Consider the following 115,343-nt stretch of genomic DNA (forward strand, 5'->3'; position numbering starts at 1 on the left):
TTGCCACGCATAAAGAAGGTTGCGGCGGCCTGTGGGAGCAATTCCCGCATCAAGGTATTGACCCGGCTGGCATCATGGCCAGCTTTTTAAAGGGTTAAGCCTCCCTCTCGACCTGGGGCGCAGGGAAGCGCCCATATTTTTCGGCTGGGGTTTGGGAGCAACAGCCATTTGTAATCAGCAATTGCCATCAGGCAATTTCGCAGTAAAACACTCAGCTCTCACCGGGACCGAGCCATGCCTACATTCCTTGTTTCCAAACAGCCGGACGCTAGGCATGCGGTGCCTGCCTATCCAATTACGGAGCAATCGCACTCAAGTTAATCAATCCCGACAAACTAAAACCGGATTCAAACCATTTCGACCAATTAATACAGTCCTACGCCAGGTAAACCATGCAAAAACGAATTATCGGTGACAGTCGGCCCAACAAAGCCAGCTCAATGACAGAGCCGTTAAATCTGGAAGCGCTTGCTGACGTTGAAGTGTCATCCGAGGCTAAGGAGCACACTATCGAAGCCGCGCTACTGCCTGGCTTTAGCGGCGGGTGGCGAGCGGGCATGCCCGGCCCGCAAGTTATCCGCTTACTTTTTAAGCAGGCCCAGCCTGTGCAATCTATTCAACTGGATTTTTTGGAATCGGCTATAGCCAGAACACAAGAATACGTCCTTCGTATTTCTGCGGATAACGGACAGCCGTTTCGCGAAATCGTCCGCCAACAATGGCATTTTAATCCGCAAGGGTGCACAGCGGAGTCGGAACAACACGTCCTCGACTTGCCCGCGGTAAGTATTATCGAACTACATATCACTCCGGATATTAGCAACTCAAGTGCGTTTGCTTCGCTTGAAACAATGCGTGTATTTTGAGTTTTCGCCGTTAATTTTTAGGTTTGAAAAAGCCTTGGGAAAACTTGATATGCCCTATAAAACCTATTCGGCCAACAGTTTATTTTTCTAAAGATTTAACCATGTCAGCGCCCACACACAATATCCATCAATTAACCAAAAATACTATTGCTTTAATTCTTGCCGGCGGACGCGGTTCGCGCTTAATGAATATGACGGATTGGCGCGCCAAGCCCGCCGTGCCTTTTGGCGGCAAGTTTCGGATTATCGATTTTCCGTTATCCAATTGCGTGAATTCCGGTATCCGTAAAATCGGCGTGATGACGCAATACAAAGCCGATTCGTTGATCCGGCATATTCAGAAAGGCTGGGGATTCATGCGCGGCGAATTTGGCGAATACGTCGACATCATGCCGGCACAACAACGGATAGACGAGACTTCCTGGTACAAAGGTACCGCCGACGCCGTCTTGCAAAATATCGATATTCTGCGGGCTCGTAAACCGGATCATATTTTAATCCTGGCCGGCGACCATATTTATAAAATGGATTACGCGGCCATGTTAATCGACCACGTAGAAAAAAACGCCGACCTAACCATAGGTTGTTTGGAAGTATCCTTAAAAGACGCCTCCGCTTTTGGCGTAATGGACGTGGATAGCAATCGCCGCGTTCGGGCGTTTGTCGAAAAACCGGCCAACCCACCCGTGATGCCGGGTAGAACCAACACCGCGTTGGCCTCAATGGGTATTTATATCTTTAACGCCGATTTTTTATGGGAGCAATTAATTAAAGATTCTCTCACTGAAAATTCCACTAACGACTTTGGCAAAGATATTATTCCCGCCGTCATTGACGATCATATTGTTAATGCATATCCGTTTTTGGATTTACAAAGCGGCCAGCAAAGTTATTGGCGCGATGTCGGGACCATAGACGCCTATTGGGCTTCCAATTTGGAGTTAATCGGCGTCAAGCCGGATTTGAATTTATACGATGCGTCCTGGCCGATATGGACCTATCAGGAACAAACACCGCCGGCCAAATTTGTGTTCGACGACAACGGCCGGCGTGGTCTGGCCGTGGATTCGATGATTGCGGGCGGTTCCATTATTTCCGGCGCAACCATTCAACATTCCATGGTGTTTTCCAATGTCACCGTAAACGAATCAGCGCTTATCAAAGACAGCATTCTGTTGCCGCAAGTCTGCATAGGCCAAAATTGCCGAATTACCAAAGCCATCGTTGAAAAAGGTTGCGAGGTGCCGGCAGGCACGGTGATTGGCGAGAATCTTGACGACGACAAAAACAGGTTTTATGTCAGCGAGGGCGGGGTAGTGCTGGTAACTGCCGAAATGTTGGGGCAAAAACTACATTACGTCAGGTAATCAAGTATGCAAACGCCCGTTTATCCGATTGAGTGATAACGGGCGCCTGGGCCTTAGCCGCCAAATAATTGATGATCGATTAAATCGCATAGGCAATGCGAGATCAACAAATGCACTTCCTGAATGCGGGCGGTGGAATAAGACGGTACGCGGATTTCAATATCGGCTTCGTTCAACGCGCCGGCCAGCACACCGCCGTCTTTGCCACTTAGTGCGATGACCGTCATGTCGCGGTCATGCGCCACTTTCACGGCTTTAATGATATTGCCGGAGTTACCGCTGCTGGTGTAGACCAGCAAGATGTCGCCAGCCTGCCCCAGCGCGCGCAACTGCTTCGCAAAGATTTCGTCGTAATGGTAGTCGTTGGCGATAGAGGTGATGGTTGAGGTATCGGTGCTCAACGCAATCGCCGGCAACGCGGGACGTTCGCGTTCAAAACGGTTGAGCATTTCCGAAGAAAAATGCTGGGCATCGCCCGCCGAACCGCCGTTGCCGCAAGTCAGCACTTTTTTGTCATTCACCAAAGCCTCGACGATTTTTTGCGAGGCGAATTCGATCAGCTCGCACAAGCTGGCCATCGCATCCTGTTTGGTTTGAATGCTGTCGGAAAAGTGGGCGATGATGCGGTCTTGTAAACTCATAATACTCAGGTTTGAAAAGCGTTTTTAATCCAGTCCAGGCGGTTGTTGCCGGATACAGCAACTACGTCGAAACGAATCGAGAGCTGGCTCAGGTTGTTGATTATGACATAGTGTTGGGTAGCGGCGACGATGCGCGCCTGTTTTTGCCGGGTGATACTGGTCAGGGCGCCGCCAAATTGCTCCGATTTGCGAAAGCGTACTTCCACAATCACCAGCGCCGAACCGTCCTTCATCACCAGATCCAGCTCACCCATTTTGCAGCGAAAGTTGCTGCACACCCATTCCAAACCTTGCTTTTGCAAATAAGCCAAGGCTAATTGTTCGGCGCTATCGCCCTTTTGCAAATGAACCGGCTTGGCTTTACCGAATAGCATACTATTCGATAAAGCCGGAGGCGACCGGCACGCCTCCCTTAAACTGGGCGCAAACCAGTTTGCGGGTAATGCGGTTTTCACCGTTCACGGACAAGCGGCCGGTAGCGCCGGCGTAAGACGCCCCGGTCAGCTGCGGTAATTGGCCGATGATGTTGTAAGCATCTATGCCCAACGCGACCAGTTTAACCTGGCTGTCACTCAGGCCTTGCCAGGTATTCTGCACGGCTTGCTGGCTGAGTGCGCCGGTGTAGGCATCGCCGAACACCCAGGGCAGATCGCAGAAATTAATCTTGCCCAACTCGCTATCCCGCACCGGATTTTGCCGGCCGCTGTAGATATTCGGCATCGCATAAATCGACAACTCGCTGCTTTGCGAGTACTTGAGTTGCGGCGCCAACTCTCTGGCCAATTCCGGGCTGGCGCTAACGAATAAGGCCAAGGGTTGCTTCTGGCCATTCGAGCTGACGCTGGTGCTGAGCAAGGTTTTTACAATAGCTGCGAAATCGTGTTGTTTCGGGTCGTAGCTTTCCACACCCACCACGGCGCCGCCGACCGCTTGCCAAGCCGACATTAGATAATGGCGCACCCGCTCACCTTGCGTGGTATTCGGCGTCAGCAATACGGCATTCTGTTGGCCATCGCGCTTGGCTTTTTGTACCAATTGTTCCGCGTCGTCTATCGGGCTGAGGCCGAATTGATAGAGATTGGTTTTGCTGAGATTTTCCACATGATTCAGCGCCAACACCGGCACGCTTAATTCGGTGGATTGCGCCAAACTTTGGATTTGTTCTTTCACCAAGGGGCCTATCACCTGTTTGGCGCCGTCGCTGACGGCTTGCCGATAGACATTGGCTATATCGTCTTTTTCGCTGTCGTAATACTTTAGCGGCATTTGCGGCGCGGCGCTGGCGGCCAGACGATGGGCTACCGTCAGCCCTTCCCTGATGGCTTTAGCCGCGCTGGCGTAAGAGCCCGAGCCAGGCAGCAACACGGCAATGGTTGCACCCGGAGCAGGCGGTTGCGCCGCTTGTTCCGGTTCTTGGACTGCCGGCTGACTGACAGGCGGCGGATTCAAATAGGCTTGCAGATAATCGGCGTTGGCCGGATGACCGGGATAAATTTGCCGCCATTGCAGGATTTGACCGGCTGTGTCGAAACCCGCCACGTTACGTTGCTTCAGAATTTTAGCCAAGGCCATCCAACCGCTCAGTTCGTCAACGATGGGAGACGGACCGCTAAGGGTTTCCAACGGCAGCACGCTAAGCGCATCCAGAATGGCGATAATGTTTTGCTTTTGCTGCTCGGGTTTTTGCAACAGTCGGCCCAGTTTCAGGCGAGCCCTGACGCTGGGTACAACATCGCCCAACAAAGCATGCACAAAAGCCACGGATTGGTAATAAGCAATTTGATCGGCGTCGGTCAGTATGGCGGGCCGCACGCCCTCCAGCTTTTTCAAGGCTTGTTCGGCATCACCCATGCTCAACGCTACTTGAGCTTGAAGCAATTTGTATTTGCTGAACAATTCCGGCGGCAACTGTTCGGCGTTGATTTTATCCAGGGCTTTTTGCGCGGCCTGACTATCGCCGGCTTGCAGGCGGGTGTCGGCATCCAGCAGATGCAGGCTGTTTTGATTGTCGGCCATCCGGTAACTGCGCGGTGGCTCGGCCGGCTTGGCTTTGCGGGCACTGGTTTGCGGGCGCACTTCCAGCTGGGTCTTGTTTTTGACCGGTTGCTCACTGCACGCAGCCAGTAGCAACAGGCCGAAAAACCAGCGGTTTAAAACACGACGCGGCATAATGGCAGCAAATTTGCGATCAGACATAGCACGGGGACCGAAGAATAAATGTACGGAAAATTATACGTGGTTGCCACGCCAATCGGTAATCTGGCCGATTTCAGCTTTCGGGCGGTGGACATATTGAAGCAAGTGGACTTGATCGCCGCCGAAGATACCCGCCACGTCAAGATGTTGCTGCAACATTACGGCATCAATAAGCCGCTGCAATCGCTGCATCAACATAACGAAGAACATGCTTCGCAAGGCCTAGTCGATAAAATCCGCGAAGGATTATCGGTGGCACTGGTATCCGATGCCGGCACGCCGATGATCAGCGATCCCGGCTTTCCTCTGGTCAAATTGGCCAGACAGCAAGGCGTGGATGTGTGTCCGATACCTGGTGCCTGCGCGCTGATCGCCGCCTTGTCGGTGGCGGGTTTACCGACCAGCCGTTTCAGTTTCGAAGGCTTTTTGCCACGCACCGGCTCGGCGCGGCGCAGCTTCTTCGAACACAAGTTAGCTGACTGCTCGACTTGGGCCTTTTACGAATCCAGCCATCGCATCCAGGCCGCTTTGGAAGATATGCTGACGGCATTTCCGGCTGATCATCAAATCGTCGTCGCCCGCGAGATCACGAAATTGCATGAAACGATTGTCGGCGACGAACTGGCCAAGGTGTTGGAGAAAGTGCAGACCGACGAAAACATGCGCAAGGGCGAATTCGTGGTGTTGGTAGCTGGCCGCGAAGCTGGTGAGCAAGACGATGAATTAACCGACGAGCAGCGGCGGATTTTGGGCATCTTACTAACAGAATGCTCCACCAAGACCGCTGCAGCAATGGCTGCGGAAATTACCGGCCAGCGTAAAAAGACCTTGTATCAGGCGGCGCTGGCGATGCAGGACAAGCAAGGCCGCTAAGTTCCAGCAATCTTCCGCCGCTCAAACCCGGACATCGATACCGTTTGCCGATACGCTGGCCGACTCCAATAACTTTAAGGCGTTTTGGCCTTGTTGTTCCTGCATCTCCTTGGCTTTTACCAGCATCGCAACTTCGACTTGTTGCGCGGTTTTTTGGGTGGACATTTGTGTCGCCAGCGCGGCGACGGAAGAGACGGAATCAAGCATGGCGTGGCCTCGTCGGGTTGGTTTTGGAAAGCGGTTGCCGTAACGGCTAAAAAGGTTATCGAACCGCAAGCCGATAACTTTAGGCTATCGATAAAAATAACTGCTTACCTGCGTTCTGCCTACGCCTTGGGGCATACACTATAATGACCTACGGCATCAGCTATGCGGCCCCCTTCAAAATCGAACGGTGTCCGAATGGTTTCTAACGACCTAGCGCTCCGGCGCATCGCGACCGATATGAGCCAGCCCCGGAAAACCTTGGCATATTTTGCTGAAAACTGCGTTTGGCAGGGTATCCTGGCAGCATTCAGGCAAACCGATTAAAGAGTTTTATGACATATAAAGGCAACATTCTCGCCGTTGACGACACCCCTGCCTCCTTAAAGTTGTTAACGGATATTCTGAAGGACGAAGGCTACGAAGTCCGTTCTGCTATTAGCGGCGAATTAGCCTTAAATTCCGCTTTCAATCACCCACCGGAATTGGTGCTGTTGGATATTCGCATGCCGGAGATGGATGGCTTCGAAGTTTGCCGGCAACTCAAAGCTAACCCGAATACATGCGATGTGCCGGTGATATTCGTTAGCGCGATCATGGATACCGACGAAAAAGTGCGCGGCTTTGACTTGGGTGCAGTGGATTTCGTCACCAAGCCCTATCAGCGCGATGAATTGCTGGTTAGGGTGCGTACTCATTTGGAGTTTGACCGCCTGCGCAACCATCTGGAAGAACAGGTGGAAGAACGGACCCGTAAACTGATGGAAAGCGAGAGAAATTTGCGCGCCGGCATGCTGGATTTCGTGACTGCGATTGCGGCCACTATCGAAGCGCGCGATCCCTACACCGCCGGCCATCAACGCCGCGTCGCCCACCTCGCCACGGCTATCGCCCGCGGCTTGCAATTGCCGGAAGAGCGGATAGAGGGGCTGACGTTGGCGAGCGTGGTACACGATATAGGCAAAATTCGAATCCCCGCCGAAATACTGTGCAAGCCCGGTCGGCTGGACGATTTGGAGTTCAGCCTGATCAAGCGGCACGCCGAAACCGGCTACGACATCCTCAAATCCATCAACTTCCCTTGGCCTATCGCGCAAATCGTCTTGCAACATCACGAACGCCCCAACGGCAGTGGCTACCCGTGCGGCCTAAAGAAGGGTGAGATATTGCTGGAAGCGGAGATTCTGGCGGTTGCCGATGTGGTGGAAGCGATGAAGTCTCATCGTCCTTACCGCGCCGGTTTAGGGCTGGATGCAGCACTGCAGGAGATTTCCGACAATCGTGGTGTGCTGTATAACGCCGAAGTAGTCGAGATTTGTTTAAAGCTTTTTCGGGAACGGGATTATTGCTTGCCCGCTTGAGCGGCTCCTTAGAATTCCGCTAAAAATAACCTCCCGAAATGACTTTTCCCGGCAAAGCGTTCGTGCTCGACTGGCCTGGATGCCTGAGCAATTGCCGAGAGCGCAGTCGAAGCATGAACGGTTAAGGGCTATGAAGGCCCGGATTTCCCCTGCGATCCTTCGACAAGCACGGGAAAGTTCCACTAATCCGCGCTAGAAAAGTTACTTAACCCTATCCTTAGGTGTTTTGCAGCGCGTTTAAGGAATACGATGGGACCGTTTGCCCGCGCACACTTACGGGCCGCCAATACACCACAACAGTCTTGTGAGTTCAGCTATGCCAGGTCAGCTTGATTTTCCAAACAATGTCTCGAGGCGGCTGATTGCCGGGGCGGCAATCCTTAACCTGTTGGTTATCGCCACCGTGGGGTTTGCGCTGTATCGCAGCTTCGACAAATATCAACAGCGTGCCGAAATCACGACGCAGAACCTGACCAAGGTTATCGCGCAAAACTTAGATAGCCTTATCGAAAAGGTCGACTTAGGCGTGTTGGTGGCCGTGGAGGAAATCCAGCGGCAACAGGCTTTGGGGAGCGTTGACGCCGAGGCGCTGTCGGTTTTTATGCAGCGCTTACAAGCGCGTTTGCCATGGGTTATCGGACTTAGAGCTACCGACGCGCAAGGTTGGCTAGCCTATGGCGTGGATGTACCAAAAGATAAGCCGCTCAGCATGGCGGATCGGCTCTATTTTTCTAGTTTGCGGGATAATCCGGCGCTTGGGCTATTTATCAACAAACCGGTGATGTCTCATATCAATAAGGTTTGGGTGCTAAATTTTGCACGCCGCCTTAACCGCGCCGACGGCAGTTTTGCCGGCGTGGTTTTTGCCAATGTTTCACTGGATAATTTGAGTAAAGCGATTTCCAACGTTGATATTGGCAGTCGCGGGGCGATTAACCTGAGAGATGCCGACATGGGCTTGATCGTTCGCTATCCCGCCCATGCCGAGCCCGGCAACATGATTGGCGATAAAACCATTTCGCCGGAATTTCGCCGGATGCTCGCATCCGGACACACCTCGGGTGTGTTCCACACGCCTCTCAGCTTCGACAATACCGCCAGGGTGGTATCTTTTCGCAAACTGGACGCCTACCCGCTATGGGTGAGCGTCGGTCTGGCTAGGGACGATTTTCTGGCGGAGTGGTGGAATGAAGTCCTGGAAATGGCCGGACTGGTTCTTCTGTTTGCCTTGATTTCGGTTAGTAGCGCCCGGTTCATCGTCGGTGCGTGGCGAAAGCAATTGCAGGTTGCCACCAAGTTGGCGGCCGAAGAGGAAAAGTTCCATACCGTCGCGGACTACACCTACGACTGGGAATATTGGGAAGGCGACGATCAGCAGATTTTGTATATGACGCCTTCCAGCTTGCGGGTTACCGGCTATGCGGCCGAGGAGTTTATGGCCGATGCCGGGTTATTGCCGAGCATCATACATCCCGACGACCGGCACTTAATGACCGATCATCGCCACGATGTCGAGCATTTACGCCTCGCTGAAGTAGACTTTCGCATTGTCCGCCGCGACGGCGAAATTCGCTGGATCTCGCATTGTTGCCAGGCCGTGTTCGGGGCGGACAATAACTACCGAGGCCGGCGCATCACTAACCGCGACATTACAGAACGCCACCTATTCGCCACCGAAATCAATCGGCTGGCGCAAGCGGCGGATCAGAATCCGACCGGCATCCAGATTACCGACCTGCAGGGCGTATTGACCTATACCAACCACGCTTATACGCGGATTACCGGGTATACGTTCGGCGAGGCTTACAAAATGACGCCTCGCGCATTATTGTCCAGTGAAATAACTGCCGATACCTACCAAGCCTGCCAGGCACAATTGGCAGCAGGCAAACTATGGAAATCCTCGCTGACCAATCGCCACAAAAACGGCGAGTTGCGCTGGGAACAGATCACCGCCTCACCGATTTACGACGAAGCTTATCAGGTTTGCAATTATCTATATTTACGCACGGACATCACCGAAGCCAAGCAAACGGAAGCGGCCTTATATAAGCTCAATCGCGAATTGCGCGCGATCAGCAATTGCAATCAGGCCTTGCTGCGACATGACAACGAACCAAGCCTGCTTAAAGAAATTTGCCGTATCGTCTGCGATGAAGCCGAATATCGCATGGCTTGGGTCGGCTACTTGGAAAACGGCCCTCCCAAAACAATACGCCCGGTGGCCTGGGCCGGTTTTGAAGACGGCTATCTGGCCGTCACCGATCACAGTGGCGGGGATGCGGCGGGCGCGCAAAGTCCCGCTGCCGCCGCCATTTGCAGCGGCGAAAAAGTCTATGTTCAGGATGTCTGCACAGATGCGCTGATGGCTTTGGCACGAGACGCAGCGTTAGCGCGCGGCTATCGCTCGGTTATTGCCTTGCCTTTGGCCGATCAGAACGCGGATATTTTCGGTGCGCTGACGATTTATTCCGCAGAACCCAATGCGATCACGGCAGCGGAGATTCGCTTGTTAGAGGAACTGGCCGGAGATTTGGCCTTTGGCATTTCCGTGCTCCGCGATAAGGCGGAGCGCTTACGCACGGAAGAGCATTTACGCGACTCGGAGGAGCGCTTGCGGTTGACGTTGGAAGCCGCCCAGGTCGGCGTTTGGGACTGGGATGTAAAAAACGACCAATGGTACGCTTCGCCCACCTATTACACGATGCTCGGCTATCCTGTTCGGACCGGCATGGCTGATCGGCGCGAATGGTTCGAAAGCGTTCATCCGGACGATCAAGCGGAAGTCAGCGACAAAATGAGCGGCGTGTTAGCCCGTGATTTCACGGAATATCAATATCAAGCGCGCATGCGCCACGCCGACGGCAGTTATCGTTGGCAATATGTGCGCGGTTTCGGTATTCAGCGCGATTCGGACGGTAAGGTCATACGCATGTTGGGTATTCGTATGGACATCCATGATCGCAAGCAAAACGAGGAAGAATTACGGCGCTATAAAGAACACCTCGAAGATGAAATCCAGCAACGTACCGCCGACTTGATAATTGCGCGCGATGCGGCGGAAGCGGCCAATAGGGCCAAGAGCGTATTCCTGGCCAATATGAGCCACGAATTGCGTACCCCGCTGAACGCTATTCTTGGATTCTCGAAATTGATGCGGAAAAATCCCCAACTGTCGGACGAGCAAAGGCAAAACCTGGATATTATCAATCGCAGCGGCGAGCATCTGTTGATGTTGATTAACGATGTATTGGAAATGGCTAAAATCGAAGTAGGCCGGCTACACCTGGAAAACGCGCCTTTCGATTTGGGCAATATGGTGCGCGATATTACCGATATGATGAGTGTCCGCGCCGCCGAAAAAGGCCTGAGGTTGTTGGTCGATCAGGCATCGCAGTTTCCGCGTTTCATTGTCGGCGACGAAGCCCGCTTGCGGCAAGTGCTGATTAATCTGGTGGGCAATGCTATTAAATTTACGCAGCAAGGCGGTGTTACCTTGCGCCTAGGCACTCGCAAAAATCGCATTTCGCATCTACAGATTGAGGTCGAAGATTCCGGTGTGGGGATCCCGCTGGCCGATCAGCAACGTATATTCGAACCATTCGTACAGCTAGGCGAGCAAAGGGATAGCCAAGGCACCGGCTTGGGATTGACCATTACCCGCCAGTTTGTGGAATTGATGGGCGGTACGCTTACCTTGGAAAGCCACCCGAATCAAGGCGCTTTATTTAGAATAGATCTGCCGCTCGCGGAGGTGAATCAGGCGGATATTACCGGCCCCAGTGCTGATAAAGCGGAAGCCGGCGCCGTCATCGGCTTAGTGGAAGGGCAAAGCGACTACCGCATATTAATCGTTGAAGATCAGCTCGAAAATCAGTTATTGCTGGCAAAATTGATGGAATCGGTCGGATTCTCCTGCAAAGTGGCCGGCAACGGCGCGGAGGGCATAGCGCTATTTCAAACATGGCAACCGCAATTTATCTGGATGGATAGGCAAATGCCGGTAATGGATGGTTTGGAAGCCACGAAAAGAATCCGGGAGTTGCCTGGCGGGCGGGAGGTCGTCATTGTTGCCGTCACCGCCTCGGCATTCCTGGAGCAGCGTAGCGAGCTTCTGGAAGCCGGTATGAACGATTTTGTGCGCAAGCCTTATCGCTTCAACGAAATCTACGAATGTCTGGCCAAGCACTTGGGGGTGCGTTATGTTTACGAGGGTGTTCCAGAACAAACCCCGCCAATCGCGCCATTAACGCCGAACATGTTAGCCGGCTTGCCGGCATCGGCACGCGAGGAATTGAAAAATGCACTAGAAAGCCTGGAGCCGGAACGTATAGCAAATGCCATAGTTCTGGCAACGGCGCAGGATCCTCAATTGCGCAAAACCCTGGCCTATCTGGCTGATAACTTTGACTATCCTGCCATTCTGAGGGCTTTGCCTAGCTGATTTTATCGTTCGCCGTTTTGAGTTGCACTGTTCCGGCACGTACGATTTGGCGACCGCCAAACCGATACTACGTCCGGCGTGCTGACTGGTATTCGCTTGGATCGATGGCGATGCTGAATGCTTTTAATTGCAGGCTGTCGAACGGCCAATTAAGTTGCTTTTGGCTTGGGGCATGCCACAACACCGGAATCAACAAACCATACGCCCCCTGCCATTGCTCATTGTCCATAATGTCCCGGCTGGTAAAATCCAGCCCGGCGGCTACCAGTAACGCTTCCGCCTCTTCGCACAAATGGCAGCCTTCGGTGCCGAACAGGATAAAATCGGCCACGGTTGAATCGATCAATGATTCAAATGCGCCGCCAACCAACGTTCGGCCACTTCAATCTTCAAGCCTTTACGCCGCGCGTAGTCTTCTAACTGGTCCTGATCGATCTTACCGACATTGAAATACTGCGAATCCGGATGCGAGAAATACCAGCCGCTAACCGCCGCAGTCGGATACATAGCAAAGTTTTCGGTTAGTTCGATGGTGGTGTTTTCGGTGACGTTCAGCAACTCGAACAACTTGGCTTTTTCGGTGTGGTCTGGGCAAGCCGGATAGCCAGGCGCCGGACGGATACCTTGATACGCTTCCTCGATCAGCGCGTGGTTATCGTGTTGTTCATCTTCGGCATAGCCCCAGTATTCGCGGCGTACGGCTTGATGCATGTATTCCGCAAAGGCTTCGGCTAGACGGTCGGCCAGAGCTTTCAGCATGATGGCGCTGTAGTCGTCGTGATCTTTCTCGAATTCGGCTAACTTGGTTTCGATGCCGATACCGGACGTGACCGCAAAGCCGCCCAGATAATCGGCAATACCGCTACCTACCGGGGCGATGAAATCGGACAAACAGTAGTTGGGCCGGCCCGGCGCCTTGACATTTTGCTGACGCAAATGATGCAGCTTTTCGCGTGGCTGGCTGCGACTGTCGTCGGTGTACAACACGATGTCATCGCCATCGCTGTTGGCTGGGAAGAAACCTATGACGGCCTTGGCTGTCAGCCATTGTTCGCGAATCAAGTGTTTCAACATCTCTTGCGCATCTTCGAACAATTTAGTCGCTTCGATGCCAACCACATGGTCGCTAAGAATAGCCGGATAGCTGCCGGACAATTCCCACGTTTGGAAGAACGGCGTCCAGTCGATATACCAAACCAGCGTATCCAGCGGGAAATTATCGATGACTTTGGTGCCGAGAAATTTAGGCTTAACCGGCAGATGGCTGGCGTAATCGAATTTGTTAAGCCGGGCTTTTTCCAGGTTATGCTGCGGATTTTTAGCGTGCCGGCCTTTGTGGCGTTCGCGCACAATTTCATACTCGGCGCGAGTTTTTTCCACGAAATCGGCTTTCAAATCGTCGCTAAGCAGGGCGCTAACCACGCCGACACTGCGCGATGCATCCGTAACATAAACGGTCGGCGATTGATAGTGCGGTTCGATTTTCACTGCGGTATGGGCGCGCGAAGTCGTCGCACCGCCTATCATCAACGGGATCGTAAACCCTTGGCGTTGCATTTCCTTGGCGACATGCACCATTTCATCCAGCGACGGCGTGATCAAACCGCTGAGACCTATCACATCGACGTTTTGCTCGCGGGCGGTTTTCAAAATCGTCTCGGCCGGAACCATCACACCCAGATCGATGACCTCGTAGTTGTTGCATTGCAATACCACGCCGACGATATTTTTGCCGATGTCGTGCACGTCGCCCTTCACAGTGGCCATCAGCACTTTGCCGTTGGTTTGCCGCTCGCTGCCGTCTATTTCGGCATCCATGAACGGCATCAGATAGGCCACGGCTTTTTTCATGACCCGCGCCGATTTCACGACTTGCGGCAGGAACATTTTGCCTTCGCCGAACAAGTCGCCGACCACGTTCATGCCATCCATCAACGGCCCTTCGATGACGTGCAAAGGCTTTTCGGCTTCCAGCCTTGCCGTTTCGGTATCTTCTTCAATGTAATCGGCAATGCCTTTGACCAGCGCATGTTCCAGGCGCTTGCTGACCGGCCATTCACGCCATTCCAAGGTTTCCTGTTTCGCTGTCTGACCGCTACCACGATATTTCTCGGCGATTTCCAGCAGCTTTTCGGTGCCTTCCGGGGTGCGATTCAAAATCACGTCTTCGACGGAATTGCGCAGTTCTTCCGGAATATCGGCGTAAATCGCCAACTGCCCGGCGTTGACGATACCCATGTCCATGCCGGCATGTACGGCGTGGTACAGAAATACGGCGTGGATCGCTTCGCGCACCGGATTGTTGCCGCGGAACGAGAACGATACATTCGATACGCCGCCGGAAATCAAGGCATGCGGCAAGGTCTGCTTGATGATACGGGTGGCTTCGATGAAATCGACACCGTAGTTGTTGTGTTCCTCGATGCCAGTGGCGACCGCGAAAATGTTGGGGTCGAAGATGATGTCTTCTGGCGGGAAGCCGATTTGTTCGGTCAATATTTTGTAGGCGCGGGTGCAGATTTCCACCTTGCGCGCCATCGTGTCGGCCTGGCCTTGTTCGTCGAAGGCCATCACGATCACGGCAGCGCCATAACGGCGCACCAGCTTGGCGTGTTCGATGAACAGTTCTTCGCCTTCCTTGATCGAAATCGAGTTGACGACGCCCTTGCCTTGGATGCATTTCAGGCCGGCTTCCAGAATCTCCCATTTTGAGGAGTCCAGCATGATCGGTACTTTGGCAATATCCGGCTCGGCGGCCAGCAGATTCAAAAAGCGCACCATCGCCGCTTTCGAATCCAGCATGCCTTCGTCCATGTTGATGTCGATAATCTGCGCGCCGTTTTCGACCTGTTGCTTGGCCACTTCCAGGGCTTCTTCGTAACGTTCTTCGACGATCATTTTCTTGAAGATCGCCGAACCGGTAACGTTGGTACGTTCGCCGACGTTCACGAACAAAGTTTCCGGACCGATGCTCATCGCTTCCAGGCCGGCCAGGTGACAGCGTTTTTCCAACTCGGGTATCTTACGCGGCGGATATTTTTCCAGCGCGGCAACGATGGCGCGGATGGTGTCCGGTGAAGTGCCGCAGCAACCGCCGATGATATTCAAATAGCCGCTGGCGGCCCAGTCAGCCAATTCGGCGGCCATCATTTCCGGGGTTTCGTCGTATTCGCCGAATTCGTTGGGCAGGCCAGCGTTCGGGTGGGCGGAAACGTAGGTGTCGGCGATGTTGGATAATTCTTCAATGTATTGGCGCAGTTCCTGCGCACCGAGCGCGCAGTTGAAGCCGATCGAGACGGGTTGCACGTGTTTCAACGAATACCAGAACGCGGCGGCGGTTTGACCTGAAAGCGTGCGGCCGGAGGCGTCGGTAATGGTGCCGGAAATCATTACCGGCAGTTTGTAACCTAGTTTGTCGAAAGTCTGTTCGACCGCGAAAATCGCCGCTTTGGCGTTCAGCGTATCGAACACCGTTTCGATCAGGATGATGTCGGCGCCGCCGTCGATCAAGCCTTGAGTGGCTTCGCTGTAGGCGCTTACCAAATCGTCGAACGTGATGTTACGGAAGCCGGGATCGTTGACATCCGGCGACATTGATGACGTGCGATTGGTGGGGCCCAAGACGCCGGCGACGAAACGCGGCTTGTCCGGCGTTAACGCGCTGACTTCGTTGGCCGCCTGTTTAGCGACGCGAGCCGAAGCGACGTTGATCTCGTAAGCCAGGTCTTCCATCCGATAATCGGCCATCGCGATACGGGTGGAATTGAAGGTATTGGTTTCCAGAATATCCGAGCCGGCATCCAGATAGGCGCGATGAATCGCCTTGATTACCTCGGGCTGGGTAATCGATAATAAATCGTTGTTGCCCTTAAGATCGACAGGCCAGTCGGCAAAGCGTACGCCGCGATAATCCTTCTCCTCCAGTTTGTAGCTCTGAATCATGGTGCCCATCGCACCGTCCAGAAACAAAATCCGTTGAGATAATAACTGGTGTAATCTTTGTGTGCTGTTCATACTGCCTGAGGGTCGTAAGGGTGAATATCGGTGGGCTAGTCCGCTTTATTATCAAACCAAATTTTGAGGGAAATCATGTCTAAACCCAGTCTATTGCATGTCATAAAAAGCGTGTTTGCCGCCGTGATCGGCGTGCAAAGCAATAAGAATAGAGAGCTTGATTTTCAGCACGGCTCTTTGCCTGCCTATATTGTCGTCGGGCTGATTGCGACTGTGCTGTTTATTTTAACGATAGTCAGCATCGTATCCGCAGTTACCGGCGGCTGAGGAATTTCGACGGTAACGAAGCCCAAGCGGCCTTGGGCTTCGGAGCCAGCCAAGTTAGTTGCTGGAGGTTTTGAAGCTGTTTTTGATGCTGACAAACAACTCTTTGATGCCGCTGAACAGGTTGGCTGGTGTCAGCGCTTGTTTCAAAATAAACTGACAGCGAATCAGAGCGACAGCCAACACACCGGCAAACGGCGGTAGTAATTCGAAGAAAACCGGCATGAACCAGCCGCCGGCGCCTTCCTGGGTTTTTCTATCGCCGACGCTGGTCAGGTCGCGATCATATTCGCCGCCGACATCTTTACCGTCTAAGCCGTCGATGATCATAATGTTGATGTTGTAGAACAACACCTGAATGACCAAGAACACTATGGCACAGCCGGCAACCCACATCAGCACATTACCCGTTTTGGCTTTTATCAGGGTTTGATATACCCAGATTGCCGTCAAAATCATTATTACGCCACCAATCATCTCTATTCCCCTTGTTGAAACTGTTTTTATAATTCTCAAAATTCAGGTTGAGAAAGCATACTACCATAATCCACCTGGATGGCAATTGCGGTCGGATGTTTCCGCGATAGCCATGAATCGCTTGACTTTGAAGGTAGCTAAAGTAACATATGAAGCTCGACCGCCAAAGACATGGCAAATTTTATAACAACTAACTAAAGGTAGGAGGCACCCATGGGAGCGATCTTAGATTTAACAGAAATGCTGAAAGAACCGTCGGGCATGATTGGAGCGGTAGTTATCATCGCTGCAGGATACTTCTTTGTAAAATGGGTTTTTGCTGAGCCTAAAGACGAAGAGTAAGCTACACCCCCTCGCTTACAAAGCTTTTCTGGAAAAAGCGGCTACGGATAGATCCCGTAGCCGCTTTTTTTTTGCCTGACGCATACCATTTTCAAATCCCTTATAATCTGTGGACTTTTAGCCTGCCGACCCGCCATGTACAAACTGTTAGTTCAGAAAGTCAATGCTCTTTATTCTAAAAAAGTACCCGCTACCGGCGTAGGCCTTTTCAGGCTTTTGTTTGGGGTGGTGACACTGCAGGAAGTTTTTTTTCTGCTGTATTTCAACCACTTGATATTCGACCCCATCCCGTTCATGGATGTCGAATTTCCGATGATTCCGTTCTTCCTTTGGCTATGGGCCGCGGTGGCGTTTTGTCTGGCCATCGGTTACCGCTGCCAGGCGGCCAGTGTTGCTAACTACATTTTTTGGCTGCTATTCGTTAATTTCACACCTATGCAGCGCGATTTCGACGGCGGCTTCGATTTGTTCATGATCGGCGCCAATTTCTTTCTGATCTTCATGCCTATGGACCAAGCCTTTTCTATTGATGGCCTTAGGAAAAAATTGCTGCGCCCCTTCACGCATTATTCTCAATACCAAGCTCCGGAAGTGTCTGCACTGACTTATTATCTACCTGTCGCGATTTGTCTGGGCTTTTTGTATTTCGATTCCGCGATACACAAGATGTTTGCCGAGCATTGGCGCAACGGCTTGGGTGCTTGGTTGCCGTCTTCGATTCCGTATTACATGTCCGCGCTGGATTTGTCCTGGCTGCTGAATATCGAGATTTTGCAAAAAATCATCGGCTACACCATCATCGCATTCCAGTTTACTTTCCTGTTGTTTTTTCATCGCCGCCAGTTCAGATGGCTGTACTTTCTGATCGGGATTTCCTTGCATTTGGGCATTACCCTGTCCTTCAATATTTACCCGTTCGGAATGGGAATGCTGATTTTCTATGCCCTGGTAATGCCATTTGCCTGGTATAGAAAAATCGGGGGACTTCTACGGATCACACAACCACTATTGACGGTGTTTTACGACCAACAATGCCCATTGTGCAATCGCACAGTTTTAACACTGAATCATTTCGACGTTTTGCACGGCGTCGATTTCAAGCCCGCACAAGTGTTTGCAATCGATTATCCAGCTCTAGCCGAATTGGGCGAAAAGCAACTGCTGACCGATTTGTACGCGGTGGATGGTGATGGGCGGGTTTATGCCGGCGTTGATACTTACGCGCAAATTTTAATCTCGATGCGCTACACCGCGATGATAGGTTGGGCCATGAAACTGCCGCTGCTTTATCAATGGATATGCGGGCGCTATCGGGCGATTGCCGATTCGCGCACGCGATTGGCGTGCGATGTGAGCTGTCTGCCGGCATCAGCTGAAAACCTGCCGCCGAGTTTGTACGAGCGAATTTTCGAAGCGGAGCATGCCTTACCGGCCAGAAGTCGCGTACACAAAATCAGCAAAGTGTTGCTGGTGTTGATCTTGTTTCAGTTCAACAGCAGCTTTCACTATGGTTTGCTGTACCGCCTGCATGTCGATACCCGCCAGTCGCCGATAACCAGCATGCTGGCGGATATGAGCAATGCGGTCTTAATGATGTCTCACACATTTTTGGGCATCACCCCTCACGCGCTGTATCTTCACGACCATTTCGAAGGCTATGACCGCTTATTGGCTATTACCTATTTGGATGCCAACGGCAAAGAGCAATGGTTACCGTTTGTTAATCGGCAAGGCCGCCTGTTGGCGCCGAATTGGGGACGGGTGCATTCCATGTGGGCCAACATTGCGGTAACCCCAAATATCGACGAGCTCCGCTTGAAAAAATTCATCATGAAAGTCACGGCGTTCTGGGGAAAAAAGAGTGGTTTAGAGCTCGATAGCACGCAATTTATCGTCAAAATGAAGAGAATTCGAGCACCGTTTGTATGGGAAAAAGATCTCAGGAACAGCAACTTGGCAGGAGAATGGCAAGCAATAGGCTCCGCACAATGGACTGGAAAGGACATAAAGATCAACCTGCCGAAAGACATCGATATTTTGTAAACATCTAGGGTATTGCATACTCGGTTTTGTCATGCTATAAATTTTGCGTGCTTGAATTTGAGTACACACAAAAATAAAAACCTTTAAATCGGAGGATGTTATGAAAAAAGTATTTTCTGTCTTGGCTATGGTAATGATGATTGTAAGCTTGAGCGGTTGCATGGACGACCCAGACCAAGGCAACCCAAAACCAAAAGGCTATGGCTCACCTAACCAACAAGGTTCAGGGGTTAAATAATCCTAGCCCTGGCAGGATATTCCTTCCTGAGTAAGGCCCACCCTGTGGGCCTTATATCCCGATTTCTTTTCCTCCAAACAGATTTAGTTTGCGCCAAACTGGTTCGGCATGTTTAAATCTAGCTGTGCTTAATTTTTTGTTTAGATTCAGCACACGCAAAAATATAAAAAACTTTTATTTGGAGGATGTTATGAAAAAAGTATTATCTCTTTTAGCTATGACCCTGATGATTGCTGGCCTGAGCGGTTGCATGGACGATCCGGATGCATCAAAACAAAAAGTTTCTAGCTCTACTTCTGTAGCGCTTTAATCTTTAAGCTTGAAGAAAAAGGCCCGCTAATGCGGGCCTTTTTTTTGCAGCTTAAATTTTAGCCCTCTAATTCGAATTACCCTGCTATTCGTTCTGCATCGATTTGCAACATCGCTTTATTAATCCAGGCTTCGGCCTCTGCATTAATATCCTTCGATTTTTTATCAATGCTACTGATAACCGGCCCAATCTTGACCTTAATCACGCCCGGATATTTCAAAAAACTGTTGCGCGGCCAATACTCTCCTGCATTGTGCGCCAGCGGAATCACCGGAAAACCGGATTTTTGCGCCAGCATTGCGCCACCCGCATTAAATTTTTTATGCGCTCCCGGTGCCACTCGGGTTCCCTCCGGAAACACCACCACGAACAAGCCTTCCTGCAAACGCTGGATGCCCTGATCGATCAACATCTTTAGTGCTTCTTTCTGATTTTGCCGATCTATCGCGATGGGTTTTAATGTCGCCAGCGCCCAGCCGCCAAACGGGATTTGCAGCAACGATTTTTTCAAAACCGCGGTTTGCGGGAAAATAAATTGCCGCAAAGCCACCGTTTCCCAGGCCGACTGATGTTTGCTGAGAATAATCGCCGCGCTATCGCGAGGAATGTTTTCCAGCCCTTCCACTTCATAACTTAGCCCGCAACATAACTTCAGCATAAACAGCAGGCAATTGATCCAAACATCGGCGATTTTATAGCGCATCGGAAACGGCAGAAAATAACCGCCCAAGATGGCTACACCAACAATCAGCGTCGAGAATACTATGTAAATGAACAACAGTGTCGAGCCCAAATAGACTCTGAAATCAGCTTGTCGAGACGATGTGCGTGGCTGCGTCATAAAGATTATCGAAAATAGGAACGTTAAGTTGTGGATTATTAATAGCGGTTTTTTTGCCTTTGCCGGTTTTGACCAGAATAGGTTTGGCACCGGCCGATTCGGCGGCCTGAATATCGCGCAAGGAGTCGCCAATCGCATAAGTTCGGCTCAAATCAGCTTGCGTATCGGCGGCAAAGCGTCGAAACAGTCCGTCCAGAGGTTTGCGGCAGTCACAAGTGTCGTTTGGGCCGTGAGGGCAAAAATAAATGGCTTCTATGTGTCCGTCGGCCTGGGACGCCAATTGCCGCATTTTGGCATGTATCGCCGCCAGCGTTGCCAAATCGAATAAGCCCCTGGCAATCCCCGACTGATTCGTAATCACCACGACTTTGTAGCCATGTCGATTCAACAGCGCTATGGCTTCCAGGCTGCCGGCTAACGGCAGCCATTCCTCGGGAGATTTGATGAATGCGTCGGAATCAACATTGATAGTGCCGTCCCGATCCAGAATAACGTAACGCTCGGTCACGATTGCAATTTGGATATATCGGCAATTTTCAGGAATTGATTGGACAACTTGGCCAGCAATGCCAAACGGCTGTTGCGCAAAGCCTCGTCGTCAGTATTGACCATCACGTTATCGAAAAACGCATCGACGCTATCGCGCAACTGCGCCAAACGGCTCAAGGCCAGCGGATAATTCTGTTCTGCCAGCAAGGGCAAAATGTCGGTTTCCGATTGCTCGGCTGCCGCCAATAAGTTTTTCTCGGCCGCTTCGACCAGGGCCCCAATGCTCTCGGTAGGCGCTTGATCAGATTTTTTCAAAATATTGATGATGCGCTTGTTGGCCGCTGCCAGGCTTTCCGCTTCCGGCAAGGCTCTAAAGCTTTGCACGGCGCGAATACGCAGCATGAAATCCAAGGGGCTGGTCGGATTGACAGCCAATACCGCTTCGAATTCGTGGCTGGTGTAGCCCTGATCCAGACAATACCCTTTTAAGCGGTCGAACAGAAAGCCGATCACTTTCTGCCGGGTTTCGACTTTATTAAAGTCGTGACTGAATTGATCCAGCGCCGCATCCAGCAGCTCCACAACATCCAAGGCGATACCGTTTTCGATCAGCACCCGCAAGATGCCCAGCGTGGCTCGACGCAAGGCATAAGGATCTTTATCGCCGGTTGGGATCAAGCCGGCGCTGAAAATGCCGGCCAGGGTGTCTATTTTTTCCGCCAGCGCCAACACCTGGCCGATTTGGCCGCTCGGGGTCGCGCCGCCGGATTGCTTGGGATAATAATGTTCTTCCAAGGCCAACGCCACGTCGGCATGCTCACCGTCGGCCGCCGCGTAATAACGGCCCATCGTACCTTGCAGGTTAGCAAATTCGCCGACCATATTGGTCATCAAATCGGTTTTAGCCAACAGTGCAGCGCGCTTCGCTAATTCGACATCGGCGCCCAACTTCTCGGCGATCAAGGCCGCCAAGCTGGCGACGCGTTCGGTTTTATCGAACAAGGTGCCCAAATCCTTCTGAAAGACGATGCTTTTTAGGCTCTCAACCCGCTCGGCCAGCGATTGCTTTCTATCCTGTTTCCAGAAAAATTCAGCGTCGACCAGGCGTGGCAACACCACGCGCTCATTGCCTTGACGGATGGAATCGGGGTTGGAGCTTTCGATATTAGCGAAAGTAATGAAATGCGGCAACAATCGGCCTGCAGCATTTTTGACCGGAAAATATTTCTGGTTGGCCTGCATCGTGGTGATCAGGACTTCCTGCGGCAGCTCCAGAAAACGCGCATCGAAATTACCCACGACCGGCACCGGCCATTCGTTCAATGCCGCCACCTCTTCCAGCAAATCGTCTTCGATATGGGCAATACCGCCAACATTGCTGGCCGCTTGATTGGCAGCATCGCGAATAATGGTCATGCGTTCTTCAAAGTCGGCCAGTACCTTGCCATGCTGTTTGAGGATGTCCAGATATTCGTGTGGACTACCGATGCTCAAATCCAGTGGTGAATGAAAGCGGTGACCACGGGTGACGCGGCCGGTCGTGCGGCCGAGAATATCGGTAATCAGAATTTCAGAACCCAACAGCAAAACCGCCCAATGTACCGGCCGGGCAAATTCGGCATCGAAACTTCCCCAGCGCATACGTTTAGCAATCGGTAAATTGGCCAGACTTTTGCGGATAATGTCAGGGATCAACTCGGCAGTGGCTTGGCCTTTCACCGCTTGTTTGAAGATCAACCATGAACCCTTGTCGGTTTCCAGCTTCTCCAAATCCTCAAAAGACGCACCGCAACTGGCGGCAAAACCCAATGCCGCTTTGCTGGGTGTACCATCCGGGCCGTATGCTGCCTGGATGGCAGGGCCGCGCTTTTCCACGACTTTATCAGATTGAAAGGTTTGCAGATCGTCGATCAATACCGCCAAGCGGCGCGGCGTGGCATAAGCGCGGCCTTGGTCGTAGCTCAAACCGGCTTCCTGCAAGCCTGCCAGAATGTTGTCCAGCAAGGCCTGACTGAGTTTTTTTAAGAACTTCGGCGGTAACTCCTCGCAGCCCAGTTCGAACAATAAATGATTGGTCTCGGTCATGTCACGCTCCCTGTCTGGCGAGAATCGGAAAGCCCAGCGCTTCCCGACGGTTGTAATAGGCTTCGGCGACCGATTTGGCCATGTTGCGTACCCGTAAGATGTAGCGTTGGCGCTCGGTGACCGAAATGGCGTGGCGGGCATCGAGTAGATTAAAAGAGTGGGAGGCTTTTAAGACCATTTCGTAAGCCGGCAGCGGCAGGTTTTTCTCCAGCAGCATCAGGCATTCACGCTCATAGGTGTCGAAGCACTGGAATAGGAAGTCGACATTGGCGTGATCGAAATTGAACTCGGACATTTCCACTTCGTTTTGGTGGAACACATCGCCATAGGTGACCACGCCTTGCGGGCCGCGGGTCCAGACCAAATCGTAGACGCTTTCCACGCCTTGCAGATACATCGCAATCCGCTCCAGGCCGTAAGTAATTTCGCCGCTTACCGGCCGGCATTCCAGGCCGCCGACTTGTTGGAAATAGGTAAACTGGGTGACTTCCATGCCGTTCAACCACACTTCCCAGCCCAATCCCCAGGCACCCAGCGTTGGCGACTCCCAGTTGTCTTCCACAAAACGGATGTCGTGTTCCAGCAAATCCAGGCCCAGATGCCGCAATGATCCCAGGTACAACTCCTGAATATTGTCCGGCGACGGCTTCATGATTACCTGAAATTGGTAATAATGCTGCAAGCGGTTGGGATTTTCCCCGAAACGGCCGTCGGTCGGGCGCCGCGAAGGTTGTACGTAAGCGCTGTTCCAAGGCTCTGGACCAATGGCGCGCAAGAACGTGGCGGGGTGGAAAGTGCCGGCACCGACTTCCTGATCCAAAGGCTGCAACAACACACAACCTTGATTCGACCAGTATTCCTGCAAGGTCAGAATCAAGCCCTGAAAAGTAGAGACATCGTTTTTGCTAATCGACACGTCGGGAGCCACTTGATAGATAAAAAATGAGTTTATTGTACCTGAAAAGTACTCGCTAGACAGGCGCCAAGGGGGCTTTAAAGAATCCCGCTCAAGCCTGCTAACATCGCTCCAGGCAAGCGGAATCTGTGCGCTCTGGCTCCCCACTAGCGTCCTCACAAGCCGGAATGCCATACCGACTTACTCAACCGCCAATAATAGTAGTTTTCCGTTGCAAGACATTCAGCCAATATTCCTTCTCCGCCAATAACCGGTTAAGATCAGCCCCAGAAAATAATAACTATAAAAAATAAGAGGGTGGATTATGCAAAACCCCAGCCGGAATCTTCCGGGTTACAGGCCGCTAAAACGCCTACGCACCGCGCTGGCTATTGCCCAAGGCGCCGGACTGTTGTCGACCTTGTTGCAAGAGCTGGAAATCACCGTCTCGCACGACCAGACCAAGCGCGTCACTTATATGACCGGCTTGTACTCGCGCATTCATCGCGAAATGTTTAGCGATTGGAAGGAGCAGCCCACGGTCACCCACCGGCCCGGCACGATGCCGGATGCCGATAAGCGCAAACAATTTCGCGTCGCCATCGAGCGCTTGGTGCTGGATGGCGACAGCAATAGCGATACGGCGATTTTCGATAACAACGGCTTTGTGATCCACAGCGAGGACATCGCCGAGCGACTGGCCAACTTTTATCATTCCTTGCGGATCATTCGGCCTTATGGCTACGGCAATCGGATGACGCTGGATTTTTTCATTACCGCGCTGGGTAACCTGCCGGCCTTCAAGGCCGTCTACGAACAAGGCATCGATTTTCGCCGCCTAACTGCCGAAGACGCTTTGGTGCTGCACGATCATAATAGTCAACACCGGGCGCTGAGCCGCGCCTTTACGCACGCCCTCGATCCCAGTCGGATTAAAAGCCTTCACAACCAAGCCAACCGCTACGGCAAATGGCCGGAGAACAAGCGCTTTTTGCTGGGGATACCGTTTCTGTCGCATACCACCAGCGACGGCATCGAATGCCTGATCACCGTGACGGGCGGTCTGGTGCCGCTGAGTAGCATTACCGCCGAACAACTCATTGCCGGCCAGCATTTTGCCGATAATCCCTTGAGCGTGTCCGAGCACATCATCGGCTATTTGCCGGCTACCGAAGATTTGCGCGCCCCCGGCAAATTCGAGATTGACGCGATCCCGATTCGTGAAGACGGCGTTGCGCCGCTGTTTTGCCTGGACGTGAACATGCTCACCGGCTTGCGCTCCCCCAGCCAAGCTGAATTGATGGATTTGTTGAAGCAGTGCGCCGGCGAGCAAGCCAATCTATTTTTATTGGCGGACAACGAAGCCTTAAAACAAAAAATGCTGGTCGCCGCTCGTCACGAAGTGCGCTTGCGCCGTACCGTGGAAATTGCCTACGAGCGCTTAGCCAAGATTACCCGCATTTTAATCGCCGCCCGAGACGCGATTTTCGCCGGCAAAACCCCGGTCGATCAACCGCAGTTTTTGATGAGCATGGGCGGTGCCGGCGTCGGCAAAACCGCAGTTGAGGAAATCGCCACCGCGCTGTGCGGCGACAATTTCGTCATTGCCTCCTTGGACGAATTTAGAAAACTCAGCGATTTGTATCGCCTGCTGACTGCCGCTAATCACCACAGCGACGACTATGTTTACGTCGAGCCTTTTGCCAATCGACTGCGCGACTTGGTGGCGCAGCATGCCCGCGAGCTGCGCATCAATATTTTGTACGACGGCACAGGCATTCCCTACTCTCCGCGTTATTCCACAGCCATCAAACAGTTCCAGGCCGCCGGCTTTCGCACCCAGATTGCCGCCGTCGATGCGTTTCTGGTCAAGCCGGTGGGCCGTGAACAAGAGCTATCGCGCTCCGGCGTCATCGGCAGTGTCAAATCGCGCTTTGAAGCGACCGGTCGCGCCTTGCCATGGGTAGTGACCATCGATAAACATATCCGCTCCCCTCAAGAATTTCTCAATGCCTTGGAGGATGTCGCGCTGGCGAAAATCTCGCTGTTCGCCAATGACGGCGAACGCGACCGGCATTATTTAGTCGCGGAAAGTTTTTTGTGCAGCGACGCAGAGTTAGAGCAATTGCAACAGCAGCAACTGGCCGGCGATTTGGTCGAGCACCTAGTGAAATTGATACGCCAGCATCCGGATTCGGTATTGAAAAGCCTGGCCGGCGCTTGCGACACCCGCTTGACCGCGTTGATCGCTCGCAACCCGGACTTGAGCGAAGACAATGTCGGCTATTTAATCTACAAAGGCAGCGAGGGCAATCGGGTATTGCTGATTTATCATCTGCGGCGTTTGATTGATTTTGTGGAAAAACGCCAGCTCAACCCTAACGCCTCCGGCGAAGACGGCTTGTTGCATAAACCGGCGGCGCTGGCGTTTCATATCGACCCGCAAGCCAAAGACGCCTCGATCACCCGCTTGCAGGGTAGCGTGGAGACGTAAGACCTTGGTTCTTTATAAATGGGCATTTCATAAACCGTGCAGCAGATTTGCTGTTAGCCGATTTGCTTGCTACATTTCCAGCACTGATAAAATCCCCGCCCCATGGAGGCTTTGATGCGGATACCCCATTTCTTCGATGCCCGCTGGCTGAGCGGTATCGCCGCTTTGTTGCTGGTTTTATCGACTCAAAGCCTCGCAGCGCCTAGCGACGACCCCGACATTCTAGCCAGGCGCGGCCAACAACGGCCTTTGCCAACCGAAGCTGCCACCGCGCCCACACTGATACTGAGCAAACCAGCCGGCGGTTGGACCAGCGGTTTGCAAATCGCCGTGTCCGGTACCTGTTCCGACCCGACTGCCGATCCGATTGTGGTGAATATCAACGGCGTGCGCTATTACGTGCGCAATGTCAACGGCAGCTTTGCGCGCGCGTTTCCCGCCGCCAAAGGCAAAAACACCGTGATTGCCGAATGTGCCAACAGCGCCGGTGTTGCTAAAGCGTCGACTACGGTCGATGCGGTGATTGCATCGATAGGTTTAAAAGTAGTACTCACCAGCGATAGCGACGGCGTTTATACCGATTTGCACATTTACGAGCCGGATAACAGCCACGTCTATTGGGCCGACACCAATTCCAACAGCGGCGGCATCTTCTTTTTAAATCAAAACGGCGACAACTTCGATCAACCCGGTTACGGACCTTATCTATACGTACATCCGGCCCCACCGCTCGGCGTATTCCGCATAGATACCAATTATTGGCCAGGCGGCGCGGTGCAGCATACCTTGGCCAATCTGGATATTATTTTGGATGAAGGTTTACCCACGGAAAGTCGGCGTCGGGTGCAAAAACCCTTGGCCCGGCCCGGCGAAACCAAAACCCTGGCTTATGTCGTCATCCAAAGCAATCGCCAGCCGGCAAAAATCTATGTACCTGGTCAGGATGCCGAACGGGATATGCCGGCGGAAGTGAAGGAATTCATCAAACACGAGCCCAAGCGGGAAGGTGAGGCTGAGGACAGTGCGGCAGAATTAGGTTACCTGGAGCCGTCCGCATCGGGAAATAACGCAACTCCCTCTGCTGCTGCAGAAGGGCTTGCCGCACAAACTAAAATAGAACCCTCTCCCTCCGGGAGAGGGCAGGGTGAGGGTTTGCAAATAAAAGCCTTACCTCGTTTGATCTCCCTCACCCCAACCCTCTCCCAAGGGGAGAGGGGGCTGTCACAGCAGCCTATAGAGGGCGGTGGTGTGGCGCATGTAAACAGACAAACCTACTTGCTACCGCAAGACGCGGAAGCTTTGCGTCAAGTCGTCACCGACGTCGCCCTGTTGCAAGCCCGCAAACTCAGCCCGCTCTGGGAGCCCAAACAACGCGACTGCGCGGGCTTGGTACGTTTTGCCTATCGCACCGCTTTAGAGCCACGCGATGCCGCGCGCACCGCCAAACTCGGCGTGCCAGCCAAACTGATGTTGCCGCCCTTGTCCGAACAGGCCCGCAAAGTCGTCCCCGCCTACCCGCAACTCTGGCAAACCGGCTTGAACAACGGCCAGCCGCGCTACGGCCATTTTGCCGACGCGGAAACCCTGATCGGCTACAACTTCCGCTTGAAATCCCGCGACCTGGCGTCTGCGCAAAGCGGCGATCTGCTGGTGTACCAAAAACCCTTGATCAATGACGAACCCTATCACCTGATGCTGTTCGCTGCCGGCCATCCGGAAAATCTAGCGGTGTACCACAACGGCGCACAGGGTGCAGACGCTCAAGTGCGAGTGGTCAGCGTCGCCGAATTATTGCAATCGCCCGATCCGGTGTGGGTCCCCCGCGCTGAAAACCCCTATTTCCTTGGAGTGTACGAATGGAACCGCTTAGCCCCGCAAAACGCCTGACCGTGATTGCCTCGGCGGCGGTGCTGACCGCTACCGCCGGCATCGTTGCTTATCAGGATTATTCCCGGCAACCCTTGAGCCGCTTGATGCGCACCGGCCTGCCCTTGCTGGATTTGACCGTGAAATTGCGCGATTCGGCTAATAACGACGTGGATGCCAGCACCTCGCTGGTCGGCAGCAACGATGCAGTGCCAGCGGGCGACGACCATTGCCCAGCCCTGACCGGCGGCGATGTTGGCTCGGGCACCACCATGGATGTCACGGTACAGCGTCCCGCCGATTGTCCGAAACAGGCGACCTGGTATGTAAAAAAACATCCGGTGGCCTTTACCTTGAACTTCAATGAGGGCGAAGCGTTTTTAAACTGGTGGGATGCGCAGCCGCAAGTGCAAAGCTTGCTGGGCAATCGCTTCGTACAAGGTTTGTTTTTCGGTTTGTTACAAAGCCTGAAAGTCAAAGCCGAGCAACTCAATCTGCAAGGCCTACAAGGCGAGTTTCTGACGCAGTTGCTGCGCGATGCCATCGCCGCCAATGCCGAGCTGCATTACGACATGGCCCATGCCAGCCAGGGTTGGGTCATCAGCTACTCGCGTAGCGACAGCCAGTTTGCCGATCAAGCCATGCCGGCCTTGGCCGGGGTGTTGGCAACTAGTGGTTACCGCCTCAATAAACTGCCGGAACCCATCCTGGAAGCTCGCATCGGTTTGCAAAAGCTGTTTTTCACCCAATTCCGCGAGCGGATTTATCTGGCGCAAAGCCTGGAAGCGTTATTGAACGTGATCGACAGCATCGCCCCGCAAAGCCGTCGCAGCGCTGCGCCCTTGAGTTTGACGCTACGCAGCGAAGCCTTTATCGATAATTTGCTGCCGGCGCTGACCGGCGCACCAACCTATCCGCTGCAATGGGATTTTGCCTTAACAGACGGCCAACTGGGTACCTTGAATCTGCCGGCGGCGGCTTGGCAAAGCCAATTGCACGGACAATTGTTCGAAGGCGTTTTAGCCAGCATCCCGCATGATGCCTTTGCCGGCGTCGCTGCCAGCTTGGCCTTATCGCCCGATTTAACGACAGAAGACTGGCAAACACTGGCGGCAAACGGCCCGTCTACCCAGCCGCCCGGTGCGGAACCGGCAGGCGTCGGTTTGGTTTGGGATTTCACCGCCGACAGCCCGACCGGCGCGGTGGGCATCATCGTCGCCAATCCTCAACAGCCGCAAGCCAGCGCCGCGTATGCGCAATATTTAAAAAACCCGGACTTGGGCGCGGAATGCGCCGGCGGCAGTTTGTTCCTGGCGGCCAGCTCGGAAAGCCTGCTGACCCGGATGAAAGACGCCTGCAACAAACAGTCCTTAAGCCCCTTGGATTGGCAACGTGGCGTTGAAAAACCACGCTGGCAAGCCGCGCAACTGACCGCCTTCGTCAATCCCGGCGCGGCGGTGCGCGAACTATTCTTGGCTGGCGGTGCGGGTAACGCGCAGGAAGCCAATGAATTTGCCCCGCGCTGGCAGCAAGACTATGAAGCCGCCAAGGCCGCGATGCGGCAGGAGGGGGATAAGTTGTTTTATGGCTTACCGATTTTGAGTTATGCGGGAAGGGTTGAGGGGGATTCTGGTGCGCGGTTGGAAGGTAAGTTGATAGGTCAGGAAGGTGGGAAATGAGTCTGTTTTGGGTTTTGTTGTTGAATTGGGTCTGGTGTGCTTTTGAGTTGTTTGGAAGAGGTGTCGCTGTCGCGACGGATGTTTTAATGTCGGTTCTCGGACCGACAGCCGAGATACTTTCTTTTGCATCGCCAAAAGAAAGTATCCAAAGAAAAGGCGACCCGAATGCCGCTTATTCCCTACGCTCCTCGCTTTTGGCGGGGGTTGCCGAAAGGGGCTTCCTGCCCCTTCGGCAACGCGATGCATCCCTGCATCGCCCCTTCGGGCTATTCCCACCAAAAGCTCCGGTGCTCGGCGCGGCATACGGGGACAACAGATCCCAAAAAATGAAGTTTTAATCAGAAAATAAGGCAGTTTTAAATACTTAATTTTTAGCTAAAAATTATTATGAATAAAGCAACTAGAGTTTATTCGGCCGAGCAGGGTTATTTTTCCGAAATACTAGAGGCTACACATGTTAAAAGTTACTCCCACGCCAGAAAACTGGCGCCTTTTGTGGATGATAAAGGACAAATGGTTTATTGGGTTAACTGGGGAGCTTTAAAGAAAAACAATAGGCCTCGTGTTGCACACTTTAAGCATTACCCAAAAAATTCAAAAACAATAACTAAGTTAGTCGCTGAGGAAATTAAAGAAAGATTTACTGAATCATTGGAAAGCAAAGAGCATAAATTAGTTAAAGACGTAATCGTCGATTTCCTAAGAAAGAGGATTGCCGGCAGTAAAAGCTTGCCTTGGGCATTTAATGATCCGGCAATGTCATATTATTCATTATCAGGAGACATTCTTGCAGACGCTATTTCTGTGGAAAAGGAGTACCCAATACGGACTCCTTTTGGAGAACAATATAGACTTGATGTGGCAGTTCTCGGGAAAACAATAACTAAAAATCCTATTGTGCTGACTGGAATAGAAATAGAGTTTTCGCATAAATTCGACTTTAGTAAATCTCTTGTATTAAAAGCTCTCGGCTTTCCTCTGATGAGCATTGACATTGCGGGAGTGAATGTTAACGACATAGATGAAGAATGGGCAAAGCAAGCGATTATAGAAACAACAAAAAACAGCTTGGATGGCTTTAGAAGAAATTACATTTACATTCATAAAATGCTTTCTACAGTATATTTGGATATTGATAGAAAAGTTAGCCCAGAATCACGGCATCAGTACGTAATTTTTACGAAAGAACAAAATAGGTTTGAGAGGCATATAAAATTGCTTAAGGATAAGCTTGAAATAACCGATCAACAGTTAAACATTCAAATAGTTTCAGACATCAATAGGCAAACCCATATTCAAGTTGAAAATGCGGGGAATCTTGCAGGGGATTCTTGGCAAGATCATAATCCAAAATCTTTTATTCAGTTAACAATCGATAAGCCTTGTACAAAATCTGGAAATTTGTATCTTTTTCATTTGGTGTTATGTAGTTTATGCAATTCAATTTTTGATTGCCTTGTTGGATATAAATATGAGAAAGGTGAAAGGCATGAAGTCGGTGACTCTTTATTCTGGAATAGATATACAGGATTGGTAAACGGAGAAGCAATTTATCAAAAAATTGCTCCCAAAAGAGTTAGTGAGCCAGTAATGCAAATCATATCCCACGTAGAAAATAGAAGTGGTAGTGTCGAGGCTCTGACCAATTCGGCAGGAGAAAAATTAACATGAAATATAGTTTACTACGGGGATTGAATTTAAGATGCCACTTCAAAATACCGGGACATATATTCCCGTATGCCGCGCCGAGCACCGAAGCTTTTGGCGAGAATAGCCCTTTAGGGGAGCGGCAGGGATGCCGCTCGTTTTCGGAGGGGCTGGGAAGCCCCTTCCGAAAACCCTCGGCAAAAGCTTCGGCGCGCAGGAAACAAGCGGCGTCCGGGTCGCCTTTTCTTTGGATACTTTCTTTTGGCGACGCAAAAGAAAGTATCTCGGCTGTCGGTCCGAGAACCGACGTTAAAACACCCGTCGCGGTAGCGACACCAAATCTATTTGCTGTGATTGTTAGCTATCTACTTCTGCTAGCTTCATTGCTGAGTCCAACATGTGCCTGGGCTGGCAGCCCATTCTACCTAACCGCCGAACGCAGCTTCACCAACACCGAAGCCCCCAACGTCCGCCTGGATTACACCCTCACTGACCAGCCCATGCTGCTCCGGGTGCTGAAAGCCAACAACCTGGAGTTCTTCCTGGACGGCCAGTTCAACGTCAGCCGCAGTTACGAGCAGCCGGTCAGCGAACTGAATCCCGGCCATTACTTCGCCAAGGGGCTGAACAACGCGCAATCGCCGTTGAAGTTGTTGCGCGGCATGCTGGATGTCGAGTTTCGTAAGTCTTTAAAAGAATCCAATTTCAGCGGCTCGGTGCTGACCGTCACCGAAAAACCGTTGGTGTCGGTGCCGCAGCAGGTTTTAGTCGCACCGCCTAAAGGTTTTAGCGTGGTTAAAGAGAGCTATATCGATTTGCTACGCAACGGACAGCAAACCCATGATTTGGGTTGGTGGTTTAACGAAGACACCTGGAGCGAACATCGTTATAAAGTCCGCCAGATTGCACTCGATCCGCTGCCGGACGGCATTTATCTGCTGCAAGCGGTGCAAGGCAAGAACGAAGCGCAGTGCCTGATTCAAGTCAGCAGTCTGGCGGTGCAGGTCAAGCAATCCAGCGAGCAGTTGTTGGTGCGGGCGATGAACCGCGACTTGCAACCGCTGGCTGGCGCCAAAGTCAGTTATCGCGATGGCCGCGGCCGTTGGCAAACCTTGCCGGCCAGTACCAACGCCGCCGGCGAGCTGAGCTTTAATAATCCTGACGGCGTGCTGGATGGCAAATTGCTGGTGCGTGTTGATGCGCCGGCTGCTAAAACCGGCGAAGCGGCGCGCACCGCGTTGACCGCCACCGACTTTTTGCCGACGCAAGCCAAGGACGACGCGGTATTTGTGATGACCGATAGGCCGATTTTTAAGCCTGGCGAAACCTTTTATTACAAAGGCATCGTGCGCAATTTACAGGACGGCCAATTGCGGATTCCGGCTTTTCAATCCAAGCAAACCGATGTGTCGCTGATTCGCGCCGACGGCAACGCCACCGGTTTGCAAGGCCAAACCCAGCTTACCGATTTCGGTTCGTTTTCCGGCAGTTTCGATCTCGATCCCAGTCAGACGCCTGGTTTGTATCGCTTGCTGGCGGAAATCGACCATAAAGCTTATGGCGGCGAGTTCCGGGTGCGCGATTACATTAAACCCACGTTTTACCTGGAATGGCTGGATCGGAGTCCGGTGGTGCAAGCAGGTCAACCGTTTAAACTAAAATTCCGCGCCAAACGCTACAGCGGCGGCGTGCCGCAGAACGTCAAATTCGAAGTATTTCTATACCGGAAAAAATTCGAAGCCCCGCAATTCGTCACCGAAGCCGGCGCGGGCTTAGCCGCCGGCAACGATTATTTCGGCCAGGTTAAATCCGCCGCGCCGTTGACCCAGCCGCAACGGTTGTATAGCTCTATCGAAGAACGTCAGGCGGTCGATGCCAGCAACCCTTGGGAAACCGCCGCCAAGCTGGACGAAAGCGGCGACGGCAGTTTCGAGTTTACCGTGCCGGCAGCCGACCAGGAAAAGCCGGACCAGGAATGGATTTATTCCTTGATGGTCCGTGCTCAGGATGCCGCCGGCGGCAATGCGATTTTGACCGACAGCATTTACGCCACCTTGTCCGAGGCGCAACCGGCCGTGCGTTTTAATAAAACCGTCGCAGCTGTCGGCGATCAGGATTTGCAATTGCTGTTGCAATCCAGCTATGCCGACGGCAAGCCGGCCGCCAAAGCCGGCGGCGTGGTCGATGTGATGCTGGAACAGCCCGGTAGCGGCAAGCGTAGCCTGGTGAAACTGGATTTCGCGACCGACGAGCGCGGTCAGCAAAAACTCACCATTCCGGCCTTGAAAGAATTTGGTCGGCTGACCGCCGTTGCCCGTTTGGAAAGCCTGGATGGCAAAAATCTCAGCCATCCGGCCAACTCGCAACCCAGCACTTTAATCGTGGCCGGCAGCGGCGGCGAAGCGGTAGCCGACAATCCGGAATTGGAACTGTACACGCCCACCACCATCCTCAGCCCCGGCGAGCAAGCCAAGGTGTTTGCCTTATTGCCCAAGGCCTGGGGCAATAATGAGAGCGGCGCCATCTGGGAAACCGTGGCCGGCGCGCGTTTGTTTGATAGCCGCAGCGCACAGGCTCAAGGCCGCAGCCGCTGGTTTGAAGTCACCGCCAAACCCGAATACGGCACCGGCTTTTACCACACCGTCACGGTGCCGGTGGCCGGCGGCAAGTACAAGGAACAGACGCTGGGCTTTAGAATTGTGCCTTGGGAAAAGCGTTTGCAGATCGCTATCGAGCCGGCAAAAGCCGAAACCGAGCCGCTGAAACCCACCCAAATCAAGCTGCAAGTCAAACGCGCGGATGGCGGACCGGCGGCGAACACCGAAATCGCCGTGTCCATCGTCGATCGCGCCGTGTATGCGGTGCAAGCGGAATTCCGTCCCGGCATTTTCGATTTTTTCTATCCGTTGCAACGCAGCAATTTAGCGACTTTCTATTCCGACGATCTGCAAGGCTACGGTTATGCCGACTTGTTGCGTAAACCCAATTTCTCGCTCAGCGCCTTGAAGAGCCAAAGCAAGTTGGCGAAAAAAGCCATGCGCGATACCGCTGGTTGGTTTCCGCATGTTGTCACCGACGCGAAAGGCAATGCCACCATTGATGTGGACATGCCGGCTAACGTCACCGAATGGCTGGTCACGGCGGTCGCCAGCGACAAGGAAGGCCGTATCGGCGAAACCACCGGCCAATTCCGCAGCGTCACCGATGTGGCGGTGGACATGGTCGGCCCGCAATTCTTGCGGCAAGGCGACGAAGTGGACGTGGCGGTGAAACTGACCAATCACTTGGCCCAGCCGGTAAAACTGGCCGGCAGCATCAGCTTACCGGACAGCTTGCCTTTGCAAAGCGGCGAAACAGAGCCGCAAGCTGAGCTGGCAGCCAAAGCCGAGCAATTGTGGCCGTTACGCTTAAGCGCCAACGACCGGCAAGGGGCGCCTGCGCTTAAGGTGGCTTTAACCGCGCCGGCTGGTGTGCGCGTCGGCGGTGCCGAGGAATTTGAGATTCCGTTAAAAGCCGCCGCGCTGCCGCAGGTTTACAGCAGTAGTCAGCAGGACAATCTGCTACGTATCGATTTGCCTGTGCAATCTCAGCCTCGGCAAGTGACGGTGCGGGTCAATTCCGGCCTGCTGGGCGCCGCCCTGCAAGCGGCGTCCATGCTGGTGCAATATCCTTACGGTTGCACCGAGCAGCTGGCGCACAGCACCGTGCCGAATCTGGTGTTACTGGATTTAATCGAGCGCGCCGGTCTGAAGCCCGAGCAATTGGGACCGCTGGAAAAGACTTTGCAACGCGCCAAGCAGAATGCCGCATTGGGCATTCGTAAACTGATTCAAAACCAAAAATCGGACGGCGGGTTTGCCCTGTGGTCCAGCGACAGCGAAGCCACGGTGCCGGTGACTTTGATTGCGCTGCAGGCCCTGAAATACGCCAACGACCTGCAATTGGAAGGTGTGAATAATGCCTATTTCAAAGGCATGGATTGGCTGAACAATCACGCCGAGGGTGCTACGGTGGCGGATGGTTTTGTGTTGAGCGGCTTTGCGACGGTTGGTTATGCCTACAACGCGCCGTGGCAACAGCAGGCCGATTTTGTCGAAAAACTGCTTGCCAATGTCCATGCCGAGGCGGGTGATCTGATAGCCGCGCTGCGTATCGTCAAGGCTTATGAAAGTCAAAACTGGCACAGCTTTAATCAGCAGTTCAAAGACCGGCCGCAGTTGAAAAACGATTTGGTCAAACGCTTGCAAGTGGCGCTGGATGCGCTTGATCCTGCGAACTATCAGCAGCAACGCGGCGAGTTGTATAACAGCTTGGGCTTTGGATTTGGAGTACCCAGCCTGATTTCTGCCGGTTTGGGCGCGTTAAACGATTCCCAAGCCTTACCGCCAGCGCTGGAAGCCAAATTGAAGCGCTGGTTGTTGCAAGCCCAGCAAAACGGCTACTGGCAATCGACCTACGATACCGCGCAGGTGATCTTCAACAGCCGCGAATTGTTATCTAAGGAAGCGGCGGCAGCGGCCAAGCAGAACACCCGCAGCATTTCGGTCAGCAGCAAAGACGGTTTTGCGCTGGGCACATTGCAACGCATCCCCGGCGGCTATCTGGGCAGCTTCAACCGCTTTGGCGATAATCCCGACCTGAGTGAGCTTCATCTCACCGACTTGAATGCCGACGAAATCGCCAGCGCCACAGTCGCTGTTGAAGTGCCGTATCAAACCGTCGCCGCTCGTGCCGCCGGTCTGGAAGTGCAACGCAACTTTCGCCGCATCACCGCCAAGGGCAGCGAGTTGATCGACATGAGCCAAGCCTTGAAACCCGGCGATGTGGTGGTCAGCGAAGTGCGCGTCAAACGCAGCGCCGATGCCGGTCGGCCAGCGCCCGGTAGCGAGTATGTGGTCATCGAAGACGGCATCCCCAGCTTGGCGGAAGGCCAGGAAAACGATGAAACCTATTTAGCCGACGCCAAAATCCAGCCCAAGGACGACAGCTACTGGGCCAACATCAAGGAAACCCAACGCTACCCGGACCGTATCGTCCGCGTCGCCAAACTGCAAGCCAGCGGCGAATTGACCTTGTATCAGGTTTGGCGCGTCGCCAGAGCCGGTAGTGCGTCGATCCCTCCTGCTAGCGGGTTTGATATGTATAACGAGGCGGTGCAGGGGAATAGTTTGGCGGGGCGGGTGAGTGTTAAGTAGTCTCGTTCGGCGGAACGGCTTTGGTTTTGCGCGTTAAGGTTACGGGTTGGGCGCCCCCAAAGCTTAACTGCGTCCTCGTCGTTGCTGTACGCAAATATACCGGTACGGCACGGATAATCTGAAAAAGTGGAATTGCCTTAAAAAACTTAACTATATCACCCAAAGAAAATTGAAAATCTCTTTTCAGTTCTTCCTAAAAAAGGTAGATATTCATGAATTCCAAATACAAAAAAAGCGCCGCTTAGGCGCTGCCTTTGCCATTGCGAGCATCGCGTCAACAGGGCTGGCCTCTACTAGGGTTTAGGTCAGCGCCACCGGTATCAATCATGGCGGTAACGTGGTCGGTTATTAGACAATTCGCAACAATTACAGGTATGGCTTCAGACCATTCGCTTAATACTTACACCATACTCGACCATCCTAGCGCTTGCTTGCATTATTAAGCGCTAAATTTCGCCCTTCTCGACCACCGGCATGATCCAGTAATGGATACCGGACCCGGCAAATTCGGACTTCAATTTTTCCAGCAAGGCGGAAATAGCCATTTTCTCGGCGTAAATCTGAAAGCGCGCGGTTTGCTGATCGGCATCGTCGGCTTCGGTGAGAAATTTGGTGATCTTATGCTCACCGGTATCGCTATGAAGCAGCTCTTCCTCAAAGCTGGTCAGGCACTCCATCATCGGCCCCTCCATGATAGGCGGCACGATAAATGAAATGGAGAACTGTTGATGATGCACGGTTCGAAAAAAATCATCTTCACTGTTAAAACGATCAGACGCATTTTTGATCACTTGCAGATACTTACCGCGCCTGCGATCACCCTTGCGCTTTTCGATAATATCCGCAGACACAGGCGTCTGATTTTGGCGAGGGTCGTTGTACCAACTACGGTGGTAATAAGGCCTAACCACCACCATTCTGCCGTTAAACCGCCGATTTTTTAAACCTTTAACAACTCTTTGCACGGAAAGCTCAGAATCCAGCGTTACCACACCGTGATATTCGATAGTGCCTATGCGGGTATCCTGTAAGGCCAGAATCTGCACATCGACTATACGGCCGGATTTTCTGAACAAGCCGCGTTTCAAAGCAGGGGCCACAAATTCGGAAATTTCAGTATGCCTGGTATTAGCAGGAATGCGACGCAAAAAGATATTCATAGGGCTATGTGTGGCAAGGAAAATAGCTCATTCAAAAATGTTTAACCGCTGTTCGTCCGAACTGTAGCATCCCCAGTCGCTTTCTGCATGCTTTATGCTTAGATGATGCCTTGTTCGATAGCCGGTACCAGCCAATAATGCAGGCCGGAACCGGTAAAATCCGCCTTTAGCTTAGTCAATAATGCAGAAATGTTTTGTCTTTCGACATACATTTGAAAACGAATTTTGCGTTGATGTCCGGCAACCTGCTCTGCCAGCGACAAACCCTGCTGATTGTGATCGTGAACATTGGCCGGAAAACTGGTGAAACCCTGCGACCATTCCAATGACAGCAAACAATCGACCAGCGCTTCCTCCAGGCTGGGCGGCGCATTGACAGTTAATAAAAACGCTTCGTGACTCATCAGCAACGCTCCGGATGGCGACCGAATAATTGGTAAAGTATCGGCAACAAAATTAGTGTTAACAAGGTTGAGGACAACAGACCGCCGGTAACCACAATAGCCAATGGCCTCTGAATTTCCGAGCCGGGGCCCGACGCAAACAGTAACGGAATCAAGCCGAAGGCAGCGATGCTGGCTGTCATCAGTACCGGCCGCAACCGCCGCCCGGAACCGATAATCACCACCCGCGACAATTCCATACCGGTTGCGCACAGCTGATTAAAATAGCTGACCATCACCACCCCATTCAATACCGCAATACCGAGCAGGGCGATAAAACCCACTGAAGCCGGCACCGACAGATATTCACCGGACAACCACAGCGCGAACACCCCACCTATCATGGCCAGCGGGATATTGGACAGCACCAGCACCGCCTGCCGCACCGAGCCGAAGGTGGAAAACAGCAACAGAAATATCAAACCTAAAGATAATGGAATCACTAGGGAAAGACGCGCGGAAGCGCGTTGTTGATTTTCAAACTGACCGCCGAACGCCACATGAAAACCGCTGGGTAATTGAACACGCTCGGCCACCGCCTTGCGCGCCTCTTCAACAAAACCAACCAAATCGCGGCCCTCAACATTACAGCGGATCACCACGAAACGCTGGCCTTTTTCCCGGTCTATCGACACCACGCCTTCTACCGCTTGAATTTTCGCCACTGCGGTAATCGGCACATGCTCGCCATTCGGCAAACTGATTTGTAAATTCTCGAAGTTGGCGGTGTTACTGTCGCCGCGCAGCAGCAAAGGCGTGCGTTTCACCCCCTCTTGAACAATACCCAGTTGCACGCCTTCGATCTGCGCGCGCAACATATCTTCGATGCTATTACTATCCAACCCGAACCGGCCGGCAGCTTCTCGATCAATGCTCAACTGCAGAAACTGCATGCCTTCATTTTTACGGGTAAACACATCACTGGCGCCGGGGATGGTCTTCAGCACCGCTTCGATTTGTTCGGCTTTATGATTCAACGTATCCAGCTCGGCGCCGAATAATTTGATCGCCACGTCACCGCGCGTTCCCGTTAACATCTCCGAAACCCGCATCTCGATGGGCTGAGTAAAACCAAAGGCTATGCCCGGGGTGTGATCCATAATCTTGCGAATTTCTTCGATCAACTCTTCCTTGCTGTCCATACGCCATTCAGCTTTGGGCTTGAGGATCAAAAACGTGTCGGTATCGTTCAAGCTCATCGGGTCCAAACCCAGCTCGTCGGTACCGACTCTGGAAACCACGGTCTGCACTTCCGGGATATGCTCGAGGATGTTTTTCTGCACCCGGCCGTCCAAGGCCACCGAATCCAGCAAGGTAATGGACGGCAATTTTTCCAGCTGCACGATAATGTCGCCTTCGTCCATCGTAGGCATGAAAGTACTGCCGATCTGGGTGAAGACCAATACGCTGGCCGCCAACATCGCAGCAGCGCCGATAAAGACTTTTTTGCTGTTAGTCAGACACCAGGCCAGAATAGGCTGATACCACTGCAACAGTTTGCGCGGCAACCACGGTTCCTCATGAGACACCTGTTTCAGCAACAGCGATGCTAGTACCGGAATCACCGTCAATGACAAAATCAAGGAGCCCGTTAAGGCAAACACGATAGTCATCGCCACCGGCCCGAACAACTTGCCTTCCAGTCCCTGCAAGGTCAGCAGCGGTAAGAACACGATGACAATGATCAAGATCCCCGACGTCACCGGCACCGCTACTTCGCGGGTAGCGCGATAAATTAGATGCAGCCGCGGTAACCTCTCGGCCTTTTGATGATCGGCCAGTTGCGTAATCACGTTTTCCACGACCACCACCGCACCATCCACCAACATCCCGATAGCGATAGCCAGACCGCCCAGACTCATCAAGTTGGCGGACATACCGAAAGCGTGCATCAGGATGAAGGTCACCAGCGCCGCCAACGGCAAGGCCAATGCGACGGTCAAAGCCGCGCGCAAATCGCCTAAAAACAGAATCAGCAGCACCACTACCAAAACAATGGCTTCCAGCAGGGCTTTGGAAACAGTATTTACCGCCTTGCCCACCAACACCCCCCGGTTGTAGAACACATTCAGGCGCACGCCTTCCGGCAAGCTTGGTTGCAATTCCGCCATCTTACTTTCCAGTTGCTCGATAGTTTGCCGAGCATTGGCGCCGCGCAAACTGAGCACGACCGCTGTCACGGCTTCGCCGTCACCGTCCTTGCTGACTGCGCCATAACGTGTCAACGCGCCGATTCTGACCTCGGCAATATCGTCCACTCGCGTCGGCAGGCCCTCGTGCTGCGCCACCACAATGGCCTTCACATCCTGCTCGTTCTTGATACGGCCTTCGGCGCGCACAATCAACGCTTCCTCGCCTTCGCTCAACCGACCGGCACCATCGTTGCGGTTATTATTTTGCAAAGCGGCTTTTAATTGCTCGGTATCGATATTGCGAGACGCCATGCGGATATTGTCGGGCACCACTTCAAAGCTGCGCACCAGTCCACCCAGCGCATTCACATCCGCCACGCCGCTGACGGTACGCAGAGCAGGGCGGATGGTCCAATCCAGTAATTCTCGCCGTTGCATCAGCGTTAAATCGCCACCCTCGATGGCGAACATGAACATCTCCCCCAGCGGCGTGGTCATCGGCGCGATACCGCCCTGCACACCCTCCGGCAAATTACTCCACAAAGCGTTCAAGCGTTCCGCGACTTGTTGCCTGGCCCAATAAATATCGGTGCCTTCTTCAAAGTCCAGCGTAATATCGGTAATGGCATATTTAGCCAGCGAGCGCAGCATGGTTTGATGCGGAATGCCCAGTAACTCAACTTCAATCGGCGCGGTAATTCTGGCTTCCACTTCTTCCGGCGTCATGCCGTTGGCCTTGACGATGATCTTGACCTGCGTCGGCGACACCTCGGGAAAGGCGTCGATGGGAATGTGCTTAACCGCATAATAGCCGCCGCCCGTCAGCAGCAGTACGCCAAGTAAAACCAACAGCCGCTGGGTCAACGCAAAGCGAATTAACCCCGCCATTACTCGCCGCCTCCCAAACCTAACCAATTGGCTTTCAAGGCCACCGCGCCTTTTATGGCGATTTGCTCGTTGCCGGACAACGGTCCGCTAATCAAGGAATTAGCTTCTTGTTTACCGGTGATAGTCACTTCGGTCACCACAAAACCGTCTTGATTGCGCACAAACACATAGGCGCGCCCTTCGTTCTGCGCAATGGCGGTATTGGGTACGACGAAGCCGGTCTCTGCGCTATTTTGCATGATCTGCACATTGACGTTCTGTCCCACGCGCAAGCCCTCGGCTTTGCCGTCAATCACCGCCCTGGCCAATACCGTCTGATTGTCGTGGTTGACGCTTTGGCCCAGCAGACTAATTTTGGCGGTGATCTCGCTGCCTTTCAGCCGCACCGAATCGCCTAACCTGATGCCGCTCAAGCGCTCCTGCGGAATATTGATTTCCAGCCACAGTTCAGACAAATCGGCAATCCGATACAGCGGTGCCTGCATATCCAAGCGGGCGCCCAAATTGGCCACACGCTCCAATACCACCCCGTCGATGGGCGCGCGAATAGTCAAACGGTTGTCCAGCTTGCGGCTTTGGCCCAAACTTTTAATCTCGGCGGCCGACATGCCGGCCAACAATAACAACTGCCGGGCCTCGTCAGCCTTGGCCGATTTGCTGCTGTGCAGCATTTGGGTTTCCTGCCAGCGCCGCTGCGCAATCACACCTTCCTGCAATAATTTTTGATCGCGGCTGCGCTCTTGGCCGGATAAATTCAGTTCGCTGGTAGCGGTTAAAAATGCTTGCTGTAATCCGACCAGTTCCGGGCTATTCAACTGCGCCAATAGTTGGCCTTTATGGATCTTGTCGCCGATATTGACCGGCAATTGGGTAACCAGGCCGGGCTGGCTGCTACTGATCAACACCTCCCGATCAGCCGGCACCACCACTTTGCCCGGCGCGTAAAACAACGGAATCTGCTGGCTAGCGGTAAGCGGCGCGACTTTTATATCCAAATTGTCGATCTGCTGCTGGGTAATTTTAATCTGGGTATCTTGAGCAAACGCGCTTAAGGCCTGAGTCAAAAACAGGCCGAAGATTAACCGCCTCATGGCTGTACGCCTACTGCTTGGTTGTAGAAAGCGATGTTGCGCTGTAATTTAACCTCCTGCAATTTGGCGTTGCGAATTGCTTCCAGACTACGAGCCTGGATTTTTAAGAGGTCCAGCAGGTTGATTTCGCCGGCCGAGAAGCTGATTTCGGTCATTTTCAGATGGGTTTCGGCGATTTGTTTCAGCTCGTTGGCGATTGCCAGCTCGGCTCGCGTCACTTCCAGGGCATGCTCGGCTTCGTGCAGATTTTTCTCCAATTGCCGGTAAAGATGCTCACGTTGGGCTTTGGCATTGTTCAGCTCCAGATTGACTTTGGCGATTTCCGGCGCGTTATAGGCCTCGCCGCCGAATAGCATCACCACGCCGACGCCGACACTCTCGATGTCTTGCCCGCTGCGGCCATCCCGTTGGCTTTTCGCGCCTACACTAAGTTTGGGTTGATTGATGGGGTCAGTGGTTTTGGTCCATTCGATTTCCGCCTGTTTCCGGTCGATGATGGCATTGATAGCTTCCAGCATCGGATGGTTGCTGGTTACCGAGGTAAGATCGCTTAGTTTTTCCTGATAATTGCCCGGCACCCGCGACAAGGTAGTCAAGCTGGCATAGGCTTTACGGCTATGCATCACTTCCGCCTCGGCTTGGGTGACCAACCCCCGGTTTTGCAGATATTCACCTTTGGCCAGCAACAAATCCGCACGTGGCAAATCGCCCAATTCCACCCGGCGCTCGACTTTCTTCATCAATTGCTCGGAAATCGACAAGGCATTTTGCGCTTGTTGCAAACCGATATTGGCGATTTCCATATTCCACAAGGCGTCTCTGATCAAGCGCGTGACTTCCAGCTTAACCGCCGCCGATTGCTTTTGCGCGGCAACGCCGGCCCGTTCCGCTACCGCCTGACCGGCATCGCGTTGCCCCCATTTCCAGGTCGTGATTTCGACTTGAGCAGAGGCCTCACGCGAACCCAGATCGTCGGCAATTCGGTCATCCATGTAATTCAAACCAACTGCCGTAGAGCCGGCCACCCAAGCGTCACTGCGTTCAGCCAAGGCATTGGCTTCCTGGGCCAAGGCTTCGCCGACCAGGCGATCCGGGTATTTTTCCACGGTTATATCCACTAATTGCGACAAACTCAGCGATGGATCGGTTTCGATGGGATCCATGTGCTCGACAATCAAATTTTCCGAAAACATTTCGCCGCGAGTGGCCGCGTAGCTCTCTCCGACAGGATTTGTTTCGGCAAGGCAAGGCGCCGTAACCAGCAGTAATACAGGTAAACCGCATTTTAGATAACGGTATCCATTCATGGAGCACTCCAAAGCAGTAATTGAATAGAACTAGCAGCCAAACGCCTAACGGGCTGTTGGCCAATTTTTGGGACGAGGGGCCGCCAGGTGTTGACCAAGCCTGCTGCGACAGCGAAGCCAGCCCCTTTCAGAGCGGCGGCGCGCGGGATGGATTGTGACTAAGTACGGGGTCGGGCGCGAACAGCGGTATGTGCGGAGAAAACTTAATGGCTTCGATTTGCCGCGTAACCGCCAAATCGGCAACCACGCTGTCCAGCAGATAGAAAACCGGCGCCAGCCTGTCCAGCCATTGCTGCTGTTTAATCGCAGAGCCCAAATTGACAATACTGTTTTGGGTTTGCAGGTCGTGCTCGACAGCCATCAAGGCGGGGTCGCCATCATGATCGATATGCAGCACTTCGAATTCGTGCAAATGCAGGCCGCCCTTCATGGCATCTCTACCGATATGGGCATGCACCAGCGGCGCTGCCACTTGCAAAAGCAGCAAAAACATAACTAGAAATTGACGCAAATATGCAACCATTTATGTTTTCAGAATGTCTGTGGGGTGTCGTTAATCAGTAGACGGCGGTTGTATAGGACCATGCGAAAGGCTATTCTACTTGAATTACGCGATTTTACCCCGAATATCGGCATACATTTATTCACTTTAGGCAAACACCTATGAACAGAAAGATCGGTACCTTGGCAACATTATTCATTGCGCTGGCCTTACTGCTAGGCAGCGTCCAGGAAGCGCAGGCTAAACGCATGGGCGGCGGCAAGTCTTTCGGTAGCAAGCCGAGCTACAGCACACCGTTTCAACGCTCTACCTCTCCCAGCGGAGCCAGTAGCCAGCCGACCCGTTCGGCCAGCCAGCAACAAGCGGCTGCACAAAATCAAACAGCCAGACAAAACTGGGCTGGTCGCGGCGGCCTGATGGGCATGCTGGGCGGCTTGGCTTTAGGCGGATTATTGGGCTCATTGTTCTTCGGCGGCGCATTCGAAAACATCAATCTGATGGACATGCTGCTGTTTGCCGGCGTCGCTTATCTGCTGTATCGCTTGTTTGCGGCCAGATCACGTCAGCAACCCGCCGCGCCGGCCGGTTATGGGCCCGCGCACTCGCAACCAGCGGAATCGCAAAACTATTATCGCGAGAACCAGCAACCGGCAGCCGGCGGTTCCGGTTTCGATACCGATGTGCTGTTCAAAAAAGGCAGAACAGCAGGATCAAGCAACAATGACTATCAACAAGCCGCTAGTTTCGATGCAAACAAGTTGCCTGCGGGATTCGATCAGCGCGCGTTTTTAAGCGGTGCGGAAAGTGCCTACCGCTACCTGCAAGCAGCTTGGGATAGACGCGACTTGGCGGAAATCCGCGGCTTAACTACCGACAAGGTATTTGTAGAAATTCAAGAGCAGCTACGTACATCCAATGATATTAATAAAACCGATGTACTCAAACTGAGCGCCGAATTAATTGATGTCCGCGAAGCCGGCACGGAACTCGAAGCGGTGGTCTTATTCGACGCGCTGATCAGCGAAGACGGTGGTAAGGCAGAAGCTATTAAAGAAGTATGGCATTTCGTCAAACCCATCAACAGCAATCAAACCCGCTGGTTCCTGGACGGCATTCAGCAATTTGCAGAATAATCCGGCATGACGGCGGACAGCACTAAAGTCAGACAGCGCTACGATAGGCTTGCGCCTTATTTCGATGGCCTGGAAGGCTTTCTGGAAGGCTTGCTGTTTCGCCGTTTACGTAAAAAACTCTGGTCGCAGGCTAGCGGCGCCCACATTTTGGAAGTTGGGGTCGGAACGGGGAAAAACTTCCCGTTCTATCCTGATGACGCCCGAATTACCGCTATCGATTTCAGCCCGAACATGCTGGAAATGGCCCGCCGCAAACAACAGCGTAAACAGATTGCGGTTGATCTGGCTTTGATGGACGTGCAAGCGCTGGATTATGCCGATAACAGTTTCGACACGGTCATCGCCAGTTTTGTGTTTTGTTCGGTACCGAAACCCAGAAAGGGCCTGAAAGAGCTCTATCGCGTTTGCAAACCCGGCGGTCAAGTGCTGCTGTTGGAACACGTTTTAAGTTCCAACAAAGCTTTGGCGATGATGATGAATTTGTTCAACCCGCTGATTTTGAATACTTTTGGCGCCAATATTAACCGACAGACGTTAAAAAGCGTGCAAGCTTGCCCGTTCCAAAAACTATTCGTCGATCCCGCCAGCAGCGACATGATCAAACTGATCCGCGCCATCAAATAAACCCTTCGTCGCAGCGCCGTTAATTGGGGCTGTTTTTACTATTCAATCGCCGGCGTCTACAATGCGCGCGTGCTTAATCGGGCGTAATAGACGGAAGTTATGGCAAACAAGTTAAAATTGACGGGCAACACTCAGCGCTTGACGCTTTTGTGTATTGTCCTGCAAGCAGCCGCCCCAGCCGGGGCGGACAACACCCTATCCCATTTAAAGGCCTTATCTCTCCAAGAGCTGAGTGCGACCACCGTTTCCATCGCCTCGAAAAATCAACAACCTATCAGCGAAACCCCATCGGCGGTATTCGTCATCAGCCACGAAGAAATCAGGCGTTCCGGGATGCAGTCCATTCCGGAACTGCTGCGCAAAGTGCCCGGACTGGAAGTCGCGCGGGTGGATGGCAATCAATGGGCGATCAGTAGCCGCGGCTTTAACGGGATAAATGCCAACAAGCTGTTGGTGATGATGGACGGCCGCACCGTTTACGACCCACTGAACTCCGGCGTTTACTGGAACGAGCAAGACTACCCGCTGGAAGACATCGACCGTATCGAGGTGATTCGCGGCCCCGGTGCAACGTTGTGGGGCTCCAACGCCGTCAATGGCGTCATCAACATCGTTACTCGTTCCGCCCAGGAATCACAAGGCGTATTGCTGTCAGGCGGCACCAGCAAGGAAGAACCCGGATTCGGCACCTTTCGTTATGGCGGCCGACTCAGTCCGGATTTTAATTATCGCGTCTACGGCAAATACAATCATCGCGAGGACTTTCATTTCGGTAACGGCGAAAAAGCCAACGACAGCCTGGATATGGGCCGCGCCGGTTTTCGCAGCGATTGGACCCCCGACGCCCGCAAAAACCTGATCGTGCAGGGCGATTATTTCAATGGCGGCATGCAGCAGTCGCTGAATAGTCTCGACCCGGCATCGCCCATTAGCCCCGACAGCACCAAAAAATATGGCGGTAACCTGCTGTTACGTTGGCAACAAACCCTGGAAAACGATAGCCGCCTACAAATCCGCAGTTATTTCGATCATGCCGTCCGCAACCAAAGCCGACTGGATTATCGGCGCAGCACCTTCGACCTGGATCTGCAGCATGATTTCCGTTGGCAGGCTCATCACGTAACGTGGGGGGCCGGTTATCGCTTCAATAGCGATCAACTTCAGCAAAAACAGGTTCTACTTCACTTCGATCCCTCCGAACGCGATGTGCACTTGTTCAACGTCTTTGCTCAGGACGAATGGCGATTTCTGGCAGACGAACTGCGTTTGATATACGGCAGTAAAGTCGAGCATAACGATTTTACCGGTTTTGAGATCCAGCCTTCCGCGCGGCTGTTGTGGGTGCCCAATCAACAACACAGCCTGTGGGGCGCGGTATCCAGAGCAGTTCGCGTACCGGCCAGAGCCGACCACGACGTCAATGTCTTATTCAACGTAGGCCCCGGAACCACAGCCAACATCATGGGCGACGATAATTTTGACTCGGAGAGCGCAATCACTTACGAATTGGGCTACCGCTTTTTCCCCAACGACATCTTTAACCTGGATACAACGCTGTTTTATAGCGATTACGGCCGGCTGAGCACCACCGAACCGCAAGCGCCGATCATAAACGGCGAAAACACTACTGTCCCGTTTCTGATTGCCAACAAGGCAAAAGGTGAAGCCTACGGCTGGGAAACCGCATTGAATTGGCGGATGTCCGAACGCTGGCGCGTGCAAGGTAGTTACAGTCTGTTTGCAATTGCCTTGCACCAGCGCGACGGTAGCCTGGATAGCGCGGCGACAGTCGCTGAAGGCAATAGCGCCCGTAACCGTTTCAACCTCAGTTCCTACTTCAATCTGCCGTATCAATTGGAATTTGATGCGCATTGGTATTACACCGACCACCTAATCAATCAGGTGCCGGCCTATCATCGGCTGGATCTGCGCTTGGGCTGGCAGCCGAATCTGCATTTTGAATTGGCTGTCGGCGCGCAGAATTTGCTGGACAACCGGCATCTGGAATTCAGCCCAAATATAGATAACGCGGTAATCAGTAGCGAAGTTGAACGCAATTATTACCTTAAAGCCACGGTACGCTACTAGATGCGGCGTCCAAGCCTACGCAAAGTTGTGACACGCACCGGCGCGGTTGCGCGGCGGTGCCTGTTAATGCTGTTGTTGGCCTGTTTACCGCCGCTGCAATCATCGGGCACAGCGGGTGAACCGCGCTTTAACGAGACGGAACTTAAAGCGGCGTACTTATATAACTTTGCCTATTTCGTTACTTGGCCGACCACCCACAAGGAATTTTTGTTTTGCAGTTACGCCAATTCGCCGGTCACCGGCGTACTGGCCAAGCTGATCGAAGGTGAGCGGGTAAACGATCTACCGATGCAGATGGTTATCGACCCGATACCCGAACAATTGCACGAATGCCAGGTGATTTATATTCCGGCACAACAGGAAAGAATTCTCGCGGCGACCCTGGAGTTTGTCAGACCCTTTCCAGTGTTGACGGTCAGCGATATTGCCGATTTCGAACACCGCGGCGGCATGATCCGACTGGCTAACGACGGCCTCCGTGTTCAACCGGTCATACAACTGAAAAATGTAACGCGAATAGGTTTGACGATTAGTTCCAAGCTATTGCGCAGTTCGCGGCTAATTGAGTAGCTGCCGGCAGCAATTTTCCGGGCAATTTTGAACATGGCTTGATGAGTTACTGAACTCGCCACTGCACAAGGATCTGCATCGGCGCCGTCGAATGATTTTGAAACTGGTGAGCAGCACCCCCAAGTATCTAAATCAGTAAAGCAGGGTAAAGGATTAACCGTTACCCTGAATCAAATTGACCTTATCGCTAGCGAGCCGAATTAACAGTACGCTCCAATTCTTCGCGGCTGAGATGGCGCACATCCTTGCCTTTCACCATGTATATGACCTGCTCGCAGACATTGCAGGAGTGGTCGCCTATCCTTTCCAGCGCGCGCGCAGCCCATAGCATATCCAGAGCTCTGGTGATGTTACGCGGGTTTTCCATCATCTGCGTGATCAACTGCCGGGTGATACTGGTGTATTCCCGGTCAACCTTGGCGTCCTGCTCGGTGATGGCAATCACCTCTTCGACATCGTTCCTGGCATAGGCATCCAGCGCGCCGTTCAGCATATCCTTGACCAAGTTCAGCAGATGTTCGATTTCGTAGTACTTGTCTTGATAATAATCGGCACCTTCCAAACGCATGGTCATTTTGGCGATACGCGCCGCTTCGTCGCCAATCCGCTCCAGATCGGTGATGATTTTGATGGTGGCGATCAACATGCGTAAATCAAAAGCCGCCGGCTGACGTTTGGCCATGATTTCGGTGCATTCGTGGTCGATGTCTTTTTCCATCTCGTTGACATACTGATCCTGCAACACCACTTTTTCGGCATTTTCCATGTCGTTACCCATGAAAGCCTTAGTCGCCAGATCGACTTGCTGCTCGACCAGGCCGCCCATGGTCAGCACCTTGTTGCGAATATCTTCCATCTCCTCGTTGAATTGGCGGGAAATGTGCGATTTGATTTTGCTGTTATCCATTGTTTACCTCCTAGCCGTACCTGCCGGTAATGTAATCTTCAGTTTGTTTTTTTGCCGGATTGGTAAACAACTCGCTGGTTTCACCAAATTCGATTAATTCACCCATGTACATAAAAGCGGTGAAATCGGATACCCGCGCCGCCTGCTGCATGTTGTGAGTAACGATCACTATCGTATATTTTTCTTTCAATTCGTTAATCAATTCTTCAATTTTTAGCGTCGAGATCGGGTCTAGCGCCGAGGCCGGTTCGTCCAACAGAATCACTTCCGGCTCGATCGCGATGGCGCGGGCGATCACCAGCCGCTGTTGCTGACCACCCGACATACCCAAGGCATTATCGTTTAAACGGTCTTTCATCTCGTCCCATAACGCGGCGCCACGTAGGGATTTTTCCACGACTTCATCAAGGATGCGCCGGTCGTTAATCCCCTGAATCCGCAGCCCGTACGCCACGTTTTCGTAAATGGTTTTCGGAAACGGATTGGGTTTTTGAAACACCATGCCCACGCGCCGGCGCAAAGCCGCAACGTTGACCGATTTATCGTATATATCCTCGCCGTCCAGCAGAATCTTGCCTTTGATGCTGACGCCATCGACCAAATCGTTCATCCGGTTGATGCAGCGTAATAAGGTGGATTTACCGCAGCCGCTGGGACCGATATAGGCCGTCACTTTCTTACGCGGCATTTCCATGTTCACGCCATGCAAGGCCTGCTTCTGGCCGTAAAACAAATCCAGATTTTCAACTTTGATGCAGGTTTCCAATTGCTCAACGCTCTTTCTGTCTTCCCTTTTCAACGCGCTAATGTCAATGGCGTGGGTATTCTTTTGGGCTGTTGTCATGATATAGGGTCCAGTCTTCCGGATGGATATGCGAATTTAATTTTCCAGGGCGCGGTATTTTTCCCGCAAATTGTTACGTATCGAGATAGCGAACATGTTCAAGCCGATAATCACCATCACCAGTAGCAGTGACGTCGCGTAAACCAAAGGTCTGGCCGCTTCGACATTCGGGCTCTGGAAGCCGACGTCATAAATATGAAATCCCAAATGCATAAACTTTCTGTCCAGATGCAGATAAGGAAAGTTGCCGTCCAACGGTAAGGTCGGCGCCAATTTCACCACACCAACCAGCATCAACGGCGCCACTTCACCGGCGGCGCGCGCCACCGCTAGAATCAAGCCGGTCATGATCGCCGGACTAGCCATCGGCAATACCGTGCGCCACAGCGTTTCGGCTTTAGTCGCGCCCAGCGCCAAGCTGCCTTCACGTATCGATTTGGGAATCCGCGACAAACCTTCCTCGGTGGCGACGATCACCACCGGCAAGGTCATCAAAGCCAGCGTCAGCGAAGCCCATAATAAGCCCGGCGTACCGAACACCGGTGCCGGGGCCGCTTCCGGGAAAAACAGGCGGTCGATGTTGCCGCCGATGATATACACGAAAAAGCCCAAACCAAACACGCCGTAAACGATGGACGGCACGCCGGCCAAGTTATTAACGGCAATGCGGATCACGCGGGTGATAAAGCCTTGCTTGGCATATTCGCGCAGATAAACCGCAGCGATGACGCCGAACGGCGTCACCACAACCGCCATCAGCATCACCATCAACACGGTACCGAAAATAGCCGGAAAGATACCGCCCTCGGTGTTGGCTTCACGCGGCTCATCGCTAACAAACGTGGCGAAATTGCCGACATATTCGATACATTTGTCCAGCACGCTCATCGTGTTGGGGCGGGTCATTTTCACCACCCGATTCAAGGGCAGGCTAATTTCTTTTTGTCCGGCTTCCGCCACCACCAAGCTGTAGCGTTTGCTTTCCTTGCTCAACTTGCCGATTTGTTGCTGGATGGCTTGGTATTGTTTTTCGTATGTCTGCTTTTGCGCGGCAAATTCCTGCTTGGCCGCATCGTTCCAGGCACTTTTCAACTCCAGCGCGCGTTGCTTCAAACGCAAGCGCTCCAATTCATAGTTGATCGCCCCAACTTCGTGGTCTTGTAAACTATCGATTTCGTCGTGCTGCTCCAAGACTGTCGCCAGTTTTTGTTGCGCCACTTGCCAGGCCTGATCGCCTTGGGCAATCACCGCGCCGTCTTCCTTAACCGCTAACAAGCGGCCGTAGAAATTACCCCACTCGCGACGTTCGACCATGATCAAATCGTCCGGCGTGGATTGGCTGTGAATATATTGCTGCTGAATCCAGCGAAAATCGCTACCGAGAATATCGCGGTTACCGGTTTTTACCAGATGCTGCACCAGGTATTCGCCGTTATCCAGCAACTCATGGCCGGCAGCCTTGGCTTGCGCGGCCGGTAATAGCGAAGTAGCCACCGCTTCGCCAATGATAGAACTCTCCGGGCCATCGCGGTCTTGATAGCGATATTCGATAATGTCGGCCGGCCAAAAATGCCCCAAGCCCCGTACCGCAATAAGCAGTAGCAAACCCACCACCAGTATCAGATTTAAACTGACCGCGCCGGCGGTCATCCATATCCAGGGCGAACCGCTCTTAAACCATGCTTTAATCATAATGAGCTGTATTTTTGTCTTAGATTCTGCCGAATGACTTCAGCCAGCGTGTTGACTACAAACGTGAACATGAACAGTACCAAGGCCGCCAGAAACAGTACGCGATAGTGGGTACTGTTGACTTCCGATTCTGGCATTTCCACCGCGATGTTAGCCGACAGTGTGCGCAGCCCCTGGAAGATGCTCAAATCCATCACCGCAGTATTGCCAGTGGCCATCAGCACGATCATCGTCTCGCCGACCGCACGGCCGAAACCGATCATAATGGCCGAGAAAATACCCGGACTGGCAGTCAGCAACACCACCTTGGTCATGGTTTGCCAAGGCGTGGCACCCAGCGCCAACGAGCCGGTGGTTAAATGCTTGGGCACACTGAAAATCGCGTCTTCGGCGATGGAGAAAATCATCGGAATGACCGCAAAACCCATGGCCAAACCAACGACCAAGGTGTTGCGCTGGTCGTAACCGATTCCAAATTCCTCGCGCATCCAGGTGCGCAGATCGCCTTTAAAACACAAGGCTTCGATAGTCGGACTTAACTGAAAAGCCAGCCAGGCGCCGAATATCACCACTGGGATCAGCACTACCGCATCCCAGCCGTCGGGGATTTTGTGGCGGGTTTGTTCCGGTACGAATTGCCAGAAATAGGCAAAAATCATCACGGACAGCGGCACAACCATCAATAATGCAAAAATCCCGGTGAGATTGGCTTCCACGAAAGGTGCCAGCCACAAGCCGGCTAAAAAGCCCAAAATCACGGTCGGCAAGGCGCCCATGATTTCCACGCCCGGCTTTACGTACTGCCGCACGCTGGGCGCCATGAAATAGCCGGTATAAATCGCTCCAAATAAGGCCAACGGCACGCCCATCAGCATCGCGTAGAACGAGGCTTTTAAGGTGCCGAACACCAGCGGCGTCAAGCTCATTTTCGGTTCGAAATCGTTACTGGCCGCCGAGGATTGCCAAATGTAATCCGGTTTTGGATAGCTTTCGTACCAGACTTTGTTCCATAACGAACGCCACGATACTTCCGGATGTTCGTTTTCGATAGTCCAATGATTGATTTTGCCGTCTTCGGTTTGCAGTAACATGGCATTGGCGCGCGGCGATAAGGTGACGGCAACAGGTTTTCCGCCAGCAATTTTTTCCTTGATCAATTCCCGCTCGGCGGTGGAACTGTAAATGCCGATCTCGCCGTTGGCGTCGGCCGCCAGCATACCTTTGCGGCGCTGTTCCGGATTGATGGTAATAATCGGCGCGTCGGATACTTTAAACGCCCGTAGCTTCTCGATACTGAAATGGTTTTGCTGGTCGCGGACCATTGACCATTGCGCCATCACACCGCTGGTGTCGCCGATCAGCAGAGAAATATCGCCGTTCAGAAATTCCATGCTGCTGATTTGCACGCCTTGGTTTAGCACATTCAATTTATGTTTGATCTCGGGTTTGCTCTTGTCGAGAATATCAACGACAGTCAAATCCCCTGCGCGGCTGGCCAGGTAGAGGTTGCGCAACTCTTTATCCAACAGGATAAAATCCACGTCATCCGCGGCCATCTCAACCAGTGAATCGGTGGATTCCCAAGTGCCTTCGTCGTCGAACAGCGATTCTTTTTTACTAAGACTGCTCAGCACCATACGGTTATCAGCGGTTTTAGCCAGCAAAGTGCTGTTTTTATCGCCTAACTTCACCGCCAGCTTGGTGAGCGCCTGGCCTTGCTTATCCACCACTAGTGGTTCGGCCCCTAAGGGATATTGAATAGCGGGGGTAATGACCCGCTTGCCGCCGGGATAAGACAATTTGTAATCATGCTTGACGACCACGGCACGACCATCGGATAAACCAAAGGCAATCACGCCTTTATCGACACCGCCATGCGCGTAACTGGTAATTTGTACTTGCTCGGGGATAGGTAGGGTATCCACGCGAATCAGTTGACCCGTGGCAACGCTAAAAAATATCGCTTTGCCGGTGTCGGTAAACCGCACCGCCACTTCGTTCTGTTCTTCCATCGACAGGAAAACGGTATTGCCCAGCACCTGCTCGGGCACGTCATAACGGCCGACCACTTCCGCGTGGGAGGGCATCAGTATCGGGAAAACCACATACAGCAGATAGAAAAAGATTAACACCACCGCCAGGATAATGCTCAACCCGCCGGCTACGACGCCGCGAGCCACCATTTTGTCCTTTACTAGCCGCCAACGCTGATAGCGCTCACTGGTCGCCGTCTGAAACAGCGTGGCTTTCGCTTGAGTGGAATGGACTTCAGTCATAACTAGGTATCGTGAGTTAACAAAAAGCGGCGCCGAACAATCGCAACGCCTTCAGAGACAAAAAAGCCGATAAAACTACAGAATTATCGGCTTGATAGTATACAAGATCATCCACCATTACTTGGCGAGAGGGGCAATGACATTGTTGGTATTAGCCAATCCCTTGCTGCATCCATGCAGAATTGTCCCTTTATCAGGCATCCTTGGCTGATGTAATTACTGAATCAGAGTTAGAGCTTTTTCGACTGCCTTGGCTGGCAATGGAATGTAGCCGTCCTTGATCACGACTTGTTGACCGGTTTTAGACAACACCATTTTGATGAACTCTTTTTCCATGGGGGCCAGCGGCTCGTTAGGTTTTTTGTTCACGTAAACGTACAAGAAACGAGACAGCGGGTACGCGCCGGATGTGGCATTTTCCGGAGTGGCCTCAACAAACGGCTGGCCATCCTTCAATGCCAGTGGCACGGCTTTTACGCCCGAGGTGGAATAACCGATACCGGAATAACCGATGCCGTTTGCCGACGTCGTAACCGATTGCACGACCGACGCAGAACCAGGCTGTTCGTTGACGTTACTTTTGAAGTCACCTTTGCACAGTGCTTCGTCTTTGAAGAAACCGTATGTACCGGAAACCGAGTTACGGCCATACAGCTGAATAGGTTTGTTTGCCCAGCCGCCCGTCAGGCCGGCTTGGCCCCAGGTGGTGATGTCAGTGGCATAACCGCATTTACGGGTTGAAGACAAGATCGCATCCACTTGCGGAAGGCTCAAGCCTTTAACCGGATTGTCCTTGTTGACGAAAACCGCCAGCGCATCGATAGCAACCGGAATCGCAGTGGGTTTGTATCCGTATTTGCTTTCGAAATCGTCGATTTCGTTGTCTTTCATTTTCCGACTCATCGGACCCAGGTTAGCGGTGCCTTCGGTCAAAGCTGGCGGCGCGGTTGACGAACCGGCTGCTTGAATCTGAATGTTGACGTTGGGGTAAATCTTGCCGAATTCTTCGGCCCACAAGGTCATCAAGTTAGCTAAAGTATCCGAGCCAACGCTGGAGATATTGCCGGACACGCCGCTAGCTGCCGCGTATTCGGGCAAAGCGGGGTCCAAAGTCGCGGGAGCCGCCACAGCTTCGCCGCCGACTAAAGCGGCCGATGCAAAACCAAATCCTAAAACCAGCGATTTCAGCTTGAATGTATTTTTCATATATTTTCTCGAAATGTTTAAAACTTAAGATTCATATTGCCAACCTAGCGTGACAATAGTATGAAGCAAATGTGACAGTTTTATGACAACGCACCTAATCCTGAGCGGCCGCGCAAATCCAGCACGCCACTAAAGCCAGGCCGGACGTTTTCCAACTTTAAAAAACTGTAGCTAAAATCAACGGCTTGATCATTTTCAACATCCTCTCTGACAAGCTCCCGCCATTGCCTGGCATCAATCTCCGGAAAAAAGGTGTCACCCTCGAAGGTTTTATGGATTTCGGTCAGATACAAATAATCGGCATACGCCAGCATGGCTTCATATAAGGTGGCGCCGCCAATCACGAATAGCTCCGGGCTATCGGCATAGCATTGCAACACGCTATCGATGTCGCCAAACACCCGGCAACCGGGCTGTTGATAACTCGGGTCGCGGCTGATAATGATATTCTCCCGTCCCGGTAAGGGCCGACCGATGGCCTCAAACGTTTTACGCCCCATCAATATCGGCGCGCCCATGGTGATTTGTTTGAAGCGTTTCAAGTCGGCCGAGAGATGCCAGGGCATTTGGCCGTTCAGGCCAATGGCGCGATTACCGGCCATCGCCACGATCAGTGATATTTTCATGCGGAGTGTTTAAGATGGGCTTTGTGAGCAAAACATCATACTAGAAACCATCGTTTATGAAGAAAAACATCCTGCTGATATTTACCGGCGGCACCATCGGTTCGCAGCTCAGCGGCGACACCATCAATACCGACGGCAGCGCCGGTTTTAAGTTATTGCAACGCTTTGCGGAACACGACGCCAAGCCGGATTCGGTTAACTTCAAAACCTTGCAGCCCGTGCAGATTCTCAGCGAAAACCTGCATCCCAGCCACTGGCCCCAGATCATCGCTGCAGTTGAAACTGAGGACTTAAGCCAATTCGACGGCATCATCGTCACCCACGGCACCGACAGCCTGGCTTTTAGCGCCGCCGCACTAAGCCTGTATTTCAATGGATTGGCGATTCCGCTGCTGCTGGTTTCCAGCGATTTGCCGCTGGATAACCCGCAAGCCAACGGCGTGGCGAACTTTCTGTGTGCGGTGGAATTTATCCGCCAAATTGGTCTGGCCGGCGTGTTTGTGCCCTATCGCAATCCAGGCCAAGCGATGCTGATTCATCTCGGCAGTCGACTATCGTCCTGCCTGCCCTTAAGTAGCGATTTTATCAGCGTGCAGTCGCAGGCCTGGATGTGCTTCGAGAACGGATGCTTCCACTCTCTGCAAAATTTGGCGCCCGGCGCGCGCGCGCCGATTGCGCTTAAACCAGACTTTTCCAAACGAATATTGTTGATCAGACCTTACCCAGGCCTGGATTACGCTGCTTACAATCTCGACAAGGTCGATGCATTACTGCACGACCTCTACCACTCCGGGACGGCTTGCGCCTCTGCCGCAGCAGGAGAGCAATACAGCTTGGTGGAATTCGTCAAACACTGCACCAGGCAGGGCATCAAAACTTATCTGGCACCGGCGCTATATTCGGAAAGCGCATACGCCTCGACTCGCGAGCTACTGGATGTGGGCGCGGAAATGATCTGGAATACGTCGTTGGAAGCGGCTTACGCTAAATTGTTATTGGCTTACGGCAATTTCGATACGCCGCAGGCAATTTCTGGGTATTTGGCACAGAACTTGGCCCACGAGCAACTGGGTAATTAGAGGGGGACTTTAGTGCGTCGAGCCTGATGGCTAAACTATAGCGAGGAGCGGATTGCCTAAAGGCAATCCGCTTAATATCTGGGTGCTATGGCTTAGCTGGCGCGGGTGCTGGCGGCTTTTTAACCAAAACTTTGGCATCCGGCCCCATCGACACAGAATAGTCGGTGGAAGAAATCACGTTCTGACTGGCGATGTCCACAACCCTTAGCGACACATAGACATTGTTGTAGCCAGGAGCAAACGATCCTACAACGACCGCTTTAGCCCCGACGTTATTTAAAGCTTCCTTGGTTTTATCAGGCAGTTGCAGGATACCGGCTTCGTTTTTAGCAAAAATTTCGGTAGGCAGTTCCATACCCATCACCCGGTAACCGGAACGATGAAAGGCCGAGGAAATTTGATCGGAGACAATTCGGCCAAACGCCAGTGTTTGCTCCAGTTCTCCGAGATTAACCAGCGAATTGATAACCACCAGACTACCTCTGGGCAAAGGCTCGCGCAAATCGAGAAGGAGCTGATCGACAGCCTCGTAGCTTACCTCGACCAAATCGTCATCTTTGACTTCGCTAGCCCGAAAACCCCGGCTACAACCGCTCAGCATGATCAGCGCCAAAGCCATCAGCGCCATCGTCTTTTTGTTAACCATAAGACCTCTCCTCTCGTAATTGTTGAAGTTATCAGAGCTTAAAACAGCAAGCCAGTCAATCTAATTTACTACCGCAGTATACACAGCATTGCGCTGGAGAATTGCTTGAACAATGCCAGGCAAATCCCTGGATTTTTTTGAACGCTTATTGACCGCTTTCGGTAACAATCACACCGATGCCGTTTTTCTGCAGCAATTCCTTAATCGTGGAAACGCTGGCGGGATTATCGTAGGGACCGACCTTAACCCGATGCCAGATAACATTGCCGACTTTAGCCTTTTCGACCCGGGACTCTATGCCGAGCGATGCCAGCTTGGCCTTATGGCGATCAGCCTCCGCTGCCTCCCGGAAGGAACCTGCCTGCATAATGTATTTGGCCGCCTTGGTTTTACCAACTAGCTGCTCGCGCACCCGGGTTTTGATTTCGTAGTCGGGCACCACTACTTCCGCTTGTGGCAGTATGGTATAAAAATCGTAACGCGGTTCTTCCGGCTCCGCTGGTTGCGGCGGCTCCGCCGGTTTTTCCGGCTCAACGACCGCTTGAGTTTGCGGTTTGACCGGTAACTCTTGCTTTAACTTCTCCACTACTTGCGGGATCTCCGCCTCCGACTTGCCTGCCACCAACTCCGGTACCATTTTGCGGATCATGTTCAAAAACACCCCAAAAGCTACAATCAGCGCGATGACCAGCAACCAGCGCCAAGGTGCGACCGAGGACTTTTTCGGTTTTCTACGGCTGTTGGTGTAACTGGGACTTTGAACGCGGTGCTTATAGTCTCTGGCCATTACATCGCTTCGGGTGCATTGATTTTCAATAGGGATAGGGCATTGACCAATACCTGTTTCACGGCACAAATCAAATTGATGCGTGCGTTGCAGAGCTTATCGTCGTCCACCAGGAACTGGTGCGCGTTGTAATAACTGTGGAACTGATTGGCCAGTTCACGCAAGTAATGAATCAATTGATGAGGTTCGTAATTCACAGCAGCACGTTCCAAAGTTTCCGGGTACTTGGAAAGTGTAGTCAGTAACGCGGCTTCCTGCTCTTCGGTCAACAGATTCAGATGCTCCATACCTAACTGCGGATTGCGTTGCCGGCCTTTTTCGTCGAGCTGGCGCAACACGCTGCACACCCTGGCATGCGCATACTGCACATAATAAACCGGATTTTCGTTGCTTCTGGAAGTAGCCAATTTCAAGTCGAAATCCATATGTTGTTCGGATTTACGCATCACATAAAAAAAGCGGCACGCATCTCTACCCACTTCGCTGCGCAGTTGCCTTAGGGTGACAAATTCGCCGGAGCGGGTCGACATCTGTACTTTTTCGTCGCCGCGATACAAGATCGCAAATTGCACCAGCAATACTTTCAGTTTGGATTCGTCGGCGCCCAAGGCTTGCATCGCCGCTTTCACGCGCGGAATATAGCCATGGTGGTCGGCACCCCAGATGTTGACGATTTGATCGAAGCCCCGATCCAATTTGTGCATGTGATAGGCAATATCAGAAGCAAAATAGGTGGTCTGGCCGTTGTCGCGCACAACCACTCTGTCTTTTTCGTCGCCCAGGCGACTGGAGGCAAACCAAGTAGCACCTTCCTGCTGATAAAGATAGCCGGCCGCATCCAGACGCTGCAAAGCCTGCTCAACGGAATGATCGTCCATCAGCGAACGCTCGGAAAACCACTGTTGATAACTCACGCCGAATTCAGCCAAGTCGTCTTTGATGTCGTCCAGAATTTCGTCCAGACCGGCTTGAAATACCTCTTTATAAGCCTCGCCGAGCAAGGTTTTGGCTCGGTCGATCAACGCATCAATGTGTTTTTCCTTATCGCCGCCTTGCGGTTCGTCGGCGGGCAAATCCGCCATCACTAGCGCGGCAGCTCTGCGGTAGGCGTCGCCGGCTTTCTTATGCAAATTCGCGGAAATATCTCGGACATACTCGCCGCGATAGCCATTGCTAGGGAAAGGCAGAACTTCGCCACAGGCTTCCAGATACCGCAACCAGACGCTGGTGGCGAGAATATCCATCTGCCGGCCGGCATCGTTCACATAGTATTCGCGTTCGACTTCAAAACCGGCTGCCGCCAGCAAATCCGCCACCGCAGAACCATAAGCCGCGCCGCGGCCGTGGCCGACATGTAAAGGCCCGGTGGGATTGGCGGAAACGAATTCGACTTGCACTCGCTTGCCAACGCCGATCTTGCTCAAACCGTATTCCGACCCAGTATCGAGTATCTGTTTGACGACCTGAAATTGGCTATCGGGATTGATGAAGAAATTGATAAATCCGGGGCCGGCGATATCAACCTTGGTGATCAGCGCATCGCTCGGCAGCGCCGCGACGATTTTTTCGGCCAGCTGTCTAGGATTAAGTTTGGCCGGCTTGGCCAGCAACATCGCCAAATTGGTGGCGAAATCGCCGTGTTGCGCATCGCGGGTGCGCTCCAAATTGATTTGCGCAATAAAATCGTTTTCGAGAATACCTTGAGTTTTAAGGGCTGTAACGGCTTGTTGTAACAGGGATTCCAGCTTTTGTTTCATCGCGTTGAAAAATGGGGATTTATCGGAAAATACCCTGCATTATCCATGAAAAACAAATTATTGGCTAGGACGCTCGCCGAACAGCGCCGTGCCGATCCGCACCAGCGTTGAGCCTTCGGCAACCGCCGCCTGTAAATCGCCACTCATGCCAAACGAAAAAGTATCGAGATCGTGACGATCAAGTTGCCGCACTGCCTGATAGAGCCGCCGATACGGCAGGCATTGCGCCAGATAATCCTGCTGCGGCTCCGGAATCGCCATCACCCCGCGTAAACGCAAATTGGGCAGCTTACCGACTTGTTCGATCAGCACCGGCAAATCGGCCAATTCAATGCCGGATTTGCTCGCTTCATCGCTGATATTGACCTGCAAGCAGATATTCAGCGGCGGCAAAAAATCCGGACGCTGCTCGCTGAGGCGTTCGGCTATTTTTAGGCGGTCAACGCTGTGCACCCAGGCAAAGTGCTGGGCAATAGGCTTGGTTTTATTGGATTGAATCGGCCCAATGAAATGCCAGCTGATATTGAATGCCGCCAATTCCTGCTGTTTTTTCAGCGCTTCCTGTAAATAATTTTCGCCGAAATGGCGCTGACCGAAACGGTAGGCTGCGGCAATATCGGCGGCGGGCTTGGTCTTGCTGACCGCCAATAACTGCACACTCCCCGGTGAACGCTGCGAATTGATTTCGGCCTGACGGAGTTGCTTGCGTACCGTGGCGAAACGCTGAGCGATACTACTCACGATTCTCAGCTGCCGATTCTTTTTTGACAAATAAGCGTGAAAACAGCAATCCGGATTCAAACAACAACCACATTGGCACTGCCAATAGGGTTTGCGACAAAGCGTCGGGCGGCGTCAAAAACATCGCGATGACAAACACCCCAACGATGACATACGGCCTTTTTTCAGACAGCGTTTCCGGGGTGATGATGCCGGTCCAGACCAACACAATAGTGAAAATCGGAATTTCGAACGATAAGCCGAAGGCAAAAAACATCGCCAATACAAAATCCAGATAAGTGGCTATATCTGTCATCACCGCCACGCCGGCCGGCGCCGCCGACGTGAGATAGCCGAATACCAGAGGAAATACCAAAAAATAGGCGAAGGCCGCACCACTATAAAACAACAGCGTACTAGCCAATAACAGTGGCGCCACCATCAGTTTTTCATGGCGATATAAGCCGGGCGCCACAAAACCCCAGAACTGGTAAAGAATGAAGGGAATGGAAACGAACACCGCCACCACAAACGCAAGCTTGAACGGCGTGAAAAACGGCGAGGCCACATCAATGGCAATCATCGTGCTGTTTTTCGGCATGTGCACTAACAGCGGCTCGGCCAGATAGGCGTAAATCTCGTTGGCGTAGCTTGCGGTACCAACAAATACCAGCAGCACGCATAACACGACCCTTAACAAGCGGTCGCGCAGTTCGACTAAATGGCTAAAAAATGACTGCTCGTTATCCAGCGGCGCTTGGCTTGTCATCGTCCTGATTGATTTCTGTCGCTGCCTGAGCATTGAAGTTAATATCGTCGAGAGCCGACTGAGTATCCTGCACCACTTTCTGCAATTCGCCGGCTATGGACTGTTGCTGGATTAACTGGCGCATTTCCTCAGCGTGCAATTCCTGTTTAATTTCCGCCTTAGCAGTGGCCAACACAGTACGGGCTTTTCCTACCCAAAACCCAGCCAAGCGGGCCGCTTTCGGCAATTTTTCCGGGCCGAGCACCAATAGCGCCACCAACCCCACCATCAACAATTCTGAAAAACCGACGTCGAACATATCGCAGACTAAGCTCGGTCTTTTTCTTTATTAGTGACTTCGCCTTCCAAAGGCTCCTCTTCCTTGCTTGCAATAGCCTTATCTTCGCTACCTTCCTTAACGGCAGAACGAAAGCCCTTAATCGCTTCGCCAAGATCGGCGCCGATATTTTTCAGGCGCTTGGTGCCAAACACCAAGATCACGATAACTAACACTACTAATAAATGAGGGATGCTTAAACCCATTGTTCACTCCTTAATTTTTACTATCAGGAAATATCGCGCTGCGCTTTTTCCTGTAAACCGGACAATCCGAAGCGCCTTTGCAACTCACTGATCACATGTTCCGGGCCGAGTTCCTGATGCGCCAACATCACCATGCAATGAAACCAAAGATCGGCAGTTTCATACACAATTTTATCCTTATCGCCGTCTTTGGCGGCAATCACCGTCTCGGTAGCCTCTTCGCCGATTTTTTTCAAAATATGATCCAAGCCCTTGGCATATAAACTGGCTACGTAGGACTGATCGGCGGTTTGCAACTTGCGCTGCTCAAGAATCTCGGCCAATTGCTGTAAAACTTCGCTCATTAGCTTTTGTTTGGATTGAAAATTGCAAAATCATAGCACGTTGCCGAAGCAGCCAAAAAAAATCTATCGGCAAAAAAAAGCCTCCCTATGCTTGCGCAGAGGAAGGCAAAAAAACCAGCGGAGTGCTTAGAAGGAGGTTCCGCTCGTTATTACAACACCAGGAGGTAGTTACAAATTCTTGGATCAGCTATTCAGCAGCGCCTTAGTCGACATATTGCTAAATATGGAGGTGACAGCGAACAGCACAGTAGAGATGACGAACAAGCCGGAAATAAAGCTCCAAACACCGACAATAAAAAGAGCGCCGATTAAGATGTCTTTTTTAAAGTCGTTCATTGTGCTCAAATTCTCTATTTTTAAATCTTGCGCTTGACAAGACCTCATGTGTTTACTCTTCAGTTGCAGCGCACTATACAGGATAGAAAAAAGTTTACAATTAGGCTTTTACTAAATAAATTGTATACAATTTAGAAACAATAAAAATGTCAACGCTTTTTGGTGAATTTTTTACTTTCCAGGAGATACCATGGACAAACTAACCAGCATGAATGTCTTTGTCCGCGTCGCCAAAGCCGGCAGCTTTGCCGGAGCCGCCAAAGATCTCGATATTTCCAGAGCGATGGCTACCAAACATATTATGCAGCTGGAAAGCGAACTGAACACACGTTTATTCAATCGCACAACCCGCAGCTTGAGCCTGACGGAAGCCGGTGAGGCTTATCTGGAGCGTTGCCAGCAAGTTTTACTCGACGTGGCCGAGATGGAATCGGCGATCACTCACCTGCAAACAGAGCCGCGCGGCACCCTGAAAATTCTGGCACCGCCAGTCATCGGCGCCAGCCATATTTCGCCGGGCTTGACCGAATATCTAAAAAACTACCCTGACCTATCTGTGGAAATGGTGCTGAAAGGCGGACAAGTCGATTTAATTGATGAGGGCGTCGATCTGGCTATCTATTTGGGACAACTCAATGATACCAGCCTGGTGGCCCGAAAACTGGCCAGCTCGTCGCTGGTCGTATGCGCGTCCCCGGAATATCTGAAAGCACACGGTACGCCACAAGACCCCGAAGACCTGGAAGACCACAGCTGCTTGATCAACTGGGCGATTCCGCCCCGTAACAAGTGGCGATTCAAGGGCATACTCGGCGAACGCACCGTTACCGTCACGGGCAGGATGCAAGCCAACATGGCCGATCCGATCCGCAACGCTGCGGTGAATGGCTTAGGCCTGATCATGTTGCCGCGCTACATCGTCGGTCGCGACATCGAACAAGGCCGTTTACAAGTGGTCATGGAGCAATACGGCATCGCGCCGTTGGAGATTTATGCGGTTTACCCACACCGCAAATATTTGTCCGCCAAAGTCCGTTCGTTTCTGGAGTTTATTCAAGCCTGGCTACCGCATCGGATCGGCATGAACCCATGACCGAACTACAAAGTAAGTGGGACGCCATTTATCGAGATTCTGCCGCCTCACCTGCGCCAGCCGAGGTGTTGGTGCAGCATCGATATTTGCTACCCAAGCAAGGCAAAGCGCTGGATTTGGCCTGCGGCATCGGCGGCAACGCGATATTACTGGCCGGATCCGGGCTGGACGTCGATGCCTGGGATATTTCCTCAGTCGGCCTGGGAATATTGCAACAACAGGCTGCCGAAAAAGGCCTTTCCATCACCACTCAGCAATGCCATATCAGCGCCGAAACACTTACAGAGCAGACTTACGATGTGATTGTCATCAGTCGTTTTCTTGACCGAACCCTGTGTAATGCGATAATGGCAGCCTTGAAACCGGGCGGCCTGCTGTTTTATCAAACATTTACCCGCAACAAACTTGACCAACAAGGCCCCAGCAATCCCGAGTATTTACTGGCAAACAACGAGTTATTGCGGCTATTCAGCCCCTTAAGCATAGTTTTTTACCAAGAATACGCAAAACTCGGCGATGTGCGATTCGGTAATAGAAACGAAGCCTGTTTTATCGGGCAAAAATAAAGCGGTAAATTAATGATAGAAAATCTCGACCCCAAACAATCCTGGGCGGTATTACAACGCAACCCGGCAGCGGTACTGATCGATGTCAGGACAGCCATTGAGCACAGCTTTGTCGGCCACCCGCCGCAAGCCATTCATGTGGCCTGGAAAGAATTTCCCGGCATGCAGTTAAATACGGGTTTTGTGGAGCAAGTACAACAGCACGCCCCGGATAAAGCCGCGCCGATACTGCTCTTATGCCGCAGCGGACAACGCTCTGTAGACGCCGCCAAAGCCCTGGAAGCGGCAGGTTATCAGCATCTGATCAACATTCTGGAAGGCTTCGAAGGCCCGCTGGATGAAAACAAACACCGCGGCAATACCGGCGGCTGGCGTTTTCACGGCTTGCCTTGGCAACAAAGCTAATCCTTCTACCATCGGTTCGCGCCCGCGCATAAACCAAAACTAAATCCCGCTGGTCGGTTCTACCGTTCGGCCTATCTGTTCCTTAAAAATCATCTAGTAAATTATTGTGATAGAAAAACTCAGAAACATCGCGATCATCGCTCACGTTGACCACGGCAAAACCACCTTAGTCGACCAACTTTTACAGCAATCCGGTACCTTCGACGCGCACACCAAAGTCGACGAACGGGTGATGGACTCCAACGCGCTGGAAAAAGAACGCGGCATTACCATTCTGGCGAAAAACACTGCGATCGACTGGAACGGCTATCACATCAACATCGTCGACACCCCGGGTCACGCCGATTTCGGCGGCGAGGTTGAGCGGGTTTTATCGATGGTGGATTCGGTTTTGCTGCTGGTCGACGCCGTCGACGGCCCAATGCCACAAACCCGCTTTGTGACTAAAAAAGCCTTTGCTTTAGGTCTAAAGCCTATCGTCGTCATCAATAAAGTGGATCGTCCCGGTGCCCGTCCTGATTGGGTCGTCGATCAAACTTTTGATTTATTCGATAACCTCGGCGCCACCGATGAGCAATTGGATTTCCCGATTGTTTATGCCTCAGCGTTAAATGGTTTTGCCGGACTGGAAGCCGACGTATCCGGCGGCGATATGACACCGCTGTTCCAAACTATTGTCGATAAAGTAGCGCCGCCGCCGGTTGATGTGGACGCACCGTTCCAAATGCAAGTCATCAGTCTGGATTACAACTCCTACGTCGGCGTAATCGGCATCGGCCGTATCAAGCAAGGCAAAGTCTCGCGCAACATGCCATTGACCATTATCGATAACGACGGCAAAACCCGTAGTGGCCGCATGCTGAAACTGTATGGTTTCCATGGCTTGGAGCGCGTCGAAGTGGAAACCGCGCAAGCGGGCGACATCATTGCCTTCTGCGGTATCGAGAATCTGAAAATCTCGGAAACCTTGTGCGACCCTAACAATGTAGTTGCCTTGCCGCCGCTATCGGTCGACGAACCGACCGTGAGCATGACCTTTCAGGTCAACAATTCGCCGTTTGCCGGTAGAGAAGGTAAATTCATTACCACTCGCCAAATTTACGACCGCTTACAAAAAGAGTTGCAGCACAACGTGGCTCTGCGTGTTGAAACCACCGACGATCCGGATAAATTTAAAGTGTCCGGTCGTGGCGAGTTGCACTTGTCGGTATTGATCGAGAACATGCGCCGCGAAGGTTTCGAGCTGGGCGTTTCGCGCCCGCAAGTGATCATCAAAGAAATTGACGGCATCAAACAAGAACCGTTTGAAAATGTCACGATTGAGGTGGAAGAGCAGCACCAAGGCACCATCATGGAAAAATTGGGCGACCGTAAAGGCGACCTGAAAGACATGGTGCCGGACGGTAAAGGCCGCATCCGTTTGGAATATGTCGTGCCTTCCCGTGGTCTATTGGGCTTCCAGACCGAGTTCCTGACCGCAACCTCCGGATCGGGCCTGTTCTATCACGTATTCGACCATTATGGCCCTGTGAAAGAAGGCGCGGTCGGTAATCGTGTGCGTGGCGTGTTGATCTCCATGGCCAAAGGTAAAGCGGTCGATTATTCGCTGTATCCGCTGCAAGCTCGCGGCGAGTTGCTGGTGGTTAATGGCGATGAAATCTACGAAGGGCAATTAGTCGGTATCCATTCTCGCGGCAACGATTTAGTGGTTAACCCGACCAAGCCCAAACCTTTAACCAACATTCGCGCGGCGGGCTCTGACGACAGCTTGACCTGCGCCAAAATTCAAAAAATGACGCTGGAACAAGCTTTGGAATTTATCAGCGATGACGAGTTGGTCGAAGTGACACCTAAATCAATTCGTCTACGTAAAATCTTATTGACTGAAAACGAACGCAAACGCGCGCCGAAATAGGCAAACAAAAAAAGCCGTGCTCGTCGCAAAGACGAGCACGGCTTTTTTATTCAGAAAACCAGATTGGGCTTATTGCAATACGAATTTTAAGCCTATCACCAGCAGTAAAGTCGCTAACACCGGACGCAAAAAATATTCGGGAATCTTCGCACTTAGATGACTGCCGACCCAAATACCCGGCACCGACCCCAGCAGCAAGCTGATCAGTAAATCCAGATCGAAATTCCCCAGGCTCAAATGCCCCAAACCAGCTACCGCGGTTAAAGGAATCGCGTGCGCCAAATCGGTGCCGACAATTTTCAAGGTCGTCATTCTTGGATAAAGAAATAGCAAAGCAACGGTTCCCAAAGCTCCGGCACCAACCGACGACAATGTCACCAACACCCCCAGCACCGCACCAGTAAAAACCGTTGCAACTTTTTCCCACCGTGGTGAAAATCGGCCACTATTTCCCTGGTTGCTGTGTTCGTCATCAATCTCCGCACTCTTGGACGCTTTGCGCAACAGAATACTGCGAACCAGCAAGGCCAGAGCGGTCAGCAACAAAGCCACACCCAAGGTAAAGGTAATTGCACCGGTCACTTCCTTGCCAACCTCCATCAGATTTTTCAACACGTAAAGTGTTACACCTGCAAAAGGCAAACTACCCAACGCCAACCAGCCGACGATTTTCCAATCTACCGAACCGTGCTTACCATGATGAACAAACACCCCTGCGGTTTTCGTAATCGACGCATACAGTAAATCCGTGCCTACCGCGACGGCGGGTTTAAAGCCAAACAAAAACACCAGAAGCGGTGTCATCAACGAACCGCCGCCAACCCCGGTAACACCCACCAACATACCCACGGCAAAACCGGATGCCGTATACATTAAATTCATAGACAATCACCTTAAACTTCATAATATTCGATAAGTGACTTCATTATGCCAGCGCAGTCACTCAGCTTATTAATGATTAAATTGCATATGTATATTTAATTTTTAGATATTTATCGGTCTGAGCGCACAATCGCTCAACACCTAAATGACAGAGTCCGACGCCATCTTTTAGTAAACTGACGAGTATTCACTAAAATCCAACTTTAGGAGGATTTATGGTTAAGCAAGCGATAGTTTTGGTATTTGGCTGGCTTTTGTCAGGCACGGCCTTCGGCGATCAAGATGACTGGGTCTACACGCCACGTCAGCAACCGCAGCAACGACAATACCGGCAGCAACCCGAGCATCGGCAATACAATCGCCGAGACGATTACAGCAATGACTATGAACAGGATCGTGATCGTGATCGTGATCGTGATCGTGATCGTGATTTTCAAGACTATCAAAGAAATCAAGGCAATCAAGGTTTTCAGGGCTATCGAGGCGGCTATCGCGGCTACGTTCCTCAGCCTCCGACCGGCTATCAGGCTCCCTCCGACTATTATGGGTTACCGCCAGTAAGGGGTTTCGTCTACCCACCGCAACCTCAGCAAATGCCGGGATTCGAGAATCACCAACGCGGACGCTGGTAGCCGCAAAACGAATTATTGATCCTTAGCATGAAAAATGGCGGCAGGCTTTCGACATCTCTTCACTTAGATTGACCTTACGATACTGAGCGTTTTTGTCGGGAATTCGATAAATTGTCGGACAGTTGGCAAGCGTTCCCGAAGATTGAGCTTTTTGCGAGTTTTGAGATAGCGATGAAAGTGCTGGGGGTCTATTTACAAGGAAACCTTTAACACATTGATTGCACTGGCGTGCCCGACAAACTTACCACGAACGGAATCAATAACATATGCTTCGCCTTGAGCCTGCCGGAAGACTTACTCGAAGCGGCCTTAAGTTTTAAAAACAAACAGTTATTGCCGAATTTTGGCGCCGGCGGAAATTGGTCATGATTTTGCTTGGCGGTTAATGCCTGTCCAAATCAAATCGACTAAGGGGAATAAAATGTTTGAACACAAAAATCTTGACGGCACATGGAACCGCGTTGTTTCAACAAGCGATGCGTATCTGAGTGGTGATATTCTGGAAACGCGGGATATGGTCGGCACCGAACCCGAGAAAATCGCGCGTATGCAATTTGCTGTGATCGGCCAGCGACTGGTCGAACGTTGCCTGCCGCCGGAAGCCTTGAGTGAAACTTGGGCGCAGGATGCCGGCAAGCTGCCTTGGTGGGATTCGGTAAAAAACCCGCCGCATATGGGTATTATCGCCGACTTCAACAGCCACAACGGCGGTTTGCATCGTATTCCTTTCGACGCCAATCATAACGTCGTTGGCTTTGCCAACGATGGCGAGGAAATCGTTCTCGGTAAAGGTGTGTACACAGTCACCCGCAAAAGCGATGGCAAAGAGTTGAGCGCTGCATCGCAAAGTGAGCTGCGCGCGTTGTATTTCGCATAAGCGGTGGATTGATCGGCGCTGGACCCGGTTAACCCGGTTTTATTAACCCGGCCCTCAAACATCGTTGCTCCCGCTTAAGCGGGAGCCCCGTTTGCTCACTCCCGCTCACCGGTATGCTAAGTTTTAGGTAATAATCGGCGCTAGCTGAGAATGCTACGAGTTTTTTCGCTGAAAGCAGATTGTCGGAACGGAACATGGGCATACAGGATCGCGACTACTACCGGGAAAAATATCAACCAGGGTCTAAAGTTGCCGGCCCTGATGCGGTCGCTCATCGGACGACGCAGCGGGATCGCGGAAAATCCGGTCACAGCGGCATTCGCTATCTTTTGTTTCCGGTCTTAACCATTGCCGCCCTGTGGTACGGCGCCGATGCCTTTTTGAGGTTCCAACAGTCCAAAAGGCAGACGGAGATACCGCTTCCGGTGGCTATGGCTCCGCAAGCCCAACCACAATCTAATCTGATTACTCCCAAAGCCGGCGGCGTGGTTTTAAAAACCGACCCGCAAGGCCATTTTCGCGGTACGGTGTTAGTCAATAATGTGCCGATGCCTTTTCTAATCGACACCGGAGCGACCAAAACCGTGATTCCGAGCAGTATGGCAATCCAAGCCGGTTTGCCGTTTGGCGGCGTGGTGCAATCCAATACCGCCGGCGGCAAAGTAGCGGATCGCGCGACTCAAATCACAAGCTTGGTTCTGGGTAGTGCTGTCATTAAAAATCTTGATGCGCACATCAACGACCACCTGGATGAAGTGTTGATTGGCATGAATACTTTAAAATATTTCCAGATCACGCAAACCGGCAATACGCTGACTTTGTTAGCCAATAACCAAGCCGGCATCAGACCGGCGAGCCAATACGTGGACAGCCCGGAGAACTTGGCCGCCAATCAATCTGCCAAAAAGCCCACGACCATCAAAAAAACCGTGCATTGCGATGAACGCAAAGTCTGCACCACAACCTATAGCGATCATTAATGCCAGCCATTAGCAGCAGCTTCTATGCGTACCTATCGCGCTTGCGCTGGATCAAGCGCTGGGGTTTGAAGCGCAACGCCCATGAAGAAAATGTCATGGAGCATAGCTGGGAAGTGGCGGTGATTGCCCACACGCTGGCCTTAATCAAAAATCGCTATTTTGACGGCCAACTCGACGCCAATGCGGTTGCCACCGCCGCGCTGTATCATGATGTGACGGAAGTGATTACCGGCGATTTGCCGACACCGATCAAATACCACTCACCGGCGATACTCGGCGCTTACAAGCAAATCGAACAACAGGCCGAAACCGAGCTGTTGAACTTGTTGCCGGACGCATTGCGCGAGGATTTTCGCGCATTTATTCAACACGAAAGCCTGCCGGATGCTCATCAGCAAATCATCAAAGCGGCCGACAAGATTTCCGCTTATCTAAAATGCCAGGCCGAACTCAAAGCCGGCAACACCGAGTTTGAACTGGCCGCCGCGCAGTTGGCTCAGAATATTCATGAATTGCAGCAGCCGGAAGTAGTGTTTTTTATACAGGCGTTTGCGCCGAGTTGCGGCTTGACGCTGGATGGCTTAATGCAAAAAAGCGATGCCGAAACAGGTCGGCACTAAGCTACAAGATCGGGCGCTATAATCCGCGCACCAATAGTTTTAACTGATTTTTAAATTCGCTTTTCAACCGATAAAGCTGCGCGGGCCTATGCGCGCCGGCTGTTTCGGTTTGCCCTTCTACTGTTTCCAGCACCCCCAGTTCCTCCATTTTTCGTCGAAAACTGACTTTGTTCAGGGTTTCGCCTAAGCAAGCCTCGTAAATCTTCTGCAATCTTGGCAGGCTGAAGGTTTCACCGGCCAAGTAACAAGGCAAGGAGGAATATTGCGACTTGTTACGAATCCGCTCCACCGCCGCGGCAATGATGTCGTTATGGTCAAACGGTAAGCGCCGCAAGGCATCCACTGCACAAATAGTCAGGCCGGGATGGTTTGCGGACAAGATCAAATCGGCATCGACCAAAGCAAAATACGCCACCGAGATCGACCAGCCGCGTGGGTCCCGCGCTGCGCCGGCAAAGGTTTTCAGTTGCTCTAAATAGGGCGGCAGCAAACCGGTTTTTTGTTGCAGGATGCGTACCGCGGCGTCCAGGCAATCCCTATCGTCTTGCGCGTGAATATACCCGCCGGGCAAGGCTTCCTGGTTTGCGTAAGGTTCTTTGTCGCGCTTGGACAGCGTAACGCACAAGCGATCTTCTTGGATGATCAGCAAGACAATATCAACAGTTGAAATAATGGGTTCGAGCATAGCAATATTGAGTTGGGCTACTTGAGGTATCTTAGTTAGTAAAGAATTATAACTATACCTGCATACAAAATAGCGCACGATAAATTTTTGTTAGTTGCATTATGTAACTAACAAGGTTAAGCTAAGCCCATATCAACTATCGTCGCAGGTTAAAGCTCATGGCAAATACTCAGTTACTGATCATCGATGCGCAAAACGACTTTTGCGATCACGTCCCCGAAGGGTATGTTCCGGCCCTGCCCGTGCCGGGCGCCTGTCAGGATTGCCTGAGACTGGCGCAGTTGATTGAACAAGCCGGACTTGCCATTGCCGGCGTTATCGCCACGCTCGACACCCATCACATGATCGATCTGGCACACAACAGCTCTTGGCTAACTGAAGAGGGTGTAGCCCCACCCCCATTTTCCCGAGTGACCGCCGCTGACTTTTTAGCAGGCCGTTATCGCCTGTCCGTCACACCGGTGTCACCGGAGCAAAACGATTATGTTCTAAACTACCTGCAACAACTGGAACAGATGCAGCGGCCTTTTATCCTTTGGCCGCCGCATTGTTTAATCGGGACGCCGGGACACAAGCTTAACCCCGAGTTGGCGCAAGCCTTAAGCCATTGGGAAACGCGAACCTCCAAACCCGTTACGCTGGTGCAAAAAGGTGAAAACATTTGGACGGAAAGCTTTTCCGCACTAAAAGCCGTCATCCCGGACCCTGCCGATCAGGCCACGCAGTTGAATCAGGCCTTACTGGAAATGCTCGCTGAGTCGGATCGTTTGTTAATCGCCGGCCAAGCCAGCAGCCATTGCGTCAAGGAAACGATCAGCGACATTTTGCAGTTCGGCGCCGCCGAGCTAAAACGCAAACTGGTGATCCTGACTGACTGCATGAGTCCTGTCAGTGGATTCGAAGCGGCTGTCGAACAATTTTTTACCGAACTGCGCGCACAAGACATTCGTCTGGCAACCAGCGCCGAAATGGCTTTGGAACTGGTCCCCGAAAATAACCCATACTAAGGAATGCACATGACTCCCATCGTCAAAAGCCTGCTTGAAAACGATTTGTACAAATTTCCGATGTGGCAAACCATGCTGCATAAGCGCCCGGAAGCCAGCGCCGAATACGATTTTATCTGCCGGAGTACGCCGGAATACCCGCTGGCCGACTTGCTGATTGATGTCAAACAAGAACTGGATCACCTGTGTTCCCTGCAATTTGCCGATGACGAACTGGCCTATTTAGCCGGGCTGCGGTACTTAAAGCCGGATTTCATCGAGTTCCTGTCCTTGTTTCGGTTTAGAAGCAAATACATCAAGGCATTTGCCGAAGGCGACACCCTCAGAATTCAAGCCCAGGGTCCGCAAGTGCATGTGATGAATTTCGAGATATTTTGTTTGTACATCGTCTCGGAACTGTATTTTCGCCGCTTCGACCAAGCGGCGTTATTGGCGGAAGGCCGCCGCCGCTTGCAGACAAAATTAGCCACTCTTAAAGCCTTTGCCGAGCACCCCGCAAAAACCCATGCCTTCGAGATTTTCGATTTTGGTTTGCGCCGGCGCGCTTGGGGTAGCTGGCAAGAAGAAGTGGTGCGGACGTTTCAAGCCGAAGTGCCGAGCTTGTTCAAAGGCACGTCCAATGTGTATCTGGCCAAAAAATTCGGTTTAACGCCGATAGGCACCATGGCTCACGAGTATCTGCAATCCTACCAAGCCCACGTGGTGCGGCTGCGCGAATTTCAACGCATGGCTTTGGAAGATTGGGCGCAGGAGTTTCGCGGCGATTTGGGTGTGGCGTTGACCGACACCATTGGCATGGATGCCTTTCTGCGCGATTTTGATTTGTATTTTGCCAAATTGTTTGACGGCCTGCGGCATGACTCCGGCGACCCGGTGGTTTGGGGCGAAAAAGCCATCAGCCATTATCAAAAACTACGCATCAATCCGCATAGCAAACGCCTGGTGTTCTCCGATGGTTTGGATATTCCCAAGGCGATTAGCCTGTATGAACACTTTGCGGATCGCATTCAGCTGGGCTTTGGCATCGGCACCCATTTAACTAACGATCTTGGCGGCCCCAAACCCCTGAATATTGTGATGAAGCTGGTGTGCTGCAACGGCGACCCGGTGGCGAAATTGTCCGATGCCCCCGGCAAGACCTTATGCAACGACCAAACCTTTATTGCCTATCTGCGGCAGATTTTTAATCACTACGCCTAAATTCTGCATAGGAATTGTTATGTCTACTTGTCCCTTGACCGTCGCCATCGCCCAAATCAATCCCATGGTCGGCGATTTTGCCGGCAACTTGGCGATTGCCAAAGATGCTTATCGCCAAGCCGCCGCGCAGCAGGCGCAATTGTTAGTGTTCCCGGAGTTGTCCTTGTGCGGGTATTACCCTGGCGACCTGTTAAACGAATCGACCTTTATTCGCAAAGCCTACGAAGCGCTGGCAGAGCTGACTGCTTTTTCAACGCAGTTTCCGGACCTCGTTGCGATTGTCGGCACGCCGATAAAAGCAAACGGCCCCGGTAAGCCGCTGTATAACGCGCTGATTGCCATCCGTAACGGCGAGACTATTGCGGAATATCACAAGCAACTGTTGCCCACCTACAATATTTTCGATGAGCGCCGTCATTTCGAGCCGGGTCAACAGGGCGCGGTGAGTATCGACGTCGCCGGTTATAAAGTAGGGCTGATGATTTGCGAGGACGGTTGGAACGATAACGCCGACGATTATCCGGTTAATCCTTACGAAGCACTTGCCCGGATGCGCCCGGACTTGGTGGTCAGCATCAATGCCAGCCCGTCCAATATCGGTAAACGCACGCAACGCCAACAAGTGATTTGCGGCGCCGCCCGCCGACATGAGCTGCCGATACTTTATGTCAATCAAGTCGGCGGACAAGACAGTATTGTGTTCGACGGCGCTTCCTTTGCCGTGAATGCCGATGGCGAAATTGCCCGAGAATGGCCGGCTTTCCAAACGGTGATCGATACGCTGCGTTTTGCAGAAGGCGGATTTCAAATCAGTCCGCCACCAGCAGAACCTCAAGCAGATAATGATCAGGAATTCATTCTGCAACATATTCTGCTGGGTTTACGAGACTATGTGCGGCGCTGCGGCTTCAAAAAAGTCGTGGTGGGTTCGTCGGGCGGTATTGATTCGGCGTTGACGATTGCGATTGCCGCCGAGACCTTGGGGCCGGAAAATGTCATCGCCATCACGATGCCGTCGGCGTTTTCCAGTAGCGGTTCGGTGAGCGACTCGCAGTTACTGTGCGATGCCTTGGGCGTAACGCTTTTCAGCTATCCGATCAAGACGCTGGTCAATGATTTTGGGGGGCAATTTCAAAGCAGCTTTAACGATGAATTGCGTGGTTTGAGTTTGGAAAACTTGCAGGCTCGGCTACGCGGCACCATCCTGATGGCTTACTCCAACCACTCCGGCGCGATGGTCCTCACCACCGGTAACAAAAGCGAAATATCGGTGGGTTATTGCACGCTGTACGGTGACACTAATGGCGGCCTGGGCCTGATCGGCGACTTGTACAAAACCGAGGTGTACCGCCTGTCCGCGTATATCAACCAACGCGCCAATCGCGAGATTATTCCCGTAGCGATTTTAACTAAACCGCCTTCCGCAGAATTGGCGCCCGATCAGAAAGATACCGATAGCTTGCCGCCTTACGAGGTATTGGATGAAATTTTGAAACTGTTGATCGAAGGCAAACAGCTGGCTGACCACGAATATCAGCAAGCCCGCGAGTTTGTGGCTGGCTATCGAGCCACCGCTGCCGGTGAAGCGGTGTACCAACGCATCGTAGGCATGATAGCCCGCAACGAATACAAACGCCGGCAAGCACCGCCCATCATTCGGGTGCGACCCAGAGCGTTTGGCGCCGGCCGGCAAATGCCGATAGCGGCCAAACATTAAGGCTAGAGCGATGACTAAATACCAAAAAGCCATTGTGATTGGCCGTTACCAAATTTATCACAAGGGGCACGAGCAACTAACACGCCGAGCCTTGGAGATTGCTGACGAGGTGCTGGTAATTGTCGGCTCGTCCTTTCAGTCCAGAAACATCCGCAATCCGTTTAAATGGACCGAACGGGCTGCCATGATCGCCGCAACGCTGCCGGAGAGCGAGCAAGCCCGCCTGACATTTTTACCGGTGCGGGATTATTACGACGATACGCTGTGGAATGCCGATGTCAGGCGGCAAGTTGGTGCGTGTGTGGCCGACGGCGAACGGGTCGCGTTGGTCGGCTTTAACAAAGACGAGTCCACGTATTATCTGGATAATTTTCCCGATTGGGCGATGGAGGCGATAGAGTCCGAGCTGGATATTGATGCCACGGCGCTACGCCACCAATTGTTTGCGGCGGAAAGCGTGGAGACCGCGTTGGCAAATATCGCCAGCCGGATTTCCGTGCCGGTGAGGGATTTTTTAAACGATTGGGCAAAGAATCCTGAGTACGCGGTATTAAAAGCGGAATACGCCAAAATCCATGCAGAGAATCAAGTCTATGCCGGCATTCCCTGGGATATTATTGCCACCACTGTCGATGCGGTAGTCACCGTCAACGATCATGTATTGCTGGGTAAGCGCAAACATTATCCCGGCAAAGGCTTGTGGGCTATCCCCGGCGGCTTTCTGGAGAAACGCGAATCCTTGCTGCAAGGCGCGATCCGCGAATTGAAGGAAGAAACCAGCCTGAACCTGCCGGATGCCGCTTTGCGAGACTGCCTGCAACAGGTTAAAGTGTTTTCCCACCCCAGAAGATCGTGCCGTGGCCGCGTCATCACGCATGCGCATCACTTTGCGTTGGCAACACCTTGGCCGGATAAGACTTGGCCGGAGATAAAAGCAGCTGACGATCTTGAAAGCGTGGCCTGGATACCGATCACGCAGCTGCCGGCACTGGAAGAAGCGCTGTTTGAGGACCATTTCGCTATCTTGTGCAACTTCCTGTCATTTCAAACTAAGTAGGACGATGCACGTTATTTAAGCTTAACAGGGCAGAGGGAATAGCCAGGGAAACTTATCCATGAAACCCGAAGATTTACCAAAACTGGTCAGCGTTACTATGCCTTACGGCAAATACAAGGGCCGCGTTATCGCCGATTTGCCCGGCCACTACCTCAATTGGTTCGCGCGCGAGGGGTTTCCTGCCGGTGAATTAGGCAGACTATTGGCATTGATGCAGGAAATGGATCACAACGGCCTAAAACCTTTCCTCGAGCCGCTCAGACAAATAAAGTCCTGACTATTAAGCTGGTCCTTAATATGACTGGTCTTTATTTGCCCGATATCAGACGGCTGTTTTTTAGGCAAAAAAATTCCGACACGAGGCCGGATTAAGGGAGGAAGTTATTGCGCTGAACATCTCTGCAATGGTGAGCATAGTATCAGTGTTTCCTAATACCTGGAATGCGACATAATGTCACGCGCCACCTGGCTGAAACGCAGTTTAATGATGCCCGTGGTGACCAAAATGTCCGTGACCGTGATGCCCGCCATAGCCCCTATGGCCTCCGTATCCCCACCCGCCGCGAAACATTGGCACAGGGACCGGCACAACAGGCGCCGAATAGCCGTAACTATAGCTACCGTAACCATACGGCGTATACGTCGCTGGATAAGACTCGGCATAGGGTGCGTAAGCCACACAACCGCTCAACATAGTCAGACCCAAAAACATCAGGGCGAGGCGTATTCGCGTGTTCACGACTACCAACCTTGCCGTATATTCCGATCACACCGCGGTGCGGGGATGGGTTGTTGATAGACAAACCCTCTCACTGGCGGCAACCCGTAATAATCTGCCGGCGCCTGGTAATAGCCGACTGCGGGCGGTGGCACGTATGCGCGGTAATACGGATTGTTATAATGATACCCGTAGTGCTCGCGCTGGTAACTATGATGATGTCTACCGCCCCAGTTGCCGTCATGCGCAAATGTTGCGCTCGAAAATAGCAAGATGGTTGCCAATAGTGTGGTAAGCCTGAACATAAACCCTCCTTATCCGGGATCTTCAGTTGCGGCTCATTGTTCACCCGCAGGCTTAAACATCTCTTAACTGACGACAATTCTTAATAAGACTTTTCCGCGCACGGCATGAACGGTGCCGCCTGATTGCATATTTCCATAAAATACCTGGCTGGATGGTATGGTGTCAGGTAAAACAGCTAACAATTGCATTTAACATGGAGACGATATGAGCAACCTGTTTGAGCCCATCAAAGTGGGGGACATCAATTTACCTAACCGCATCGTGCTGGCACCTTTGACACGCTGCCGAGCCAGCGCCGGCCGGGTGCCTAACGAGTTGATGGCCGAATACTACGCACAGCGAGCGGATGCCGGGCTGATTTTAAGCGAAGCCACCAGCGTGTCCGCGCAAGGTGTGGGCTATCCGAACACGCCCGGCATTTGGTCGGATGAGCAAGTGGCGGGCTGGACTAAGGTAACCCAAGCAGTACATGCAGCGGGCGGACGAATTTTCCTGCAACTCTGGCACGTCGGCCGGGTGTCGCATCCGGACTACCTAAACGGCGAGTTGCCCGTCGCGCCCAGTGCGATTGCGCCCTTGGGGCATGTCAGCTTGCTCCGTCCGATGCGGGATTACGTGACACCCCGAGCCTTGGACATTAGCGAAATCCCCGGGATTGTCGAGACTTACCGTAAAGGCGCGGAAAACGCCAAACTTGCCGGTTTTGACGGGGTGGAAATTCACGGCGCCAATGGCTATCTGTTAGACCAATTTTTGCAGGACAGCACCAATAAAAGAACCGATGCTTACGGCGGTTCGGTGGAAAACCGCGCCCGTCTGATGCTGGAAGTGACGGATGCGGCTATTTCGGTATGGGGACCGGGTCGCGTGGGTGTGCATCTTGCGCCCAGAGGCGACTCGCATACGATGGGTGATTCCGATCCCTTAAATACCTTTGGCTATCTAGCCGAGCAATTGGGCAAACGCGGCATTGCGTTCATTTTTACCCGAGAATCGCTCGGAGAAAACCGTATCAGCCCGGCGTTGAAAAAGCGGTTCGGCGGGGTGTTGATTGCCAACGAAGGCTTTAATAGAGAAACCGCGCAGCAAGTCATTGCAGCCGGCGAAGCGGATGCCGTTTCGTTTGGCAAGGACTATATTGCCAATCCCGATTTAGTCCGGCGTCTGCAACTAAATGTGGCCCTTAACCCCTATCATGCTGAAACCTTTTATGGGGCCGCGGGGCAGGATCCGAGAATTGGCTATACCGATTACCCGCGTTTGGTCGCGGACGTGGGCTAAAAAAATAGTGTGGTTCCCGCGCAAACGGGAACCAAACATGTTACCCACCAGTGGCTTGCGCGGCTTGCAGAGAGATATTAATCGCCACCCGGAACTTCAGACAACGCCATATCCTGCAATAATTCCAGCCAAATCTGGCGATATTTTGGACATCCGGCTTGGTAAAAACAGTTGGCCAAGACGCGCCAACCGGCCATGCTGGGTTTCTTCAGTCAACACGTCGTAGCTGTTCGCGCTCAGCCGGAATGGTGCCTGGACTAACCAGGCTCAAACCCACTCCGGTTACACCGCCATGCAAGAGCTCACCCCACAATATTCGAACTTATCCGCGATTATTCCGGGTCGTCTTGAAAACCGGAACACAGCGGTATAGCGGGCATGCATGCTTGGGAAGAGCCGCGTTTGTATCCCGCTCTGTAGCCGCCCTTCCCATCGATAAACCCTATCAGCCATAGCGAAAGTTACCCCGGTAGTAATAACTCACACCCCACCAGGGATGGCGGATGCTGAAATCCAGATAGAACTCGTCTTCTGAAACAGCACGTTCGCTGATGCTGGCCGAACCTAGCAATAAGTAATCCGGAATATTCAGGCGTAGCGACCCGCATTGCCAGAAATGGCCGTTACTGCGATACAGCAACTCGCCGTTTTCGACGCTGACGTGCAAGCGTAAACCAAAACCAAAGCCTATGAGTTCGACCAACTCGTGGTCAGCCGCATAACTCATCCTGGAACTAAAGCAATCAGTTTTACCATCGGCGTAAGTCATCGTCCTATGCCACTGCAATAGTTCGCCGTCGGCGGTCTTGTCCACTTCGGCTTGTGCCGCCTGCCCGCGCCACAGTAACAAGCCGCCGAACAAATGAATCAGCCAAATCAAAGGAAACAGGTAAATTGGATAGCCTATTTCCATCGTTCCCGTTAGCCGGCTTTGTTGGCAGTCGCTGATTCGATAATGTCTTTGAATCACTTCCGGCAATTGTTGCCAGTCGTCGCCCAACACTTTTTGCATTAATGACACAGACATGGCTTAGCTCCAGAGTGAATTATGAAACACCATCAAGGTGGTGATGCCTATCATGCCGAAGAAGGCCGGCACGCCCAACCATAGCCAAATCTTGGAATAATAGTGGTAAAGGTACGGCAAAGCCCGGCCTTGGGCCAGTGACTCGGTGGCGATGTCGCGCATGCGGATCTGCAAAATCACCACCGGCAACCAGCACAGCCCGGTGATTAAATACAGCACCACTGTCCACCACAGCCATCCGTCGCCGAACGAAGCCGACAATTGATCGGCCAATAGCACGCCGGTTAGCGGTTGGATAATCACGGTCGGCGTGGTGAACCACCAATCGGCCAACACTACATGTTTACTGGTCGTGGCGATTGCCGCGTGATCGCCGCTTTTATCGGCCATCACTTTGTAAAACACCGTGCCGGAACCCAAGCCAAACAGGACGATGGCGCTGAGGATATGGATCAATTTTAACGATAAATACATCATGACTGCTCTCCTTCCATTACTCTAAACATCAACAAGCACATTAAAAACGGCAGGTTTTTCAGTAGCGGGCCGAACGGGTGGAATACAAATTCCGGTAAACATGCGGCCACTATCAGGCTATAGCCGAGGACGACCCAGAACTGCCAAAGCATGAGCTGACTAATCCTAAACTGCGCCAAGGTCGCCAATCCCAAGCCCATATCCATGGCTGCCAAGCCGTATAAGGCTATTGGCGCGCCCACGCCGGTGATGCCGAGTGGTGCCAATAGCTGATAACTCAGTTGATGCGGGTAGAAAAACAGCGAGGTGATGCCGCTCCATAGCCAGACGAAGGCAATCACGTATCGCAACAAAGGCTTGAGAAAATACAAACCCGCATGCCAACGCTCGGCTGGGCTGGCCGGTTGAACAAACCATTGCTCGTTCACGTTGATGGGCGCTCGTTCCAAAAACTGGGTGAGCGGCGCTGGATCCGCGCAATTGCCGCGATTCAGCATCGCCAGGTTGTCTTTACTGACAATCGGCTCGTTCAGCCATTTGCCCATACCCGCCATGCTCAGAGCAAATTGGTAAGATACGGAGCAAGTTCTGGCTGTTGGTTTGCCAAGTCGCCGCCTAAGCCCTTGCAGCCAGTCCGCATAACTTATCGGACTGGTGCCGACCAGAGCCAAGGTCTTACGACCGGAGACAGCCGGCTCGAGACAACGACAGACGGTGGCGGCCACATCGGCAATATGAATGGGTTGCAAAAGCTGGCGACCACCATCCGGCAGCAAATGCACGGGTAATGCCGCCAACGCATGAAACAAGCCGCTACTTTGCCCGCCGTGACCATAAACCAGCGACGGTTGCAGTACAAACCAGTCCAGGGCCAATTCACGTAAGGCATCGTCGGCGGCTTTTTTGCTGAGGTGGTAATTTGATTCGGCGCCCGCGTCGGCACCCAAAGCCGAAACTTGCACGATCTTTTTTACCCCGGCGCACGCACCGGCCTGAAACAAGGCTATCGGTGCTTGACTATGCAACTGGGCAAAGCTTTGGTTGTTGTTCTCGGCAATAATGCCCACGCAATTGACGATTGCGTCGATAGCTCGCAGATGGGGCAGCCAGGAGTCGATCATGCCGGCCTGGGCAAAATCCAATTTTAATCGGGTCAGGTTTGGATGATCGATGAGTAGGCGTTCGGGGTGGCGGCAACAGGCCGTGACCTGGTGACCCTGTCGCAGCAACTCGTGTAATACGGCGCTGCCGATAAAACCGGTCGCGCCGGTTAATAGGATGTTCATGGTTTTGCTCCAAATGTTGAGAGGCAGGAGCAGATTAACGACCACGAAACGGCCGAACTTCCGAATTGATAGGACAGGAATAGAAATAATTTACGCGAGATATAACCCCATAAACTTCAAAGTGTTACGGATTTACAAAATGATAAAACTGGAGTTTTTTGTTTAGCCGGCGTGTGTTTTTCGATACTGTCCGGGCGCGACGCCGACGATGTCGCGAAACGCCGCGTAGAAATTGGACTGGGTGCTAAAGCCCACCGTCAAGCCTATCGACAACACCGACGCATTGGGTTCCGCCAATAGCAGTTTTTTAGCAGCGGCGATGCGTTGTTCGCGAATGTAGCGGGAAAAACCTTGTTGAAATTCGGTATTGATCAGTTCGGATAATTGGTGCTGGCTCAAATTCAGTTGCTCGGCCAGCAAACCTAGGTTCAGGGTTTCCAGTGCATATAGTTTGTCCTGTGTCATCAATGCATCCAGTTTGGCCAGCACTGCCGGTTTATCGATATTTTTTAAGGTCGATTCCGCATAAGCCGCCTGCACCGCTTCCGACACGTCGGCGGCAATGCCGGGAAAACGCAATAAGGTCAACGCCACCGCGAAAAAGGCCAAACCGATCAAGATGCTGTAAGCAGCGATAAAGTCTGCTTCATCCAGTAGCGGCCAGATGAAGCCCAACACTAAAACCGCCACCGCAATGGCAAACAAAACCCCCAGCGCCAATAGCTCCCAATGAAAGCGCTGTCTTTGTCCGCGTAGCGCATAGACGGTTTTTGCCAGCCACAGCAAATAGCCGCCGCCAACCAAAAAAGCGCCGGGCAGGGCCAATCGATAAGGCAAAATCATGCACAGTGCAAACGGCAAGACATGCAATACATCGTGCCGGCTATAACCGGCGTCATTACGTAACAGTTGCCGGCTGTAAAAATAGAAGCTGGGAGCAATCCCGTACAGCAGAAATAGGTAGAGCGCGGAATGCACCAGATCGTATCGATTCAGCAAGTAGCCTAAATGCAGGCTCTGGATACCGGCCAAGCCGGCTATCAATAGAAATCCGGCCAATTTCGACGTAAAGCGTACGGGTTCCCTGGCTTGCAAGATATTGCCGGCCAGCAACAGCAAGGCCGCACCGAACGAGAAACCGATAAATAACAACGCAACGATAGACATGGACGACCAAGCAAAAAAAGAGTTTTGAGTTTAGCCCGTGTTTTTAGGCCGGCCAAGGTTTGGGCCGACACTATCTATTGGCGACTCTAGCCGTTAAAATCGCTGGCGGGTAAACACGAGGACATGCACATGGCTTTAGCGGAAAAATTATCGATCAGCGTCGCGGATTATCTGCAAGGCGAATTAGTCAGCGACATCAAGCATGAGTATATTAATGGCGAGGTGTATGCGATGGCGGGAGCGAAAAGGTCGCATAACGTCATCAGCATGAACCTGGCTGGTCTGGTTTTCACGCATCTACGCGGTACATCTTGCCGGGTTTTTAATTCCGATATGAAAGTGCACGTGCAAACCGCCCACGACTACTGTTTCTTCTACCCGGATTTACACGTCACCTGCTCGGCAGCCGACACCGCCGAGCACTACAACAGCCAGCCGAAACTGATTATTGAAGTGTTATCGGACGCTACTGAGCGCTATGACCGAGCCGAAAAGTTTCATCACTACCGCAAGTTGCCCAGTTTGGAAGAGTATGTGCTGATCGCTCAGGACACGCAGCGCGTGGAGTGTTACCGCCGCGCCGAGCAATGGGACTTACGGCTATATCAAGCCGGCGAGCGGGCGTTATTGCAATCCATCGGCTTGGAACTGCCGGTCGCCGAGATTTATGAAGGCATCGTGTTTGAAGGCGCGGCGTAAACTCCCTCTCGAGCTAAAGCCTAAGCCAGCACCACCGGAATCTTCCCAATTTTTGATTGCCATTCTTTCGGCGCGGTCGCATGAATCGACTCGCCGCGGCTATCCACCGCCACCGTCACCGGCATGTCTTCAACCACAAATTCGTGTATCGCTTCCATGCCCAATTCCGGAAAGGCCACGACGCGCGCTTGTTTGATGGCTTTGGACACCAAATAGGCCGCGCCGCCGACCGCGATCAAATAAACAGCTTGATGCTTGGCGATGGAGGCTATCGCTTGCGGGCCGCGTTCGGATTTGCCGATCATGCCCAGCAGGCCGGTTTTTTCCAGCACGGTGTCGGTAAAACTATCCATCCGGGTGGCGGTGGTGGGGCCGGCCGGGCCGACCACTTCGTCGCGCACCGCATCGACCGGTCCGACGTAATAGATGAATTTGTCTTTTAAGTCCACGCCATCCGGCAAGGGCTCGCCTTTGTTCAATAAATCGACGATACGCTTGTGCGCGGCGTCGCGGCCGGTCAATAAGGTGCCGCTCAGCAGCAAGGTTTCGCCGGGCTTCCAGTCGGCAACGTCTTGTTTGGTCAGACCATTGATATTGACTCGGCGAGCACTGCTGGCCGATTGGGTGATTGCCGGCCAGTCGCTTAGTTTGGGCGGCGTCAGCAGCGCTGGACCGGAACCGTCTAACACGAAATGCGCGTGGCGGGTGGCCGCGCAATTGGGAATCATCGCCACCGGTTTATTGGCGGCGTGAGTCGGGTAATCCAGGATTTTCACGTCCAACACCGTGGTCAAGCCGCCCAAGCCTTGCGCGCCTATGCCCAGCGCGTTGACTTTGTCGTATAGTTCCAGGCGCAACTCTTCAATAGCATTCGATGGCCCGCGAGCGATCAACTCCTGAATGTCGATAGAACCCATACACGCCTGTTTGGCCAACAACATCGCTTTTTCGGCAGTGCCGCCGATGCCGATACCCAAAATACCGGGCGGACACCAGCCGGCGCCCATGGTCGGCACGGTTTTCATCACCCAATCGACGATGTTATCGGCCGGATTCAGCATCACGAATTTGGACTTGGCTTCCGAACCCCCGCCCTTCGCGGCGACTTCCACGTCCACTTTGTCGCCAGGCACCAGTTCCATATGCACCACCGCCGGTGTGTTATCTTTGGTATTGATACGCTTGCCGGCCGGATCGGCCAGGATGGACGCCCGCAACACGTTGTCCGGATGCAGATAAGCCTGGCGCACACCTTCGTTAACCATCTCGGTCACGCTCAATGCCGCATCCCAGCGCACGTCCATACCAATTTTTAAAAAAACCGTAACAATGCCGGTGTCCTGGCAAATCGGCCGGCGGCCCTCGGCGCACATCCGCGAATTAATCAAAATCTGCGCCATCGCGTCCTTGGCCGCCGGACCTTGCTCCTTTTGGTAAGCTGCGTACAAGGCATCGATGAAATCCTTGGGATGGTAATAGGAAATGAACTGCAAGGCATCGGCGATGCTTTGGATGAAATCGGCTTGGCGAATGGTGGTCATGATGGTCGTCGGGCTACGAAGGAGAATGTATGGAAATTTATCACGAACCGCTGCCGTCCTGAATCAAAAACTGGTAGCCCAAGCCGTCGGTATTAAAATATAAAACCACAACTTGGAAGTCAGGATGATTTCATCATCCACCCAGCACTGCGGGCGCTAAATTACCGGATTATCTGATTTACCCGTCAACCCCGGCGCATTGTTGGCTAAGGATGCAAGATTAATAATCGGCACAGCTTGGCCATTCTCGAAAGAAACGAACTCAGAAAAATGCTCGGACCTTGTAATAGGGTTGTCACGACGCATCGACGCCTTCACTTTAACAATGTCAGACACCTCATCAATGCCGATAGCCAGGTAATTGGCATCATGTTTGGCAAGCAGGACTAGACGTCTTTGCAGGTCGACAACCAATTCAATCGTTGAGTCGAAAATATTCAAAAGCTCCATTAACGTGCCTTGTTTAGCCTGATTCAAAGCCGACAAAGCTTCATCGACACGGCCGGTTTCCGCCATATTCAGCAATTTATCGGCTAGTTCATGTATGGCGGCGTGCGGCCTTTCGAAACAAGACAACAGCAAATGCAGTCTTTTGTGCCGGGGTGTGTAAGCGTAATACCACTTACCGAATGCGCATTCTCTGGGGTTTCTGGCCTTGCTGAAGGTGCCGTGGTTGCGGACCGAATATTCCAGTTCGGCAATCCATTCCAGGTGATCCTTTCTGCGAATTTCCAAAAAAGACTTTAATTCCTCGTATTCAAAGTATTTCGACTTGATATCCAACAAATCCCAAAGCGACACATAAGGAAAAACCTCGCCGTCGATCCCGTAGAAGGGATCGGAGTTCTGCCCGCTGTAGGGATAAACCGGGGAAATGGGCACAATCCTTTTGACGCTGGATAGCGGTAGGCAAAAATATTTTTCACCTATAAGAAAAAGTAACAGTTCCATGCTTGCTCCTCCCACCCGATGAACCGGTGGGCTTCGTTAATTTCCCAATAATTTGCAGGTCCTCTGCTTTCGAACGACATTACGGCGAATGCCCTTATAGATGCTGAGTCTCCCTGTGGGTGAGACGGGCCGGCCCATCGCCTTGGCGTAGATAGCGGATGCGTCTTTTGTCGTGGCTTAACCGTCAGCATAAGCACATGCAACCAGAGTCTAACCTAATTCGCCATTGTCTAACATCCAAAGCAAGTATAGATTAGCACGCACTAATATTTTGTGGGGATCATTGCGTCGCGGAGAGCAATCCGCGTGGGCACAAAAACCGTACCCACCCTAAGAGACTACAGTGAAATCGGGATAGTTTTATTCCCGTATGCCGCGCCGAGCACCGGAACTTTTGAACGGAATAGCCCGAAGGGGTGCGGCATGGATGCCGCACGTTGACGAAGGGGCAGGAAGCCCCTTTCGGCAACCCCGTTCAAAAGCGAGGAGCACAGGGAATAAGCGGCATCCGGGTGTCTTTTCTTTTGGATACTTTTCTTTGGACAAGCAAAGAAAAGTATCTCGGCTGTCGGGCCGAGACCCGACATTAAAACCAGCCGTCGCGTTAGCGACACCAAACACAAAGGCCTATTGACAGCGTGGGTAAAAAACCGTGTCAACACTTCCCGGTTTCGTGGAAGCGAGACATTGTTTTCGCAGGACGACGCAGAGCGTCTAGGGATGCGTTACCACGCTGGAGCGTGGGAACGATAAATAGCGTAATGCGCCGAATGATTTAAGGCCAACATACGGCACAACACGGCAACGCCTATTGACGCCCTACCAATTGCGCCTTGGCCTTGGATTATATCCACCTGAATCCGGTAAATGCGGTTATGTTGATTTACCGGAGCATTGGCGTTATTCAAGTGCCTGGATTTATGCCGGGTAGGATGGAATCGGGATTGGTTTTAGCTCACCGCAGCGCGGTTGGTTTGCATTACCACGCGGCGCGTGGGAACGATGAAAAATCCGCAAAACCCTTCGACTCGGTTATTCATTTGGCTTGACTTGGATAACAGTGTCTACGGAACTAAGGCTTTGGCAAGCGTCGAGCAAGTAATAGAATGCTCGTAAATCCGTCCATGTCTGGTTCGTTACAACATACCGGCGTTTCAAAGTTTCGTTCCTTCAGATCGAGAATAATTTTGCCAGTATTATAAATGTGCAATTGCATGGCTGGCTCGAATAGTGGACGGCGTTTTGTTAAGTTCCTCAACCAATTTAGCGGGGGGAACACATATCGAAGACGAACTGCTGCTCTAATAAGCTTAGGGGCACTAGACGATGTTAAAAAGTGAACAGCTAAATAGCCGCCTGGCTCTACTCTATCTGCGAGTTGTTGTAATATTAGTCGACCACGTGCCCATGGGATATGTTGTAACACTATGCAAGAATGGACAAAACTGAATTCACCGACAACATTCGTAAGCGCGTCATCAGACAATACGAAACTGACATTGGTGATGCCGGCATACTTAGTATTATCGAGAGCCTCGGCAATCATGGAAGGCGAAATATCAATGCCGACAGTCCGTTCAGTGCGCTCAGCCAATGTTAAGACGAGCCGACCCACTCCACAGCCAAAATCAAGTGCTGTATTTGGAAAAAATGCGTGACCGAAGTTTTCGCTGATTAGTTGGAAGACACGTTCAATATGCCTCCTCCCTGAAGCAAAAAACTCGTCCTTTGCTCTGGCGTCGAGCCTGTCCTTACGAAATTCGTCGCTGCTAAGGACGCCAAAGTATGGGTCAGCCGCCCCCCATTGTTCCCAATCTTTATCAGTGCCCATGAATACTCCGAAAATTTGACATGCTACTAAACAACTTATTAGCTAGTCTGCACATAACTCTTAATTCGCAGGATATACAACATAAGTGCCTATAACTGCCACGGCACAAAAACCTCATCCTGCCCTCTCAATCATCCCCTCAGCCTGCTTGGCAAACGCCTTCAAATCGCCTTTCTTGACCGTAGCGCGCGGAATCACAATCGCCGCATCTATATCCACATAGATGTAAACGTAATCTTTATGTTTCTCCACCCGCAACATGTCTTTCCACGGAGTTTTGCTCTTACCGCCGGGGGCGCGTTCCTGCAAAAACTCCGGCTCAATGCTCAACCAGTGGATGCCAAATAACGCTTTTTTTTCCGCTTCGGTGTATTTGTTGAAAAACTGGCGGCGCATGTCCATCTTCATGATAAACGGCGACGCAATCGCCCAGGCCAGCGCCAATATCGTGATGTAGGCGGTGGTGGTCATGTCCACGTAATACACGTAATAAAACAAGGCGATAGCCATCATCACGCCGGGCGCGAAGATGCGGTTTTGGCGGATTTTCTTCTGCATTTCCGGGTCTTTTTTCAGCCTTTCCTCGTTAAAGTGGACCAGATCTTCTTCGCGGAATTCGTATTCGATTTCTAACATGTGTATCGCTCAATGGAGTTGTGGGTTAGTGCATTTTCATTTTGGCGTGGGTACTGCGCCGGAACAGGTTGGATAAGGTCAGCATCGCGGTGCGGAAGTAGCCGTGGATGGCCACTTGGTGCATTTTGTACAAGGACAAATACACGCCATAGGCAATCAAGCCGCCGACGCTGACCGTGCCCATCAAGCTACCCATCAAACTGCCGACGGTGCTGAATTTACCCAGCGACACCAGTGAGCCGTAATCGCGATAAACAAACTTCGCCGCCGGTTTGCCTTTCAAGCGGTTGATGATGGTTTTGGCCACGGTAGAGGCCATTTGGTGGGCGGACTGAGCGCGCGGTGGCACGTTGCCGCCGTGGCCGACCCATTCACAGGCGGCGCAATCGCCGATAGCAAAAATGTCCGGGTCGCTGGTTTGCAAAGTTTGATCGACCACTAATTGATTGATGTGATTGGACTCCAAACCATCCAGGTCTTTCATCCAATCCGGCGCTTTGATGCCGGCGGCCCAGACTTTTAAGTCCGCATCGAACACTTCGCCATCGTAAGTGTGTACTTCGGTTTCGGTCACTTCCGTGACCTTGCGACCCAGCTTTAACTGGATGCCCAGCTTGATCAATTGCTCCTGGGTGGCTTGCGACAGCCGTGGCGGCAGGGCTGGCAACAATTTAGTCGCGGCTTCAATGATGGTAATGTTGACGTCTATGGAACCTTCAAGCCCGTAGGTGGCCAGCAATTTGGTCACTTCGTGCAACTCGGCTGACAATTCCACGCCGGTGGCGCCGGCGCCGATGATCACAATCGACAACGGCTTGTCACGTTGATGGCTCTGGTTGGCGTAAGACTGGATGTAATAGGTTTCCACCAGTTGTTTTTGAAAGCGGAAGGCTTCCTTGGTGGTATCGATAAAGCGGCAATATTTATCGACACCCTTGATACCAAAGGTGTTGCTGACACTGCCGACTGCCATCACCAGCGTGTCGTACTTGAAGCGGCGTTGCGGAATGATTTCTTCGCCTTTCTTGTTGGTAATCGCGCTGACGATAATTTCTTTATTGGCCCGATCCAAACCTTCCATTCTGCCGAACAAGAAGCGGAAGTGATTGCTGTGTGCTTGGGCCAAGTATTCGATTTCCTCGGCTTCAGCTAGCGTGCCGGACGCCACTTCGTGCAACAACGGCTTCCAAATATGGGTGGACGCGGCATCCAGCAAGGTGATTTGCGCCTTGCCGGCTCTGCCAAGTTTTTGCCCCAATTCGGTGGCCAACTCCAACCCCGCCGCGCCGCCGCCAACAATCAAGATTTTATGTAATTCACCCGCCATGTATCTTTCCCCCTCAAGTGGCGTTTGCCGCGTCGGCAAACAAAGAAATCGCTATCCCGGCCCTAGTTGTCTATTTCCTGATGCCGGCATTATAACCAAACCTGTTCGGGCTGGCCGATTTTGACGGGATGAGCTCGCGCCGGCAACGGTCTGCCTGCGCGAAGACCGGAAAGGTGCGACCCAAGCGAACGGAGTTTAACGAGTGCTTTAAATTATGCTTAGATTATTGCCAGCGCATGCGCGCCAAATAAATTACGCCCTGTGGAGTTATCGAATGTCGCGAAACCAACTAATCCAGGCGCTTGCCAATCCAGGCTTTTTGCCAGTTTTTCTTGGTCTGCTAGCAGGTTGTGCGTCCGAGCCACCGCGATCTCCGGGGCCTGTCCAACTGCCGACCTATCAAAACAACGCCGCTTACAACAAGCCTTACACCGTTAAAGGCATCACGTATTACCCTTTGGCATCGGGAAATGGTTACCGGGAAACCGGCTTGGCTTCCTGGTACGGCGCGGAATCGGGCAATCGTACCGCCGACGGCAGCCGTTTCAATCCGCAAGGCTTTTCGGCGGCGCATAAAACTTTGCCGATTCCGTCGAGAGTGCGGGTTACCAATTTACGCAATGGCCGTTATGTGGATGTGCTGATTAATGATAGAGGTCCGTTCAGCCCGAATCGGTTGATCGATTTATCGCAAGGCGCGGCCAAGCAAATCGGCATCAGCGGCTTGACGGAGGTAGAGGTAAGTTATCTGGCAGCGCCGTCCGGCGAGGAATGAAGTCGCAAACCCGCTCAAGCCTCTATAAAACAACAGGAACGGGTTTGCCAGCTTTCAATGTGCTGCTATCAAATGGATTTTACTGTTACCGCAAAACGCTGCTTGCTGTTGCCGGCTAACTTGAACATAGCAAACACCGAACCAAACAGCCAAAACGCGCCAGGGAGCGGTACGACTTGCACGGGGGCGTTGATGGCATCGGGAGCGAAATCGGAAATTTGTCCAAAACCCGCCGGCAGAGCCCCGTCGCGCGGCCAGAGATTCCAGGTGTAACTCGATTTGGCAAGACCATTCGAGGGCAGCAAGCTCGCGGCAATGTCGGCAATCAACTGGTTGTCTTTAATTTTGGCGGTCCCCGCGGCGAAGGGGGTAGTGGAAGAAGTCGGTGTCAACAGGCTTACCACGCCGCTGCCGTCCATGTTGAAACGCACGACCGAATCGAACAGTACTTGCGGCAAGCCGTTTGCGGTAAACCGCCCGGTACCGGCGCCCCGATCGAAGCCCCAAATGTAGAAACCGGACGGCGAGCCGCCGAGGTTACCGGCAAAGGTACTTTCGAAATGAAAAAGATCGCTGGCCGGATTGTAAGTAACCGAGGCACTGATCACATCCAGATCGCCGGTCTTACTGCCGAAATAAGTTGCCAGATAATCGCCGGCGGCATCATGCACGGCACTGGCATTCGCTGGCGCAGCACCGATTAACAAAACGGCGGCAATTACTGTTTTAGCAATGTTTAATCTCATACTTCTATCCTCTGTCGATAAGATCATTAAGGTACAGCTAACCAGCGGCAAGCCTCAGGTTGGCTGCGATTTTTGTTCCATGGGAACCTTTGCTGTTGCGTCGGCATTTTGACCAACTGCCTAGCGCGAATGCGACCCTGCCTTGAGGCGACTTAGGGGACTTGCTCAAAGCGAACTGCATTCCGAGGTTAATTCCGCCAAGTAGTTGCCAAGTTCAATGCGGTTGAAATTTATTTTTAGGATAATTGGTAGAGGGATAATTTCAGCAATGCGCTGACAACAACTATCGAGTAGGTCAAAACGGGAATTTGCCGGGAGCGTTATTAACCCGGCCCTTAAATAGCATTCGCCTGAATGCCTTTGCCCGGTCAATAAACGCCGCCGATGCCGTAATCTCGTTTAGCGGTGCAGCACGATCAAATAATCCCCAAACCGCGTTGAGCGCAGTTGCAGAGAGTTTTCCAAGGCCGCCAGCACCGATAAGGCTTGGTCGGTACGAAACACACCATTGACGCGGCGTTGGGCCAGTTCAGGATCGTTGATCAGCAAAAAGCCGCGATGATAGCGATTCAGCTCGGCAAGCACTTCGCCCAAGGGCCGGTTTTCGAACACCAGTTTGCCGCGTTGCCAGGCGGTTACGGCCTGGCTATCGATGTGTTGCAAATTGCCCAGTCCCGATTCGGCGCTATAGGCTATTTGCTGACCTTCGGCAACCACGGTGTGCAGCGTTTTGCCGTCGGCTTGTTGCAAGTCCACCGCCACGCTGTGTTCCGTGACACTGACTTCGGTTTTACTGTCACGCAGCCGCACGTTAAATGCCGTACCCAGCGCGGTGACACTGCCGTGCTCAGTATTTACCCGGAAAGGCCTGGCTTTGTCGGGACTGACTTCAAACCAGGCTTCGCCTTGTAGCAGGGTCAATTGCCGCTGTGCGCCGTCGATATGTACTTCCAATGCGCTGTTGCTGTTCAGATGCACCGTCGAGCCGTCGCTAAGATGCACGTCGCGCCTCTCGCCAAAGCCGGTATGAAAATCGGCGCGCAATATAAGCCATAGCGGATTGAACAACCACAAGGCTAGGCAGCCGCCGGCTAAGGCAGGCAGCGCCCACTGCCATCGCCAAGCAAGCTGCTTGGGTTTGCTGGCGGCCGGAATCGCTATTCTCGGCGCGATAGCGTCCAGGGCTCCCCATAACTCGCGTAATTGCTCGTAAGCCTGACGATGCAAGGGATCGGCAGCCAACCAGCGGGTAAATTCGGCGTGCTCATTAGGGCTAAGTTTGCCGCTATCCAGCCTGACCCACCAGGCGCGGGCAGCGGCTTTAATCTCGGCAGAGATTTTCATTGCCTATGTCCATTTACAGCCGGCAGTCGGCAATGCATCCTGCTGCTTAGCGGTGAGCGATAAAGGCTGAAGTTTTTCATCGGGCGCAATTCAGGGTTGGTGGCTCGCCATTATAGGACGCATAACCCTGTGAAAACAGGATCGAATCAGCTAAAAATCGTCGTGTTCTTGCAAGGCGGCCAAGGCATTGCGTAGATGCTTTTCCACCATATTGCGGGATATGCCTAGGCGCTGGGCGATTTCGGCGTGGCTCAGTTCCTCGAACTTGCGCAGCACGAAAACCGTCCGGCATTTGGCGGGGAGTCTATCTATCGCCGCGACCAAGCGGTCCAAGCGCTCGCGCGCCAAACTGATTTGCTCCGGATCGATACCGTCGCTAACCTGCAAGGCCGCGTCGCCGGTATCGTCATGCTCTACATGTTGATTGCGAGTATTGCGGCGGCGTTCGTAATCGGTGGCCAGATTGGCGGCGATGCGATGCAGCAAGGCGCGCGGGTTGTCGGCCTGCTGCCACAAATTGCCGGTAAACATGCGCTGGTAGGTCTCCTGCACGATGTCGGCGGCGGTATCCAGGCAGCCGCAGCGTCTAAACATCACCCGGCGTAATTCCTCGTCGTAAGCCTCAATCAGGCGGGAGATGTGGAGAGCGTTGCTCATGGTTAGGATATGCGGATTTTGGTGTCGTTAATTGGGCGAACAACCAAGATTCATGCCAGAGCACTAAAATAGCGGTATTTAGGGCATTTGGCGGCAAATTGCCCGGGATTACCGGAGCAACACGCTACAAATAATGCGGGATATGACCTAATTGGAAAAGTTATTTAACATAGTTAATTTTTATCCAGCGCAGTTGGAGCCGATAGCTTATTAACCCGGCAGTATTTTATCTCGGGTAATCCGTCCGGGCTGAGCTCGTCTGAGCCCAGGTGAGTGCGTCCATCGACAGGCTGAGTTCGCTCAAGAGCATAAGGCGAACGGTTTTTAAGAGCCCTGTCATAACACTAGAAGCAGCACCACAACGAACTCCGCATTTAAAATACTGTAATCAAAAGCCTCCGCCAATGTAGCCATCCACTGACATTCCTTTGCAAAATCCCAGGCAGGCCAAGTTGCAACCGTGTCGGAAATAAGACAAAAACCTGCACGGGAATATAGCTTTTAGCGCTAACTGACTGACAGGCAACTAAGTTATGGTGTTATCCACAAAAGCTGTGGATAACCTTGGGGATAAAAAGTTTTTTCGCGCTCTAAATGCCTAATTTTTGGGGCCTTTGCTTAAATTGACTCAATTTTAGACAACAGTTTATACAATTTAAAATCAATAACTTACATGCAATATACGAACATTAGAGCCCAGGACCAGGCAGTCTTTGGCCGCCGACAGTGTCAAGTAGTTTTTTGTGCATAATTAAAATTAATCCCTTGCATTTTTGCCTAAATAATCTAACCGTTTTCCACCTGAAAACCATTCTAAATGTGCCTGGGAGCATTCATCTTATTGTCATTAAATACCCAACAATTGCCGTATCGGACACAGGCTGTTATTCGATGGCTTTGACCAACGTCAATGTCGTCAAAAATCGTGAATGGCTGGTTAATTTGGCGGACCTTTACCGGCCACCAAGGAAATGATATGGACAAACCCTCAGCTTAAGTTTTTTCGCAACGTGCAGCATAAACAGCCCAGTTACGAAACATCCAATACTCAAGAAAAGAAGCTGCCGGCATCGATATGACCCAGCCTATACCTGCTAAGACCGGGGTGCGCCAATGATGGGTTGTTAGACGAATTGACGGACGATTATCAGTAAGAACCGACGTAGGTTAAGCTGCGTTTTATTAACTTTAATTCGGCATGGCGACCAAGACTGCTCATTCATCGCAAAAAAAACCGGTAGTCAAAACAATTGACTACCGGCTTGGGAGAAACAATGAATAAGCTATTGCGCGGAGCAAATTTTCACACCCCGCACTTGCACTGACCGGAAGTCATTTTCAAAGTTCCATTTTAATTTGAAGCTATTACTCCCACTCTATCGTCGCGGGCGGCTTGCCGGAAATGTCATATGTCACGCGGGAAATGCCGGGCACTTCGTTGATGATGCGGCGTGAGATCAAATCCAGGAAATCGTAAGGCAGATGCGCCCAGCGCGCGGTCATGAAGTCTATGGTTTCGACAGCGCGGATCGCCACCACGTAATCGTATTTGCGGCCATCGCCCATCACACCCACCGATTTCACCGGCAGGAACACCGCGAAGGCTTGGCTGACTTTGTGGTAAAGATCGTGGCGATACAGTTCTTCGATAAAAATCGCATCGGCCTGGCGCAATAAGTCTGCATACTGCTTTTTGACTTCGCCGAGGATGCGTACGCCCAGACCGGGACCGGGGAACGGGTGGCGGTGGATCATGTCGGCCGGCAAGCCCAGCTCCAAGCCCAGTTTACGTACTTCGTCCTTGAACAATTCGCGCAAGGGTTCGACCAGTTTCAACTTCATGTTTTCCGGTAGGCCGCCGACATTGTGATGCGATTTGATCAAATGCGCCTTGCCGCTTTTGGCGCCGGCCGATTCGATGACGTCCGGGTAAATAGTGCCTTGTGCCAGCCATTTGGCGTCGGTGAGTTTGCCGGCTTCTTCGTCGAAGATTTCCACGAACAGGCCGCCGATGATTTTGCGCTTCTGTTCGGGGTCGCTAACGCCGGCTAGTGCCGCCATGTAACGGGCTTCGGCATCGACGCGAATTACTTTGATACCCATATGTTGGGCGAACATCGCCATCACCTGATCGCCTTCGTGCAAGCGTAGCAAGCCGGTGTCGACGAACACGCAGGTTAGTTGCTCGCCGATAGCGCGATGCAGCAAGGCGGCGACTACCGAAGAATCGACACCGCCCGATAGGCCCAGAATGACTTGATCGCCGCCGACTTTTTCGCGGACTGCGGATATGCTGTCTTCAATGATATTGCTGGCATTCCACAACGCTTGGCAGCCGCAAATTTCCAACACAAACCGACTCAATATCCGGCCACCCTGCTTGGTGTGCGTCACTTCCGGATGAAATTGCAGAGCATAGAAGTGTTTGTCTTCATCGGCGATGCCGGCAATTGGCGCGCCGTCGGAGCTGGCGATCAATTTGAAGCCGGTCGGCAATTCGACGACGCGGTCGCCGTGACTCATCCAAACATCCAATAAGCCGAAACCTTCGGGCGATGCGTGATCTTCGATGTTCAACAACAATTTGGAATGGCCGCGGGCACGAATCTGTGCGTAGCCGAATTCGCGGTGATCGGACGATTCTACTTTGCCGCCCAACTGCTCGGCCATGGTTTGCATGCCGTAGCAAATACCCAAGACCGGCACGCCCAACTCAAAAACAATTTGCGGCGCGCGCGGGGTGTCGCTGCTGGTGACGGTTTCCGGGCCGCCGGAGAGGATGATGCCGTTGGGTGCGAAGTTTTTGACTTCATCGGCGCTGCAATCGCAGGAATAGATTTCGCAATACACACCAATTTCACGGATGCGGCGGGCAATCAATTGCGTGTACTGCGAACCGAAATCGAGAATCAGGATTTTGTCGGAATGGATGTTGGTCGCGTGGGATGACATGACGGGAAACCTTTCAAAAATGTAGGGTGAGCCGACTACGAGCCCACCGGAAAATCTAAGTGACGAGCGTACTACAAGCCTCGATACAACTGATCGAGCAGGCTTTTATTGTTATCGAAACCTTTAACGTCCCGATTTTCGAACAGCGAACGACTCATGCGTTTGATAAACCGCAAATAAGGGGCCGCGCGCATGTAATGCCGTAAATTGGTATGGCCGCGTACAATCGTGGAGATTCGTTCGGCATTTTCTGGGATTCCCCAAGTCATGGCTTGGTCGGCCGGGTGTTCGGCTTTTTTGAAAAACAGCGTGACATTGCCGCCGTCTTCGGAAAACACATGTCTTTCCTCAATTAGGCCGGCTTTTTCGCCCATGCGCCGCAGCGTCGCTAAATTGAAATTGTACAGATGCGCCTCATGAAAAGTGCTGCTCGGCGATTGGCAAGTGGCCTCGATATTCGGTACTTCCACTACTAACACGCCGTCGGCTTTCAACAGGCTGCGCAACTTACCTAAAACAAAGAAAGGATCTTCGGTGTGCTCCAATACGTGCCAAATGGTGATCACATCAAAACTGCTTTCTTCGAACTGTGCATCTTGAATAAAGCCAAATTGCAAATTCAGATCGTATTGCGCGGCGGAATATTGGCCGTAACCCTTGTTTGGCTCGATGCCGTACAGATTGTGGCCCAGCGATTTGATTAAATAAGCAAACTCGCCGCCGCCGGTGCCCACATCCAGTAGGGATTGCGGTTTGTGCAGTAGGTGTTTGATTTTTTCATGCCTGGTCAGCGCAACTCGGCCGGCTCGCAAGATATGTTTGGCTTTGGGGGCGTAGGTATTTTTGTATGCCAGCCGATAATCTTCTTCGTAAAACTGCCGAGGATCGTGCGGAAACGGATCGCTCCAGACCAGTCCGCAGTCCTTGCAGATGACGCTGCGCAACTCGGCGCCGCTGCGGCTGCGCATGGATAACACGGCAACATGGTTGCCGCCGCAAAGATTGCATGGAGTTGAGGAGGTTTCGGACATTGAGCTATTTCTGTGATTTGTGTTCGATTAAAGCGGGTCGACGCGAAAGAGCAGACCCGAGAGCAACAGCCTGAGGGCCGGTTTTAATTCATATGGTAATTCGGCGCTTCCTTGGTAATCGTCACGTCATGCACATGGCTTTCGCGCATACCGGCACTGGTGACACGCACAAACTGGGCATTGTCATGCATCGCCGCAATCGTGCTGTTACCGGTGTAACCCATGCTGGAACGGATACCACCTAACAATTGATGCACAATCGCCAACACGCTGCCTTTATAGGGCACCCGGCCTTCAATACCTTCCGGCACCAATTTTTCGACTTGCTCGGTATCTTCCTGGAAATAGCGGTCACTGGAGCCCTGCTGCTGCGACATCGCACCCAAAGAGCCCATGCCGCGATAAGATTTGTAGGATCGGCCTTGGAACAATTCCACTTCACCCGGCGCCTCTTCAGTGCCGGCAAACAATCCGCCCAACATCACCGCATGCGCCCCGGCCGCCAAGGCTTTGGCAACGTCGCCGGAATAGCGGATGCCGCCGTCGGCAATCAGAGGTACGCCTGTTCCTCTTAACGCATCCGCGACATTGCTAACGGCAGTGATTTGCGGCACGCCGACACCGGCGACAATCCGCGTGGTACAAATAGAGCCCGGACCGATACCCACTTTGACGCCATCAGCGCCGGCTTCGACCAATGCCAAGGCGGCCGCAGCGGTGGCGATATTGCCGCCGATCACCTGAACTTGCGGGAAGTTTTGTTTTACCCAGCGCACTTTATCCAGCACGCCTTGCGAATGACCGTGAGCGGTATCGACGATGATGACATCGACGCCAGCTTCCACCAACGCGCCAACCCGTTCGCCGGTATCGGCACCGGTGCCAACCGCCGCACCGACGATCAGTCTTTCCTGTTCGTCCTTGCAGGCTTGCGGATTGTCTTTGGCTTTTTGAATGTCTTTTACAGTGATCATGCCGCGCAAATGAAAGGCATCGTTGACGACCAGCACTTTCTCGATGCGGTGCTTGTGCAGCAAGTCTATGACTTCCTTGTGCTTAAACGACTCATGGACCGTCACCAGCTTGTCTTTCGGCGTCATGATCGAACGAATCGATTCGTCCAGCCGGGTTTCGAAGCGCAAATCACGGCTGGTAACGATACCGACCAATTCTTCACCATCCACCACCGGAACACCGGAGATGTTTTTAGCGCGGGTTAATTCCATTACCTCGCGAACCGTCACGTTGGGAGAGACGGTAATCGGGTCTTTGATCACGCCGCTTTCGTATTTTTTAACCCTTCTGACTTCCGCTGCCTGTTGCTCGACAGTCATGTTTTTATGGATGATACCGATGCCGCCTTCCTGAGCAATCGCAATAGCCAGGCGGGCTTCGGTCACTGTATCCATTGCCGCGGACACCAGCGGGATGTTCAGCTTAATTTTTCGAGTCAGCTGGGTTTTTAGTTCGACTTCGCGCGGCAGTACGCTGGAGTGGGCGGGCACCAATAAAACATCGTCAAAGGTGAGAGCTTCTTGAATGATTTGCATAATCACACCGGGTGGCTAATCGTAAATAAGCCAGCCATTGTACAACTTAACCTGCAATCCGAAAAATCGGAAATAGTCAATGGTATTTAGGTCCGTGCTGGTTTTCGCTTGAGAGTGCCGCCACAATCGCTAAATATTCGCTGGTATTGGGCTTATGCAGGAAAACTCCCAGCACGCCCATCGCACTGAAAATATACAAGGTGTTAAATCCATCGCCGAGAAAGAACATCGCGAAGCCGAACAAACTTACGAGTTCGATCAGAAACTGCGTGACTATTATCGTAGACAAGTAGCGCTGCTTAGCGGTTTTCGGTCCCGGCATGGTTTGATTCAGACGCAGCAGGATGTGCCGCAGCAGTTTAGTAACAGGAAACAACAAAATCGCTAAGCCGTAGAGCACACTCCTGATCAGCACTCGCTGCGCTTCGTCAACGCCTAGTTGCAATTCGCTGGCCCAGAAATGGCAAGTCAGGTTGTAGCCCACTATCGCTAGCAACGCGCCTGCACAGATAAGCCAGTGCGGACGCAAATCTTCGGATGATGGCTGGGTTTGAACGGACATCAATAACTCCTAACGAGCGCGGTTACGGTAGTCGCGGAGGATAACAACAAACGCCACAAAGTCATAAACGGCATGAATCACCATGGGCACCAGCAGATTGCGTTCACCGCCATAATCCAGCATAACCCCCATATACAAGCCCATCAACATCGCTAAAACCGCGTAAAGCGGCGTGACCGCATGCACCAAGGCAAACAGCACATTGCTAACCCACAAACCTACACTCGCACCCCAGCCATTTTCCAGCCAAGGCTGTAAAAACCCGCGAAACAGCGCTTCTTCGGCAAAGCCGGCAATCGCAGCCAGTATCAGCAAATCGGTCCAATGCCGATATGCCAGCCTAGCACCCAAGGTTTCCAGCAGTAATTCGCGAATCTTTTGGATGGGCGGATAGCTAAGCTGTTGCATCGCAAAAAACAATACCAGTAGCGGCCCAGTTGCGAATAAGCCAATCCCTAATGCTGCCTCGGAAAACGCCAGACTGGCGAACGGGTCGAGGTCGGCAAGCCAGCCCAAAGCCAGCGCCAATACCGCTAAAGAACCCTCGAAATAACAGGCAATTCTGAAAAAAGCGTTTGAAGCGGCGGGCTGGTTTTCCATGATGTTGGGCATTAGGCAAACGGGGACTGAAAATTCTAAACAAAAACCATTAGAATTGGCAGCATTAGCGATCACAGGTCATCATCATGCAATGTTTCATCTATAAAAGCCTGAAAAAAGACGAACTCTATTTATATCTGGACAAAAAGGACGACTTTTCCGCCGTACCGGAAGCCTTGTTCAAAAGCCTTGGCCGCTTAACATTTGTGATGGAGTTGCAGTTGAGCCCGGATCGCAAATTAGCCCGGGAAAATCCGGAAAAAGTCATTGCCAGCCTGCAAAGCAAAGGCTTTTTCGTGCAATTACCACCGACATTGATCAGTGCCATGTCGGCGTCGCTGGACAAGCAACTGCACTGAAATCGGGCGCGCCATATTGGTATATCCGTGCTAACATGGTCACAAAAAATCTTTATCGGAAAGCACGGTTTTTGCTCACTTATTTAGTCAGACCAGGATACGCACCACATGTCAGATAATCCATTAGCTTACGAAGACGCAAAGTCTAAGGGCATACTTTGGGGTTTTGGTTCGCTGTTAGGCGTTGTTCTGATTGTCATGCTGGTGTTAGGCGAATGGTGGAGCCGCGAGCCCGAGCAATTCAGCGTTCAGGACGAAGCGATCGAACGGATGAATGTCACGCATACCGATCAAATGCCGATTGGCTACGTGTATGCCAACACGCTGGCGCATATCGCCGACGTGATTCTGTTCAAATCCGGCGGTTACCTGTCCAACGACGTGGCGCCTCCCGGTCTGTTTTGCGATAACATTCAAAACTTCGAATACGGTGCACTGGTCATGTTGCGCGACGGCACCACCGCATTACGTAACCATTTCGCCCGCGACCAATCGCAATCCGCGGAAGACCCTGATTTGGCAAAAGCCGAACCTTACTTTTACTACGAACGTAACTCCTGGGCCTTGCCGTCCACCGAATCGGAATACGTGAAAGGTATCGAAGCGCTGCACGCTTACATGGTTCGCCTGCAAAACCCGTCTTCCACGTCAAAAGCCGCGCAATTTCACTCCAGGGCCGATAACCTTTGGCAATATACCGAGGTTGTAATCAAGCGGCTGGGCGGTCTCTCGACCCGCTTGGCGGCCAGTACCGACAAATTTTCCGGCGCAACCCACGGCGATCCATCCAATCCGATCGACATCAACATGCCAACCATCGGCCAAACTCCCTGGATGGAAATCGATAACGTATTCTACGAAGCGCGCGGCTCCTGCTGGGCGTTATTACATATTCTGAAAGCCATCAAGCATGACTTTTCCGACATTTTGTTGGACAAGCGGGCGATGAACACTCTGGACAATATGATCCAAGCCCTGGAAAACGCCTTGTCGCCAACCCTGAGTCCGGTGGTATTGAACGGTGACGGCTTCGGTATCTTCGCTAACTACTCGCTGGCGATGGCCAACTATATAGCCCGCGCCAACGCGGCTGCGCTGGACTTGCGGGATGTGATGAACAGAGGTTAATGCCATCATGCAGGAACAAATTAACGAAAATCTGAAAAAAATCGAGACCTGGAAACGCATCATTTTCATGCTGGTGTTCGCCGCCATCGACAGCTTGGTTAAACTGTTGTTGTGGTTGGTAATCTTGCTGCAGGTCGGTTCCGTGCTGTTTACCGGCGATGCTAACGCGAATATCCTTAACTTCGGCCGTAGCCTGTCCACTTACCATTATCATATTCTTCTGTTTTTGACGTTCAACACCGAGCAACTGCCGTTCCCGTTTTCCGATTGGAACGAAACCGCCAAACTGGAATTGCTCGGCAAGCAGTAAACCTCAATGGAAGCAGCGCCGCGCAAAATCATCCACATCGACATGGATGCATTTTATGCGGCGGTTGAACAACGCGACCATCCCCACTATCGAAATAAACCCATCATTGTCGGCGGCAAGCCCGATTCACGCGGTGTAGTTGCCACCTGTAGTTACGAAGCCCGCCAATTTGGCGTGCGATCCGCCATGCCTTCCGCGCATGCTTACCGGCTTTGCCCGCAAGCCATTTTCGTTAAGCCGCGTTTTGATGTTTACCGGGAAGCCTCCGAGATTATCAGGGGTATTTTTGCTCGTTACTGTGAGCGTTTCGAACCCTTGTCGCTGGACGAAGCCTATCTGGATGTTAGTGATAGCGAACTATACCAAGGCTCGGCGACTTTGCTGGCCAAGCACATCAAGCAGGAGATACGCCGACAAACCGAGTTAGTGGCATCCGCCGGCATTTCCTACAATAAATTTCTCGCGAAAATCGCCTCCGACCTGGGCAAACCGGACGGCTTGTATCTGATTACGCCCGAACAAGGCCCGGCGTTTGTGGAAAATCTGGCTATCGGCAAGTTTCATGGCATCGGCCGCGCCACCGAACAGAAAATGTACGACTTGGGCATCGTCACCGGCAAGGATCTAAAGCAACTGCCATTGGCGGAATTGCAACGGCATTTCGGCAAAGCCGGCCAACATTATTACAATATCGCCCGGGGTATTGATCCGCGCCAGGTTAACTCCAATCGAGCCCGCAAATCGGTGGGTATCGAAACCACGTTTGATCACGACATCGCCGACCTGAGCACCATTCTGCGCTATTTGCAGGATTTGCTGGAAAAAGCCCTAATCAGATTGGCCGAAAAAGATATGACGGCCTATACGCTGACCGTGAAAATCAAATATCAAAACTTTGTGCAAATTACCCGTGGACGCACCTTGGCGGAACCGATCAGCAATAGCCCGAACACTAGACTGCTATTGACCGAATTACTGAAAAATACCGGCATCGGCACCGCCAAAGTTCGATTACTGGGTGTGACCTTATCCGGGTTGGAAAATGGCGATAAGCGCTTGGGTCAGTATAGGCAGATGGATTTGTTCGACCTGGGCTGAAGCGGATTTGCCATAATACGAGGCTATCATCGGGGCAGTTCCTTTCTTCAAGATAGTGGCTTTCACGACAGTCTTAATCGGGGTGGGGGATTTTGCGGCTCAACAAGCTTTGAACCCACCGGAAATACTTCGGTTTCAACATTGCGGTTTCAAATATTGTCAAACTTAATGTCATTGGCTCGAAAAATTAGCGCGGTGGCGGAAATGCGGCAGGCCGAATGGATTTTTATCTGCGGATTCCTTATCCATCTCGGCATCGTGTATCCGGGCTTCATGTGTTATGACGCGGTCAATCAAATCCTTGAGGCTCGCGAAGGCGTCTATTCCGACTGGCATCCGCCGTTAATGGCTATTATCTGGCGTTTCACCGATAGCATCCTGCCGGGCCCTGCGGGCATGCTGTTTCTGCAAATTAGCTTGGTGTGGACCGGCGCCTACCTGAGCTTTCAAGCCTTTTTTAAGCACTCTGGAAGCAAGGCCTTAGCGCCATTGCTTTGCGCAATATTATTTTTGCCGCCTTTGTTCGGTATCAGCGGCGCGATTTTGAAAGACATGCTGATGTGGGGCGCGCTATTCACCGCTTTCGGTATTGCCGGGCATATAAAAAATTATGACGAACAACTCCCGCGCATTGCGTTTCTAATGTTCGCACTGACAGCTTTGGTCTTATGGTTAGCCATCCTGATCAGACACAATGCCTTTTTCGCCACAATCCCCATACTCAGCTTTGCGATATATCGCCTATATCCCAAAAACAGCCTATTCGGCTTGGTACGCGCAGCCGTTCCCGGCGCGGCGTTTACGCTGGTGTTATTTGTAGCCACCGGAGCGATAAACAACCGGCTTGCCGACCGGCATACCTTCCCCTGGGTCGCCAACGCCTCATTTGATATAGCCGGCGTTATCAAACGGCTTGAAGATAAAAGCCGGCAACAAGCTATTTTCGATCAATTGGCTGGTAGCCTGAATTCAACGGGTTCCGTCGAACCTTTGCTAAAAGCCTATACGCCGATGTATTGGCGGGAGGTTTTCCGTACTAAGCCGCCCACTTTGCAGCTGCCAAAAAATTCGATGGAATCGCAGATCCATGGCTTTGAAAGCCTCTCCGACCTGCAACGGCAAACGCTGCATAAGTTGTGGATACACACCCTACTCGCAGAGCCGGTTTTATGGTTACGTCACCGATTGGCCGTATCGAAATATGTCTTGGGTTTGGTGCCGGACAACAGCTGGAGCCCGGTGATAATGGCTAAAGATTTTCCCAGTGACTTAGAACAAGTCTATGGTTCCCATCCGCAAGCGACCAAATTACAGGAGTGGCTGGAGGCGGGTATGTCGAAGTACGTCGAATACTGGTTTTTTCAACCCTGGCCTTATTTTATGCTGACAATTTGTCTATTTTTTGCCGCTGTGTTTCGCCAAGTAACAGCCAAAATCGAAGTCATTTGCCTAACTTCCAGCGCCATCTTACATGAGTTGGGTTTGATGTTGGCAGCCCCATCGCCGGATTTTCGTTACTCACACTACATGGTTTTTTGCAGCCTACTTAGTTTGCTGTTGCTGGCGCGTCCCTGGTTGGCAAAAGCCAAATAATAATTTGGCGTTTTGCAGTTTGAATATGCCAACCCAAACCATCTCTGTTCCAAATTTACAGTCAGCCGCCAATTTCTTTGAGATTATGCCAGTAGAGAATTGCGGTTTCTGGAAGTGATGAATTGTCACAATCGACCGTTGCGGTCTGTCGTCCGAAGTGATTCAATCTCAGAGACTTGACCGCTACCCGTGATTGATGGCTGTCGTCGATGATATACATAGAAGGAAAATAAATGCAGATCAATAAATTATCGTGTCGAAGATCATTTTTAGGTAGCTTTACAGTTAATTATCTAAATCCTTGTAGGGCACGTGGAAACAAAATAATCATGGTTGGAAAATTAATGTTTATTTTGGTGAGCTTATTTTCTTTATCGCTTGAAGTTCTTGCAACAGCGGTCGACTCTGAACAAATTTGTAAAAATCTCAACGGGACATGGGAGCCTACAAGAGGTCAAAGTTGGTATTACTATTGTTATGTTTCGTGGTTGCCGGAGGTTTGTGAAGGCGAAAATGGATTCTGGGACCCACATAAGCAACGATGTCGATTAGACCCTTCTGAAAAAAGCCAGAAGGATGAGTGTAAAGCACAAGGAGGAACTTGGGGTAAAGATCAGGCGTCTTTTGATCACTGTTTCTTTGAGAAAGATAGGATTCAATGTTTAGCTGAAAAGGGTGAATGGAGGCCAATGGGTAAATCTCTTGTTAGTGGGTGCGTTCGCGCCAGCCGTGATGGTGGAAAACCATGTAAAAAATACTCTGAATGTGAATTCGGGTGTCTGGCTGTACGGTCAAAATCCCCCACATCGGAATACGACACTGTTTCAGGGCAGTGCGCGAAAACTAACAATAAATTTGGTTGTAAAGACTATTTTGAAGATGGCCAAATTAAAGGAGCCTGTATAGATTGAAAGGCTATATCTTTCTCTGCTCAACAAGTCGGTCAAATGGACGCGCTCCTTCATCGGTGGTTTGGAAAGTTTTGGTTTTATCATGGGATTGGCGGCTTCGCCTAGGTGTGCGTACGCGGTGCGGCCTTTACCTTACATTGAATGACAGCTCATTGAACCCTCGCCGACACTGAGCGCAAAGCTTCGGATGTCAGCTAGTGGCCGATCCAAGGCGTTCAATATCTAGACAGGGCTTACAAATGCATAGCCGGTTAGCAAGTAGCCTCGATGGAATCGAGGATTCGAAGGCCAACACCCTTAAAATTTGCCGAGGTTAGTCTGGTGACGGATGGTCGACACCCTCGATTCCGCTAACGCTGCATCGAGGCTACGCAAGACCAGCGCCGGTCGTACAATCATAATCACTATCAGGCAGCTATGCATTCCACTGGGGTCAATGAAGCCAAAGTGCGATGGTCAGCTAATGGTCTATCCAAGGCTCTCAATCTCTGGATCGGGCTTACAAATGCATAGCCCGTTAGCAATATACAGTGAGCGGATGACGAATAGCCTGTCTATAATATGCAAATTGATGATTTTATTGCCGATAAATCCGATGTCCATCTGTCTATCTTACCCCCGCGCTTTATTACTGCTGGTTCAGATAGTGGCGGTTGCCATGCTCAGCCAGCTTACCGGTTGCGCCAGTAAGGAAAAAGCGCCGCTGACCGTATTGCCGGCCCCCGAAGGCGGCAACCGGATTGCAGCGAATGATGCGCTGCAATTGCAAGGTGCGCCTTATGTGTATGGCGGGGAGTCACCCAGCCAGGGCTTTGACTGCAGCGGTTTGGTGTATTACGTGTATAACCGCCAGGGGGTGCGTCTGCCGCGCGATACCCAATCCTTAGCCAGACAATTGCCGGCTGTGCAACCGGAACAAAGACAGCCGGGTGATTTGTTGTTTTTTACTACCGACCGGCCGTTTTCGCATGTGGGGATTTATATCGGCGATGAACGGTTCGTGCATGCACCGAGTAGCCGGACCGGCCAGGTGATGGTGTCTGACTTAAGGCAACCGTATTGGCGGGAACGCTTTATCGGGGTGCGCCGTCCTGTGGCGAGTTACTCGCTGTCGCTGAACGACAGCGATTTCATTAGCTGCCGTCTGAATTAAGCCAGCCAGCGTACCACCGCGTCGCGCGATTGCCGAGTCTTCGGCCGTGGTGGCGGGTTTTTCCGGTAACCGAAGGCCACCATATATGCCGCGGACCAGTGTTCCAAGTTCACGTCGGCATCTTCCGCCAAGATCCGCTCCACTTCCACACGCTCAAAACCTTCTATCGGACAGGAATCGATCCCGATCAGCGCCGCCGCGGTCATCATATTGGCCAACGGCAGATAGGTTTGCCGGGTGGCCCAATCGGTCAGCGTACGTTCGGAACCCAGCAAGTCAAAATCGCTACGCTGAAACTTCTCGATCAAGCCGCTGCGCAATTCGATGATGTCTTCCGGAAACTGCTGCACCTGGCGCATGATGTGTTGCAGATAGGCGCTGTCGTAGCGCATGAAATGGCTTTTCCGCACCAGCGTCAAAACCACATGGCTGGCGGTAGGCAACTGCTTTTGCCCACCCCAGGTAACAGTCCGCAGTTTTTCGCGTAAATCCGGGTTTTGCACGACCAAAAATTGCCAAGGCTCCAGCCCGAAAGAACTGGGCGAGAGTCTGGCAACTTCCAAAATAAAGTCGAAATCCGCGCCGGCGATCTTGCGCTCGGCGTCGAATTCCTTACAGGCGTGACGAAACTGGTAAGCGTCGAGAATATCCTGTTTATCGATAGTCATAAATTTACAGGCTGTCGCCTATTTCGCGGTGATAAAACGGCCATTTCTTCACATGCAAATGTTTTCTGATCGGGGTTTTGATTACCGATACGCACAACGCAATCGAGAACAAACACCATACCGCGCAATACTCGTTCGGATCGTTGGTGGTAACGTCAGAAATCCAGGGTCCGATCAAGTAGTGGAACCCTACAAAGCGCCACGAACCATAAATGATCGGCAAATAGAACGCCGCCAAAATATACGAAAACGCATGCAAGCCCCAATTAAACCCAAACAACCAAGTCACGGGTTGCGACATCAAGCCGTTCAAAGGCATTTGCCAGGCAATGTGCCACTCACCGGACACCGAGCAGGTTTGTACACCGCAAAAGCCTTCAGTACCGGGTACGCAGTCGCCGGCCCAGGCGAACGGATACATCTTGATTAGCATCGCCAGGGAACTGATCGCACATAAGGTGTAAACCGTGGTCCTAATCTTTAATTTGACGCTTTCCGGAATGAAGTACATCGCCACCATGTTCACGAAAAACGGTTGGAAAGCGATATGCAGATAACCGAGCAGGGTGAGCACCTGATTATTGGGGTTATCGCACAAGTTGATGTACACGTAGGTTGCGGCCTGCAACAGTTCCATCAAGGCGAAATAGGTTAATGGAATCCACAGTTCCTTGGATTCGCCTTTGTAAGCCACGTAAACGGCGGTCGTTAAACCTGCGGCAGCCAATACGCCTGACGCTTCTCCACTCCAACACATTGAAAAATACCTTCTTTATTTTAGTTATAGGCATAGACACCTAGCTTGTAAGCGTGCAATCCAACGGCGCTTAAGTTACTGATTTAGATGTCTATGGGTTTTGCTACGGTCCGTCGTAAAGGGCGGGAATTATTACATAAACCGGACTAAATCGCCGGATTTTGGCGGATCAGGCTAGTACAAATCCACCGGATCGACATCCAGCGACCAACGTACCTTTTTGGCTTCTTTCAACGCATAAATGGCGGGCAACAAATTGTCCAGCAAATGATGCAATTCTTTGCGCTGCGGACTCTGCAACAGCAACTGGTAACGGAATAAACCTGCGCGCCTAGCCATCGGTGCCGTCACCGGCCCCAGAACCTGCACTTCGCCGGGATTTAGCTCGCTGATTTTCTGACAAACCGCCTGTAAAAACTGTTGCGGCTCCTCGGCTTTGCCGGCTTGCACCCGCAGCAAGGCCTGATGGCCGAACGGTGGCAAACCAGCCTGCCGCCGCTCCTGCAGCGCACTTTGTGCGAAAGCCCGATAGCCTTTGCTTAGCAGGGTCTCCAGCAAGGGATGTTGCGGATGGCGGGTTTGCAATACCACCTTGCCGGGTTGATCGGCCCGCCCGGCCCGGCCGGCAACCTGCACGATCAATTGCGCCAGTCTTTCGCTACCGTGGTAATCGATACTGAACAGGCCGCTGTCTATATCCAAAATGGCAACCAGCGTCACGCCCGGAAAATGATGGCCCTTCGCGAGCATTTGCGTCCCGAGAATAATATCGACCCCGCCATCGTGAATCTGCTCCAGATACTGTTCCAACGAACCTTTACGTTGTGTGGTGTCCCGGTCCAAACGTACCACCACCTTGTCCGGGAACAAGCTTGCCAGGGTCTGTTCGATACGTTCGGTCCCCAAACCCAGCGCCTGTAATTCGCCGGTTTTACAGGCCGGGCACTGCTTGAGCAAAGCTTGTTCGCTGCCGCAGTGATGGCAGCGCAGCAAGCGGTCGGCAGCGTGAATCACCAAATTGGCATCGCAGCGCCGGCAGCGCGAGACCCAGCCGCAGCCATGGCAAATCTGCACCGGCGCATAGCCGCGGCGGTTGAGAAAAATCAGCGCTTGTTGTTTTTTGGCCAGCGTGGCTTGGATTTCCGCCAGCAGCGGTTCGGACAGGCCGGCTTGCATTCTTTTATTGCGAATATCCAATAACTGAAAGCTCGGTGCCGTGGCATTGCCGGCCCGATTGGGCAAATGCAGTAATTGGTAGCGATGCTGGGCAACGTTCGCCATGCTCTCCAGCGACGGCGTCGCCGAACCCAACAACACCGGGATACCCAATCCCTTGGCTCTGGCAATGGCAACGTCCCGCGCGGAAAAGCGAAAACCTTCCTGTTGTTTGAACGAGCTGTCGTGCTCTTCATCGAGAATGATCAGGCCGGGGCGCGGCATTGGTGTGAACAGCGCGGAACGGGTGCCGAGCATGATGGCGGCATGGCCTTGTTGCATGCTCAGCCAGGCATGCAAACGCTGGTTATCGGTTAACTTGGAATGCGTGGACACCAGGTTCACGGCAAAACGCTTTAGAAAACGTTGCTCCAATTGCGGCGTCAGGCTGATCTCCGGCAGTAAAACCAGCACCTGTTTGCCCTGCGCCAACACCTCGGCGATGATCTGCATATACACTTCGGTTTTGCCGCTACCGGTCACGCCTTCCAGCAAGGATACGGCAAAGTGGCCCAGATTGGCGATGACCGCATCGATAGCCGCCTGCTGGTCGGGGTTGGCCGGTAACGCGGTCTTAGTGACGGCTAATCCGCCGCCCGGAGCGGATTCGTGCGCCGTGACCAAGCCCTTGTCGAGCAAGGCTTTCAACGCCGGCTTGTAGGCGCTAAGCGCGGCAGCCGTCATCGCACTCCCGGTGGCCTGCAACAAAGCCAATAGTGCTTGTTGCTTGGGTGCGCGGCGTAATTGTTCCGGGGCAACCAGCCGACCCTGCGGGCTGAGGCCGAAACAGGGTTGGTGTTGCAGTAAAGCCGGCCGACCTTGGCGCAAGGCCACCGGAAACGCGGCTGCCAGCACTTCACCAATCGGGTGGTGATAATAGCGGCTGGCCCAGCGTAATAACTGGATGTCGGTGTCCGCCAATAGCGGCTGGGTATCCAGAACGGCGATAGCCGGTTTGAGTTTATCCATCCGGACACTGGAATTGTCCGCGACAGCCAGCAAAATCCCTACCTGCTGGCGCTTACCGAAAGGCACCAACACTCTGACACCTGCTTGCAATTCCGACACATTAACGCCGAGTGGCGGCAAATAATCGAATAAGCGGTCCAGCGGAACTGGCACGGCAACTTTCAAAATTAAATTGCCGGAAGTATCACAGTTAGGCATGTCTCGTGATGTTTTTTTGATATTAGATCGCTAAGTGGTTAACAGGATTGAGGAATCTGAGTTACCCACAAAAGCTGTGGATAACTCTGTGGATAGGCTTTTGAGAGAATCGCTTAGTGTCGGTTTTTATTACACATTTGTTAAATTGTGCAAATTTAAGCCAGCTGATTTGCCAATTATAAATCAATGACTTACGTAAAAAATTAATCTGTGTTAAATATCGCAGGCGCTATCGCAATGCCATGCAGGCTACGCGCCGTTTTTGTGCATAACCTGTTGCGAAGCTGTATCGATTCGACGCGGTAACTGCTGCAGTTGCAACAATTGGGTGCCGCGAAAAAATCAGGTCGCTAACACCGGCGACTTTTGACATGGCTGTACCAATTTGCGAATCCCGTAGCTAGACGGCATCGGCATCGTTAAAAAACTGTAGGCCCGCCCAACCCGCCAACAACAAAAACGCGAACAAGGTCCAGGCCGGAATACTCAGACCCAACAAGGTCCAATCGACTTTCGCGCATTCGCCGGTGCCGGTCAGCATCAGTTTAATGGTGTCGGCTAACGGGAAATGCTGAAACACGTATTCCAGCCCCGGACTGCATTCCGGCACCTCTTCGGGCGGCAGATGTTGCAACCAGACATGCCGGGCCGAGACGCTGGCGCCAATCAGCGCCGCGGCGGCACTGCACAGCGCGTAAATTTTGCGGCCGCGATTATGCAAACCAGCGATTAAAAAAATCACGCCTGTCGCCAAAATGGCCAAGCGCTGCGAAATACACAGCGGGCAAGGCTCCAATTCCTCGACGAACTGCAAATAGGCGCCAACCGCCAACAGCCCAGCGCAAGCGGCAAAGCCCAGGAAAAAACAAATACGCGGATTAAATTTTAAAAAATTCATTTTCTATGTCTTGGATTAATACGGAAGCTGCAAAACTTCGGTTTAGGGCAAAAGCTGGCTCAAACCCTGTTCATGCCAAAGGAGAAACAAAACCGTCCGGCTTGACTGCGAGCACTGAACATTGGATACCGTTAAGGATGACTTCGGCAGTGTTGCCGATGATCAAACCTTTGATGCCGGTACGCGCCACCGTTCCCATCACCAGTAAATTGACGTCCAATCTTGCCGCCAAAGCCGGAATATCGTCCCGCGCACTCCCTCTGACCAAGTGCAGCCTCGGCGATAAGTAATTGTAAGCCTCATCGCCTATCCAATGCCGTAATTTAGCAGCCAAGCCATCGAGCCCGGCCTGATAGCGGGCTCTTTCGGCTTCAATCTGCATTTCGACGGTTTTACTCGGAATTTCGCCTGCCCACGCGCTCAACATCGAGTCCCAAACGTGTACCAGATGCAGTTCGGCGAAATCGGCGAGCGCTACGGAACTGGCGAGCTCCAAAATTCTGCGGTTCAATCCTTCGTCCGCTCCGTCCGCGGACCACGGATCGAAATCGACGGCGGCCATGATTTTGGCATAATTGTTCGTTTCTTCAGACCGCATCAACCAGACCGGACGCGGGCATTTGCGTAACAAATGCATGTCCGTACTGCCGAACAAATGGTCATGGATACCATGGTCGCCGGCGGCCAATTTAATGACCAAATCATGGTCGCCATCCAGGGTCTGGCGCACAATTTCGATAAACGGGCTGCCAACCCGGATTTGCACATCAACGGGGTTCACGCTGCTGTAGCCAAGCAGTAAGGCTTCCAGCTTCTGGCGCTCCTGCTCGCGCAGCTGATTGTCGATTTGCTCCGGCGTATAAAGCTCAAGCAAAGCGCCCAGACGCGGTTGTTCGACGACCTGTAAAAACGTCAATCTGGCTTGATTGTTTGCCGCCAACGCGATCACCCGCTCGATAGCCTGCCGCTGGTCGACGGCAAATTCGGCGACATACAGGATGTTTTTGAATCGGTTCATAGCCATGGTGTTGAGATCGTATAAATAGCCGAAATGCTTAGATTCCGGCTATATTGTCCGGGCAATCGAAAGCCACTTTGGCGGCGGATGCGCGTCCAGTACCAAAAAACTCCGTTTTCAGCGGGGCCATGCGATTACACTCCGGCCTCAGACTTTACCGCGTCACGGCAAGTGAGGCAATCGCCGCTGTTTATCGGCACGGCACAAATCGACGTGGGAAGTAAGACACGATTTGCTTGGACCGAACATGCCGGCTCAAGCTTGCAAGACCGCTCATTTGCCCATACATCTTAACTACCGTAAATTCCTGATCACAGAGAATCGCCCATGCCCTCCATCGAATTGGTCAGTCTAGTTAGCGCCAGCCTGCTATTAATCAGCGTGTTTTCCAGCAAACTGGCCAGCAAAGTGGGCATTCCTTCGCTGCTGTTTTTTCTCTTGACCGGCTGGCTGATCGGCGAGTTCGGCGGACCGGAACTGCATAGCCCGGAAATTGCAAAATTTATCGGCGATTTTGCATTGATTTTTATTTTATTTACCGGCGGCCTGGACTCGCATTGGCCCAATATTCGCCCGGTGTTATGGCAGGGGTTATGCCTTTCCACACTGGGCGTGTTTATCACGATGCTGCTGTTAGGCAGCTTTGCTTGGTTTATCCTCGGCTCATTCAGCACCTTTTCGCTGGGCGTTCATGGCATTACGCTGACTCAAGGCCTGTTGCTGGCCGCTATTGTCTCTTCCACGGATGCTGCCGCGGTGTTTTCCGTGCTGCGCTCCAGTCACATTGTTTTGAAGGGCAAGTTGCAACCTTTGCTTGAGTTGGAATCCAGCAGCAACGATCCGATGGCCGTGCTACTGACTGTTACCTTGCTAAATTATGCGACCGGGGCCGAATCGGCTTTTCTGGAAGGCGGCATGTTTTTGGTTATGCAACTGTTGATCGGTGTGGCCGTGGGTTATGGCGGCGGGCGTTTCATGGTCTGGTTGCTGAATCACATGGGCTTAAGCTCGGCCGGCTTGTATGCCATAGCCTCCATAGCATTGGTGTTGCTGACGTATAGCGGCGCTACGTTTATGCATGGCAATGGCTTTTTGGCCGTTTACGTGGCCGGCATTGTGGCCGGAAACCGGGAAGTTACCCACCACCACTACATCAATGCCTTCCATGACAGCTTCGCCTGGCTGATGCAGATCATTATGTTTTTAACCTTGGGCATGCTGTCGGTACCCTATCGCGCCGAATTGTCGTCCTTGGCCAGTGTGGCCGTGGCGATTAGTTTGTTTCTGATGTTTGTAGCGCGCCCGGTCAGCGTCTTCATCAGTTTGTTGTGGGCCAAGATCAGTTTTAAGGAAAAGCTGCTGGTTTCCTGGGTGGGTTTGCGCGGTTCAGTACCTATCGTACTGGCGACTTTCCCGTTGGCGGCCGGCATCAAAGAAGCCGGGGAGATTTTTGTCCTGATCAGTTTTATTGTGGTGATGTCGGTGTTGATTCAGGGCTTTTCGCTAGCGGCTTTGGCGCGTTGGCTGGGATTGGCAGAGAAAAAATAAAATCGGCAGGGCGCAGTCCAAGTGCCGGCTAGATTTTACAAAACTCATTTTCGACGTCTTTTTTAAATGCTCTAATTTCCCGCGAGGGCCCCAAAATCACCAATATATCGCCAACACTCAAACGGCGATCAAATTCTTCCGCCACAAAATGCAGGCGTTCGCTGACTTGTTTATTGACGATGCCGATCAGTATCAAATTGTACTGCGAACTTAAATGCAGCTGGCTGACGTGGGCATTCTCCAGATAGCTGTTTTCCGGAATCGCCACCTCGGCCAGATGCAAATCGTGTCTGCCGAATACAGTGTGATCGAAAATATCATTGATATCCGGCCGCTTCAGCATATCGTGAATTTTGCGCCCGCAGATTTCATACGGGTCGATAATCTTGTTGGCGCCCGCCGCTATCAGTTTTTCCGCCGACTCCGGACTATCGACAATCGCCACGATATTCAACGCCTTATCCAGTGCCCGCGCTGATAGCGTCAGAAATACATTTTCCGAATCCGTGTCGAAAAAGCAAAACAGCGTATCGATATGCGCACCAATGCCGATCAGCTTCAAATCGTCGTCGCTACGGAAATCGATATTGGCGGTTTCGAAGCCGTTTTCCCGCGCCAGCGCCGCTTTGGCCGGATCGTGATCGATCACGGTGATTTGATAGAGCTCTTTGTCCAGCCGGCTAATGGCCTCGAACGACAGCCGGTTGTAACCGAATACGGCGATGTTTTTCATTTGGGCTGCCTGCTGAATAAACGGCGTTGTTCCACCTGATCGCGAAAATGATCGATACCGTACTTACGGCCCAATAACACCAGCATGTCGCCGTGCCGCAGGATAAAGTCCACTTCCGGATTGAAATAAAAATGTTGCTGATTCACCTGGTATTTATTCTTGTGTTTCAGATGAATCGGATTGTCGCTGATCACTCCCAACAAGGTGAGCTTACGCTGCTGCAAATCCAGTTGGCCGATTTTTTGATTATCCAGCGGCGACTTTTCGCTGACCAATACCGACTCCATCACCGTCTCGGTTTGATTATGCAAAATGCCGGAGATGGCCTCGAAAGCAACGGGCTGACCGACAAATTCCGCCGCCAGCAATCCGGCAATCTCAAACGGCCTGATGACGTTATCAGCACC

At 52.3% G+C, this 115,343-nt stretch carries 103 protein-coding genes and 1 pseudogene (2 of these 104 running past the window's edge); 46 read left to right on the forward strand and 58 right to left on the reverse strand.

The annotated features are described in order from the left end of the window. The 3 genes from JL719_RS22870 to glgC form a co-directional block, all read left to right on the forward strand. On the forward strand, positions 1-98 hold the 3' end of the coding sequence (locus JL719_RS22870) for a thiamine pyrophosphate-binding protein (protein WP_033156845.1). It extends 1,795 nt beyond the left edge of the window; 98 of the gene's 1,893 nt are visible here — the last part of the coding sequence; its start codon lies beyond the left edge, outside the window; its stop codon occupies positions 96-98. Positions 99-392: 294 nt separating this feature from the next. Then, positions 393-866: a hypothetical protein gene (locus JL719_RS22875; RefSeq protein WP_033156846.1), complete on the forward strand. Its 474-nt coding sequence runs from the start codon at positions 393-395 to the stop codon at positions 864-866. A 101-nt stretch (positions 867-967) separates the two neighbouring features. Beyond that, entirely contained in the window at positions 968-2,233 is a 1,266-nt protein-coding gene (glgC, locus tag JL719_RS22880; protein WP_033156847.1) for a glucose-1-phosphate adenylyltransferase, read from the forward strand. Between the two features lie 53 nt (positions 2,234-2,286). On the opposite strand, the gene JL719_RS22885 is transcribed toward glgC, so the two are convergent. Genes JL719_RS22885 through JL719_RS22895 form a run of 3 tightly spaced genes read right to left on the reverse strand, consistent with a single transcriptional unit; the run spans position 2,287 to position 5,070 of the window. Then, on the reverse strand, positions 2,287-2,874 hold the full coding sequence (locus tag JL719_RS22885) for a phosphoheptose isomerase (protein WP_020483819.1): 588 nt from the start codon (positions 2,872-2,874) through the stop codon (positions 2,287-2,289). Positions 2,875-2,879: 5 nt separating this feature from the next. Continuing rightward, on the reverse strand, positions 2,880-3,248 hold the full coding sequence (locus tag JL719_RS22890) for a YraN family protein (protein WP_033156848.1): 369 nt from the start codon (positions 3,246-3,248) through the stop codon (positions 2,880-2,882). Between the two features lies 1 nt (position 3,249). After that, positions 3,250-5,070, reverse strand: coding sequence for a penicillin-binding protein activator (locus JL719_RS22895; RefSeq protein WP_033156849.1), 1,821 nt, complete (start codon positions 5,068-5,070; stop codon positions 3,250-3,252). 21 nt (positions 5,071-5,091) lie between these two features. On the opposite strand from JL719_RS22895, the gene rsmI reads away from it, so the two are divergent. Then, positions 5,092-5,943, forward strand: a complete 852-nt coding sequence (rsmI, locus tag JL719_RS22900) for a 16S rRNA (cytidine(1402)-2'-O)-methyltransferase (RefSeq protein ID WP_033156850.1) — start codon at positions 5,092-5,094, stop codon at positions 5,941-5,943. A gap of 21 nt (positions 5,944-5,964) precedes the next feature. On the opposite strand, the gene JL719_RS22905 is transcribed toward rsmI, so the two are convergent. Beyond that, positions 5,965-6,150: a putative motility protein gene (locus JL719_RS22905; protein ID WP_033156851.1), complete on the reverse strand. Its 186-nt coding sequence runs from the start codon at positions 6,148-6,150 to the stop codon at positions 5,965-5,967. Between the two features lie 332 nt (positions 6,151-6,482). Here JL719_RS22905 and JL719_RS22910 point away from each other — a divergent pair, with 332 nt between their 5' ends. After that, positions 6,483-7,508, forward strand: a complete 1,026-nt coding sequence (locus tag JL719_RS22910; protein ID WP_033156852.1) for an HD domain-containing phosphohydrolase — start codon at positions 6,483-6,485, stop codon at positions 7,506-7,508. Positions 7,509-7,824: 316 nt separating this feature from the next. Continuing rightward, positions 7,825-11,952 carry a PAS domain-containing protein gene (locus JL719_RS22915; protein WP_051670010.1) on the forward strand — a complete coding sequence of 1,376 codons (4,128 nt, stop codon included), beginning with the start codon at positions 7,825-7,827 and terminating at the stop codon, positions 11,950-11,952. A 67-nt stretch (positions 11,953-12,019) separates the two neighbouring features. Here JL719_RS22915 and JL719_RS22920 read toward each other — a convergent pair whose 3' ends face one another. Both JL719_RS22920 and metH read right to left on the reverse strand, forming a co-directional pair. Further along, positions 12,020-12,283 carry a glutaredoxin family protein gene (locus tag JL719_RS22920; protein ID WP_033157001.1) on the reverse strand — a complete coding sequence of 88 codons (264 nt, stop codon included), beginning with the start codon at positions 12,281-12,283 and terminating at the stop codon, positions 12,020-12,022. 11 nt (positions 12,284-12,294) lie between these two features. Further along, positions 12,295-15,966, reverse strand: coding sequence for a methionine synthase (gene metH / locus JL719_RS22925; RefSeq protein WP_033156853.1), 3,672 nt, complete (start codon positions 15,964-15,966; stop codon positions 12,295-12,297). A gap of 75 nt (positions 15,967-16,041) precedes the next feature. Between metH and JL719_RS22930 the strand changes: the two genes are divergently transcribed. Continuing rightward, on the forward strand, positions 16,042-16,233 hold the full coding sequence (locus JL719_RS22930) for a DUF2970 domain-containing protein (protein WP_033156854.1): 192 nt from the start codon (positions 16,042-16,044) through the stop codon (positions 16,231-16,233). Positions 16,234-16,287: 54 nt separating this feature from the next. Here the strand turns inward: JL719_RS22930 and JL719_RS22935 are convergent, their stop codons facing one another. Continuing rightward, on the reverse strand, positions 16,288-16,707 hold the full coding sequence (locus tag JL719_RS22935; protein ID WP_033156855.1) for a hypothetical protein: 420 nt from the start codon (positions 16,705-16,707) through the stop codon (positions 16,288-16,290). 213 nt (positions 16,708-16,920) lie between these two features. On the opposite strand from JL719_RS22935, the gene JL719_RS24330 reads away from it, so the two are divergent. The 3 genes from JL719_RS24330 (at position 16,921) to JL719_RS22945 (ending at position 19,330) form a co-directional block, all read left to right on the forward strand. Then, positions 16,921-17,049: a hypothetical protein gene (locus JL719_RS24330; protein WP_255189959.1), complete on the forward strand. Its 129-nt coding sequence runs from the start codon at positions 16,921-16,923 to the stop codon at positions 17,047-17,049. A 135-nt stretch (positions 17,050-17,184) separates the two neighbouring features. Continuing rightward, positions 17,185-19,092, forward strand: a complete 1,908-nt coding sequence (locus JL719_RS22940; protein ID WP_033156856.1) for a DCC1-like thiol-disulfide oxidoreductase family protein — start codon at positions 17,185-17,187, stop codon at positions 19,090-19,092. 100 nt (positions 19,093-19,192) lie between these two features. Next, the gene (locus tag JL719_RS22945; protein WP_165385996.1) at positions 19,193-19,330 is read left to right on the forward strand and encodes a hypothetical protein; all 138 of its coding nucleotides are present in this window, start codon (positions 19,193-19,195) and stop codon (positions 19,328-19,330) included. 386 nt (positions 19,331-19,716) lie between these two features. Here JL719_RS22945 and JL719_RS22950 read toward each other — a convergent pair whose 3' ends face one another. From JL719_RS22950 to glyQ, 4 genes are read right to left on the reverse strand one after another with little or no spacing between them, the layout of a single operon-like run. Beyond that, entirely contained in the window at positions 19,717-20,481 is a 765-nt protein-coding gene (locus JL719_RS22950; protein ID WP_033156857.1) for a lysophospholipid acyltransferase family protein, read from the reverse strand. Beyond that, positions 20,447-20,989: a D-glycero-beta-D-manno-heptose 1,7-bisphosphate 7-phosphatase gene (gene gmhB, locus JL719_RS22955; protein ID WP_033156858.1), complete on the reverse strand. Its 543-nt coding sequence runs from the start codon at positions 20,987-20,989 to the stop codon at positions 20,447-20,449. The genes JL719_RS22950 and gmhB overlap by 35 nt, the downstream gene beginning before the upstream one ends. Beyond that, on the reverse strand, positions 20,986-23,055 hold the full coding sequence (gene glyS / locus JL719_RS22960; RefSeq protein WP_033156859.1) for a glycine--tRNA ligase subunit beta: 2,070 nt from the start codon (positions 23,053-23,055) through the stop codon (positions 20,986-20,988). The genes gmhB and glyS overlap by 4 nt, the downstream gene beginning before the upstream one ends. Position 23,056: 1 nt before the next feature. Then, the gene (gene glyQ / locus JL719_RS22965) at positions 23,057-23,971 is read right to left on the reverse strand and encodes a glycine--tRNA ligase subunit alpha (RefSeq protein ID WP_033156860.1); all 915 of its coding nucleotides are present in this window, start codon (positions 23,969-23,971) and stop codon (positions 23,057-23,059) included. A 304-nt stretch (positions 23,972-24,275) separates the two neighbouring features. On the opposite strand from glyQ, the gene JL719_RS22970 reads away from it, so the two are divergent. The 6 genes from JL719_RS22970 to JL719_RS22995 all read left to right on the forward strand — a co-directional run bounded on the left by JL719_RS22970 (position 24,276) and on the right by JL719_RS22995 (position 36,831). Continuing rightward, complete coding sequence (locus JL719_RS22970) at positions 24,276-26,444, forward strand: zeta toxin family protein (RefSeq protein WP_033156861.1); 2,169 nt, start codon at positions 24,276-24,278, stop codon at positions 26,442-26,444. Between the two features lie 114 nt (positions 26,445-26,558). Then, on the forward strand, positions 26,559-28,331 hold the full coding sequence (locus JL719_RS22975) for a DUF1175 family protein (RefSeq protein ID WP_033157002.1): 1,773 nt from the start codon (positions 26,559-26,561) through the stop codon (positions 28,329-28,331). After that, on the forward strand, positions 28,301-29,989 hold the full coding sequence (locus JL719_RS22980) for a hypothetical protein (protein ID WP_033156862.1): 1,689 nt from the start codon (positions 28,301-28,303) through the stop codon (positions 29,987-29,989). Before JL719_RS22975 ends, JL719_RS22980 begins: the two co-directional genes overlap by 31 nt. Further along, a complete protein-coding gene (locus tag JL719_RS22985) occupies positions 29,986-30,327 on the forward strand; it encodes a hypothetical protein (RefSeq protein WP_033156863.1) in 342 nt (113 codons plus the stop codon). Before JL719_RS22980 ends, JL719_RS22985 begins: the two co-directional genes overlap by 4 nt. Positions 30,328-30,376: 49 nt before the next feature. Further along, positions 30,377-31,660, forward strand: a complete 1,284-nt coding sequence (locus JL719_RS22990; protein ID WP_033156864.1) for a hypothetical protein — start codon at positions 30,377-30,379, stop codon at positions 31,658-31,660. A gap of 359 nt (positions 31,661-32,019) precedes the next feature. Further along, the gene (locus JL719_RS22995) at positions 32,020-36,831 is read left to right on the forward strand and encodes an MG2 domain-containing protein (RefSeq protein WP_225892933.1); all 4,812 of its coding nucleotides are present in this window, start codon (positions 32,020-32,022) and stop codon (positions 36,829-36,831) included. A gap of 446 nt (positions 36,832-37,277) precedes the next feature. Here JL719_RS22995 and JL719_RS23000 read toward each other — a convergent pair whose 3' ends face one another. The 6 genes from JL719_RS23000 to JL719_RS23025 all read right to left on the reverse strand — a co-directional run bounded on the left by JL719_RS23000 (position 37,278) and on the right by JL719_RS23025 (position 44,345). After that, entirely contained in the window at positions 37,278-37,991 is a 714-nt protein-coding gene (locus tag JL719_RS23000) for a DUF3240 family protein (protein ID WP_033156866.1), read from the reverse strand. 98 nt (positions 37,992-38,089) lie between these two features. Continuing rightward, positions 38,090-38,395: a DUF3240 family protein gene (locus JL719_RS23005; protein WP_033156867.1), complete on the reverse strand. Its 306-nt coding sequence runs from the start codon at positions 38,393-38,395 to the stop codon at positions 38,090-38,092. Further along, positions 38,395-41,454 (reverse strand): efflux RND transporter permease subunit, encoded by a 3,060-nt coding sequence (locus tag JL719_RS23010; RefSeq protein ID WP_033156868.1) that lies wholly within the window; start codon positions 41,452-41,454, stop codon positions 38,395-38,397. Before JL719_RS23010 ends, JL719_RS23005 begins: the two co-directional genes overlap by 1 nt. After that, a complete protein-coding gene (locus JL719_RS23015) occupies positions 41,454-42,545 on the reverse strand; it encodes an efflux RND transporter periplasmic adaptor subunit (protein WP_051670012.1) in 1,092 nt (363 codons plus the stop codon). Before JL719_RS23015 ends, JL719_RS23010 begins: the two co-directional genes overlap by 1 nt. Continuing rightward, positions 42,542-43,852: a TolC family protein gene (locus JL719_RS23020; protein WP_033156869.1), complete on the reverse strand. Its 1,311-nt coding sequence runs from the start codon at positions 43,850-43,852 to the stop codon at positions 42,542-42,544. The genes JL719_RS23015 and JL719_RS23020 overlap by 4 nt, the downstream gene beginning before the upstream one ends. Before the next feature lie 127 nt (positions 43,853-43,979). Continuing rightward, entirely contained in the window at positions 43,980-44,345 is a 366-nt protein-coding gene (locus JL719_RS23025) for a hypothetical protein (protein WP_165385997.1), read from the reverse strand. 170 nt (positions 44,346-44,515) lie between these two features. Between JL719_RS23025 and JL719_RS23030 the strand changes: the two genes are divergently transcribed. The 4 genes from JL719_RS23030 to JL719_RS23045 all read left to right on the forward strand — a co-directional run bounded on the left by JL719_RS23030 (position 44,516) and on the right by JL719_RS23045 (position 48,769). Next, positions 44,516-45,487 (forward strand): Tim44 domain-containing protein, encoded by a 972-nt coding sequence (locus tag JL719_RS23030; RefSeq protein ID WP_033156870.1) that lies wholly within the window; start codon positions 44,516-44,518, stop codon positions 45,485-45,487. A gap of 6 nt (positions 45,488-45,493) precedes the next feature. Further along, entirely contained in the window at positions 45,494-46,111 is a 618-nt protein-coding gene (locus JL719_RS23035; protein WP_033156871.1) for a class I SAM-dependent methyltransferase, read from the forward strand. Positions 46,112-46,210: 99 nt separating this feature from the next. Next, the gene (locus tag JL719_RS23040; protein WP_051670016.1) at positions 46,211-48,199 is read left to right on the forward strand and encodes a TOL_0244 family TonB-dependent receptor; all 1,989 of its coding nucleotides are present in this window, start codon (positions 46,211-46,213) and stop codon (positions 48,197-48,199) included. A 27-nt stretch (positions 48,200-48,226) separates the two neighbouring features. Continuing rightward, positions 48,227-48,769: a YfiR family protein gene (locus JL719_RS23045; protein ID WP_165385998.1), complete on the forward strand. Its 543-nt coding sequence runs from the start codon at positions 48,227-48,229 to the stop codon at positions 48,767-48,769. 187 nt (positions 48,770-48,956) lie between these two features. On the opposite strand, the gene phoU is transcribed toward JL719_RS23045, so the two are convergent. From phoU to JL719_RS23075, 6 genes are all read right to left on the reverse strand, one after another. Further along, positions 48,957-49,676: a phosphate signaling complex protein PhoU gene (gene phoU, locus JL719_RS23050; protein WP_033156873.1), complete on the reverse strand. Its 720-nt coding sequence runs from the start codon at positions 49,674-49,676 to the stop codon at positions 48,957-48,959. A 10-nt stretch (positions 49,677-49,686) separates the two neighbouring features. Beyond that, positions 49,687-50,520 (reverse strand): phosphate ABC transporter ATP-binding protein PstB, encoded by an 834-nt coding sequence (gene pstB / locus JL719_RS23055; protein WP_033156874.1) that lies wholly within the window; start codon positions 50,518-50,520, stop codon positions 49,687-49,689. 36 nt (positions 50,521-50,556) lie between these two features. Next, positions 50,557-52,212, reverse strand: a complete 1,656-nt coding sequence (gene pstA, locus JL719_RS23060) for a phosphate ABC transporter permease PstA (protein WP_033156875.1) — start codon at positions 52,210-52,212, stop codon at positions 50,557-50,559. Then, entirely contained in the window at positions 52,209-54,488 is a 2,280-nt protein-coding gene (locus JL719_RS23065; protein ID WP_033156876.1) for an ABC transporter permease subunit, read from the reverse strand. Before JL719_RS23065 ends, pstA begins: the two co-directional genes overlap by 4 nt. Before the next feature lie 216 nt (positions 54,489-54,704). Further along, positions 54,705-55,694: a PstS family phosphate ABC transporter substrate-binding protein gene (locus JL719_RS23070; protein ID WP_033156877.1), complete on the reverse strand. Its 990-nt coding sequence runs from the start codon at positions 55,692-55,694 to the stop codon at positions 54,705-54,707. 80 nt (positions 55,695-55,774) lie between these two features. After that, the gene (locus JL719_RS23075; protein WP_051670018.1) at positions 55,775-56,320 is read right to left on the reverse strand and encodes a dihydrofolate reductase; all 546 of its coding nucleotides are present in this window, start codon (positions 56,318-56,320) and stop codon (positions 55,775-55,777) included. A gap of 56 nt (positions 56,321-56,376) precedes the next feature. On the opposite strand from JL719_RS23075, the gene JL719_RS23080 reads away from it, so the two are divergent. Further along, positions 56,377-57,399 carry an asparaginase gene (locus tag JL719_RS23080; RefSeq protein ID WP_033156878.1) on the forward strand — a complete coding sequence of 341 codons (1,023 nt, stop codon included), beginning with the start codon at positions 56,377-56,379 and terminating at the stop codon, positions 57,397-57,399. 85 nt (positions 57,400-57,484) lie between these two features. On the opposite strand, the gene JL719_RS23085 is transcribed toward JL719_RS23080, so the two are convergent. The 9 genes from JL719_RS23085 to JL719_RS23125 all read right to left on the reverse strand — a co-directional run bounded on the left by JL719_RS23085 (position 57,485) and on the right by JL719_RS23125 (position 63,328). After that, entirely contained in the window at positions 57,485-58,045 is a 561-nt protein-coding gene (locus tag JL719_RS23085; RefSeq protein ID WP_033156879.1) for a FlgO family outer membrane protein, read from the reverse strand. 145 nt (positions 58,046-58,190) lie between these two features. Continuing rightward, a complete protein-coding gene (locus tag JL719_RS23090) occupies positions 58,191-58,832 on the reverse strand; it encodes an SPOR domain-containing protein (protein ID WP_033156880.1) in 642 nt (213 codons plus the stop codon). Further along, the gene (gene argS / locus JL719_RS23095) at positions 58,832-60,589 is read right to left on the reverse strand and encodes an arginine--tRNA ligase (RefSeq protein ID WP_033156881.1); all 1,758 of its coding nucleotides are present in this window, start codon (positions 60,587-60,589) and stop codon (positions 58,832-58,834) included. The genes JL719_RS23090 and argS overlap by 1 nt, the downstream gene beginning before the upstream one ends. Before the next feature lie 57 nt (positions 60,590-60,646). Further along, the gene (locus JL719_RS23100) at positions 60,647-61,330 is read right to left on the reverse strand and encodes a YggS family pyridoxal phosphate-dependent enzyme (protein WP_033156882.1); all 684 of its coding nucleotides are present in this window, start codon (positions 61,328-61,330) and stop codon (positions 60,647-60,649) included. Further along, positions 61,323-62,078: a twin-arginine translocase subunit TatC gene (gene tatC / locus JL719_RS23105; RefSeq protein ID WP_033156883.1), complete on the reverse strand. Its 756-nt coding sequence runs from the start codon at positions 62,076-62,078 to the stop codon at positions 61,323-61,325. Before tatC ends, JL719_RS23100 begins: the two co-directional genes overlap by 8 nt. After that, positions 62,053-62,376 carry a Sec-independent protein translocase protein TatB gene (tatB, locus tag JL719_RS23110; RefSeq protein ID WP_026602621.1) on the reverse strand — a complete coding sequence of 108 codons (324 nt, stop codon included), beginning with the start codon at positions 62,374-62,376 and terminating at the stop codon, positions 62,053-62,055. Before tatB ends, tatC begins: the two co-directional genes overlap by 26 nt. An 8-nt stretch (positions 62,377-62,384) precedes the next feature. Continuing rightward, complete coding sequence (gene tatA / locus JL719_RS23115) at positions 62,385-62,600, reverse strand: Sec-independent protein translocase subunit TatA (RefSeq protein WP_033156884.1); 216 nt, start codon at positions 62,598-62,600, stop codon at positions 62,385-62,387. Positions 62,601-62,623: 23 nt separating this feature from the next. Next, entirely contained in the window at positions 62,624-62,944 is a 321-nt protein-coding gene (locus JL719_RS23120) for a phosphoribosyl-ATP diphosphatase (RefSeq protein WP_033156885.1), read from the reverse strand. Between the two features lie 183 nt (positions 62,945-63,127). Beyond that, positions 63,128-63,328, reverse strand: coding sequence for a hypothetical protein (locus tag JL719_RS23125; protein ID WP_129871451.1), 201 nt, complete (start codon positions 63,326-63,328; stop codon positions 63,128-63,130). Between the two features lie 142 nt (positions 63,329-63,470). Here JL719_RS23125 and JL719_RS23130 point away from each other — a divergent pair, with 142 nt between their 5' ends. The 4 genes from JL719_RS23130 to typA all read left to right on the forward strand — a co-directional run bounded on the left by JL719_RS23130 (position 63,471) and on the right by typA (position 67,259). Beyond that, positions 63,471-64,373 (forward strand): LysR family transcriptional regulator, encoded by a 903-nt coding sequence (locus JL719_RS23130; RefSeq protein ID WP_020484211.1) that lies wholly within the window; start codon positions 63,471-63,473, stop codon positions 64,371-64,373. After that, positions 64,370-64,939, forward strand: coding sequence for a class I SAM-dependent methyltransferase (locus tag JL719_RS23135; RefSeq protein WP_033156886.1), 570 nt, complete (start codon positions 64,370-64,372; stop codon positions 64,937-64,939). Before JL719_RS23130 ends, JL719_RS23135 begins: the two co-directional genes overlap by 4 nt. 12 nt (positions 64,940-64,951) lie before the next feature. Then, entirely contained in the window at positions 64,952-65,344 is a 393-nt protein-coding gene (locus JL719_RS23140) for a rhodanese-like domain-containing protein (protein ID WP_033156887.1), read from the forward strand. Between the two features lie 106 nt (positions 65,345-65,450). After that, a complete protein-coding gene (gene typA / locus JL719_RS23145; protein WP_033156888.1) occupies positions 65,451-67,259 on the forward strand; it encodes a translational GTPase TypA in 1,809 nt (602 codons plus the stop codon). A gap of 69 nt (positions 67,260-67,328) precedes the next feature. Here the strand turns inward: typA and JL719_RS23150 are convergent, their stop codons facing one another. Beyond that, the gene (locus tag JL719_RS23150; RefSeq protein WP_033156889.1) at positions 67,329-68,141 is read right to left on the reverse strand and encodes a sulfite exporter TauE/SafE family protein; all 813 of its coding nucleotides are present in this window, start codon (positions 68,139-68,141) and stop codon (positions 67,329-67,331) included. Positions 68,142-68,356: 215 nt separating this feature from the next. On the opposite strand from JL719_RS23150, the gene JL719_RS23155 reads away from it, so the two are divergent. The 4 genes from JL719_RS23155 to yfbR all read left to right on the forward strand — a co-directional run bounded on the left by JL719_RS23155 (position 68,357) and on the right by yfbR (position 71,250). Further along, positions 68,357-68,773, forward strand: coding sequence for a hypothetical protein (locus JL719_RS23155; protein WP_129871452.1), 417 nt, complete (start codon positions 68,357-68,359; stop codon positions 68,771-68,773). A 421-nt stretch (positions 68,774-69,194) separates the two neighbouring features. Continuing rightward, on the forward strand, positions 69,195-69,650 hold the full coding sequence (locus JL719_RS23160) for a hypothetical protein (RefSeq protein ID WP_033156891.1): 456 nt from the start codon (positions 69,195-69,197) through the stop codon (positions 69,648-69,650). Between the two features lie 194 nt (positions 69,651-69,844). Continuing rightward, positions 69,845-70,630 carry a retropepsin-like aspartic protease family protein gene (locus JL719_RS23165; protein WP_033156892.1) on the forward strand — a complete coding sequence of 262 codons (786 nt, stop codon included), beginning with the start codon at positions 69,845-69,847 and terminating at the stop codon, positions 70,628-70,630. Then, complete coding sequence (yfbR, locus tag JL719_RS23170) at positions 70,630-71,250, forward strand: 5'-deoxynucleotidase (protein ID WP_033156893.1); 621 nt, start codon at positions 70,630-70,632, stop codon at positions 71,248-71,250. The genes JL719_RS23165 and yfbR overlap by 1 nt, the downstream gene beginning before the upstream one ends. A gap of 16 nt (positions 71,251-71,266) precedes the next feature. Here the strand turns inward: yfbR and JL719_RS23175 are convergent, their stop codons facing one another. Continuing rightward, positions 71,267-71,935, reverse strand: a complete 669-nt coding sequence (locus JL719_RS23175; RefSeq protein ID WP_033156894.1) for an NUDIX hydrolase — start codon at positions 71,933-71,935, stop codon at positions 71,267-71,269. Between the two features lie 158 nt (positions 71,936-72,093). Between JL719_RS23175 and JL719_RS23180 the strand changes: the two genes are divergently transcribed. The 6 genes from JL719_RS23180 to JL719_RS23205 all read left to right on the forward strand — a co-directional run bounded on the left by JL719_RS23180 (position 72,094) and on the right by JL719_RS23205 (position 79,221). Next, complete coding sequence (locus JL719_RS23180) at positions 72,094-72,942, forward strand: cysteine hydrolase family protein (protein WP_033156895.1); 849 nt, start codon at positions 72,094-72,096, stop codon at positions 72,940-72,942. A 9-nt stretch (positions 72,943-72,951) separates the two neighbouring features. Next, positions 72,952-74,142 carry a nicotinate phosphoribosyltransferase gene (pncB, locus tag JL719_RS23185; protein WP_033156896.1) on the forward strand — a complete coding sequence of 397 codons (1,191 nt, stop codon included), beginning with the start codon at positions 72,952-72,954 and terminating at the stop codon, positions 74,140-74,142. 19 nt (positions 74,143-74,161) lie between these two features. Further along, positions 74,162-75,859, forward strand: a complete 1,698-nt coding sequence (locus JL719_RS23190) for an NAD+ synthase (RefSeq protein WP_033156897.1) — start codon at positions 74,162-74,164, stop codon at positions 75,857-75,859. A 10-nt stretch (positions 75,860-75,869) separates the two neighbouring features. Then, on the forward strand, positions 75,870-76,916 hold the full coding sequence (locus tag JL719_RS23195; RefSeq protein ID WP_051670020.1) for an NUDIX domain-containing protein: 1,047 nt from the start codon (positions 75,870-75,872) through the stop codon (positions 76,914-76,916). Positions 76,917-76,974: 58 nt separating this feature from the next. Further along, positions 76,975-77,193 carry a DUF3820 family protein gene (locus tag JL719_RS23200; RefSeq protein ID WP_033156899.1) on the forward strand — a complete coding sequence of 73 codons (219 nt, stop codon included), beginning with the start codon at positions 76,975-76,977 and terminating at the stop codon, positions 77,191-77,193. A gap of 951 nt (positions 77,194-78,144) precedes the next feature. Beyond that, complete coding sequence (locus tag JL719_RS23205) at positions 78,145-79,221, forward strand: alkene reductase (protein ID WP_033156900.1); 1,077 nt, start codon at positions 78,145-78,147, stop codon at positions 79,219-79,221. 445 nt (positions 79,222-79,666) lie between these two features. Here JL719_RS23205 and JL719_RS23210 read toward each other — a convergent pair whose 3' ends face one another. From JL719_RS23210 to JL719_RS23225, 4 genes are all read right to left on the reverse strand, one after another. Continuing rightward, complete coding sequence (locus JL719_RS23210; protein ID WP_033156901.1) at positions 79,667-80,248, reverse strand: DUF4166 domain-containing protein; 582 nt, start codon at positions 80,246-80,248, stop codon at positions 79,667-79,669. A gap of 3 nt (positions 80,249-80,251) precedes the next feature. Continuing rightward, positions 80,252-80,725, reverse strand: a complete 474-nt coding sequence (locus tag JL719_RS23215; RefSeq protein ID WP_033156902.1) for a DUF2269 family protein — start codon at positions 80,723-80,725, stop codon at positions 80,252-80,254. After that, complete coding sequence (locus JL719_RS23220) at positions 80,722-82,011, reverse strand: NAD(P)H-binding protein (RefSeq protein ID WP_033156903.1); 1,290 nt, start codon at positions 82,009-82,011, stop codon at positions 80,722-80,724. Before JL719_RS23220 ends, JL719_RS23215 begins: the two co-directional genes overlap by 4 nt. A gap of 162 nt (positions 82,012-82,173) precedes the next feature. Beyond that, positions 82,174-83,178 (reverse strand): AraC family transcriptional regulator, encoded by a 1,005-nt coding sequence (locus tag JL719_RS23225; RefSeq protein WP_033156904.1) that lies wholly within the window; start codon positions 83,176-83,178, stop codon positions 82,174-82,176. 129 nt (positions 83,179-83,307) lie between these two features. On the opposite strand from JL719_RS23225, the gene JL719_RS23230 reads away from it, so the two are divergent. Continuing rightward, the gene (locus JL719_RS23230) at positions 83,308-83,877 is read left to right on the forward strand and encodes a Uma2 family endonuclease (RefSeq protein WP_033156905.1); all 570 of its coding nucleotides are present in this window, start codon (positions 83,308-83,310) and stop codon (positions 83,875-83,877) included. A gap of 20 nt (positions 83,878-83,897) precedes the next feature. Here the strand turns inward: JL719_RS23230 and JL719_RS23235 are convergent, their stop codons facing one another. Then, the gene (locus JL719_RS23235) at positions 83,898-85,418 is read right to left on the reverse strand and encodes a fumarate hydratase (RefSeq protein ID WP_033156906.1); all 1,521 of its coding nucleotides are present in this window, start codon (positions 85,416-85,418) and stop codon (positions 83,898-83,900) included. A gap of 156 nt (positions 85,419-85,574) precedes the next feature. Then, positions 85,575-86,369 (reverse strand): chemotaxis protein CheW, encoded by a 795-nt coding sequence (locus JL719_RS23240; protein WP_033156907.1) that lies wholly within the window; start codon positions 86,367-86,369, stop codon positions 85,575-85,577. Between the two features lie 839 nt (positions 86,370-87,208). On the opposite strand from JL719_RS23240, the pseudogene JL719_RS24220 reads away from it, so the two are divergent. Then, positions 87,209-87,300: pseudogene (locus tag JL719_RS24220) on the forward strand (REP-associated tyrosine transposase); the annotation flags it as partial. Between the two features lie 141 nt (positions 87,301-87,441). Here the strand turns inward: JL719_RS24220 and JL719_RS23245 are convergent. From JL719_RS23245 to JL719_RS23255, 3 genes are all read right to left on the reverse strand, one after another. After that, on the reverse strand, positions 87,442-88,200 hold the full coding sequence (locus JL719_RS23245) for a class I SAM-dependent methyltransferase (RefSeq protein ID WP_051670022.1): 759 nt from the start codon (positions 88,198-88,200) through the stop codon (positions 87,442-87,444). A gap of 114 nt (positions 88,201-88,314) precedes the next feature. Beyond that, a complete protein-coding gene (locus JL719_RS23250) occupies positions 88,315-88,836 on the reverse strand; it encodes a YcxB family protein (protein WP_033156909.1) in 522 nt (173 codons plus the stop codon). Positions 88,837-88,861: 25 nt separating this feature from the next. Next, the gene (locus tag JL719_RS23255) at positions 88,862-90,163 is read right to left on the reverse strand and encodes an NAD(P)/FAD-dependent oxidoreductase (protein WP_033156910.1); all 1,302 of its coding nucleotides are present in this window, start codon (positions 90,161-90,163) and stop codon (positions 88,862-88,864) included. Between the two features lie 274 nt (positions 90,164-90,437). On the opposite strand from JL719_RS23255, the gene JL719_RS23260 reads away from it, so the two are divergent. Further along, positions 90,438-90,938: a septal ring lytic transglycosylase RlpA family protein gene (locus JL719_RS23260; RefSeq protein ID WP_033156911.1), complete on the forward strand. Its 501-nt coding sequence runs from the start codon at positions 90,438-90,440 to the stop codon at positions 90,936-90,938. A 68-nt stretch (positions 90,939-91,006) separates the two neighbouring features. Here the strand turns inward: JL719_RS23260 and JL719_RS23265 are convergent, their stop codons facing one another. From JL719_RS23265 to JL719_RS23300, 8 genes are all read right to left on the reverse strand, one after another. After that, positions 91,007-91,684 carry a hypothetical protein gene (locus JL719_RS23265; RefSeq protein ID WP_033156912.1) on the reverse strand — a complete coding sequence of 226 codons (678 nt, stop codon included), beginning with the start codon at positions 91,682-91,684 and terminating at the stop codon, positions 91,007-91,009. A 399-nt stretch (positions 91,685-92,083) separates the two neighbouring features. Beyond that, positions 92,084-93,028 (reverse strand): FecR family protein, encoded by a 945-nt coding sequence (locus JL719_RS23270; RefSeq protein WP_033156913.1) that lies wholly within the window; start codon positions 93,026-93,028, stop codon positions 92,084-92,086. Positions 93,029-93,178: 150 nt separating this feature from the next. After that, positions 93,179-93,685 carry an RNA polymerase sigma factor gene (locus JL719_RS23275; protein ID WP_033156914.1) on the reverse strand — a complete coding sequence of 169 codons (507 nt, stop codon included), beginning with the start codon at positions 93,683-93,685 and terminating at the stop codon, positions 93,179-93,181. Positions 93,686-95,050: 1,365 nt separating this feature from the next. Further along, positions 95,051-96,637 carry a glutamine-hydrolyzing GMP synthase gene (gene guaA / locus JL719_RS23280; RefSeq protein WP_033156915.1) on the reverse strand — a complete coding sequence of 529 codons (1,587 nt, stop codon included), beginning with the start codon at positions 96,635-96,637 and terminating at the stop codon, positions 95,051-95,053. 71 nt (positions 96,638-96,708) lie between these two features. Further along, the gene (locus JL719_RS23285) at positions 96,709-97,668 is read right to left on the reverse strand and encodes a class I SAM-dependent methyltransferase (protein WP_225892934.1); all 960 of its coding nucleotides are present in this window, start codon (positions 97,666-97,668) and stop codon (positions 96,709-96,711) included. 83 nt (positions 97,669-97,751) lie between these two features. Continuing rightward, positions 97,752-99,218 (reverse strand): IMP dehydrogenase, encoded by a 1,467-nt coding sequence (gene guaB / locus JL719_RS23290; RefSeq protein WP_033156917.1) that lies wholly within the window; start codon positions 99,216-99,218, stop codon positions 97,752-97,754. Between the two features lie 76 nt (positions 99,219-99,294). After that, a complete protein-coding gene (locus tag JL719_RS23295) occupies positions 99,295-99,780 on the reverse strand; it encodes a hypothetical protein (protein WP_033156918.1) in 486 nt (161 codons plus the stop codon). Positions 99,781-99,789: 9 nt separating this feature from the next. Beyond that, the gene (locus JL719_RS23300; protein ID WP_033157008.1) at positions 99,790-100,380 is read right to left on the reverse strand and encodes a CPBP family intramembrane glutamic endopeptidase; all 591 of its coding nucleotides are present in this window, start codon (positions 100,378-100,380) and stop codon (positions 99,790-99,792) included. 86 nt (positions 100,381-100,466) lie between these two features. On the opposite strand from JL719_RS23300, the gene JL719_RS23305 reads away from it, so the two are divergent. The 7 genes from JL719_RS23305 (at position 100,467) to JL719_RS23335 (ending at position 106,932) form a co-directional block, all read left to right on the forward strand. After that, positions 100,467-100,739 (forward strand): YcgL domain-containing protein, encoded by a 273-nt coding sequence (locus JL719_RS23305; RefSeq protein WP_033156919.1) that lies wholly within the window; start codon positions 100,467-100,469, stop codon positions 100,737-100,739. A 108-nt stretch (positions 100,740-100,847) separates the two neighbouring features. After that, complete coding sequence (locus JL719_RS23310; protein ID WP_020484171.1) at positions 100,848-101,867, forward strand: DUF2333 family protein; 1,020 nt, start codon at positions 100,848-100,850, stop codon at positions 101,865-101,867. 7 nt (positions 101,868-101,874) lie between these two features. Beyond that, positions 101,875-102,177 carry a DUF4389 domain-containing protein gene (locus JL719_RS23315; RefSeq protein ID WP_033156920.1) on the forward strand — a complete coding sequence of 101 codons (303 nt, stop codon included), beginning with the start codon at positions 101,875-101,877 and terminating at the stop codon, positions 102,175-102,177. A gap of 6 nt (positions 102,178-102,183) precedes the next feature. Next, the gene (dinB, locus tag JL719_RS23320; protein WP_033156921.1) at positions 102,184-103,275 is read left to right on the forward strand and encodes a DNA polymerase IV; all 1,092 of its coding nucleotides are present in this window, start codon (positions 102,184-102,186) and stop codon (positions 103,273-103,275) included. 168 nt (positions 103,276-103,443) lie between these two features. Then, positions 103,444-104,868 (forward strand): hypothetical protein, encoded by a 1,425-nt coding sequence (locus tag JL719_RS23325; protein ID WP_129871453.1) that lies wholly within the window; start codon positions 103,444-103,446, stop codon positions 104,866-104,868. A gap of 233 nt (positions 104,869-105,101) precedes the next feature. Continuing rightward, a complete protein-coding gene (locus JL719_RS23330; protein ID WP_129871454.1) occupies positions 105,102-105,779 on the forward strand; it encodes a hypothetical protein in 678 nt (225 codons plus the stop codon). Between the two features lie 595 nt (positions 105,780-106,374). Beyond that, positions 106,375-106,932 (forward strand): C40 family peptidase, encoded by a 558-nt coding sequence (locus JL719_RS23335; RefSeq protein WP_225892935.1) that lies wholly within the window; start codon positions 106,375-106,377, stop codon positions 106,930-106,932. On the opposite strand, the gene JL719_RS23340 is transcribed toward JL719_RS23335, so the two are convergent. The 5 genes from JL719_RS23340 to JL719_RS23360 form a co-directional block, all read right to left on the reverse strand. Beyond that, complete coding sequence (locus JL719_RS23340) at positions 106,929-107,600, reverse strand: NAD(P)H-dependent oxidoreductase (protein WP_084153299.1); 672 nt, start codon at positions 107,598-107,600, stop codon at positions 106,929-106,931. The two genes, JL719_RS23335 and JL719_RS23340, sit on opposite strands and share 4 nt — an antisense overlap. 4 nt (positions 107,601-107,604) lie before the next feature. Then, positions 107,605-108,357 carry a DUF5765 domain-containing protein gene (locus JL719_RS23345; RefSeq protein ID WP_033156923.1) on the reverse strand — a complete coding sequence of 251 codons (753 nt, stop codon included), beginning with the start codon at positions 108,355-108,357 and terminating at the stop codon, positions 107,605-107,607. 174 nt (positions 108,358-108,531) lie between these two features. Beyond that, entirely contained in the window at positions 108,532-110,739 is a 2,208-nt protein-coding gene (locus JL719_RS23350) for a primosomal protein N' (protein WP_033156924.1), read from the reverse strand. Positions 110,740-111,139: 400 nt separating this feature from the next. Continuing rightward, positions 111,140-111,637 (reverse strand): disulfide bond formation protein B, encoded by a 498-nt coding sequence (locus JL719_RS23355; protein WP_033156925.1) that lies wholly within the window; start codon positions 111,635-111,637, stop codon positions 111,140-111,142. Positions 111,638-111,707: 70 nt separating this feature from the next. Next, entirely contained in the window at positions 111,708-112,661 is a 954-nt protein-coding gene (locus JL719_RS23360; RefSeq protein WP_084153300.1) for a universal stress protein, read from the reverse strand. 321 nt (positions 112,662-112,982) lie between these two features. On the opposite strand from JL719_RS23360, the gene JL719_RS23365 reads away from it, so the two are divergent. Beyond that, a complete protein-coding gene (locus JL719_RS23365; protein ID WP_033156926.1) occupies positions 112,983-114,203 on the forward strand; it encodes a potassium/proton antiporter in 1,221 nt (406 codons plus the stop codon). A gap of 28 nt (positions 114,204-114,231) precedes the next feature. Here the strand turns inward: JL719_RS23365 and JL719_RS23370 are convergent, their stop codons facing one another. Further along, positions 114,232-114,936 carry a potassium channel family protein gene (locus tag JL719_RS23370; RefSeq protein ID WP_033156927.1) on the reverse strand — a complete coding sequence of 235 codons (705 nt, stop codon included), beginning with the start codon at positions 114,934-114,936 and terminating at the stop codon, positions 114,232-114,234. Next, a protein-coding gene (locus JL719_RS23375; protein WP_033156928.1) for an NAD-binding protein crosses the window boundary here: on the reverse strand, positions 114,933-115,343 show its 3' end. The gene runs 1,194 nt beyond the window's last position; 411 of the gene's 1,605 nt are visible here — the last part of the coding sequence; its start codon lies beyond the right edge, outside the window; the stop codon is at positions 114,933-114,935. The genes JL719_RS23370 and JL719_RS23375 overlap by 4 nt, the downstream gene beginning before the upstream one ends.

Source organism: Methylomonas sp. LW13 (genome assembly GCF_016865255.1).
In the GTDB taxonomy this organism is placed as follows: domain Bacteria; phylum Pseudomonadota; class Gammaproteobacteria; order Methylococcales; family Methylomonadaceae; genus Methylomonas.

Coding starts and splice junctions, on each gene's coding strand:
- JL719_RS22875 (WP_033156846.1), top strand. CDS start 393: ATGCAAAAACGAATTATCGGTGACAGTCGGCCCAACAAAGCCAGCTCA.
- glgC (WP_033156847.1), top strand. CDS start 968: ATGTCAGCGCCCACACACAATATCCATCAATTAACCAAAAATACTATT.
- JL719_RS22885 (WP_020483819.1), bottom strand. CDS start 2,874: ATGAGTTTACAAGACCGCATCATCGCCCACTTTTCCGACAGCATTCAA.
- JL719_RS22890 (WP_033156848.1), bottom strand. CDS start 3,248: ATGCTATTCGGTAAAGCCAAGCCGGTTCATTTGCAAAAGGGCGATAGC.
- JL719_RS22895 (WP_033156849.1), bottom strand. CDS start 5,070: ATGTCTGATCGCAAATTTGCTGCCATTATGCCGCGTCGTGTTTTAAAC.
- rsmI (WP_033156850.1), top strand. CDS start 5,092: ATGTACGGAAAATTATACGTGGTTGCCACGCCAATCGGTAATCTGGCC.
- JL719_RS22905 (WP_033156851.1), bottom strand. CDS start 6,150: ATGCTTGATTCCGTCTCTTCCGTCGCCGCGCTGGCGACACAAATGTCC.
- JL719_RS22910 (WP_033156852.1), top strand. CDS start 6,483: ATGACATATAAAGGCAACATTCTCGCCGTTGACGACACCCCTGCCTCC.
- JL719_RS22915 (WP_051670010.1), top strand. CDS start 7,825: ATGCCAGGTCAGCTTGATTTTCCAAACAATGTCTCGAGGCGGCTGATT.
- metH (WP_033156853.1), bottom strand. CDS start 15,966: ATGAACAGCACACAAAGATTACACCAGTTATTATCTCAACGGATTTTG.
- JL719_RS22930 (WP_033156854.1), top strand. CDS start 16,042: ATGTCTAAACCCAGTCTATTGCATGTCATAAAAAGCGTGTTTGCCGCC.
- JL719_RS22935 (WP_033156855.1), bottom strand. CDS start 16,707: ATGATTGGTGGCGTAATAATGATTTTGACGGCAATCTGGGTATATCAA.
- JL719_RS24330 (WP_255189959.1), top strand. CDS start 16,921: ATGGGAGCGATCTTAGATTTAACAGAAATGCTGAAAGAACCGTCGGGC.
- JL719_RS22940 (WP_033156856.1), top strand. CDS start 17,185: ATGTACAAACTGTTAGTTCAGAAAGTCAATGCTCTTTATTCTAAAAAA.
- JL719_RS22945 (WP_165385996.1), top strand. CDS start 19,193: ATGAAAAAAGTATTTTCTGTCTTGGCTATGGTAATGATGATTGTAAGC.
- JL719_RS22950 (WP_033156857.1), bottom strand. CDS start 20,481: ATGACGCAGCCACGCACATCGTCTCGACAAGCTGATTTCAGAGTCTAT.
- glyS (WP_033156859.1), bottom strand. CDS start 23,055: ATGACCGAGACCAATCATTTATTGTTCGAACTGGGCTGCGAGGAGTTA.
- JL719_RS22970 (WP_033156861.1), top strand. CDS start 24,276: ATGCAAAACCCCAGCCGGAATCTTCCGGGTTACAGGCCGCTAAAACGC.
- JL719_RS22975 (WP_033157002.1), top strand. CDS start 26,559: ATGCGGATACCCCATTTCTTCGATGCCCGCTGGCTGAGCGGTATCGCC.
- JL719_RS22980 (WP_033156862.1), top strand. CDS start 28,301: ATGGAACCGCTTAGCCCCGCAAAACGCCTGACCGTGATTGCCTCGGCG.
- JL719_RS22985 (WP_033156863.1), top strand. CDS start 29,986: ATGAGTCTGTTTTGGGTTTTGTTGTTGAATTGGGTCTGGTGTGCTTTT.
- JL719_RS22990 (WP_033156864.1), top strand. CDS start 30,377: ATGAATAAAGCAACTAGAGTTTATTCGGCCGAGCAGGGTTATTTTTCC.
- JL719_RS23000 (WP_033156866.1), bottom strand. CDS start 37,991: ATGAATATCTTTTTGCGTCGCATTCCTGCTAATACCAGGCATACTGAA.
- JL719_RS23005 (WP_033156867.1), bottom strand. CDS start 38,395: ATGAGTCACGAAGCGTTTTTATTAACTGTCAATGCGCCGCCCAGCCTG.
- JL719_RS23010 (WP_033156868.1), bottom strand. CDS start 41,454: ATGGCGGGGTTAATTCGCTTTGCGTTGACCCAGCGGCTGTTGGTTTTA.
- JL719_RS23015 (WP_051670012.1), bottom strand. CDS start 42,545: ATGAGGCGGTTAATCTTCGGCCTGTTTTTGACTCAGGCCTTAAGCGCG.
- JL719_RS23020 (WP_033156869.1), bottom strand. CDS start 43,852: ATGAATGGATACCGTTATCTAAAATGCGGTTTACCTGTATTACTGCTG.
- JL719_RS23025 (WP_165385997.1), bottom strand. CDS start 44,345: ATGTTTTTGCTGCTTTTGCAAGTGGCAGCGCCGCTGGTGCATGCCCAT.
- JL719_RS23030 (WP_033156870.1), top strand. CDS start 44,516: ATGAACAGAAAGATCGGTACCTTGGCAACATTATTCATTGCGCTGGCC.
- JL719_RS23035 (WP_033156871.1), top strand. CDS start 45,494: ATGACGGCGGACAGCACTAAAGTCAGACAGCGCTACGATAGGCTTGCG.
- JL719_RS23040 (WP_051670016.1), top strand. CDS start 46,211: ATGGCAAACAAGTTAAAATTGACGGGCAACACTCAGCGCTTGACGCTT.
- phoU (WP_033156873.1), bottom strand. CDS start 49,676: ATGGATAACAGCAAAATCAAATCGCACATTTCCCGCCAATTCAACGAG.
- pstB (WP_033156874.1), bottom strand. CDS start 50,520: ATGACAACAGCCCAAAAGAATACCCACGCCATTGACATTAGCGCGTTG.
- pstA (WP_033156875.1), bottom strand. CDS start 52,212: ATGATTAAAGCATGGTTTAAGAGCGGTTCGCCCTGGATATGGATGACC.
- JL719_RS23065 (WP_033156876.1), bottom strand. CDS start 54,488: ATGACTGAAGTCCATTCCACTCAAGCGAAAGCCACGCTGTTTCAGACG.
- JL719_RS23070 (WP_033156877.1), bottom strand. CDS start 55,694: ATGAAAAATACATTCAAGCTGAAATCGCTGGTTTTAGGATTTGGTTTT.
- JL719_RS23075 (WP_051670018.1), bottom strand. CDS start 56,320: ATGAAAATATCACTGATCGTGGCGATGGCCGGTAATCGCGCCATTGGC.
- JL719_RS23080 (WP_033156878.1), top strand. CDS start 56,377: ATGAAGAAAAACATCCTGCTGATATTTACCGGCGGCACCATCGGTTCG.
- JL719_RS23085 (WP_033156879.1), bottom strand. CDS start 58,045: ATGGTTAACAAAAAGACGATGGCGCTGATGGCTTTGGCGCTGATCATG.
- JL719_RS23090 (WP_033156880.1), bottom strand. CDS start 58,832: ATGGCCAGAGACTATAAGCACCGCGTTCAAAGTCCCAGTTACACCAAC.
- argS (WP_033156881.1), bottom strand. CDS start 60,589: ATGAAACAAAAGCTGGAATCCCTGTTACAACAAGCCGTTACAGCCCTT.
- tatC (WP_033156883.1), bottom strand. CDS start 62,078: ATGACAAGCCAAGCGCCGCTGGATAACGAGCAGTCATTTTTTAGCCAT.
- tatB (WP_026602621.1), bottom strand. CDS start 62,376: ATGTTCGACGTCGGTTTTTCAGAATTGTTGATGGTGGGGTTGGTGGCG.
- tatA (WP_033156884.1), bottom strand. CDS start 62,600: ATGGGTTTAAGCATCCCTCATTTATTAGTAGTGTTAGTTATCGTGATC.
- JL719_RS23120 (WP_033156885.1), bottom strand. CDS start 62,944: ATGAGCGAAGTTTTACAGCAATTGGCCGAGATTCTTGAGCAGCGCAAG.
- JL719_RS23125 (WP_129871451.1), bottom strand. CDS start 63,328: ATGAGGTCTTGTCAAGCGCAAGATTTAAAAATAGAGAATTTGAGCACA.
- JL719_RS23130 (WP_020484211.1), top strand. CDS start 63,471: ATGGACAAACTAACCAGCATGAATGTCTTTGTCCGCGTCGCCAAAGCC.
- JL719_RS23135 (WP_033156886.1), top strand. CDS start 64,370: ATGACCGAACTACAAAGTAAGTGGGACGCCATTTATCGAGATTCTGCC.
- JL719_RS23140 (WP_033156887.1), top strand. CDS start 64,952: ATGATAGAAAATCTCGACCCCAAACAATCCTGGGCGGTATTACAACGC.
- JL719_RS23150 (WP_033156889.1), bottom strand. CDS start 68,141: ATGAATTTAATGTATACGGCATCCGGTTTTGCCGTGGGTATGTTGGTG.
- JL719_RS23155 (WP_129871452.1), top strand. CDS start 68,357: ATGGTTAAGCAAGCGATAGTTTTGGTATTTGGCTGGCTTTTGTCAGGC.
- JL719_RS23160 (WP_033156891.1), top strand. CDS start 69,195: ATGTTTGAACACAAAAATCTTGACGGCACATGGAACCGCGTTGTTTCA.
- JL719_RS23165 (WP_033156892.1), top strand. CDS start 69,845: ATGGGCATACAGGATCGCGACTACTACCGGGAAAAATATCAACCAGGG.
- yfbR (WP_033156893.1), top strand. CDS start 70,630: ATGCCAGCCATTAGCAGCAGCTTCTATGCGTACCTATCGCGCTTGCGC.
- JL719_RS23175 (WP_033156894.1), bottom strand. CDS start 71,935: ATGCTCGAACCCATTATTTCAACTGTTGATATTGTCTTGCTGATCATC.
- JL719_RS23180 (WP_033156895.1), top strand. CDS start 72,094: ATGGCAAATACTCAGTTACTGATCATCGATGCGCAAAACGACTTTTGC.
- pncB (WP_033156896.1), top strand. CDS start 72,952: ATGACTCCCATCGTCAAAAGCCTGCTTGAAAACGATTTGTACAAATTT.
- JL719_RS23190 (WP_033156897.1), top strand. CDS start 74,162: ATGTCTACTTGTCCCTTGACCGTCGCCATCGCCCAAATCAATCCCATG.
- JL719_RS23195 (WP_051670020.1), top strand. CDS start 75,870: ATGACTAAATACCAAAAAGCCATTGTGATTGGCCGTTACCAAATTTAT.
- JL719_RS23200 (WP_033156899.1), top strand. CDS start 76,975: ATGAAACCCGAAGATTTACCAAAACTGGTCAGCGTTACTATGCCTTAC.
- JL719_RS23205 (WP_033156900.1), top strand. CDS start 78,145: ATGAGCAACCTGTTTGAGCCCATCAAAGTGGGGGACATCAATTTACCT.
- JL719_RS23210 (WP_033156901.1), bottom strand. CDS start 80,248: ATGTCTGTGTCATTAATGCAAAAAGTGTTGGGCGACGACTGGCAACAA.
- JL719_RS23215 (WP_033156902.1), bottom strand. CDS start 80,725: ATGATGTATTTATCGTTAAAATTGATCCATATCCTCAGCGCCATCGTC.
- JL719_RS23220 (WP_033156903.1), bottom strand. CDS start 82,011: ATGAACATCCTATTAACCGGCGCGACCGGTTTTATCGGCAGCGCCGTA.
- JL719_RS23225 (WP_033156904.1), bottom strand. CDS start 83,178: ATGTCTATCGTTGCGTTGTTATTTATCGGTTTCTCGTTCGGTGCGGCC.
- JL719_RS23230 (WP_033156905.1), top strand. CDS start 83,308: ATGGCTTTAGCGGAAAAATTATCGATCAGCGTCGCGGATTATCTGCAA.
- JL719_RS23235 (WP_033156906.1), bottom strand. CDS start 85,418: ATGACCACCATTCGCCAAGCCGATTTCATCCAAAGCATCGCCGATGCC.
- JL719_RS23240 (WP_033156907.1), bottom strand. CDS start 86,369: ATGGAACTGTTACTTTTTCTTATAGGTGAAAAATATTTTTGCCTACCG.
- JL719_RS23245 (WP_051670022.1), bottom strand. CDS start 88,200: ATGGGCACTGATAAAGATTGGGAACAATGGGGGGCGGCTGACCCATAC.
- JL719_RS23250 (WP_033156909.1), bottom strand. CDS start 88,836: ATGTTAGAAATCGAATACGAATTCCGCGAAGAAGATCTGGTCCACTTT.
- JL719_RS23255 (WP_033156910.1), bottom strand. CDS start 90,163: ATGGCGGGTGAATTACATAAAATCTTGATTGTTGGCGGCGGCGCGGCG.
- JL719_RS23260 (WP_033156911.1), top strand. CDS start 90,438: ATGTCGCGAAACCAACTAATCCAGGCGCTTGCCAATCCAGGCTTTTTG.
- JL719_RS23265 (WP_033156912.1), bottom strand. CDS start 91,684: ATGAGATTAAACATTGCTAAAACAGTAATTGCCGCCGTTTTGTTAATC.
- JL719_RS23270 (WP_033156913.1), bottom strand. CDS start 93,028: ATGAAAATCTCTGCCGAGATTAAAGCCGCTGCCCGCGCCTGGTGGGTC.
- JL719_RS23275 (WP_033156914.1), bottom strand. CDS start 93,685: ATGAGCAACGCTCTCCACATCTCCCGCCTGATTGAGGCTTACGACGAG.
- guaA (WP_033156915.1), bottom strand. CDS start 96,637: ATGTCATCCCACGCGACCAACATCCATTCCGACAAAATCCTGATTCTC.
- JL719_RS23285 (WP_225892934.1), bottom strand. CDS start 97,668: ATGTCCGAAACCTCCTCAACTCCATGCAATCTTTGCGGCGGCAACCAT.
- guaB (WP_033156917.1), bottom strand. CDS start 99,218: ATGCAAATCATTCAAGAAGCTCTCACCTTTGACGATGTTTTATTGGTG.
- JL719_RS23295 (WP_033156918.1), bottom strand. CDS start 99,780: ATGTCCGTTCAAACCCAGCCATCATCCGAAGATTTGCGTCCGCACTGG.
- JL719_RS23300 (WP_033157008.1), bottom strand. CDS start 100,380: ATGGAAAACCAGCCCGCCGCTTCAAACGCTTTTTTCAGAATTGCCTGT.
- JL719_RS23305 (WP_033156919.1), top strand. CDS start 100,467: ATGCAATGTTTCATCTATAAAAGCCTGAAAAAAGACGAACTCTATTTA.
- JL719_RS23310 (WP_020484171.1), top strand. CDS start 100,848: ATGTCAGATAATCCATTAGCTTACGAAGACGCAAAGTCTAAGGGCATA.
- JL719_RS23315 (WP_033156920.1), top strand. CDS start 101,875: ATGCAGGAACAAATTAACGAAAATCTGAAAAAAATCGAGACCTGGAAA.
- dinB (WP_033156921.1), top strand. CDS start 102,184: ATGGAAGCAGCGCCGCGCAAAATCATCCACATCGACATGGATGCATTT.
- JL719_RS23325 (WP_129871453.1), top strand. CDS start 103,444: ATGTCATTGGCTCGAAAAATTAGCGCGGTGGCGGAAATGCGGCAGGCC.
- JL719_RS23330 (WP_129871454.1), top strand. CDS start 105,102: ATGCAGATCAATAAATTATCGTGTCGAAGATCATTTTTAGGTAGCTTT.
- JL719_RS23335 (WP_225892935.1), top strand. CDS start 106,375: ATGTCCATCTGTCTATCTTACCCCCGCGCTTTATTACTGCTGGTTCAG.
- JL719_RS23340 (WP_084153299.1), bottom strand. CDS start 107,600: ATGACTATCGATAAACAGGATATTCTCGACGCTTACCAGTTTCGTCAC.
- JL719_RS23345 (WP_033156923.1), bottom strand. CDS start 108,357: ATGTGTTGGAGTGGAGAAGCGTCAGGCGTATTGGCTGCCGCAGGTTTA.
- JL719_RS23350 (WP_033156924.1), bottom strand. CDS start 110,739: ATGCCTAACTGTGATACTTCCGGCAATTTAATTTTGAAAGTTGCCGTG.
- JL719_RS23355 (WP_033156925.1), bottom strand. CDS start 111,637: ATGAATTTTTTAAAATTTAATCCGCGTATTTGTTTTTTCCTGGGCTTT.
- JL719_RS23360 (WP_084153300.1), bottom strand. CDS start 112,661: ATGGCTATGAACCGATTCAAAAACATCCTGTATGTCGCCGAATTTGCC.
- JL719_RS23365 (WP_033156926.1), top strand. CDS start 112,983: ATGCCCTCCATCGAATTGGTCAGTCTAGTTAGCGCCAGCCTGCTATTA.
- JL719_RS23370 (WP_033156927.1), bottom strand. CDS start 114,936: ATGAAAAACATCGCCGTATTCGGTTACAACCGGCTGTCGTTCGAGGCC.